The following is a 112,254-nucleotide window of genomic DNA, read 5'->3' on the forward strand; positions in this document are numbered from 1 at the left end:
TCCCGGAGCAGGCTCTTCTCCCTGCCGTCGAACGACTTCAGCGCCCAGGGGGTGTTGTACACGTACTCCACGAGGCGGTGGTCGCAGTATGGCACCCGCACCTCCAGGCCGACCGCCATGCTCGCGCGGTCCTTGCGGTCCAGCAGGATCCGTACGAAGCGGGTGAGATGGAGATGGCAGATCCGCCGCATCCGGTACTCGAAGTCGCTCTCGCCGTCGAGGCGGGCGATCCCCGCGACCGCGGTGCGGTACCCGTCCGCGACGTACGCGTCCAGCTTCAGCGCCCCGGTCACGTCGGAGCGCAGGATCTCCTCGTCCCTGCCCAGCGGCAGCGAGGAGGGCACCAGCCAGGGGAAGGTGTCGGCGGCGCGGGCCGCCTCGTCGAAGAACTGGAGGTAGCCGCCGAAGACCTCGTCCGCGGACTCCCCCGACAGCGCGACCGTGGAGTGCTCGCGGATCGCCCGGAACAGCAGCAGCAGCGAGGTGTCCATGTCGCCGAACCCGGTCGGCAGGTCCCGGGCGCGGATGACCGCCGCGCGGGCGTCGAGGTCGGCGAGGGCGTCCACGTCGAGGACGATGTCCTGGTGGTCGGTGCCGCAGGCGCGTGCCACATCGTGCACGAACGGGGTGTCGGGCGTACGGCGCAGCTCGTCGGCGACGAAGTGCTCGGTCTGTCCGACGAAGTCCACCGCGAAACTGCGCACCTTCTCACCGTGCTCGGCCAACTGGCGTGCGGCCAGGGCGGTCATCGCGGAGGAGTCGAGGCCGCCCGACAGCAGGGTGCACCGCGGCACGTCGGCGACCAGCTGGCGGCGCACGATGTCGTCCAGCAGCGAGCGTACGGTGGCGATGGACGCGGCCCGGTCGTCGGTGTGCGGTCTGGTCTCCAGCTGCCAGTAGACGCGCCGGTGGAGGCCGTCCCGGTCGACGGTGACGACCGTGCCGGGCTCGACCTCGTGCATGCCGTCCCAGATGGCGTGGCCCGGCGTCTTGACCATGGTGAACAACTCCCGCAGCCCGTCGAGGCGTACGCGTGCGGGGGCCAGCGGGTTGGCGAGGATCGCCTTCGGTTCGGAGCCGAAGAGGACGCCGTCGGGGGTCGGGTAGTAGTAGAAGGGCTTGATGCCCATACGGTCGCGGATCATCACCAGGGTGTCGCTGCGGCCGTCCCACACGGCGAACGCGTACATGCCGTTGAGGCGTTCGGCGACGGCGTCGCCCCATTCGAGGTAGCCGTGCAGGACCACCTCGGTGTCGGAGTCGGTGGTGAAGCGGTGCCCCCGGGTGATGAGTTCGCCGCGCAGCTCGGTGAAGTTGTAGGCCTCTCCCGAGTAGACGAGCGCGACCGGGCCGCCGGGCGTCTCCACGGTCATCGGCTGCCGTCCGCCGGGCAGGTCGATGATCGCGAGACGGCGGTGTCCGAGAGCGGCGGGGCCCTCGGTCCAGGTGCCCCGGGCGTCGGGACCGCGGCAGGCCATCGTCTCCGTCATTGCATCCAATGTCGCGCCCTCGGACCGCAGATCGCGGTCGTAGGAGACCCAGCCGGTGATGCCGCACATAAGTGACCTCCCGCGTTCCGTCTCCCGGGGACATGCCGTTCACCTGCGGCTTCCTCAGTTCCTCAGCCGTCCCGGGGCAAACCAGGTGTATTGAGCAGCTATATGTCGAGCGTGTGACACGCACGGGGGACGGTCAACTCCTCCGCGGTCCGGCGGGCCCCGGCGACCCGACCCTTCCGGCCCGGTTTTACGTGGCGCGTACCCGCCGGTCGTCCTTGTTCGGGGCGGAAACCGACGGATCCCGGCCATCGGCAAAGAGTTCCCCAACACGGCTTTCGACGGCCGGGTGCCGGTGGGACGAACGGGTGGCGGTCCGCTCACCCGTGGCCGCCGAGTGCGGGGCCTCGGCGGCCACGGGTGAGCGGGCCGCCGCGCAGGGTCACCGGGTGCGGCCTAGGGCTGCCGCGGACCGGCACCTGTACGCCTGCGACTTCCACGGACGACGGCCAGGCACCGCCTGCGACTGCCCCGAATGCCCCGCCCGCGAATCGGCCCTAAGGTGCTGATATGGATGCGCTCAGTCCCTCGACCCTCGCGGAACTGCGCCGGCCACGGCCCTATCCCGCGGTCTCGGTCCTCGCGCCGACGCACCGCCGCGAGCCGGACAACGCCCAGGACCGCGTACGGCTGCGCAACGCGCTGGCCGACGCAAAGAAGCAGCTGGAGTCCGATCCCGCGGTCAGCCGGGAGCGCCGTATCGACATCGAGACCCAGCTCGACCAGGCACTCGGCGAGATCGATCTGACCTACTCCGAGGACGGCTTGGTGATCTTCGCGGCGCCGGGCGAGCACCAGGTGTGGTCGCTGGCCCGCTCGGTGCCCGAGCGGGTGGTGCTCGCCGACACCTTCCTCACCCGCAATCTGGTGGCCGCCCAGGCCGCGGAGCGGTCGTTCTGGGTGCTGGCGGTCTCGGCGGACCGGGTGGCCCTCTGGGACGGCGGCTCCGGCCATGTCACCGAGGACCACGCCGGAAGCTTCCCGATGACCAGGGACCGCGAGAACTTCGACGCCGAACGGCGCGAGCGGATCGGCGACACCCCGAGCACCTTCCGCGACGAGGGCACCCGTCACTTCCTGCGCGAGGCCGACACGGCGATGAGCCGGATCCTGCGCCAGGACCCGCGGCCGCTCTACGTCACCGGGGAGCGGGCCGCGCTGTCCGCCCTCGAGGAGGTCGGCGGCCTCACCGGGCAGGCGGTGCACATTCCGCACGGAGGTCTCGCGCACGGCACGCCCGACGCCGTGTGGCAGGCGGTCCGGCCGGTGATCGCCGAGGAGGACCGCAGGAACGTCGAGACGGTCAGCCGTGAACTTCAGGCGGCGCGCGGCCGGAAGGCGTTCGCCGCCGGGGTGGACGAGGTCTGGCAGAACGCGTCGGACGGCCGTATCCGGCTGCTCGCCGTGGAGGAGAACTACCGGGTGACGGTCCGTGACGACACCGGGGACCATCTGGTGCCGGCCGAGACCGGGGACCTCGACTCCCGCGAGGACATCGTGGACGAGATCGTCGAACGCTGCCTGGACACCGGCGCGGAGGTCCGCTTCGTCCCCGACGGCACCCTGGCCGACGCCCGGGGCATCGCCGGGGTGCTCCGCTACTGAGGCCGTCTCCCGCGCGGTCTACCCTGCCCGGGGATCATCCGCGGAGCGGGAGGACGGCACATGGGCGGGCTGTTGGGCGTGGCGGTACTGGGTGCGGGGCACATGGGCGCCGACCACATACGCCGCCTGGGCCACGGTGTGAGCGGGGCCCGGGTGGTGTCCGTGGCGGACCCCGACACGGACCGCGCCGAGGAGGCCGCGGGCGGCCTGGACGGCGTACGGGTGCATGCCGAGCCGGAGGCGGCGCTCGACGCGCCCGGCGTCGAGGCGGTGCTGATCGCCTCGCCGGGCCCGGCACACGAGGAAGCGCTGCGCGCGGCGTTCGCGCGCGGGCTGCCGGTGCTGTGCGAGAAGCCGCTGGTGCCGGACGCGGCGGGGGCGCTGCGGGTGGCGGAGGCGGAGGTCCGGCTCGGGCGGCGGCTGACACAGGTGGGGTTCATGCGGCGCTTCGACGCCGAGTATCTGCGGCTGAAGTCCCTGCTGGACGGCGGTCGGCTGGGCCGCCCCCTGATGCTGCACTGCACGCACCGCAATGTGTCCTCGCCCCCGCACTTCACCTCGGCCATGCTGATCAACAGCTCCGTGTCGCACGAGATCGACGCGGCCCGCTGGCTGCTGGGCCAGGAGCTGACCGCCGTGTCGGTGCTGCGTCCGCGGCCCTCCGGAAACGCCCCCGGGGATCTTCTGGACCCCCAGTTCGTGGTGTTCGAGACGTCGGGCGGCGCGCTCGTCGACGTGGAGGTCTTCGTCAACTGCGGCTTCGGCTACCAGGTGCGCTGCGAGGCGGTCTGCGAGGACGGCAGCGCCCGGATCGGCGAGGCGCACGGCACGCTGGTGACGCGTGCGGGGACGGCGTACGAGGAGGTCGCCCAGGACTATCTGGTGCGGTTCGCGGACGCCTACGACCGGGAGGTGCGGGCCTGGGTGGACGCCACCCGGCGGGGACGGGTGGCGGGGCCGTCGGTGTGGGACGGCTATGCGGCCTCCGCGGTCGCCGAGGCGGGGGTCCGGGCCCTGCGGGACGGTGCCCGGCAGACGGTGGAACTCGCCCCGCGGCCCGGGCTGTACGCGGAGGGCGGCGGCGGTCCCGCCTAGCCGCCGCGCGGCAGGCATCGTACATATGCCCGCCGAACGCACACCTGATCGATGGCGCGTTGACTCCTCCCGCCACTCAATCCCCCTGCACCACACGTGACTTGGACGAAGAGGCAGTTGACGCCCGTGCGCGCCCCTCACACACTGCCGGGCCTCTGGCATATGCCAGAAGCACCACCGTATCGTGTGTTGCCAAATCCCTTACAGGGCGTCGCGGGCTGTGCGAGAGTCGTCATGGTCCCTACCGAGTCCCGGCCGAACCGTCCCTCACGGAGCGCGTCATGCCACCCAGTCTCTCCGCGGACCGCCCGGTGGGCGGGCCGTCCCGGCACGGCGCGGTGGAGGCGCACCCGGGCGGCCCGCGGGACGGCTCCCCGTCCATGACCGCCGAGCCCCCGGGGACGGCCGCCGCCACCCCGCCCGGCGCCCGAAGCAGCACACTGCTCGGCCGGGTCGGCAGTGCGGAGTGGAACCTGCTGACCGACGAGGCCAGTTGGTCCGAAGAGCTGTACGAGATGCTCGGCCGGGACCCCGCGTCCCCCGCGCTGACACTCGACGAACTGCCCTCGCTGGTGCACGAGGCGGACCGGCCGCTGCTGACCGCGATGGTCACGGACTGCCTGGTCGACGGCAGGCCCATCGACGGGGAGTTCCGGACCGTGCGGCCCGACGGCGGAATCCGCACCCTGCACATGATGGGCGAACCCGTCCTCGACGCCGACGGCAGCACCGCCTCCATGTGGGCCGTGCTGCGGGACGTCGGCGCGGTGCGCCGCAGTCGGCGGACCGTGGGCGAGACCCACGGCCCGCTGGAGCCCCAGCGTCCGCGCGCCCGTACCGGGCAGCGGCTCGTGACCGAGGTGCGGCAGACCGTCCTGCCGCCGTGGCGCGGCCCCCTGCGGCTACCGCGCCAGGGCCCGGGTTCGCTGGACCTGGCCGCCCGTTCCCTGCCGTCGTCCACCGGCGCGGCGCCCGGCGGCACCTGGTACGAGGCACTGGAACTGCCCGACGGAGACACCCTGTTGAGCGTCGGCCGCCTCGCCGGAGACCCGGTCGGCGTCGCCTCGGGCCTGGCGACCCTGATCGGCGCCCTGCGTGGCATGGCCCTCGCGGGCACCGCGCCGGGCCAACTGCTTGGCCTGCTCGACCAGGTGCTCGACGCCTCCCTCCAGCCGGTCCTGGGCAGCGCGGTCTGCTGCCGCTACCGGCCCGCCACCCGCACCCTGAGCTGGGCGCAGGCGGGACACCCCGCCCCACTGCTGTACCGCGGCAGGACGGGGCGCGCGTTGTCGGCGCCGGACGGCATGCCGCTCGGCGCGGCCGCCTCAGCCGCGTACGGACAGGCCGAAGTGACCCTCCGGGAAGGCGATGTGCTGCTCCTGCACACGGACGGGCTGGTCCCGGCCCACCGGGGCACGCCCGCCGACCGGCTGCTGACCGGCCTGGGCCCGCGCCTCGGCGGTGCCCGCACCGTCCAGGACTGCGTACGGACCGTGGTGGAGGAGTTCGACGAGGGGGAACGCACGGACGACGCCTGTCTGCTCGTCGCCCAGGTGGTCTCCTGACCGGCCCTCGCCCCGTCGTCGAGGCTGCGGGGCACCGGCCGTCTCATGCCGGTGCGCTCGCGGCACCCCGGGGCCTGGACAGGCCCTTCGGGAGCGCCCGCCTGATCTCCTCACGCAGGTCCTGGATCTTCGGATAGCTGGAGTACTGCCCCGTGAGCCGGTACATCTCGCGCAGCCGGTCCCAGGTGCGCAACGAGGAGTTCGCCCCCATCGACGTCAGGGCCAGCCGGGCATAGCGGTCGGCCTGCTCGGGGTCGTCGGCGATGAAGCAGGCGGAGGCGAGCGAGATGTGGTCGAAGATCTTCGACCGGTCCCGGCCCGCACCCCGCAGCTCCAGGGCCTCCTTCGCGTGCCGCTGTGCGATCAGCGCCGCCCCGGGCTCGTGTTCGGCCAGGGTGCGGTAGGCCAGGGCCTGCATGCCGTGCAGATCCGCCTCGTCGAACATCTGCATCCAACTGGGCGGCGGGACATCCCCCTTGTCGGAGACGAACAGGTCCTCCGCCTCGCCGAGGGTGCGCCGCATGGCCTGCCCCTTGCCCATCGCCGCCTGTGCCCAGGCCTCGATGGTGCACAGCATGGCCCGGGTGCGCGGCAGCACCTCGTCGCCGGAGCCGGACTGGGCGAGCTGCATCAGGTCGAGGGCGTCGTCGGGGCGGCCGAGGTGCACCATCTGGCGGGCGGCGCGGGACAGCGCCTCCCCGGCGCGGGGCCGGTCGCCGCCCTCACGGGCCGCATGGGCGGCGATGACGAAGTACTTCTGCGCCGTGGGCTCCAGACCGATGTCGTGCGACATCCAGCCCGCGAGGACGGCGAGGTTGGCGGCGACGCCCCACAGGCGCCGCTGGAGATGGTCGGGGTGCCGGTAGGCGAGCATCCCGCCCACCTCGTTGAGCTGTCCCACGACAGCCTTGCGCTGGAGCCCGCCACCGCGGGAGGCGTCCCAGGCACGGAACACCTCGACCGAGCGCTCCAGTTCCTCGATCTCCTGGGACCCGATGGGGGCGGCCTCGTACCGGTCGTACCCGGCGGGGTCGGCGTACAGGGGGTCGTCGTAGCGGGGGGCGTCGGCCGCGAGGGCAGGGTCGGTGTGCAGCCAGTCGTACATGGCGCTGCTGAGTGCGGATCCCGCGGCGAGCGCGGCGCCCGCGCTCACCAAGCCGCGTCGGTTGAGCATGAGGTCCATTCCCGTGAATTCGGTGAGGACCGCAGCAGTCCGCTCGGGCGCCCACGGAACTCCGTCGGGGTGCTGAGCACTCCCGTCGTCACGCCGTCTCCCCACGCGCCCGTGCCGGACCAGACCGAGGTCCTCGATGGTCACGACACGGCCGAGTCGCTCAGTGAACAGCGCCGCCAGCACCCGTGGCACCGGATCGCGCGGGATCTCTCCCATGTCGATCCACCGCCGCACCCGTGAGGTGTCGGTCGCCAGCTGGGGGTGCCCCATGGCCGCCGCCTGCCGGTTGACCATCCTCGCGAGTTCGCCCTTGGACCATCCGGCCAGGCCGAACAGATCCGCGAGGCGGGTGTTGGGTTGTCCGCTCACGTCAAGCCCCCAGGTTCTCGGCTGAGTTGACAGTAACCCCCTGTCAGTTGCTTGCGGACTATTCGCCAGGGTTCGCCAGGGTGCGCCAGATGGTGTGCCACGGGGCGCCGGGTGTCAGGTAGGAACGCGCCACCCCGACCCGGTCGCCGTACGGGCATTCCCCAGGGTGCACCCGCGACGGCCGGGGCGGGCGGCGCGGAATTCGCAGGCACACGAAGGGATCCGTATCACCCATGTACGCAGCATCGTCCTCCGTGTCCGCCCCGCCCCGGCCGCTGCGCCCCCGTCCGGGCGGCGGCGGCCCCTACCTCGATCCCGCACGGCCGGCGGCGCCGCTGCTCGGTGCCGGACGTGCGCGCCGGGTGCCGGGTGCCGCCCAGCCGCTCAGCGGCAGAATCGACCTTTCCGGGCCCCAGGGCGCCCAGCTGCGCAGCGCGATCGCCGCGGTGCACCGGATCTGTCCGGAGTTCACGCCGGTCCAGGTGCTGCGCCGGAGCGGGCGTTCCGTGCTCCTCGTCGGCACCGCGGGGCGCGGTACGGCGGTCGCCAAGTGTTTAACGGACCACACGCCCGTCTGGTCCGAGCGCTTCAGGCACGAGATAGCGGCATACCGGTCGTTCGTCCGGCACCGGCCGCCGGTACGAGTGCCCCGGCTGATCGCGGCGGACCCGGACAACTGCACCCTGGTGATCGAGCGGATGGCGGGCCGGGTGGCGGCGCTGCAACGGCATCCCGCGGAGGCGCCGCCCCGGACGGACATCCGGACCGCGCTCGGCGCGATCTGCCGGCTGAACGCCTGGCGTCCCCCGGCGGGCACCTTCGACGCCCCGCTGGACTACCCGGAGCGCATCGCGCGCTTCCACGAGCTGGGGCTGCTCACCGACCGGGACATGGGCGACCTCCAGAAGCTGCTGCACGACATCGCGCACGCGGCGGGCCGCCAGGGCATGGGCCAGTTCTGCCACGGCGACGCACTGCTGTCGAACATGCTGCTCTCGCCGACCGGCCCGGTGCTGGTCGACTGGGAGCACGCGGGCTGGTATCTGCCCGGGTACGACCTGGCGACGCTGTGGGCGGTCCTCGGTGACGCGCCCGTGGCCCGGCGCCACATCAGCCAGATCGCGCAGTCGGGCGGCCCGGCCTCGCGCGACGCCTTCCTGGTGAACCTGATGCTGGTGCTGACCCGGGAGATCCGCACCTACGAGACGGCCGTGCAGCGTTCGATGCACGAGGCTCCCCCGGCGGCGCTCCCCCCGGGCGCCGTGCCGACCGGTGAGGAGCAGCGGCTGCTGCTGCGGCGGCTGCACGACGACTGCCAGTTGGCCCGGCGGGCCGTACGGGCGGCGGTCAGCACCCGCTGAGACGGACCGGGGTCCGGGGGGGGGGGGGGGCGGCGGGGGGGGGCCCCCCCCCCCCGCGGGGCGCGGGGGGGGGGGGGGCGGGGGGCGCCCCCCCAACAACCCCCCCCCCCCCCCCGCCCCCCCCCGCCCCGGGGGGGCCCCCCCCCGGGCGGGGGCCCCCCCCCCCCCGGCGGGGGGCCCCCCCCCCCGGCCCCCCCCGGGGGGGCCCCCCCCGCTCGCGTACCTGGTGGCGGCGGGCGGTGGCCCGCTACAGCGACTGCGGGTAGGTGAAGAACCCGGACGGGTCGTACTGGTGCTTGAGCTGCGTCAGGCGGGTGGCCGCGTCCCCGTAGTAGGCCTTGCGCCAGTTCGTCAGGGTCGGGTCGGCGTAGTTCTGGTACGCGGCCCCGGAGGCGTAGCCGCGCATGGCGGAGTGCGCGGAGTTCAGCCAGGCCTGGGCGGCGGTGCCGGAGGAGCCCGCGCCCCAGCCCGCGAAGTACTGCGCCAGCATGCGCGAGCGGCGGTGCACAAAGGCGGTGGCCGTCGGCGAGACCCGGTTGACGGCGCCGCCGAGGGCGGTGAAGGCGACGCTGCCCGCGCCGCCGCGGACCTGGGTCATCTGCCGCAGGATCGTCTGGATGCCGGCCGCCGGGAGCGAGCGGTCGAAGAAGTCCGAGCGGGCCGCGAAGGTGTCGCGGTGCAGGGCGCCCTGTGCGGTGCGGCCCGGGGTGGTGCCCGGCAGATGGCACTGGGCGTCGGAGGAGAAGGAGGAGCAGCCCGCGTACACCTCCATCGCGGACTCGTAGGACCGGCGGCGCAGGGAGACGGTGCGCGCCGGGGCGCCGACCTTCGCCGCGAGGCGGTCCACCGCGTTCTGGAGTTCGCCGTAGGTGCCCAGCGAGAACGCCGAGACGGAGACGGTGGGGGTGCCCCCGGCCGAGCCGTCCAGGTGGCAGGAGGACCAGATCTCGTCGGGCTGGCCGGGTCCCCACTCCTGCCAGGCGCTGAGGACGGCGGCGGCCTTCGCCCAGGGCCAGGACAGATAGGCCGACACCGCCTGGGGCGCCGGGTGGGTCTTGAACTGCAGCTCGGTGACGACGCCGAAGTTGCCGTTGCCCGCGCCGCGCAGGGCCCAGAAGAGGTCCTTGTTCTCGGTGGCGTTCGCGACCAGCTGCTTGCCGTCGGCCGTGACCAGGGTGGCCTGGGTGAGGCTGTCGCAGGTCAGGCCGTACGCCCGGGAGACCACGCCGTGGCCGCCGCCGAGGGTGAGGCCGGAGACGCCGACGGTGGGGCAGGAGCCGGCGGGTATGGTCACGCCCTTCGCGGCGAGCCCGCGGTAGACGTCGATCAGCTTGGAGCCCGCGCCGACGACCGCTCCGCCGCCGCTCGCCCGGACCGAGTTGAGCTTCGAGACGTCGATGATCAGCCGGTTGTCGCCGGAGGACCAGCCGCCGTAGGAGTGGCCGCCGTTGCGTATCGCGACCTTGACGTGGTGCGCGCGGGCGTACGCCAGGACCGTGCGGATGTCCTCGGTATGCGCCACATAGGCGACCGCGGCGGGCTTCAGGGAGTCGAAGCGGGTGTTGTAGAGCTGGTGGGCCGTGGGCCAGGCGTGGTCGCCGGGGCGGACCAGGGTGCCCGACAGGTCCTTGGCCAGCGCCGTCCAGTTGGCCGCGACCCGGCTGCCGGTGGCGGCGGTACGGATCGCCGTGCCCCGGGGAGTGACGGTCGCGGCGGCCGCCGAACTGCTGGTACCGCCGGTGCAGGCGGCGGTGACCGCCGTCGCGAGTGCGGCGGTGCTTCCGCCGATGAACGTACGCCGTTGCATGTGGTCCTCCCTGGGGCTTCCGTGGAACGAGACGGGCCCATGGGGCGGCGGGTTGCGCCGGGGAATGCCACAGAATCGCTACAGCGCGCAGGACTTATGTCGGATTGCATCTGCTTGCTTCTGCTTTGGGGTGAAGTGGCGGGCGCGGCTCGTCAGTCGCCCGTGCCCGTGGTGTGCCCCTCGGCGTCCGATCTCGCCAGGCTCCGCGCTCTGCGGGCCGGTCCCCGCCAGCCGCAGGTGCACCGGGCGACGCAGAAGCGGCCCTGCTCGGCCGTCGTCGTGCGGTGCTCTTCCGGACCGATGGCGATGTCCCGTTGCTCCACTCCCGCAAGGTTACCCAAGGCACGTACCGCGCGGACCGCGGTGTGCGCACCGCCCGACGCGTGACGGGGCTCCCCGCCGGTCGTTGAACGGAACAGTAGAAGGGACACCGGGACGTACCGGCTGGGGGGTAGGCGGACGATGGTGGTGCGGCAGCGCGGTCGGGCCGGTAAGGCGGTCGCCGCGGCACTGGGGCTGGTGGTCACCGGTGCCTCGCTCACCGGATGCGCGGGCGGCGGGGCCCTCGCCGACGACGCCCCCTCCCGCACGGACGCCGTGCTGGACCTGCACCGGGCGGCCGCGGTGCTGGTGCGGGCGGGCAGTTCACGGGCGCGGACGTCGATGGAGATGGCCACCGGCGGGACCCGGGTCACCATCCGCGGCGAGGGCGTCTACGACTACCGGGCCCGGCTCGGGCGGCTCACGGTGCTGCTGCCCCGGGACCCGGCGGGCGCCGAGGAGCACCGGCCCATCACGGAACTGCTCGCCCCGGGCGCCCTGTTCATGCGGAACCGGGGCGCGGGGGTGCCCGCGGACAAATGGGTACGGGTCGACACGGCCTCCCTCTCGGACGGCAACCTCGTCACCGGCGGCGCCACCGACCCCTATGCCGCGGCCGAGTTGCTGCGCGCTGCCCGGGATGTGCGCTATGTCGGCCGGGCCGAGGTCGCGGGGGTGTCCGTGCGGCACTACCGGGGGGTGGCGGACATCGGGCTCGCCGCACAGGGGGCACCGGCCGCGGACCGGGGGCCGTTCCGGGCGGCGGCGAAAGGGTTCGCCACGGCCGAGGTGCCGTTCGACGCCTATGTCGACGGCCAGGGGCTGCTGCGGAAGGTGTGCCACCGGTTCAGCTTTGTCAACGGGCGCCAGCGCAGGCCGGTCGCGGTGGCCTCGACGACGGTCTTCTACGGCTTCGGGGTCCCCGTCGACGTACGGCTGCCGTCGGACGGGGAGATCTTCGCGGGACGGGTCGCGGAGCGGTGACGGCGGCCGGGGCCGTCGGGCGGCCGGGACCTGGCGCGGCTGAGGGGCCGGAAATGGTCCGTCCGTGCCATGCGCGGCCCGTGCACCGCTCCCTACTCTAGGAAGTCGGTGACGGCAGGAAGAGGTGATGCACGTGGCTCCGCCCGGCGGTACGGCAGTACAGGACCACGTGGCCCTCGCCGAGATCGAGCTGTGCGGCGACCTGATCATCGCCGCGTCGGCCGCCCACGAGGAGCGGCTCAGCCTGGAGAGCATCGACGAGGTGCTGAGGGTGGCCGAGGAGCGGAACACGGCCCCCGGCGAGTGATCAGGGTGAGCCCCTCCGGCCGCGGTCCCGCGGGGCACGGATCTCCCGGCCGCGATCCTGCCGGGTACGGCTCTCCCGGCCGCGGACCCGCCGGGCACCGGTCTCCCGCTCACGGACCCGCCGGGTACGGCTCTCCGGCCCACGGAACCATCGGGCACGGCCCTCCCGCCCACGGTCCCATCGAGTACCGCTCTCCCGCTCACGGACCCGCCGGCTCTCCCGCCCGCGGCCCCGCCACGCACGGCCCCCTCGCCCGCGGTCCCGCGGGGCACGGCCGCCCCCTAACCCCGTCCCCTCAGGTCCGCAGCAGTCGGCCGATCGCCTTCGTGGCCTCCTCGACCTTGGCGTCGATCTCCGTGCCGCCCTTGAGGGCGGCGTCCGCGACGCAGTGGCGCAGATGCTCCTCCAGGAGCTGGAGCGCGAAGGACTGGAGGGCCTTGGTCGAGGCGGAGACCTGGGTGAGTATGTCGATGCAGTACACGTCCTCGTCGACCATGCGCTGGAGGCCCCGGATCTGGCCCTCGATCCGGCGCAGCCGCTTGAGGTGCTCGTCCTTGCGGTGGTGGTAGCCGTGGATGCCGCGGTCGTGGTCGGTCACCACGGTGCCCTCGCCCTCGGCGGGCGCCCCCGCCCCGGCCTGGGTGGTCGTCATCACGTCCTCCTGTCGACAGCCGCCGGGGGGTCGGAATCCGGACAAGGAGACCGCTGTGGCGAATCCTGCACTCCTCGGCACGGACAGATACCCCCGGTGGGTATATGGTAACGAACTTTGCTGGGTATGGAGCCCTTGGCCAGAGGCTTGACCACCCCGTTCCACCCCCGTAGCGCCCCCGTGCTGACCACTGTGTCCGATGGGCGACACTGGAGGACGGCCCCTTAGCCGTGGCCGGATGATGCGCCTAGCATCAGCCTGACCGAAACCGAAGCATCCCGAGGACCCCACGTGCGCTTTCGTCTGACCCCCAGGGAGACGAGCTTCTACGACATGTTCGCCGCGTCCGCGGACAACATCGTCACGGGCTCGAAACTCCTGATGGAACTGCTCGGGGCGGACGCCTCCGCCCGGGCCGAGATCGCGGAGCGTATGCGGGCAGCGGAACACGCCGGTGACGACGCCACCCATGCGATCTTCCACCAGCTGAACTCCTCGTTCATCACGCCGTTCGACCGCGAGGACATCTACTCCCTGGCCTCCTCCCTCGACGACATCATGGACTTCATGGAGGAGGCCGTCGACCTGGTCGTCCTCTACAACGTCGAGGAGCTGCCCAAGGGGGTCGAGCAGCAGATCGAGGTGCTGTCCCGGGCGGCCGAGCTCACGGCCGAGGCGATGCCGAACCTCCGCTCGATGGAGAACCTGACCGAGTACTGGATCGAGGTGAACCGGCTGGAGAACCAGGCGGACCAGATCCACCGCAAACTGCTCGCCCACCTGTTCAACGGCAAGTACGAAGCGATCGAGGTCCTGAAGCTCAAGCAGATCGTGGATGTGCTGGAGGAAGCGGCGGACGCGTTCGAACACGTGGCCAATACCGTGGAGACCATCGCGGTCAAGGAGTCCTGAGGCGTCCATGGACACCTTTGCTCTGATCCTCACCGTCCTGATCGCTCTCTTCTTCGCCTATACCAACGGCTTCCACGACTCGGCGAACGCCATCGCCACCTCGGTGTCGACCCGTGCGCTGACCCCCCGGGCCGCCCTCGCGATGGCGGCGGTGATGAACCTCGCCGGTGCGTTCCTCGGCAGCGGCGTGGCGAAGACGGTCAGCGAGGGCCTGATCCAGACGCCCACCGGCGGCAAGGGGATGGGCATCCTCTTCGCGGCCCTGCTCGGCGCCATCGTCTGGAACCTCACCACCTGGTACTTCGGACTTCCCTCGTCCTCCTCGCACGCGCTGTTCGGCGGACTGGTCGGCGCGGCGCTGGCCGGCGGCACGCGGGTGTACTGGTCCGGGGTCATGGACAAGGTCGTCACGCCCATGTTCCTGTCCCCGATCGTGGGCCTGGTCGTCGGCTATCTGGTGATGGCCGCCATCATGTGGATCTTCCGCCGGACCAACCCGCACAAGGCGAAGCGGGGATTCCGCATAGCGCAGACCGTCTCGGCGGCCGGCATGGCGCTCGGCCACGGCCTCCAGGACGCCCAGAAGACCATGGGTGTCGTGGTGATGGCGCTGGTCATCGCCGATGTCCAGGGCTACGGCGACCCGATCCCGGTGTGGGTGAAGCTGGTCTCCGCGGCGATGCTCTCGCTGGGCACCTACGCGGGCGGCTGGCGGATCATGCGTACGCTCGGCCGGAAGATCATCGAGCTGGACCCGCCGCAGGGGTTCGCGGCGGAGACCACGGGCGCGTCGATCATGTTCGCCACGGCGTACCTGTTCCGTGCGCCGATCTCCACCACGCATGTCATCACCTCGGCGATCATGGGCGTGGGCGCGACCAAGCGGGTCAACGCCGTGCGCTGGGGTGTCGCCAAGAACATCGTCCTGGGCTGGTTCATCACCATGCCCGCGGCGGCCGCCGTGGCGGCCTGCGCCTTCTGGGTGATCAACCTGGCGTTTCTGTAGCCATCGGCCGGAAGGCCACTGACGAAACCTTTCACCACCCCATTCCGCACCCGGCGGGGCTCCTCGGAGCCGCCGGGCCCGGGATGGGGTGGTCCGCGTTGTGCTTGCCCCCGCCCGTTCGGGGGCCGCTTCGAGATGCGGGGTCCGGGGGCGTGAGAAGACTGGAGGTATGACTGTGAAGGCACTCCTCGAAGGCGGGCCGGACGATCTCGCGGGCAAGCTCGTGCCGATCGTGCCGCCCGGAAAAGAGCTGAAGATTCCGCACCGCGGCGGATACGAGCACTACCGGATGACGCCGCGCCATGAGAGCAGCGAGGAGGGGCAGGTCACCGTCTACCAGTGGTGGGAACGCACGGAAGTCGCCGAGTAGAAACGAACGGGCCCGCCCCCGGGAGCCAGGGGCGGGCCCTCTTCTACCTCGCGGTGGCACCGCCATGCAGCACCGCGAGGGGTCCTCGGAACGGAGTGACGGATCAGCCGAAGCGACCCGAGATGTAGTCCTCCGTGGCCTGGACGGACGGGTTGGAGAAGATCCGCTCCGTGTCGTCGATCTCGATCAGCCGGCCCGGCTGGCCCACGGCCGCCAGGTTGAAGAACGCCGTGCGGTCGGACACACGCGCCGCCTGCTGCATGTTGTGCGTCACGATGACGATCGTGAAGCGCTCCTTCAGCTCGCCGATCAGGTCCTCGATGGCGAGGGTGGAGATCGGGTCCAGGGCCGAGCAGGGCTCGTCCATCAGCAGGACCTTCGGCTCCACCGCGATCGCGCGGGCGATGCACAGACGCTGCTGCTGGCCGCCGGACAGGCCGGAGCCCGGCTTGTTCAGGCGGTCCTTGACCTCGTTCCAGAGGTTCGCGCCCTTGAGCGACCGCTCCACGACGTCGTTCAGTTCCGACTTCTTGTAGCTGCCGTTCAGCCGCAGGCCCGCCGCCACATTGTCGAAGATCGACATGGTGGGGAAGGGGTTCGGGCGCTGGAAGACCATGCCCACCTCGCGGCGGACGGAGACGGGGTCGACCCCGGTGCCGTACAGGTCCTCGTTGTCGAGCAGCACCTTGCCCTCGACGCGGCCGCCCGGCGTCACCTCGTGCATCCGGTTGAGCGTGCGCAGGAACGTCGACTTGCCGCAGCCCGAGGGGCCGATGAACGCCGTCACCGAACGCGGCTCGACGGACATCGAGATGTCCTCGATCGCCTTGTGGGAGCCGTAGTAGGCGGTGAGACCGCTTACGTCGATTCGCTTGGCCATGACTACTTCACTTCCAGTATCAGTCGCTGTGGCCCCGAGCGGCGGAGCCGGACATCGTCGCCTCAGCGACCGGTCTTCGGGGCCTTCCAGCGGGCGATGCCGCGGGCCACCAGATTGAGAATCATCACGAAGGCGATCAGGGCGAGCGCCGCCGCCCAGGCCCGGTCGTAGGCCGCGCCGGAACCGGCGCTGTTCGCGTACTGCTGGTAGATGTACAGCGGCAGCGAGGCCTGCGGGTCCTGGAACGGGTTGCTGTTGATGAAGTTGGTGCCCCACACCAGCAGCAGCACCGGCGCGGTCTCGCCGGTGATACGCGCGATCGCGAGCATCACACCCGTGGTGATACCGCCGATCGAGGTCGGCAGGACCACCTTGAGGATGGTGCGCCACTTCGGGATGCCCAGCGCGAGGGAGGCCTCGCGCAGCTCGTTCGGGACGAGCTTGAGCATCTCCTCGGTGGAGCGGACCACGACGGGCATCATCAGGATCGCCAGGGCCAGCGAACCGGCGAAGCCGGAGTAGCCCATCTTCAGAATGAGGATCCAGAAGCTGAGGACGAACAGACCGGCGACGATCGACGGGATACCCGTCATGACGTCGACGAAGAAGGTGATGGCGCGGGAGAGCCCGCCGCGGCCGTACTCCACCAGGTAGACGGCGGTGAGCACACCGACCGGCACGGCGATCACCGTGGCCAGGCCGACCTGCTCCAGCGTGCCGAGGATGGCGTGGTAGATACCGCCGCCGGTCTCGGTGTCGGCGACCACACCCATCGAGTGGGTGAGGAAGTAGGGGTCGAAGACCTTCACACCGCGCTTGACGGTCTCCCAGATGAGGGAGGCCAGCGGGATGACCGCGAGGAGGAAGCAGACCCAGACCAGGCTGGTCGCGATCCGGTCCTTGGCCTGGCGGCGGCCCTCGACGCGGGCCGCGATGGCGTAGGTGCCGACGACGTACAGCACCGCGGCCATCAGGGCCCACTGGATGCTGCTGCCGAGATCGGCGGCCGCGCTGATGCCCAGGCCCACGGCGATCGAGCCCGCACCGATCGCCAGGGGCGACCACGTCGGCAGGCTGGCGCCGCGCAAGGTGTTCGGACGCTTGTCGGTGACGGCTGCGGTGCTCATGCGTTGGCCCCCGAGTACTCCTTGCGGCGGGCGATGATCACGCGGGCCGCGCCGTTGACCAGCAGGGTGATGACGAAGAGGACAAGACCGGAGGCGATGAGGGCGTCCCGGCCCTGGTCGGTGGCCTCGCCGAACTTGCTGGCGATGTTCTGGGCGAAGGTGCCGCCGCCCGGGTCCAGCAGGCTGGCCTGGATGCCGAAGGTCGGCGAGAGGACCGTGGCGACGGCCATCGTCTCGCCGAGCGCACGGCCGAGGCCGAGCATCGAGGCGGAGATCACGCCGGAGCGGCCGAAGGGCAGGACGGCCATGCGGACGACCTCCCAGCGGGTGGCGCCCAGGGCGAGGGCCGCCTCCTCGTGCATCTGCGGGACCTGCCGGAAGACCTCGCGGCTCACATTGGTGATGATCGGGAGGATCATGATCGCGAGCAGCACGCCGACGGTGAGCAGGGAGCGAGGGGCGCCGCCCTGCCAGGAGAAGATGCCGGTCCAGCCGAGGTAGTCGTTCAGCCAGCCGAAGAGGCCGTCCATCTGCGGTACGAGGACGAGCGCGCCCCACAGGCCGTAGACGATGGAGGGCACGGCGGCGAGCAGGTCGATCACATAGGCGATGGGCCCGGCCAGCCTGCGCGGCGCGTAGTGCGTGAGGAAGAGCGCGATACCGACTGCGACCGGGACCGCGAGGGCCATGGCGATGATCGAGGAGACGACCGTGCCGAAGGCCAGGACCGCGATGCCGAAGACCGGCGGGGTCACGTTGGTGTTCCACTCGAAGGTGGTGAGGAAGTTCCCGTGGTCGTTGCCGATCGCGACGGTCGCACGGTAGGTGAGGAAGACCGCGATCGCGGCCATGATCACCAGAAGGAAGATGCCGGACCCGCGGGACAGACCGAGGAAGATCCGGTCTCCGGGGCGGGTGGCGCCGCGGCTGACGCGCTGGTGCGCGGCCGCGGAAGTCTGCGGGGCGGGCGGAGGCGCCTCTGTGCTCTGTGTGGTGGTGTCCATCAGGATCTCCGGTCTGCGGAGCCGTGGCGGGTGGCGGCTCCAGGCGGCGGTGCACCGGACGGTGCGGCCCGCTCCCGTCGGGGAGCGGGCCGCACATCGGGTCAGCTCAGGCTCGAGACGGTCTCGCGAACCTTGGAGATGATCTCGGCGGGGATCGGCGCGTACTTCGCCTCGGCCAGCTGGTTCTGGCCGTCCTCCGACGCGATGTACGTGAGGAAGGACTTCACGGCCGGCAGGGTGTCGGCCTTGTTGCCCTTGTCGCAGGCGATCTCGTAGGTCACCAGGGTCAGCGGGTAGGCGCCTTCCTCGGTGGGCTGGTAGTTCAGCTTCAGCGCCATGTCCTTGCCGGTGCCGGCGACCTGGGCGGAGGCGATGGCCTTGGTGGCGTTCTCCACGGTGGCCTTGGCCGGGGTGGCGGCGCCGGTCTTGAGGTCGACCGTCTTGATGCCGTCGGCGGCGTAGGACAGCTCGAAGTAGGAGATCGAACCCGAGGTCTGCTTGACCTGCTGGGCCAGACCGGCGGAGCCCTGCGCGGACTGGCCGCCCTTGGCCTGCCAGGCCTTGCCGCCCGAGTAGGGCCAGTCGCTCTTGGCGGTGGCGATCAGGTACTTGGTGAAGTTGTCCGTGGTGCCGGACTCGTCCGAGCGGTGGAACGCCTGGATCTTGAGGTCGGGCAGCTTGGCGCTCGGGTTGAGCTTCTTGATCGCCGCGTCGTTCCACTTGACGATCTTGCCGTCGAAGATCTTGGCGATCGTCGACGGGTCGAGGACCAGGCTGTCCACGCCGGGCACGTTGAAGCCGACCGCGATCGGGCCGCCGACCATCGGCAGGTCGATGGCCTTGCCGCCGCCGGTGCAGACCTTGCTGGACTGGGCGACGTCGTCGGGCTTCAGCGCCGAGTCGGAGCCGGCGAACGCGGTCTGGCCGCCGAGGAACGCCGTGACACCGGCACCCGAACCCGTCGGGTTGTAGTTGATCTGCACGTCGTGGCAGGCCTGGGTGTACTGCTTGACCCACGCGTCGATCGCGTTCTTCTGAGCGGAAGAGCCGGAGGCCTGGAGCTGGCCCTTGGCGTTGTCGCACTTGATGGACGACGCGTTGGACGCCGAGGCGGAGCTGCCGCCGCTGCTGTCCTTGCCCGTGTCGTCGGAGCCGCACGCCGTCAGGGCCAGGGCGCCGGAGACGGCGACAGCACCGAGAGCAAGGGCGCGAAGCCGGTTCTTGCGCTGAAGCATCACTTTCGGAAGTTCCTTCCAGGAGCCGCCGTCGGTGGCGGCGTGCGAAGTGTGGTTCCCGTCTGGGCTGCTATGACGGGGAAGTGCGACAGCACGCCCCCTGCGCGCTTCGCACCTTGTACGGCTGAAATTAGGCAGAACAGGTGAAGCCGTCGATGGTCGAGAGTGAACGGGAGGTGAACCCCTGCGGTCGGTGTGGTTAGGTCACGGAACGCTTACGTCTCGGACACGAGGACATTCCGGCGACCGGCCCCGACCGCGGGCGTCTGGCCTGCGAGTTTCGGCCAGTGGCGGGATGTCTGCGGTGCGGTGCGGGGGCGCAGAGTACTACTCCCGGACGTCGGCCCCGGAGCCGCCGATGGCGGCCAGGGCCAGGGGGATCAGCTCCCGGTCCCGGTCATGGGTCAGGCGCTCGCGGGCCAGGCCGGGGGACAGCCAGACCAGCGCGCTCACCTCGGTGTTGGGGGAGAAGGCGCCGCCGGTCGACTCCGCCGCCCAGTACCTGACCTCCTTCTTCCGGCCCGTGTGGTCGACATAGCGGGCGGTCGGCAGGACCGATCCGAGGCGGCAGGTGTGGCCGGTCTCCTCCCGCACCTCGCGCAGGGCGGCCGCGGTGGCGGTCTCGCCCTTCTTGAGCTTCCCCTTGGGCCACGACCAGTCGGACCACTTGGGCCGGAAGACCAGGGCCAGCTCGACGCCGCCGGAGGAGGAGCGGCGCCAGAGCACACAGCCGGCCGCGCGAACCATGGGTTGCCTCCCTGCCTGCCCGGAGCCCGGGCGCCTTCAAGTGTGCGGGCGCCCACGCGATGCGGGCGCCCACGGCGTGCGGGCGGCGGCTACGGAGTGTGCACCGCCTGCTTCTGCCACGACTGCTGGAACGCGAAGCGGGCCGCCTCCACCTCGTGCCGCTGGTCGGCGTGGAGCACGCCCAGCGCGTACGCCGTCGCCGGGGCGATCCGCGGGGTGCGCGCCGCCGCCGCCGCGGCCGCGGCGGCCTCCGAGGCGTCCCGGTGCCGGTTCAGGGCCTCGCCCGCCGTCAGCAGCCGTACGTCGACGGGCGCGTCCTGCCCGCAGAGCACCTCCTGGGCGTAGCGGTGCAGCCGCAGCAGCAGCCGGACCTGGTGCCAGGGGCCGTCCTGCGGATGCGGGGCCGGATCGGGGGAGAGCCCGTGGACCAGGGCCTCCGCGTTGTACGGGTGGCCCGCGGTGACCAGCGGGAGCGCCGCCACCGCGTCGCGCAGCCGCTCCTTGGCCGCGGCGGCCGGGAGGCGCAGATCGGCGGTGGTCGCGGCGGCCGTGAGCGGGACCTCGCTGGCGAGCACGGCGACGCTGTCCGCCACCGCGTGGAAGCGCCCGGAGCCCAGGGCCTGGAGGGCCGCGGAGTGGGCGCGGGTCCGGGCCAGGGTCAGCTGGCGCTCCAGCAGGGCGCCCGCCTTGGCCGCGCCGACGGTCAGATTGCCGCGCTCCGGGACACCGGGACGGCTGCGCGGCCCGGTGCCGGAATCCGCCGCGCCCCCCGTCGGCGCGGGGAAGGCCGTGGAGCCGGACAGCCGGTGCAGGGCGAGCAGCAGCCGCTCCAGCCGGGCCGCGTACGCGTGCTCCCGGGCCAGGGTGCCCGAGAGCCAGGCCAGTTCGGGGCGCATCCCCTCCGACCAGTCGGTGTCCAGCAGCGGACGGAAGGTGTGCAGGGTGCCGCTGATGCGGCGGGCCGAGCGGCGCAGGGCGAGCGCCGCGTCGCCGGAGTCCTCCGTGCCGTTCGCGGCACCGGTCTCCCGGTGCTGCCGCAGCGAGCGGAGGAACTCCGTTGCCTGGCCCCGCAGATAGCCCGCGAGGGCGTCCCCGGTGGGCCCGGCCGTGGGGTCGGCCGTGGGGTCGGTGGGGGGATCAAGGTGTTGCTGTGCCACGCCGGCGCCTCCGGGCGTCTATGAGCATCTCCTGGATGTTCCGCAGGGGCTGGCCGTCCGCGTCGGTCGCGTGCCGGGTCCACTCGCCGTCCGGGCCCAGGTGCCAGGAGGCCGTGGTGTCGGACATACCGGTCTCCAGGAGCCGGTTGAGGGCCGCGCGGTGCGCCGGGTCGGTGACCCTGACAAGTGCTTCGATGCGGCGGTCGAGGTTGCGGTGCATCATGTCGGCACTGCCGATCCACACCTCGGGCTCGCCGCCGTTTCCGAACATGAAGACCCGCGAGTGTTCGAGGAAACGGCCGAGGATGGAGCGCACCCGTATGTTCTCCGACAGGCCGGTGACGCCGGGGCGCAGCGCGCAGATGCCGCGCACCCACACATCGACCGGGACGCCCGCCTGCGACGCGCGGTAGAGGGCGTCGATGACCGCCTCGTCCACCATCGAGTTGACCTTGATGCGGACGCACGCGGGCCGCCCGGCCCGGTGGTGCTGGATCTCCTTGTCGATCCGGGAGACCAGGCCGTCGCGCAGGGACTTGGGGGCGACCAGCAGCCTGCGGTAGGTCTCGCGGCGGGAGTAGCCCGAGAGCCGGTTGAAGAGGTCGGACAGGTCGGCGCCGACCTGGGGGTCCGCGGTCAGCAGCCCCAGGTCCTCGTACAGGCGTGCGGTCTTCGGGTGGTAGTTGCCCGTGCCGACATGGCTGTAGCGGCGGAGCGTGTCGCCCTCCTGCCGCACCACCAGGGAGAGCTTGCAGTGCGTCTTCAGGCCGACGAGCCCGTAGACCACATGGCAGCCCGCCTCCTCCAGCTTGCGGGCCCACTTGATGTTGGCCTGCTCGTCGAAGCGGGCCTTGATCTCGACCAGCACCAGGACCTGCTTGCCGGACTCGGCCGCGTCGATCAGCGCGTCCACGATCGGCGAGGTCTCCGAGGTCCGGTACAGGGTCTGCTTGATGGCGAGCACGTCCGGGTCGCTCGCCGCCTGCTCCAGGAAGGCCTGCACCGAGGTGGAGAAGCTGTCGTACGGGTGGTGCAGCAGGACGTCCCGCTCCCGCAGCGCCGCGAAGATGTCGGGCGCGGACGCCGACTCGACCTCCGCGAGGTCGCGGTGGGTGCCCGCGACGTACTTCGGGTACTTCAGCTCCGGCCGGTCGAGGTTGGCGATGCCGAAGAGGCCCGTCAGGTCCAGGGGACCCGGCAGCGGGTACACCTCGGCCTCGGAGATCTTCAGCTCCCGCACCAGCAGGTCCAGCACATAGCGGTCGATGGACTCCTCGACCTCCAGGCGCACCGGGGGCCCGAAGCGGCGCCGCATCAGCTCCTTCTCCAGGGCCTGGAGCAGGTTCTCGGTGTCGTCCTCCTCGACCTCGAGGTCCTCGTTGCGGGTTATCCGGAAGGTGTGGTGCTCCAGCACCTCCATGCCCGGGAACAGCTCCTCCAGATGCGCGGCGATGACGTCCTCGATGGGGACGTAGCGCTGCGGGGAGGCCTCCAGGAAGCGCGAGAGCAGCGGCGGCACCTTGACGCGGGCGAAGTGGCGGTGGCCGGAGACCGGGTTGCGCACCACGACCGCGAGGTTGAGCGAGAGTCCCGAGATGTACGGGAAGGGGTGCGCGGGGTCCACGGCCAGCGGTGTGAGCACGGGGAAGATCTGGTGCCGGAAGAGCGTGAACAGGCGGGCCTGCTCCTTGTCGGTCAGCTCGCTCCAGCGGACCAGGTGGATGCCCTCCTCCGCGAGCGCGGGGGCGACGTCCTCCTGGAAGCAGGCCGCGTGCCGGGCCATCAGCTCCCGGGAGCGGGCCCAGATCATCTCCAGCACCTCGCGGGGCTGGAGGCCGGACGCGGACCGGGTGGCGACACCGGTGGCGATACGGCGCTTCAGACCGGCCACCCGGACCATGAAGAACTCGTCCAGGTTACTGGCGAAGATCGCCAGGAACTTCGTGCGCTCCAGCAGGGGCGTCTCCGGGTCCTCGGCCAGCTCCAGCACGCGCTCGTTGAACTGGAGCCAGCTGCGTTCCCGGTCGAGGAAGCGGCCCTGCGGCAGCTGGCCGCCCTCGCGGCCCTCCTCGTAGGCGTCGAGGTCGGCGTCGAGGTCGGGTTCGAGTTCGGAGACCGTCGCAGCCACGGTGTGCGGGCGGTGCGCGGCGATGGAGCCCACGGAGGGCTGCTGGTTCTGCACGGTCGCGCTACCCGAGGGCTCGCCCTCACGGGGGGTGGAGGGGGACGGGTGGGCCGCTGCCTGGGCATTCTGCTGGCTCATGGACCCATTCTTCCGCGCCGACCGGGTGACGGGCGCGTCGGAGAGAACGGGCACCGGCGCGGAGACCGGACGCCCGCGCTCCGCACCGGCCCCCCGGCGAGGGGGCCCCGAAGGCTCTGGCACGACGGCGTTCATTGACCGAGCGTCGCAAGTCCGTCTGAATCAATGGTTACGGCGACATGACGTGCGGGATAGCGAGGGGAGGCTCGCGGACGTCTACCGGGGGCGCGGCGGCGTACAAGGGGGCTGGAGGGGGCGCGGGCGGGCCGGGGGGACCCCTCGGGCGGGGAGGCACGTGCGGCCGGGGCGGCTCCGGAGGACCGGTGCGCAGGGGGTGTGACGTCGCGTGCGCGGTGCGTGGCCGAGGGTGCCCCGGTCCGCCCGGTCCGGTCACTCCCGTCCGCCCGGTCCCCGTCGCTCCCGCCCGGCCCCTCAGGTCCCGCTGCGGCCCCTCAGGCCTCGGTCCGGCCTCAGGTCTCGGTGCGGTACATCAGGTCCGTCTCGTAGGTGCTGAAGCCCAGGCGTTCGTACACGGCGAGGGCGGCCGCGTTGTCCGCGTCGACGTAGAGCATGGCGGTCGGCAGGCCCTGGGCGGTGAGGTGCCGCAGGCCGATCGCGGTGAGGGCGCGGCCGAGGCCGCCGCCCTGGGCGCCGGGCCGGACCCCGAGGACGTAGACCTCGCCGAGCTGCTCCTCCGCGTGGACCTTGGTCCAGTGGAAGCCGATGAGTTCGGGGCCGTCCTCGCCCTCCCGTTCGGCGAGGAAGAAGCCCTGCGGGTCGAACCAGGGCTCGGCCTTGCGGTCGTCGAGGTCGCGCTGGGTGAGGGAGCCCTGCTCGGGGTGGTGGGCGAAGGCCGCCGCGTTGACGGCGAGCCAGGCCGTGTCGTCCCGGCCGGGCTCGAAGGCGCGCACGGTGACACCGTCGGGGAGCTTCGGCTCGGACACCTCCAGCTCGTCCAACGGGCGGCGCAGCTGGCGCAGTTCGCGGAACAGGGTGAGGCCGAGGACCTGGGCGAGGTGCCGGGCGGCGGAGTGCCCGCCGTGTGCCCACACCCGCAGCCGCTTCCCGGAGGCGGCGAGGAGGGCGGAGCCCAGCGCGCGGCCGTGTCCGTGGCCGCGGTGCGAGGGGTGGACGACGAGTTCGGCGGCCGGGGCCTCCACCGGGTCGGTGTCCTCCAGCTGGGCGTACCCGACGAGGCTCTCGCCGACCGTGAGCAGCAGATGGGAGACGCCCTCGCGCTCCCCGCCCCGCAGTTGCAGCCGCCCCTGTTCGGACACCGCCTGCTGTCCGTCGACCCGGGCGGCGTCGGCGAGCAGGTCCAGCACGGCGTCGGCCTGTGCGGGCGAGAGCGCGGTGACGGTCTCGATGGAGCGGGTCAGGGCCGTACGGGCGGTGTCGTCGCTGGTCATGGATACGAGGGTAAGGCGCGGGCCGAGAGGAGGGGAGGAGGCTTCCGGGACCGGGTCCCAAGAGGCCCGCCTCCGGCGCCCGGCGTCCGGGGCACCGTGTTCGGGCGCCCGGCGCCCGGGCCGTTACTCCCCCGGTGCCGGAGGCGGTGGTGTCGGGGCGCCCGGCAGGCGCAGGGTGGCCACCGTGCCGCCGCCCCGGGCCGGGCGCAGGCTCACCTCGCCGCCCGCCTGCTGGACCGTGCGGGCCACGATGGACAGGCCGAGGCCCGAGCCGGGCAGCGCGCGGGCGGAGGGGGAGCGCCAGAAGCGGTCGAAGACATGCGGGAGTTCCTCGGCGGGGATGCCGGGGCCGTGGTCGCGGACCGTCAGGACACCGCTGTTGAGGGCGACGTCGATCTCCCCGCCGTCGGGGCTGAACTTCACCGCGTTGTCGAGGATGTTCACGACCGCCCGCTCCAGTGCGGACGGCTCCGCCCGTACGTACCAGGGTTCCAGGTCCGCCGTGATGGTGAGTTCGGGGCCGCGCAGCCGGGCCCGGCGCAGCGCCGCCTCGACGGTGTCCTGCAACTCCACCACCTGGGTCTTGCCCGCGTGCAGGCCCTTCTCGGGGCGGGACAGCTCCTGGAGGTCGCCGATCAGTGCGGCCAGTTCGGTCATCTGGGCCTTCACCGAGTCCAGCAGGGCCTTGCGGTCCGCCGCGGGGAGCGGGCGGCCGGTCTCCTCGCTGCGGGTGAGGAGCTCGATGTTGGTGCGCAGGGAGGTGAGCGGGGTGCGCAGCTCGTGGCCCGCGTCGGCGATCAGCTGCTGCTGGAGTTCGTGGGAGCTGGCGAGCGCCGAGGTCATCGAGTTGAAGGAGCGGGACAGCCGGGCGATCTCGTCCTCGCTGTGCTCGTCCACCGGGATCCGGGTGGTCAGGTCCTCGGTGCGGGCGATGTGCTCGACCGCCTCCGTCAGCTTGTCGACGGGGCGCAGACCCGCGCGGGCCACGGCGAGGCCGACGGCACCGGCGCCCACGACACCGAGGCCGGACACGATGAGCAGGATGACCGCGAGGTCGCTGAGCGTCTTGTCGGTGTCCTTCAGCGGGTACGCCAGGGTGAGGGCGTAGCCCGGGTAGAGGGTCGGGCCCCCCGGGCCGTCGCTGAGCAGCGGGGTGGTCAGCACCCGCACCGGGTCGCCCTTGCCGTCGACGCTGTTGTGGAGGATGCCGTGGGTGGGGTTCCGGGCGATCTCGGTGTCGCCGTGGCCGATCTTGACCATGCCGGCCGAGTTCGGATACACGCAGACCTGGCCGTCGGCGTTGACCACCTGGGTGTAGTAGGTGCTCACCTCGGGGCCGCGGTCGTCCTGCGGGGAGGGCGTGGTCGTGCAGTCGGCAAGCACGCTCGCGAGGCCGCCCGGGCGCACCGGTGAGCTGGAACTCTTCAGGTCGTTGTCCACCTGCTCGTACAGCTTGCCCTGCACGATGAACCAGCAGCTCACCGACACCGCCGCCACCCCGAACGCGACCGCCGCCGCGACCAGCAGGGCGAGACGGGAGCGCAGCGGCAGGGCACGGAAGCGCTTGATCACTCGGCGCCGCCCTGCCGCAGGACATAGCCCACGCCGCGCACCGTGTGCACCAGCCGGGGTTCGCCCGCCGCCTCGGTCTTGCGCCGCAGGTACATCACATACACGTCGAGGGAGTTCGAGGACGGCTCGAAGTCGAAGCCCCAGACCGCCTTGAGGATCTGCTCCCGGGTCAGCACCTGGCGCGGGTGCGCCATGAACATCTCCAGGAGGGTGAACTCGGTCCGGGTCAGCTCCACCGGCCGCCCGCCCCGGGTGACCTCCCGGGTCGCCAGGTCCATCCGGAGGTCCGCGAAGGTGAGGGCCTCGTCCTCGGGGGCGCCCACCGCCGTGGCCGCGTACGAGCTGCGGCGGAGCAGGGCGCGGATCCGGGCGAACAGCTCGTCCAGCTCGAAGGGCTTGACCAGGTAGTCGTCGGCCCCGGCGTCCAGCCCGGTGACCCGGTCGCCGACCGTGTCGCGGGCCGTGAGCATCAGGATGGGGGTGGTGGTGCCCGCGCCGCGCATCCGGCGGGCGGCGGTGAGGCCGTCCATCCGCGGCATCTGGATGTCCAGGACGACCAGGTCGGGCCGGTAGGCGGTGGCCTTCTCCAGCGCGTCCGCGCCGTCCGAGGCGACCGCGGTGTCGTAGCCCTCGAAGGCCAGGCTGCGCTGGAGCGCCTCGCGGACCGCCGGCTCGTCGTCGACGATCAGGATGCGCTGGGGTTCACGGTCGCCTTCGGCGGGGCTCATGGATGCGGGGTTCCTCGGGGTGCGGCGGGACGGGGCGCGGGCTGAACGTCTTCAGCGTCGCACGTTTCCCGTGGCGGGGGCGGAAGGTTGTGGACGGGGGTCGGCGCCGGGGTCGCACCACGCCCGGAGGGCGGGTGCCCGGCGCCGTGGCGGGGGGCGGGCGGGGGAGCCGTTCAGCACATGGCCGAGGTGAGGCGGCTCAGCGGGACCTTGCGGCGGTGCGGGCGGGAGACGCTGGTGCGGCGCAGGCCCATCAGTTCGGGGACCGCCACCACCGGGGTCCGCGCGGCCGGGGCGCGCAGCTCGTACGCCCGGGAGGCGGGCGAGGCGGGAGCCACGACGGCGCGCAGCTCGTAGGCCTCCGGTGCGGGGGCCGCCGGGGTGTGGAGTTCGTGGGCCACGGCCAGGGCGATGCAGACCCGGGCGGGGGCGACAGGGGCGCTCGTCTCGTGCAGAACCTGCTTGATCATGTCGTGCTCCTTACCAGCCGTTGCCCCCCTGGGCGTCCGTTCAGCTCTGGGAGCCGGAGCGGAGGGTCGCCAGGTCGGACTTGACGGTGTTGATCGGGATGGCGAAGCCCAGGCCCACGCTGCCGGCGCTCGACGAGGTCGAGTCCGAAGCGGCCGAGTACATCGCCGAGTTGATGCCGATGACGTTGCCGTTCATGTCGATGAGGGCGCCGCCGGAGTTGCCCGGGTTGAGGGACGCGTCCGTCTGGATCGCCTTGTAGGTGGTGGTGGAGGACCCGGTGTCGCCGTTGAACTGGCGGCCGCCGAATTCGAAGGGCCACCGGTTGTCGCCGCTGCCCTGGCCCTGGTTCTCGTCGGTCGAGACGGTGACGTCGCGGTTGAGGGACGAGACGATGCCGCTGGTGACCGTGCCGGACAGGCCCTCGGGGGAGCCGATCGCCACGACCTGGTCGCCGACCTGGATGCCGTCGGAGTTGCCGAGGGTGGCCGCCTTCAGACCGGCGGCGCCGTCGACCTTCACCAGGGCGAGGTCCTTCTTGCTGTCGGTGCCGACGAGCTTGGCGGTGTAGGACTTGCCGTCGCTGGTGGTCGCCTTGATCGAGGAGGCGCCCGCGATGACGTGGTTGTTGGTGACGATCTCGCCGTCGCCGGTGACGATCACACCGGATCCGGTGGACTCCCCGGAGGAGGAGGTGGCGCTGATCTCCACGATGCTCGGGCTGACCGCGGCGGCGACTCCCGCGACGGTGCCCCGCTTGCTCGACGGCACCACATTGGTGCTGGTCGAGCTGGAGGAGACGGTGCTCTTGCCGGTCAGTTCCTGGATGCCGTAGGCCGTGCCGCCGCCTATGGCCGCGGCGACGATCGCCACGGCGGCGAGGAGTGCGAGCGGTCCCCTGGTGCGCCGCTTCGGCTCGGGCGAGCCGGGGTCGGTTCCGGGGGTGGTGGTGCCCGCGCCGCTGCCGTCGCCCGCCCCCTGCCAGGAGGCGGCCGCCGCCGGGTGCGGCGCGGCCGGGTACCCCGGCTCGTACGCCGGCGGGGGCGGCCACTCCGGGTTCACCGGGGAAGCCACGTGCTGCCCGGGGTACGCGGGGTGCGGGGAGTGCAGGGAGCCGCCCTGCTGTCCGGCACCCTGGGGGTTCTCGTACTCGTCGCTGCGGCGGAAGCTCTCGGTCATGTAAGAGAGAGTGTCCCGCGATCATGAGAGCCACCTGAGTCGCCGCTGAGAAGCCCGACAGAACCTCGTATGCCGGATATAAGGACGCCCCCCGCGGGTGTCGTCCGAGGGCCCCCGGGAGCCCCGGAACCCTTGGCAGGACTGGGCGCGAGCGGCTTTGGGGACCCCTGGGGTGCCCGGGGCGAGGGAGGCGGGGGAAACATCCGGTTTCCGTGAGGTGAGGGCTCGGGGAGCCGGGGGCGAACACTTGTCTGAGCGCTGTGGGGGCCGTGTGACGGAAGGGCGCCCGAGGCTACGATCACGCCCACCGGAGGGGGGCTCCGCGGTTTCGCCCGACTGCGCCGCGCGGCTTTGTGCCGCGCCGCGTCGGGCCGTGCGTCGTACGCCCCTCCCGGGCCCTGTCTGCGACACACCCCAGGAGCCCTGAGTGATACGTGCCCTGCGCGGCCGCTGGAGACGCCCTGCCACGGCGCTCCCCGCGGCCGCCCTCGCGCTGGCCCTGACCGGCGCCGGCGCCCTGGCGGCCCAGTCGGCGTACGCCGCCGACGCACTCCCGAAGCCCGGCGCCCCGCAGCAGCGGACCGGAGCCCCCAAGCCCGGCGTCCCGCAGCAGCGGACCGGAGCCCCCAAGGCCGCCGCGTCCGCCGCGGAACTGCACGCCCGCCTGCTCAACGCGGCCCGGAAGCAGGCGGTCCTCAACAAGGAGGAGCAGCAGCGGGCCCCCGCCGCCGCGGGCACGGCCAAGCCGTCCCCGTTCATCATCGGCGGCACGGAGACGAGCATCGCCTCCGCGCCCTGGATGGTGCAGCTCGGCTACTACGACCCCGCCACCGACAAGGGCTACTTCTGCGGCGGCACCCTGGTCGCCCCGAACAAGGTCCTCACCGCCGCGCACTGTGTCGCGGGCCTGAACTGGGCCGCCAACGGCGTGGTGCGCTCCGGCTCCGCGGACCTCGACGGCGGCACCGCGGTGGGGGTGCTGCACCAGTGGAACCACCTCCACTACAGCCCCGGCACCCTCCAGAACGACATCGCCGTCCTCACCCTCGCCGCGCCGCTGGAGCAGCAGTGGCTGCGCCTGGCCGCGTCGAACGACAGCTCCCTCTACACCTCCGGCACCACCGCCACCGTCTACGGCTGGGGCCTGACCTCCGGTGCCGACGGCGCCGATCTGTCGGCCACCCTGCGCAAGGTGAGCCTGCCGCTGGTCCCCGACGCGACCTGCAACAGCGCGATGAAGTCGGTCATCGGCCAGGACTACTTCGCCGAGGGCTCGATGATCTGCGCGGGCACCCCGGCCACCGGCAGCGACGAGGGCACCAGGAGCACCTGCAACGGCGACTCCGGCGGGCCCCTGGTGGTGGGCGGGAAGATCGTCGGCGTGGTGTCCTGGGGCGTCCAGGGCTGCACGGCCAAGGGCGCCTACCCGGTCTTCACCAAGGTGTCCTCGTACACCTGGGCCGCCCAGCCGCGCATCGACGACACGGACCTGTCCTACGACGGCCGCGCCGACCTGCTGGCCCGCACCCCGTCCGGGGGCCTCTTCGAGCAGGACAGCCGGGGCACCTCGCTGGCGAGGCGCGCCTTTGCCAGCAGCGGCTGGCAGAACGCCGGTTGGGCCCTCCAGGCCGATCTGGACCGGGACTACTTCCAGGACGTGATCATCCGGGACAAGAACGACGGCAAGCTGTACCGCAGCTACTACGACCACACCGCCGGTGACTTCACCTGGATGCAGATCAGCTCGGTGTGGGGCGGCTACGCGTCCTACGCCGTCCCGGGCGACCTGACCGGCGACGCCCGCCCCGACCTGGTCGCGGTGGACACGGACGGCTCGGTGTACCTGTACCCGGGCAAGGGCAACGGCCAGTTCTACGGCCGCATCAAGGTGGTCGACCGGGCCTGGAAGGGCGTGAAGATCTTCGGCCGGGGCGACCTGTCCGGCGACGGCAAGGCCGATCTGCTGGCCCGTTCCACCGACGGCACCCTGTGGCTGTACCGGGGCACCCAGCAGGAGCACACCCCCTGGTCGGCCCGGATCAAGGCGCGCACGGGCTGGAACTTCACCGCGAACGCGGCCGACGGCGACATGACGGGCGACGGCATCGCCGACGTCCTCTCCCGCGACTCCGGCGGCACGCTGTGGCTCTACCCCGGCACCGGCAAGGCGTCCTCGTCCCTCTTCGGCTCGCGGATCAGCCTGGGCACCGGCTTCAACCAGTACAACCTGCTGTTCTGACCGGTCCGTTGCACCCGGTCGCATCCCGGTGCACGGAAGCGTCCCCAGGGCGCGGCCCGCGACGGCCCGTCGGCACCCGCCGACGGGCCGGTACGCGTTACTGACCGGTGTCAGTCCCCGCAGCCGCAGGAGCGGCGCACCACCAGCCGGGACGGGAACAGCCTGACCCGCTCCCGCCGCGAACCCGCCACCCGCAGACCGTCGTCCAGGACGAGGTCCACCGCGGCCCGGGCCATCGCCGGACGGTCCGAGGCGACCGTGGTCAGCGGCGGGTCGGTCAGCCCCGCCTCCTTGACGTCGTCGAAGCCCGCCACGGCCAGCTCGCCCGGTACGTCGATGCGCAGTTCGCGCGCCGCGCGCAGCACACCGATCGCCTGGTCGTCGGTGGAGCAGAAGATGGCGGGCGGCCGGTGCGGCCCGGACAGCAGGTCCAGGCCCACCCGGTAGGCGTCGTAGCGGTTGTACGCGGCCTCGAACAGACGGCCCTCCGTGGGCAGTCCGGCCTCCTGCATCGCCCGCCGCCAGCCCTCGACATGGTCCGAGACCGGGTCGCCGACCGCCGGGGTCTCGGCGGTGCCGCCCAGGCAGGCGACATACGGGTGGCCGTGCTCCAGCAGATGGCGCACGGCGAGCTGGGCGCCGCCGATGTCGTCGGTGACCACCGCGACGTCGTCGATCGCCTCGGGCCGCTCGTGCAGCAGCACCACCCGGGCGTCCCAGGCGTCGATCTCGGCGGCGGCGTGGTCGTTGAGCGCATGGCTGACCAGGATCAGTCCGGAGACGCGCATCCCGAGGAAGGCCCGCAGATAGTGGACCTCGCGCTCGGCCACATAGTCGGTGTTGCCGACCAGCACCATCTTCCCGCGCTCGGCGGCGGCCTGTTCGACCGCGTGCGTCATCTCGCCGAAGAAGGGCTGCCGGGCGTCCGGGACGATCATTCCTATGAGGTCCGTGCGCCGTGACGCCATGGCCTGTGCGACCCGGTCGGGCCGGTACCCCAGCTCCTTGATCGCGGCGAGCACCCGCTCGCGCGTGGCCGGGGCGACCGGCCGGGGTCCGTTGTTGATGACGTAGCTCACGACTGCCGTGGAAGTCCCCGCCAGCCGTGCCACATCGTCCCGAGTCACCTTGGCCACGCGCGGAGTCTACGCGGATGGACCGCCCCTGGGCAGGGCTTACGCGGTTCTATGCCTCAGCCGTGACCTCGGCCGCGGGCACGGTGGACCGCTCCTTCGCGTCCTTGGTCCCCGCCCGGGCCGCCTTGGTCTCCTCGGCCGGGCGCTCCGGCTTCTCCGGGGTGACGAACCGGTAGCCGACGTTGCGGACGGTGCCGATCAGCGACTCGTGCTCGGGGCCGAGCTTGGCGCGCAGCCGCCGTACATGGACGTCGACCGTGCGCGTGCCGCCGAAGTAGTCGTAGCCCCACACCTCCTGGAGCAGCTGGGCGCGGGTGAAGACGCGGCCCGGGTGCTGCGCGAGGTACTTCAGGAGCTCGAACTCCTTGAAGGTGAGGTCCAGGACGCGGCCCTTGAGCTTGGCGCTGTAGGTCGCCTCGTCCACGGACAGGTCGCCGTTGCGGATCTCCATCGGGGAGTCGTCGTTGACCAGCTGCTGGCGGCCCATGGCCAGCCGCAGCCGTGCCTCGACCTCGGCCGGTCCCGCGGTGTCCAGCAGGACGTCGTCGATGCCCCAGTCGGCGGTGACGGCGGCGAGCCCGCCCTCGGTGACGACGAGGACCAGGGGGCAGCCGGGCCCGGTGGACCGCAGCAGCTGGCACAGGCTGCGGACCTGCGGGAGGTCGCGCCGCCCGTCGACCAGGATCACGTCCGCGCCCGGGGTGTCCACGAGCGCGGGGCCTTCGGCCGGAGCCACGCGCACGGTGTGCAGGAGCAGGCCGAGAGCGGGGAGCACCTCCGTCGAGGGCTGGAGGGCGTTGGTCAGGAGCAGCAGGGAACTCATCGTGTCCCTCCCGCCTCGACCGTCTTCGGTTCGTGCACGGTTCGCTCGCCCATAACGTCTGGTTCCTCCTCGGTCCCGTCGAGGACGTTTGCGGCACTGCTTCGTACGGTGGCGATCCCCGCCCTGGGGCCCGCTGCGCGTCCGACCGGCCGTACACCTGCGGTTTCCCGCGTCGTATACAACGCTTCCGAAAGCACAAAAGGACCCGGGGGCTGCGCTGCCCGAGTCCTCTGCCCAGCAGAATAGCCCACATGAGCACCGCTCGGGCAGGTCACACGGCACCCTCCACGATTCGTCCGCACTCCGAGACGGCACGCCGCGGGCCCCTGCGGACCTTCCTCCGCACGGCCGACGGCATCGCGATCGACGCCGCCTACGAGCCGGGCTCCGCCCTCCCCGACACGGACCGTGCACCCGCCGGACACCCCCGCGACCTGGCGATCGTCGTCGCGCACGGCTTCACCGGCGATCTGGGGCGGCCGCACGTCCGCCGGGTCGCCCGTCTTCTCTCCGGGTACGGCGCGGTGGTCACCTTCTCCTTCCGCGGCCATGGGGAATCAGAAGGACGTTCGACGGTGGGCGACCGGGAGGTGCACGACCTGGCGACCGCGGTGCGCTGGGCGCGCGAGCTGGGGCACTCCCGGGTGGCCACCGTCGGCTTCTCGATGGGCGGGTCCGTGGTGCTGCGGCACGCGGCGGAGCACCGGCCGGGCGCGGACACCGACGCGGTGGCGGCCGTCAGCGCCCCGGCCCGCTGGTACTACCGGGGCACGGCCCCCATGCGGCGGCTGCACTGGCTGGTGACCCGGCCCGAGGGCCGCCTGGTCGGCCGCTACGGGCTGCGCACCCGCATCCACCCCCGTGACTGGGACCCGGTGCCCGCCTCCCCGGTGCAGTCCGTGCCGCTGATCGCGCCGACCCCGCTGCTGATCGTGCACGGCGACCGGGACGGCTACTTCCCGCTCGACCACCCCCGGATGCTGGCGGACGCCGCGCCCGGCCATGCCGAGCTCTGGCTGGAGCCCGGCATGGGCCATGCCGAGCACGCGGCGGACGAGGGACTCATGGCGAGGATCGGGGCATGGGCGGTCTCGCGGGCGGGCTAGCCTGACGGTGTTCACACCACCGACCCGAGGAAGCAGATGGCAAAGGGCACGGTGCGCTACTGGGCCGCCGCCAAGGCCGCGGCCGGGACCGCCGAGGAGCCGTACGACGCGACCACGCTCGCGGAGGCGCTCGACGCGGCCCGCGGACGGCACCCCGGCGAACTCGTCCGCGTCCTGGTGCGCTGCTCCTTCCTGGTCGACGGTGACCCCGTCGGGACACGCGCGCATGAGACGGTACGGCTGGCCGAGGGCGGCACGGTCGAGGTGCTCCCGCCGTTCGCAGGAGGATGAGCGATGAGCAACCAGCCCCATGAGGGGTACGACCCGTACCGGCAGCAGGGCCCCCAGGGCCCCCAGGGCTCCCCCGGGTACCCGGGGTACCCGCCCCAGGACCTGCCGCAGGGCCACCAGCAGCAGGGCCACCAGCAGCAGGGTTACGCCGGGCAGGCGCAGCAGCAGGGCTGGTACGACCCCGCGGCCGCCGCGTACCCCCAGCAGCCCCACGCGCAGCAGCCGTACCCCCAGCCGACGCATGCGCAGTACCCGCATCCGCAGGCGCCCCAGCAGCCGTACCCCCAGCCCCAGCAGCAGGCCCCGCAGGCCCAGCAGTACCCGCAGCAGTCCTGGCAGGGGGCCGGCCCCGGGCAGCCGATGGCGCCGGGGGCCGCGGGGGCCCACCCGGCCGGGGGCCAGGGACCGCACACCGCCACGGCGACGGCCGCCCCGCCGCTCGCCGTCGACCTCTCCGCCCTGCCCGCCAACCAGCGGGCCCGGCTGGAGGGCCGTTCGCCGGTCATCGAGCCCGGACTCCAGCCCGCCGCGCTCACCGCGGGGCTCGGGGTGCTGCTCGCCGGGGGCGCGGCCCTCGGGACGTACGCCCTGCTGCTGCCCCTGGTGGTGCTCCAGGCGGTGACGGCCGCCGGATGGTTCCGCCTCAACGGCATGTGGCCCGCCCGGCAGGGCATCGCCCTGGCCTTCCTCGGCGCGCTCACCGCGGACATCGTCCTGCTGGTGGCGGGCAAGGAGCACGCGCCCGCCGCGATCCTCGGCACCCTCGGCGTCTGGGTGCTGCTCTCCCTGGTCCTGCAACTGCGCTCGCACGCCGACCCCGACACCCGGATGTACGGCCTGATGGCGTCGGTCGCCTCGGCCGCGCTGTCGATCATCGCGGCCGGGCACCTCGCGGCCGCGCCGGACGCCGTCACGGTGGGCGCCCTCGCGGTCGCCGCGGCGATCCTGCTCCGGGCGCTGCCGCTGCCCACCGCGGCCTCCGTGGCGGTGGCCCTGCTGGCGGCCGCGGGAGCCGGTTACGCGCTGGGCGGGGTGACGGACCTCGGCACCTCCGGCGTCTGGCTCGGCCTCGGCGCGGGGGCCTGCGCCCTGATCGGCCACCGGGTCGCGTCCTACGACTACCCGTCCCGCTTCGTGCACTTCACGGCCGGTGTCGCCCTTCCGCTGACGGCCGCGGCACCGGTCGTCTGGATCCTGGGGCGTGCCCTCGGTTAGCCCGGGCACGTGTCACGGGTGCCCGTGTCACAGGTGATCGACAATCCGGCGGCCGCCGCAGCGCACAGGGTTACAGTCGCGCTCGGCGGCCGTCCGGTCGTCGGGCACCTGTTCGTTGACGGTTGTCGACGGTTGCCGACGACCGCTGAGGTGGGGGAATCCCGAGCATGCGCGCACTGCGAATACTGCTGATCGTCGTCGTGGTCCTGGGCGGACTGTTCGCGATCGTGGACCGGGTGGCGGTCCACTTCGCCGAGGGGAAGGTGGCCGACAAGCTCCGGACCAGCGAGGACCTGGCCGCCACCCCCGATGTGTCGATCAACGGCTTCCCCTTCCTCACCCAGGTCGCGGGCGGCAGCCTCGACGATGTCGAGGTCGGCATCAAGGACTACGAGGCGCCCACCGGCACCAACGGCGAGAAGATCCGCGTCGACGACCTCCATGCCCGTATGAAGGACGTGACGTTCTCCGGGGACTACAGCTCCGCCACCGCCGCCGACGCCACGGGCACCGCACTGATCTCCTACGACGAGCTGCTCAGGACGGCCAAGGCGCAGCCCACGGAGGTCGGGCTCGGGGTGACGGCCCGGGTGACCGGCCTGTCGGACGGCGGCAACGGCAAGATCAAGGTCGCGCTCACCCTCTCCGGGGCCATCCTCAAGGAGCCGCAGTCCGTCTCCGTGCTCAGCTCGGTCGCGGTCCGGGGCGACAGCGTCCAGGTGCACGCGGACGGCCTGCCCAGCCTCGCCGGGGTCTCCTTCGTGGAGAACAGGATCCGCGCGATCACCGACTTCCAGCAGGGCATCGCCCAGCTCCCCGGCCACATCCGCCTCGCCTCCGTCCAGGCCGCGCAGAACGGCGTGGAGATCACGGCGAAGGGCTCGGACGTCCGCCTGGCCGGATAGGCGGCCCCTCGCGGGCGCCCGCGGGTGCTCGCGCCCGCCCGCCCGCACCCGCCTGCCGCCCGGCCCGCCGTCCCCGCCGTCCAAGGGGCGAGACAGCCCCGTCCGCACCGCAGATGGCCGGACGCCCGGACCTCCTCCCCGGCCGCCCGGCGGCAGGGCGCACCGCCCCCGCCTCCCACATCCCGGACGATCGCATCTCACTATGCGACATGGCGGTGACACGCCCGCCGATCCGTCCCTACGATCGACCCCATGCAGCGACAGGCGGATCTCACGAAGCGGCGGGCAGTGGACCTGTGTCGCGTCGCCGCCATGCTCTGTCGCCCCTTCTGAGCGGGAACGCATTTCCCGTATCGCCGGCCCCGCGCCCGAACGGGGCCCTCCCCGCGCCGCGTACGCCGCAGTCCCCTCGCGTACCCGCGCTCTTCGCACCCCGCATCACCTGCCGCACCTGCCCCGGAGGAGAAAGCGTATGAGCCGCAGCGACGTCCTGGTCGACGCCGACTGGCTTCAGGAGCACCTGGACGACCCGACCCTCGCCATCGTCGAGGTGGACGAGGACACGTCCGCGTACGACAAGAACCACATCAGGAACGCCATCCGGATCGACTGGACCAAGGACCTCCAGGACCCGGTCCGTCGTGACTTCATCGACCAGGCGGGCTTCGAGAAGCTGCTGTCGGAGAAGGGCATCGCCAACGACCAGACGGTCATCCTGTACGGCGGCAACAACAACTGGTTCGCCTCGTACGCCTACTGGTACTTCAAGCTGTACGGCCACGACAGCGTGAAGCTGCTCGACGGCGGCCGCAAGAAGTGGGAGCTGGACGCCCGCGAGCTGGTCGACGGCACCGAGGTCCCCGAGCGCCCGGCCACCGACTACAAGGCCAGGCCCCAGGACACCTCGATCCGCGCCTTCCGTGACGACGTGGTCGCCGCGATCGGCACGCAGAACCTGGTCGACGTCCGCTCGCCCGACGAGTTCTCCGGCAAGCTGCTCGCCCCCGCGCACCTGCCGCAGGAGCAGTCGCAGCGCCCCGGCCACGTCCCGAGCGCCCGCAACATCCCGTGGTCGAAGAACGCCAACGACGACGGCACCTTCAAGTCGGACGCCGACCTCAAGGAGCTGTACGCCGCCGAGGACGTCGACCTGGCCAAGGACACGATCGCCTACTGCCGCATCGGTGAGCGCTCCGCGCTGACCTGGTTCGTCCTGCACGAGCTGCTCCAGGTCCCGAACGTCAGGAACTACGACGGCTCCTGGACCGAGTACGGCTCCCTCGTCGGCGTGCCGATCGAGCTGGGCGCCGGCAAGTAGCCCCGGACCTCCCGGATCCCCCGGACCCAACCCGAAGGAAGAACCATGTGTGGAGCGAAGGCCGGCGGCCCCGACGCCTCGACGATCAAGCCCGGTGAGACCACGATCCAGGGCCAGGTGACCCGCGACGGCGAGCCCGTGACCGGCTATGTGCGCCTGCTGGACTCGACCGGCGAGTTCACCGCCGAGGTCCCGACCTCGGCGACCGGACAGTTCCGCTTCTACGCGGCCGAGGGCACCTGGACCCTGCGGGCCCTGGTGCCCGGCGGCTCGGCGGACCGTACGGTCGTCGCCCAGCAGGGCGGTCTCGCGGAGGTCGCGATCGCCGTCTGACGGCTGAGGGGCCGTATCCCCCGGGGGTTGGACGCTTTCCGGCAGGGGTGCGGCCCTTCGGCGTGTCCCGGCATAGCCTGGAAGCATGTACGCACGCCGGCGTCATCTCTACTTCGCCATGATGGGCACCTGCATCGGGCTGTTCGTCCTGGCGTGGGGCGTGGTGCGGCTCTGGTCCGTGCCCGCAGCCGTGGGCATGTGCCTGGTCGCCATGGTGATCCCGCCGCTGGCCGCGGTGGTGGCGAACCGGCGGGGCCCAGAGGACCGCTGGTGGGACGACCCCTCCGGGGACCCGAAGTCCGACGAGTGGTGGGACGAGCTGGACGGCAAGAAGCGGCACTGAGGAGCCACTGCGGGGCCGCCGAGGCCGCCCCGGCTCAGTAGACGAGCGCCTGGGTGTCCTCCGCCAGCGCCTCCTGGACGAACACCTGTGCGCCCGCGATGCGTACGCCCTCGATGACGTCCTTCTCCGTGATGTCCCTGCGGGCCGCGCACTGCGTGCACAGGGTGAGCTTCCCGGCCGCCAGCACCGAGTCGAGCAGGTCGGGCAGCGGCGCCGCGTGCGGCAGCTCGAACCCGGCGGCCCGCCCCGGCAGCGCGAACCAGGACGACTCCCCGGTCAGCCACAGCGACACGTCGACACCGCTGGCCACGGCCACGGCCGCCACGGTGAACGCCTGCGAGCAGCGTTCCGGGGCGTCCGCCCCGGCCGTCACCTTGATCACGAGCTTCTTCGCCATGCCCGCAGCCTAGTCGCGCGCCCCGCCCGCCTCACGCGTGCTCCTGCCGCTGGTGCCTGCGCAGCAGCACGTTCGCGTCCGCCTCCGCGCTGCGGTCGTACTCCGCCCGCGCCGCCTCCCGCAGCCCGTCCAGCTCCGCGCAGGCCGTACAGCCGCGCACCGGCAGCGGCGGGCGGCACACGTCGCCCGGATCCGGGGCGAGACCACCGGCGGTACGGGTACGTTCGTTCGCCGCCGTCACCCCCGCGTCCAGCCGCTCCCGGGCCGTGGCCGGGCGGAGCACGGCGGGATCCGCCTGCCACTCCCGGCCCCCGCCGACCGGGCGCAGCATCGCGTGCGGCCCCAGCCGGTCCTGGTAGGCGCCGATCCTGCCGGTCGCCGGGTCGTAGACGAGCGCTCCGCGCTCCGGGGACTCCGCCGTCATGGGTGCCGTTCCTTTCCGCCCATTTCCTGTGCGCGCCGCGTAACAGGTGGACTACGCTGCGTTTTCCGGACCGTATTGAGCATGGCCGCCGAACAGGCCCGGAACACCGTGGACGCGCCCCTCGGGCACCGCAGTCCCGCGCTGCTTCCACACCTTCCACGGCCGTTTTCCACACAGGGGGTGCGATGCCGCCGCGACGGGTGATCACAGGGCGCAGCCAGGAGCCGAGGAAGCGCTTCGCCGAGGAACTCCGCCTACTGCGCACCGAGCGGGGCGAGAGCCTGCGCAAACTCGGCGAGGTGCTGGGCTGGGACTGGTCCCTCTTCGGAAAGATGGAGAGCGGCCAGAGCCTGGGCAGCCCCGAGGTGGTCCAGGCCCTCGACCAGCACTACGGCACCCCCGACCTGCTGCTGGCCCTGTGGGAACTGGCGGTGGGGGATCCTACGCAGTTCAAGGAGCAGTATCGGCGGTACATGATGTTGGAGGCCGAGGCGTTGAGTCTCTGGCAGTACTCGGTGAGCAGGCCGCCGGGCCTGCTTCAGACGGCCGGGTACGCCTGCGAGGCCCTCGCGGCGGGCGGGCTCAAAGGCGAAGAGCTGGACCAGCAGGTCGACGCGCGCATCGGGCGACGGAAGGTGCTGGAAGGGGACGATGCACCGCCATTCCGCGTGTTGCTCTCAGAAGCGGTGCTACGGAACTCGCTGCGCAATACCCGGGCGTGGACGGAGCAACTGGAACACCTGGCCCAGGCTTCGGAGCGTTCGAACATCACCATGCATGTCCTGCCGTTCGGTACTGGACTGCACGGTCTGGACAGTACCGATGTGATGTTCCTGAGGCTGCTGGACGGACGTACCGTGGCCTACGCGGAGAATGACGTACGAGGTGAACTCGTCGAAGAAACAAGCAGGGTTGAGCGCCTGCACCGCGCCTATGATGCCGTACGTGACCTGGCTCTGAGCCCTGCCGAGTCGCGCAAGTTCATTCTGCGGATGTTGGAGGAAGTGCCGTGCGAGGAGTCGACCTGAGCACTGCTACGTGGCGCAAGAGCAGCTACAGCAACTCGGACGGCGGCAACTGTGTCGAGGTCTCCGACGATTTCCTGAGCGCCGCGACCTGGCGCAAGAGCAGCTACAGCAATCCGGACGGCGGCGAGTGTGTCGAGGTCTCCGACGATTTCCTGAGCGGCGCCGCCTGGCAGAAGAGCAGCTACAGCAACCCGGACGGCGGCAACTGCGTAGAGGTCGCCCAGAACCTCCCCTCCCTCGTTCCCGTCCGGGACAGCAAGGACCCCGCGCGCGGAGCCCTCGTCTTCACGGCCGACGCATGGTCCCGCTTCATCGACGACGTCAAGCGCTGACCCCCTCGCCGAGAACCCGGGCCCCGGGCCACGTAAGCTGAGAACCGGCTCTTGTGTACCCGCACCCGCTCACCGAGGAGCACCCCGTGGAGATCTTCTTCGAAACCCTGCTGGTCCTGGTCTGCGTCGGCGTGCTCGCCTTCGCCGGGCTGGCCGTGAAGAAGCTGTACCAGGGCCAGCGCTGACCTCCGCACCCTCGAAGAAAAGCTGCTCATGATCGAGATCCCGTCAGACCTCCACAAGGACCTCGTCCCGCTCGCCTTCCTGCTCGGCAACTGGGCGGGCGCGGGCGTGCACGACTTCCCCGGCTCCGAGAAGTGCAACTTCGGGCAGGAGGTCTCCTTCAGCCACGACGGCCGGGACTTCCTGGAGTACCACTCCCGCGCCTGGGTGCTGGACGGCGACGGGAACAAGGTCAGGCCGCTGGAGACCGAGTCCGGCTACTGGCGGATCGACGCCGACCGCAAGGTCGAGGTCACCATGGTCCGCGACGACGGCGTCGTCGAGGTCTGGTACGGCGAGCTGGCCGACAAGAAGCCCCAGGTCGACATCGCCACGGACGCCGTCGCCCGGACCGCCGCCTCGGGCCCGTACACCGGCGGCAAGCGGCTCTACGGCTACGTCAACAGCGACCTGATGTGGGTCGGCGAGAAGCAGACCCCCGAGGTCCCGCTGCGCCCCTATCTGTCGGCCCACCTGAAGAAGGTCGTCACCCCGGAGGACGTCGAACGCTGGGCCAAGGCCCTCCCGGACGACCTCCCGGACGACGGAATCGCCTTCTTCAAGTAAGCCTGGTCTCATCCGTTCCAGACGATGGTGCAGACATGGACGCACTCGTGCCGGGGTACGGCGAGGAACTGGATGAAACCGCGTCCGCCGAAAATGGGGAAGTTCCGCAACCCGCCGGGCTTCCCCTCCGGACGAGTCCCGCCGTCAGATACTCCTCGCTCGGGTTGTAGTCCCACTTCCACTCGCTCACAGACCGGCCTCCGCCCTCGCCTCGGCGTGGATCTTCCCGATCTCGGCGATGGCGTCCGCACGCAGTGCCTCTGGGGTGAGGGCGGGCATGGGGATCAGCGGTTGTGCTCGCCCATGCCCCCGCGCCGGACCCCGGCCCTACACTGGGGCTGTGGTGGGCACCGACTGGAAAAGCGACCTGCGGCAGCGCGGCTACCGGCTGACCCCGCAGCGGCAACTTGTGCTCGAAGCCGTGGACGCCCTGGAGCACGCGACCCCCGACGACATCCTCGTAGAAGTGAGGAAGACCGCGTCGGGGGTCAACATCTCCACCGTGTACCGCACGCTGGAGCTGCTGGAGGAGCTGGGGCTCGTCAGCCACGCCCACCTGGGGCACGGCGCGCCGACCTACCATCTCGCGGCCCGGCACCACCACATCCACCTGGTCTGCCGGGACTGCACCAACGTCATCGAGGCCGACCTCGGCATCACCGCCGAGTTCACCGCCACGCTGCGCGAGACCTTCGGCTTCGAGACGGACATGAAGCACTTCGCGATCTTCGGCCGGTGTGCGGACTGCTCCCCGGAGAGTCCGGATACCGCGTCGTAGGCTTGGGCCCATGAAGAGCCCCCTGCTGTCCCTTCCCGGCGCCGTCCCCGCCGAGGGTGTGGACGAAGGCGTAGCCGCCCACTACGGCGAACTGTTCCGTGAGCAGCGCGCCCTCGCCGACGGCACCGGTTTCGTGGACCTCTCGCACCGCGGGGTCGTCGCCGTCACCGGCGACGACCGGCTGAGCTGGCTGCATCTGCTGCTCACCCAGCACGTCAGCGAACTGCCCCCGCACACGGCCACCGAGGCCCTGGTCCTCTCCGCGCACGGCCACATCGAGCACGCGCTCTACCTGGTCGACGACGGCACCACGGTCTGGGCCCATGTGGAACCCGGGACCCAGGGCGCGCTGATCGCGTACCTCGAGTCGATGAAGTTCTTCTACCGCGTCGAAGTCGCCGACCGCACCGAGGAGTTCGCGGTCGTGCACCTGCCCGCCGGTTCGATCACCGAGGCGCCCGAGGGCGTCCTGGTCCGCGAGACGCCGTACGGACGCGACCTCTTCCTGCCGCGCGGCGACCTGGAGTCCTACGCCGCGGCCCACGGCCCCGCGGCCGGACTGCTGGCCTACGAGGCGCTGCGGGTCGAGCAGCACCGCCCCCGCCTCGGCTTCGAGACGGACCACCGCACCATCCCGCACGAGCTCGGCTGGATCGGCAGCGCCGTCCATCTCCAGAAGGGCTGCTACCGCGGCCAGGAGACCGTCGCCCGGGTCCAGAACCTGGGCAAGCCGCCGCGCCGCCTGGTCTTCCTGCACCTCGACGGCAGCGAGGTGCACCTGCCGCCGCACGGCACCGAGCTGCGGCTCGCGGACGACGGCCCCGACGGCCGCAAGATCGGCTTTGTGACCACCTCGGTCCGCCACCACGAACTGGGCCCCGTGGCCCTCGCCCTGGTCAAGCGGAACATCCCGCTGGACGCGCCGCTGCTGGCGGACGCGACGGCCGCGGCCCAGGAAGTGGTCGTCGAGCCCTAGGGGCTGTTCCGGCCCCGGGGGAGGGCCTCAGATCTCCAGCAGCACGGTGAACGGGCCGTCGTTCGTCAGCGACACGCGCATCTGCGCACCGAACCGGCCCGTCGCCACCGTCGCGCCCAGCGCCCGCAGCTGCGCGACCACCTCGTCGACGAGGGGCTCGGCGACATCACCGGGGGCGGCCGCGTTCCAGGTGGGGCGGCGGCCCTTGCGGGCGTCGCCGTACAGCGTGAACTGGCTGATCACCAGGAGCGGCGCGTCGATGTCCGAGCAGGACTTCTCGTCGTTCAGCATGCGGATCGACCACAGCTTCCGGGCGAGTTGGGCCGCCTTCTCCTTGGTGTCCTCGTGCGTGACCCCGACGAGCACGCACAGCCCCTCGCCGCTGATCTCCCCGCCCGTCTCGCCGTCCACGACGACACCGGCACCGTCCACCCTCTGCACCACAGCACGCATGCGCACCATGATGCCGTGCCGCCGGAACGGCCCGCGGGGGACCCCGTCCGGCCGGCCCCCCGCCGCGGGGCCTTTGCGCGGGACCCGGCGCGGGCCTCTGCGCGGACCACGGCGCGGGCCCCTGCGCGGGCTCCGGCGCAGGCCGTTGTGCGGGCTCCGGCGCGTGCCTCGGGCGGGCCCCGGCGCGGGTGCTCCGCGGGCCCCGGCGCGTGCTCCCGGACGGGGTGGCAAAACCGGACCGGTGATTTCTTATGAGGGCATTCTTATTGCCCCTTACCGCCTCCATCCGGGGCAGATCGGTGGCACTCGGTCACGCGGCGACCGCACGGAGTGGCACGATGCGTGTGTCGCGGCCCATCCGAGGGGGGTGCCGCGCGGTCGAGGGGACGGTAGAGGTACATGAGCACACCGAGTACCGGGCAGCCGCCCGGGGTTGTGGCGCCCGCCCTGTCGGGGGTCCTGGGGCAGCACCGGCCGCCCGTGCAGCGCACGGACAGCCCCCTGGCCGCGGACGTGCCCGGGCCCGACCTGTCCGCGCTGCGGCTGGCCGAACTGCGCGCGCTGCGCCGGGACGCCCAGCGGGACGAGGCCGACCTCAGCTATGTACGCCGGATGCTCCAGGGCCGTATCGACATCCTCCGGGCGGAGCTGGCCCGGCGCGGCGGCCGGGCGGCCCAGGGCGTCATGGAGCGGCTCGCGGACATCCTCCGCGACGAGCCCGCCCGCAACCGCTCCTCCGCCCGCCATGTGACGCTCGGCATGCCGCACGGGGAGGAGTACCTGCGGCTGGCGTCCCGGATGCTCGGCGAGGTCGAGCTGTCGGACCTCAAGGCGCGCACGGACGACGAGTTGGGCGCCGGGATGATCCGGCTCGTGGGCTACGAGCGGCAGGTCTCCCGGCGGCGCCAGCACCTCCAGCGCACGGCCGACGACTGCTGTGCCGAAATCGCCCGCCGGTACCGTGACGGGGAAGCGCAAGTGGACGACCTGCTCATGTGACGCGAGGGCCCCGGCGGGACCGGGGCCCCGGGTGTGCGCGGGAACCCCGGGTGTGCGCGGGGGACCGCCCTGCCGGGCCCACGGGCCGGACGTCGCCGGGGCGGGTCCCGACCCGGAGGCCACTGCCATGCCGACGACCGCTCAGCACATCGCGCCCGCTCCCTCCCCGCTGCCCCCGGTGCTCGCCGAGGTGGTGCGCTCCGGCTTCGTCGAGGGGCGGCACCGTGGCAGCCTGGTACTGCTGGCCGCGGACGGATCCGTGGACCTCGCCCTCGGGGAGGTGACGGCGCCGGTCTTCCCCCGCTCCTCCAACAAGCCGATGCAGGCGGCCGGAGTGCTGCGCGCGGGCCTGCAACTGGCCGGGGAGCGGCTGGCGATGGCCGCCGCGAGCCACTCGGGCGAGCCCTTCCACCGGGAACTGGTGCGGCGGATGCTCGCCGAGCACGGGCTGACCGCCGAGCAGCTCCAGTGCCCGCCCGACCTGCCGCTGGACCCGCGGGAGGCGGAAACGTATCTGGCCTCCGGGGCCGTACGGGAGCGGATCACCATGAACTGCTCCGGCAAGCACACCGCGATGCTGGCGGCCTGCGCGCTGCGCGGCTGGCCGCTGGACTCCTACCTCGACCCCGGACACCCCTTGCAGCAGGTGATCCGCACGGTGGTGGAGGAGGCGGCGGGCGAACCCGTGGCCGCGGTCGGCACGGACGGCTGCGGCGCCCCGCTCATGGCGATCGGCCTCACCGGCCTGGCCCGCGCCTTCCGCTCCTTCGTCCTCGCGGCACCGGGCACGCCCGAACGCCGGGTGGCGGACGCGATGCGGGCCCACCCGGAGTACGTGGCCGGCACCCGGCGGCCGGACACCTGGCTGATGCGGGAGATACCCGGCGCCCTGTCGAAGACGGGCGCGGAGGCGGTCCAGGCGGTCGCCCTGCCCGACGGCCGCGCCCTGGCCTTCAAGGTGGACGACGGCGCCACCCGCTGCCTCGGCCCGGTCCTGGCCCGCGCCCTGACCCTGATGAACATCGACTCCCCGGTGCTGCACCGCCTGGCCCACACCCCCCTCCTGGGCGGAGAACGGGAGGTAGGCGGGATATACGCGGCCTTCTAGGCCCTCGGCTCTATTCCTGGACGGGCAGCTCCGGATGGAGGCCCAGAAAGATCACGTAGGCGATCGACGCCGCCGTTCCCAGCAGCGACAGCGCACCGCCCACCAGGGCACGCGGCCTGCTCGCCCGGTCCGACCTGGACGCGCGGTACTCGACGCAGGCCAGCACCAGGCCGACGAGGGCCAGCGGCAGCGTGAAATAGGAGACCAGCGCCCAGAACGGGCAGCAGAACCATGACCCCACGGACACCCCGCCGAATCAGACCGCGAACCCAGCCCTGTCCCGCGCCACCCCCGGCGCACCGTCAGAATCCATGAACCGATCCAAACAGAGCCCCGGCTCCTCGGACCCGGGGGGTCCGCGGTCCTGCCCGGGCAGGCGGTGCGTCCGGTCGGGCGGTGCGTCCGGTCGGGCGGTGCGTCCGTGAGGGCCGGGAACCGGCCATAAATTCGGGCGACACTCCGGGTGCCGCCCCCTAGCGTGGGGACATGAGCCGCGCTGACGACATCGACGTACGCACCATCGCCGAGGACGAGATCCGGGAGTGGCGCCGCGCCCTCGACGCGGGCTTCCTGCGGCCCTCCCCCGCCTCCGACCACGATGTCGCCGACCTCGCGACGCATCTCATCCCGTCCCGCACCCTCGGCGCCTTCGACAAGGGCGCCCCGGGCGGGAGCACGCCCGTCGTCGCCACCTTCCGCTCCTTCCCGCAGGAGCTGACCGCGGTCGGCGGCACCCCCGTACCCGCCGACGCGATCACCAACGTCACCGTCACGGCCACCCACCGCCGCCGCGGCCTGCTGAGCCGGATGATGGCCCTGGACCTGGCCGCCGCCAAGGAGCGCGGCGATGTCGTCGCCACGCTGATCGCCGCCGAGTACCCGATCTACGGCCGCTTCGGCTTCGGCCCCGCCACCCACACCGCCCAATGGGTCGTGGACGTCCCCCGCAGCGGTCTCGACCGCCGCCGGCCCGTCCCCGACGACGGCGGCCGGGTCGACCTCGTGGACGGTGCGGAGGTCCGCAGGCTCGGCCCCGCCCTGCACGAGCGGGTCCGCGCCGCCCAGGCGGGCGCCACCAACCGCCCGGAGCGCTGGTGGCGGGTCACCACGGGGGACCTCCGCCTGGACGCCTTTCCCTACGCCGAGCGGTTCCACGCCGTGTACCGGGGACCGTCCGGCCAGGTCGAGGGCCTGGTCGGCTATGTGTGCGAGGACCGCTGGGGCGACGACAAGCGGCCCGGCGGCGAACTGACCGTCAAGAGCCTGATCGCCGAGACCCCGGCCGCCGAGCGCGCCCTGTGGCACTACCTCTGCTCGATCGACTGGATCACCACGGTCCGCTCGGGCCACCGCGCCCCCGACGACCTGCTCCCGCATCTGCTGCCCGACCCCCGCGCCGCCCGCCTCGTCCTGCACGCGGACTACCTGTGGGTGCGGATCCTGGACGTTGTACGCGCCCTGGAGGCACGGACGTACGAGAGTGCCGGGACGCTCGTTCTGGAGGTCGTGGACCCGGCGGGCCTGGCCGGGGGCCGCTACCGGCTGGAGGCCGGACCGGACGGCGCCCGGTGCGCACCGACCGACCGGGAACCCCAGCTGACCCTGCCGGTGGGAGAGTTGGCCCCCCTGTGGACCGGGGACGAGTCCGCCGTGCGGCTCGCGGCGCTCGGGCGGCTGGAGGAACGGCAGAAGGGCGCCGCCTCGGTGGCCGACGCCCTGTTGCGCACGTCCCGGCGGCCATGGTGCCCGGACGGCTTCTGAGCCCTCGCGGGCCCGTCGGCGGAGCGTGCTCCTTCCGTGCGGACGGCGGCTGCCGTGCATGCATCCGTCACTGCTCGAACAGTTCGTTTGCTGTGCATCCGTAGCTGTATTCGGTTGTGGGCGCCGTGCGGCTGTTCGGGCTCCCGGCTCCCCTCCGGAAGGGAGCCCGGTCAGCCGGACCACCGGGGCCTGAACCCCCGGTCGGCCGGGCGGGACGGGCGACATCACCAGGTCACCGTGAACCAACCTTTCCCATGTGTGACCACATCGTTCAAGAACGCTCAAGCTTGCTCAACTTCCATCGAAGTTGGCGACCAACTTCATCTGAGTTATCTCCACTTGGAGGAGCCGCATAACCACCCGTCGCTGAACTGCCCCAAGATGGCGTGAAGTTGAGCCATGGCGCCCCGGCAGCCGCGTGTTCCACCGTCCCGACACCGACCAGGTCGCAGCGCGGACGGGCCCGCACGGACGGAAACCCGCCCTCTGGATCTGGCCGGATTTGTATGTCCCACGCCCTCTGGGAAACGGCGACGCCGGAGCCGACACTCTCTTCGTGACCTCTGATACGGCACGGACCGTCCCGCTGACGGCGGAGACCGGGAGACTGCGGGAACTGGTCGAGGGCGCACGCCATGTGCTCTTCGACTTCGACGGGCCGATCTGCCGCCTGTTCGCACGCCACTCGGCGGCGGCGGTCGCCCGCGCCCTGGAGGAATGGCTGCGCGGACAGGGGCTGCGCCTGCCGTCCCTGGGCGACGGGAGCCCGGAGGGCGACCCCCAGGCGGTGCTGCGCGCGGTCCACCGCAGGCACCCGGGCAGCGATCTCGTGGCCGAGCTGGAGGAGGTGCTCACCCGCCATGAACTGAGGGCCGTCGCGGGCGCCATGCCCACCCCGTACGCCGATCCACTCATCCGCACCTGGACCGCGCGCGGCACCCGGCTCGCCGTCACCACCAACAACTCGGCGCGCGCCGCCGCCGCGTATCTGACGGGCCGCGGACTCCTCGGCTGCTTCGCCCCGCACCTCTACGGCCGCACACCGGAACTCCACCGGATGAAGCCCGACCCGTACCAGCTGAACCGGGCGCTGCGGGCCTGGGGCGCGTTCCCCGGGAGCGCCCTGATGATCGGCGACACCCCCCTGGACCTGCGGGCCGCCGAGCGGGCGGGGGTGCCGTTCCTCGGCTATGCGCGCACGGAGGAGAAGGAGGCGCTGCTGCGCGGGGCGGGCGCCGAGGTGACCGTGCGCTCGCTGGAGCCGGTGCTGCGGATCCTGCGGCTCCGCGGAACGGCGGGGTGAACGGGACAGCGGGGCGGTGAACGGCGCGGTGGCTCCGCCAACCGCGCGAAGTTGGCAGCCAACTCCTCCACCACCTCCGGGGTTGGTCGTGACTAACAAACACCTCTCAAACAACTCCCCCCAGATGGAGGGAGGTTGTACCGTTTGGTCGTGACCCAGGAGAGCGTCGCGGTGAACGGCGGCAGAAGGTCCTCGTCCCAGGAGATCGCCGATGCGCTGCGGTCCCGTATCCGCACCGGCGATCTGAAGGCCGGCGAGCGGCTGCCCACCCAGGCCGAACTGGCCGAGCAGTTCGGGGTGGAGCGCGGCACGGTCCGCCAGGCCCTGCGCGCCCTTCACGAGGACGGCCTGCTCAGCAACGTCAGCAAGGGCAGCCCGCCCCGGGTCGCCGAGCCCCACGCGGTCCCCGGTGAACCGCAGCCCACCATGGTGGGGCTCGCCCCGAGGCTCACCGAGGCGTTCGCGGCCCCCCATGTCCGTATCGACGCGGCCTGCCTCACCGCCGAGACCCTGATGCTGGCCCTCGGCGAACCGGTGCGGCAGATCCACGAGGGCCGTCTCCGCCCCGAGTCGGTCGACGTGCGGATCCTGCTGCCCTCCCGGGAGATCAACCTCGCCTTCCCGGTCTCCGTCGACCACCCCGGCGAGGAGGACCCGGTCCACCGGCGCTGGCTGGAGCAGCGCAACGCCCAGGGCCATGTGCTGCGCCACAACCTCCTGGCCCTGCGCGCCTCGCACGGCATCGACGTCCGGGTGACCTTCCGCGCCCTGCCCTTCACCCCGCCGGTGAAGCTCTACCTCCTCAACGGGGAGGAGGCCCTGATCGCGTACTACATGCTCACGAAGCGGGAGGAGGAGGTGGAGAGCCAGACCCTGGAGCTGTACGACACCCTGGGCGCCGCCTCGCTGCTCTTCTCCTTCGAGCGCCGGGCGGGCACCCGGGACGCGGCCTTCGTACAGCAGTCCCAGAAGTGGTTCGACGCCCTCTGGGAAACCATCACCACGGACCTGACACTCTCCTGGTGACCTCTGAGACGACGTTACGGGAACTGATCCATGCCGTGCGCTGTGTGCTCTTCGACTTCGACGGCCCGGTCTGCCGGCTCTTCGCGGGCCACCCCGCCGAGCGCGTGGCGAGGAATCTGGTCGACTGGCTGGAGGGGCGCGGGCTGAAGAGCCTGCTGACGGAGGAGGAACGCCTCCAACCGGATCCCCTGGCCGTCCTCTCCGCGGTCGACCGGCGGCACCCGCGCAGCGACCTGGTGGCCGAACTGGAGGAACGGCTCACCCGGCAGGAACTCCGCGCGGCGCGCTCCGCCTGGCCCACCGCCCACGCCGATCCGCTGATCCGGACCTGGGCCGCCCGGGGGACGAGACTGGCCATCACGACCAACAACTCACCGCGCACCGCGACCCGTTATCTGGGCGACCGCGGCCTGGCCGACTGCTTCACCCCCCATGTCTACGGCCGCGGCCGGGACCTGCACCGCCTGAAGCCGCACCCGCACTGCCTCAACCGGGCCCTCGCCGCGCTGGGCGTCCCCCGCGACTCCGCACTGATGATCGGAGACAGCCCCTCCGACCTGCGTGCGGCCCGGCGCGCCGGGGTGCCGTTCCTCGGCTACGCGCGCGGCGCCCACCAGGAGAGTGCGCTGCGGGAGGCGGGTGCGGGGCAGGTGGTGACCTCGTTCGAACCGGTGCTGCGGATTCTGCGGGAACAGCCTGCCGCTGTGCGCTGAGCGGACCTCTTCCCTTCGTGTCGCCGCCGGTGAGGGCTCCTATGCCCTAGGGTGTGCCCACCTCGTTCGCGGCGCATGAACATCGAAGGTGTCGCACAGCCATGCAGGAGTCACCGTTGGGATTTCTGCGCGCCGCACGCGCCCTGGGCGCCTTCCACCGCGGCCGCCACCACCTGACGTACACGATCCGCCCGAACCTGACGGTCCGGCCGCCGACGGCGGCGGAACACGGCGAGGTGGTCACCGTGCGGCAGTGCGTCCCCGCCGCCCCGACCGCTGCCGCTGCCGCTGCCGCTGCCACGGTCGTCGGCACCTGGCAGGACGAGCCGGGCATCCTCCAGGCACTCCGAAACGCCCTGCCGCACACCCCCCACCCCCTGGCCACCCCCCGCCTCCTGGCCCGAATCCACCCCTCGACCACACCCCGCCCCCGCCTTTTGCACAGCAACCTCGCCCCGCACGGGGACCTCACCGTCCTCGCCCATCCCGAGGCGGTCCCCCTCTCCACGCTGCACCCCGACGGCACCCCGCTGGACCCCTGTACCGTCACCGCCCTGGCGGCCCTGCTCGCCGACCTGGCCCGGTTACGGCGACGCCAACTGCCCCCGCTGCCCGCCGCCTGGCCGCGGTCCGGCCGCGACGGCAGGGCCTTTCTGCGCGCCCTCGCCCGCACGGCGCACGAGCAACTGGCGGCGTTCGACCGGGGGACCCGCTTCGGCGGTCTGTTCGCGATGCTGGGCATCCCCGAGAACGCCCTCGTCCACCTCGCGGAACGGACGCCCGCGCTGGTCAACCGCCCCTTCGGCCTGATCCACACCGATCTGCACCGGGACAACGTCCTGGTCACCCGCCACGGGAACCCGCCCCTGATCTGCCTCGACTGGGAGCCCGCGGCCTACGGCGACCCCCTCCACGGCCTCGCCGCCCACCTGGTGCGCATGCGCTACCCCGTCCACCAGTGGGACGAGGTGGTCGAAGCCTGGCGCAGAGCCGCGGGCGAACGGTGCGGCGGGGCGGTCCAGGGCCTCGACCGCGACCTCGGCCACTGTCTGGCCTTCGAACGAGCCCGAGCCGTCCACCCCGAGGTGATGCGAGCCGCCCTGTCCCTCGGCGCCTCTCTCGGCCATTCCCTCGACGACTCCCCCGACATCGACCGGCAGGACCTGGCCACCGCGGCACGGACGGTCCACACCGCACTGACCGCGGCCGAACGGCCACTCCGCCTCAGAAACCTCCCGGACGAACAGCAGATCGAACGCATCCTCTTCCGCTGGACGGAATCCCAGAGAGCCCGCACCCACCCGAACAAGCCCTCGCGACCACCACGCCCCGCCCGGCACAACCGGCCCGGCTACGCATGGAAGCGCGACCCGCGGGTCCCCCTCCGCCCCGACTTCCCCTCCGAGGCGGTGGGCCGAGCCCTGTGCGAGGAAGGAGCCGCCCCGGCGGACCACGTGTTCCGGGGCACGTCCCACCTCAACACGGCCGTAAGGGTGGAGGGCATCGGCTTCCCGGTCATGGTGCGCCGCAGAACGGACCCGGCGGACAGCCCCCTGGAACGCCGCTTCCTCAACGAGCACGCCGTACTGGGCGCGATCGAACGGACCGGCGTCCGGGTGTGCGCGCCCCGCGTCCTGGCCCTGGGCACCAGCGGCCTGGGCGAACAGTTCGCCATCCACACCTACGAGGGTCCCGCGGACGCCGTCGTCCGGCCGCCCTCCCATCCCGAGTACGGACTGCTGCCGCACGAGTCGGACCACCTCGTCGACCAGCTCGCCGAACTGGCCGCCGTCCCCTGCGAGCGGATCGACCCCGCCCACGGCGAGCCGGACTTCTCCTCCTGGCTGCGGACCGAACTGACCCGCCTGGTCCGCGAACTCCCCGCACCCACACGGGACATGGCCCGCGAACTGGGACTCCCGGACGCCGTACGACTGGACGAGATCCTCGCCCGCCATGTCCTCGTCCCGCGCCGCCCGGTACTGCTGCACGGCGACCTCAACCCATGGAACCTGGTACGCCGCGCCGACGGCGGAATCACCCTCATCGACTGGGAGATGGCGATGCTCGGCGACCCGCTGTACGACCTGGTGCGCCATCTGCATCTGACGCCCACCCGCCCGGACATCCGCCGACGCCTGCTAGCCCGCTGGTCGCGACGGCTGCCGGACGACTGCACCAAGGGCTGGCAGGACGACTGGCGGGCCTACCGCTGGATCGAGATCGTCCGCTCCGCCTACGTCGACCTGAACCGCCTGACCACCGCCGGCACCCCCACGGCCCCGAACGTCCGCCGCGCACTCGACACCTACACCATGACCCTCCACTCCGCCACCGCCGCCCTGGGCCTCCCCCTCAAAACCCCATTTCCCCCGCGTCCCTCGGGCGGGAGAACGTAGTCGCTCACCGAGCCAACGACCGCGCCGCGCTCGCCCACTCAGGATGGATGAAGGAGAACCCGGCCCCGCTCAGCCGACCGGGCGTCACCCGACGGCTCTTGAGCAGCAGTTCGGTGTCCGTGCGCAGCAGGAGGGCACCCAGTTCGGCCATGCCCCGGGTCGCGGGCAGCCCGACCGGGACGCGCCAGGCCGCACGCAGCTCCCGCATGAACGCCCGGTGCGGCAGCGGGCCGGGTGCGGCGAGGTTGACCGGGCCCGCCATGTCCTCCCGGGCGATCAGGAACTCCACGGCGCGTACGAAATCCCGCTCGTGGATCCAGGAGACGTACTGCGCGCCACCGGCGACCGGACCGCCGAGGCCGAGCCGGACCAGCCTGGACAGCACGTCGAAGACCCCGCCCCGGTCCGGGCTCATCACCATCGCCGCGCGCAGCGCCACCTTCCGGGTGGCCGGAGTCTCCGCCTCGGCCAACGCCCGCTCCCATGCGCGCGCGATCCGCACGCTGTACTCCCAATAGCCGGGCACGCCCGGTTCGGTGCCGCCGACCATGCCGGTGGCCTCGTCGTTCGCGGCGTCGAAGCGATGGGCGTAGATCGTCGCCGTACTCATCTGCAACCAGACGCGCGGCGGCCGCACGGCGGTGGCGATCGCCTCCCCGACCACCCGCGCCGACGCGACCCGGGAGTCCATCATGGCGCGCAGGTTCTCAGCGGTGTAGCGACAGGAGACGCTGCGCCCGGCCAGATTGACGACGACATCGCAACCGTCGATCACGGACGCCCACTTCCCCAGAGCGACGCCGTCCCACCCCACATGCCCCGCGCGCACCGGCCGTCGGGTCAGAACCGTCACCTCGTGCCCGGCCCCGGTCAAGGCACGATCCAGGATCGTGCCCACCTGCCCGGTCCCCCCTGCCAGTACCACCTTCATCGCCTTCACGGACATTCCCCCCCAACCCCCGGCCCCCCAACGCACTCCCGCGCTTTCCCCCATTCTTGAACGCGTTCAAGAAACCCACAAGACCGAGCGACTCGGCGTCTCGGTCAATCCGGGAACTGTGCGCCTTGCGCTGCTTCGCACTCGGCAGCGAACTCGTCGAGGAGCTCGAACAGGACCTTGATCGCGTGCTGTTCGTCCTCAGGCGGAAGGTTCCAGACGTCGTCCCAGCCGTTCGGGAGGGCGATGTGGAGGACCTGGCCGGGCCAGGCATGGTTGCAGCCGCGTCCGCGACGGGTGACGAGCCAGTCGTGCCAGCCGGTGAGCCCGCGCCCACCGTGCCGGAGAGCATGCTGGTCATAGCCGGTCAGGAACGCGGTCAGCATGGGGAACGAGGCCTTGCCGGCGAACATGCCGGGACGTAGGCCGACGCAGGCGAAGTACTCGCGTTCCGTCATCTCCGAGAGGGACTTCATACCTCCGCACCTTCTTCGCTCTGCATGACGAACTCGGCCGACGGGCGGTGGTCCCGGGATGGCTGCTCGGTTCCGCCTCCGGCTGCCCGAGGTCCCTCTCGCGCTCGGGGACGGCAACACCCCGCCGCTCGCCTCCGATTCCGTGGACATCCTCACCCATACGCTGGTTGGTCCAGTGCCAGGTTTGGGGATCCGTCCCGGAAGCACTGCGGGTGCTTCGCCCCGGCGGTGCACTCGCCCTCTGGTGGAACGACTCCGAGGTCTGCCACCCGAAGGGCGATGCACTTTTGCAAGCGGTTGCTTGCAATTGTTAGCGCGGTGGGGCACAGTGGAGGCATGGCATCGCTCAACGTCGGCAATCTCGGGGAGTATCTGCGCGAGCAGCGGCGCAATGCGCAGCTGTCGCTCAGGCAGCTCGCCGAAGCCGCCGGGGTGTCCAATCCGTATCTGAGCCAGATCGAGCGCGGGCTGCGCAAGCCGAGCGCGGAGGTGCTCCAGCAGGTCGCCAAGGCGCTGCGGATCTCCGCCGAGACGCTGTATGTGCGGGCCGGGATCCTCGACGCCGAGCGGGACCGCGAGGAGTTCGGCCGGGAGGGCGCCACCCGCGCCGTCATCCTCGCCGATCCGGGGCTCACCGAGCGGCAGAAGCAGGTGCTGCTCCAGATCTACGAGTCCTTCCGCAAGGAGAACGGACCCGGGACCGCCCAGCAGGCCGCAGCCGACGAGAACGACCGGAAGGCCCCGCGGGCTCCGGAAGCGGACGGCGCCCAGGACACCGGTGACCCCGGCCCCCGCGTGGCCGACGGCAGCGATGCCGGTCCGCGGCACACCACCGACAGACCCGACCGCCCGGCATGACCGGACCGGCCGGATCATCTGGATCATCCGGGGCAACCGGATCGTCCGGGACGACCGGATCGTGACCCAAGGACCGCAACACACCCTCAGTCGAAAGCCGAACCGGGAGGACCGTTCCCATGGCCATCAGCGACGACCTGCGTAAGACCCTCAGCGACCCGACCCCGCTCTACTTCGCCGCCGGCACCGCCGACCTGGCCATCCAGCAGGCCCGGAAGGTCCCCGGCCTGGTCGAGCAGCTGCGTACCGAGGCCCCGGCCCGCATCGACGCGGTGCGCAACACCGACCCGAAGGCGGTCCAGGAGCGGGCCTCGGCCCGTGCCAAGGAGGCCGGTGTCCGGGTCAAGGTGACGCAGGAGACCATCCAGACGAGGGTCGGCGAGTTCCTCACCTCGCTCGACTCGGACATCAAGAAGTTCGGCACCACCCTGGACGCCGACCTGAAGAAGCTCGGCGAGACCGCCCAGGACATCGCGCTGCGCGGTGTCGGCGTCGCCGCGGAGTACGCGGTCAGGGCCCGGGAGACCTACGAGAAGGTCGCCGAGCACGGCGAGCAGGCCGTGCGGACCTGGCGGGGCGAGGCGGCCGAGGAGATCGAGGACCTCGCCGTCGCCGTCGAGGGCAAGGCGGAGCCCGTCGAGGTCAGGGACGAGCAGAAGCCGTCCGAGAACAAGGCCGAGGCCGCCGACGACAGGAAGACCGCGACCGCGAGCGCGTCCGCGCCGAAGAAGACGGCGCCGGTCCGCAAGCCGGTGGCGAAGAAGACGACCCCTCCGCCGGCCAAGTAGGCACCCCCGGCCCCCGCCCTCGCCTCCGTGCGGCGGGCGGGGCGGTCGGCAACGGGCCGGGCACTTCGCGGGTGCCCGGCCCGTTCTACGGATACACGGCCGCCGGACACGGGTACGGTGGCCGTACAGAGGACTCGAACCAGGTGGTGGGCATTGTGCTGATGACGGCGTTCGGCGGCTTTCTGTCGCTGCTCTATCTCGCCATGCTGGTGCTCGCCGTGGTGGCACTGGTGATGGCCGTGCTGTACCGCGATGACGCGTACCGTGCCGCCGACAAGCAGAACAAGGGCTTCTGGCTGATCATCCTCGGCATCGCGGTGGCCGTGAACCTGCTGGTGCCGATGCTCTTCCTCCAGCTCGCGGGCCTGGTCGCCTCCATCGTGTTCTTCGTGGACGTCCGCCCCGCGCTCAAGCAGGTCTCGGGCGGCGGCTGGGGCCGTCGCCGCCGCGGAAGCAGCAGCGACGGGCCCTACGGTCCGTACAACGGCGGCCGCTAGACACCAACGGCCTCGGGCCGCCTACGGTGCCCGGTCGAGCAGGACGACCGCCACGTCGTCCGTCAGCTCTCCGCCGTTGAGGTCGCGGACCTCGTTGACCGTCGCCCGCAGCAGCCTCTCGCCGGTCAGGCCCTCGGCGAGACGGCGGCGGACGAGATCCACCATGCCGTCCTGCCCGAGGCGCTCCCGGCCCTCGCCGACGCGCCCCTCGATCAGACCGTCCGTGTAGAGCATCAGGCTCCAGGCGGGGCCCAGCTCGACCTGCATCCGCGGCCAGCGGGCACGAGGCAGCAGACCGAGCGCCGGGCCGTTGTTGTCGTACGGCAGCAGCTCGGCCGTCGGCGTTCCGCCGTACGCGAAGGGGTGGCCCGGGCGCGCGATCAGCGGCGCCGGGTGTCCGGCCAGGCACAGTCCGGCGCGGCGGCCGTCCGGCGCGATGTCCACCGTGCAGAGCGTCGCGAAGATCTCGTCGTTGTCCCGCTCGTGCTCCAGCACCTGCTGGAGCGTGGACAGCAGCTCGTCGCCGCACAGCCCCGCCAGCGTCAGCGCACGCCAGGCGATGCGCAGCTCCACACCGAGCGCGGCCTCGTCCGGGCCGTGCCCGCAGACGTCACCGATCATGGCGTGCACCGTGCCGTCGGGCGTACGCACCGTGTCGTAGAAGTCACCGCCGAGCAGCGCGCGGGAGCGGCCGGGGCGGTAGCGGGCGGCGAAGCGCAGCGAGGAGCCGTCGAGCAGCGGGGTCGGCAGCAGGCCGCGCTCCAGGCGGGCGTTCTCCTGGGCCCGCAGCCTGGACTCGGTCAGCCGCCGTTCGGCCGTGTCGGACCGCTTGCGCTCGACCGCGTAGCGGATCGCCCGGCTCAGCAGACGTCCGTCCAGCTCGTCGCGGAACAGATAGTCCTGGGCGCCGACGCGCACGGCCTCGGCGCCGCGCTCGGCATCGCCGGACGCGGTCAGGGCCAGCACGGCATGGCGCGGCGCGAGCCGGAGCACATGCCGCAGCACGGCCAGCTCGTCGTCCTCCTCGGCGGCCCGGCCGGGGGCGGGCAGCGCGATGTCCAGCAGGATGCAGTGGACGTCATCGGTGAGCAGCCGCTCGGCCTCGGTGAGGTTGCGGGCGGTGCGCAGCCGGATGGGGCGGCCCGCCGCGTCGAGCATTTCGGGCACGATCGGCGCGCCGGTCGGGTCGTCCTCGATCACCAGCAGGGTGAGCGTGTCGGCCGGCGCCTTGGTACGGGTGGCCGGCCCCGGAGTGGCCGGGGTCCCCGGCGGGGACGCGGCTGGAGCCTGACCACTCTCCACGGCCGGGATCGCTCTCTGCCGCGGTACGGGTACGGGCATCGTTTGGGTTCCTTCCCTCCCCCCGAGGGCACGGGTGGGGCGAGGGACCTCGACCCACCGACGGGGACCATAGCGGTAGGCGAGGCCGCAACGGAATGCCCGGCGACGTGCTGGATGGCCACAGGCCACCGTCATATGCCGCATCCCGTACCGCAGTTGGACACGGTTGACGGCGTCCGGGATGACGAATGTCACGTCAGGGTGGGTTTGGGGCGGGGTGCGGCGTGCTCCGGGTCACGTGGGGGGCGTCACGCGGGGGTGGGACGGGGTGGGAGAAGGCCTTGCGGGCCCCGGCGGTGTGCGTCCGGGACCCGCCGCCCGGTGGCCGTGTTCAGCGCGCGTCCGGGCGCACCACTCCCAGGATCGGCATCGAGCCCGCGCCGGCGATCGTCACCGAGCGTCCCGGGCGCGGGGCGTGGATGATCGCTCCGTCGCCGACGTACATCGCCACATGGCTGGCGTCATGGAAGTAGATGATCAGGTCGCCGGGGCGCATGTCCTTGATGCCGACATGTCTGAGCTGTTTCCACTGCTCCTGCGAGGTGCGCGGGATGGGGGTCCCGGCCGCCGCCCACGCCTGGGAGGTCAGGCCCGAGCAGTCGTAGGACGACGGGCCCTCGGCTCCCCATACATAGGGCTTGCCGAGCTGGTCGCTCGCGAAGCGCACCGCCTTCTGGCCCTCCGCGGAGGCCCGGGTGCTGATGTCCTTGAGTATCCCGGTGTCGAGCCAGGCCGTCTGCGCCTGCTCCGCGGCCTGTTCCTCCAGCTTCCGGAGCCGCTCCTGCTCCTGCTTCCGCAACCGCGACCGGAGTTGCTCGGCCGCAGTGATCTCCTTCTCGATCCTCTTCTTGGCGTCGGCCTTCGCCTTGCGCTCGGCGTCGAGTTCCTTCCACTGGTCGGAGGCGTCACGCGCGTACTGCTTCAGGTCCTCCTGGGTGCGCGTCATCTCCGTGAGCAGTCCCTCGGTGGCACGTTCGCCCTGGCGGACGGTGCCCGCGTCGTCGAGGAACTGCTGCGGGTCGTTGCTCAGCCAGAGCCGCACCTCGGGTGGCAGCCCCCCACCGCGGTACTGGGCGCGGGCCGCCGCTCCCGCGCGGTCCTTCAGCGCGGCCAGCTTCTGCTGCCCCTTCACGATCTCCCGGGCCAGATCGACGATGCGCGCCGACTGCTTCTTGGCCCGCTCCTCGGCCGCGTTGTAGGCATCCGTGGCCACAGCGGCGTCGTGGTAGAGCGTGTCCAGCTGTCTGCGGACCGCTTCGAGGTCCTTCCCGGCCGCGGGAGCCGAGCCGCCGCCCGGAGCCCCGGTCGCACCGCCGTGCGTCGGAGCGGACCCGCCGGGCGGAGCGGGCGCCGGGGCCGGACGGCCCGGCCTCGCACAGGCGGTGCCCGGTGCGCTCAGCACGGTGACCGTGCAGGCCAGGGCAATTGCGGCCGTGGTCAGGGCCCGCTTCCCGGATCCCATACTTCGCCCCCACATCTGGTTTACCATCAGTAACTTGCGGTGCCTGGGGATAGTGCCATGCCGATGGGCAAACCGGCAGAGACGGGACGTACCCGTACAGAAAACTCCCCCGCCTGCCGCACCTGGTACGACGATCTCCCTGTCTTTCCAGCCGTTCGCGTACGACTGTCCCCCTGCCGCGTGAATCCGCCTTGAAGGGCGGCTTCCCCGGCCGCTCGGTCACTCGGTCACTCGGTCACTCGCGCACGATGTCCCCCTGTCCGTCCCCCTGTCCCCGTCCGTCACCCCCGTACGGCGACTTCCCGCGACTGTGACGAAACAGGCGAGAAGATCGTTCCCCGCAGGTCGGGACGGGGATACGGGTGGGGGTCTCCGGGGAGAAGCCTTCGGGATCTCCGGGGAGAGGCCTTCGGGGCAGATCTTCCGAGGGGGCTACGCGCGGGGCGCCAGGGCTCCCCAGGCCACCGTGACCTCGCCCTGCCGCCAGCGCGCCGGGCCGTCGGTGACGGGCCAGTCCGCCGTCAGTTGGCGGACCGTGCGTATCCAGCGCTGGCGTGCGCCGTAGGACGCGTAGGGCGCGGCGGCGGCCCAGGCGCGGTCGAAGTCGTGCAGAAAGGCGTGCACGGGCTCGCCCGGGACATTCCGGTGGATCAGTGCCTTCGGGAGCCGCTCGGCCAGGTCGGACGGGCGGTCCAGGGAACCGAGCCGGGTGGCGAAGGTGACCGTGCGCGGCCCCTCCGGACCGAGGGCGACCCACACATGGCGGCGGCCTATCTCGTCGCAGGTGCCCTCGACCAGCAGCCCGCCGCGGGAGCCGGTCACCGGGTCGGCGGGGGAGAGGCGGGCGCACAGCCGCTCCCAGACCGCGGCCACCTGGCCCTCCTCGTACTGCCGCAGCACATTGGCGGCGCGGATGAGGCTGGGCCGACCGGGGACCGGTACCTCGAAGCCGCCGTGCCGGAAGACCAGGCCCTCGCGGGCGTACGGCCGGGCGGCGGCGACCCGCGCGGGCTCGATCTCCACCCCGACCACCCGGGTGCGGGGCGCGGTGGTACGCAGGCGGTGCAGCAGCTCGACCGCGGTCCAGGGGGCGGCCCCGTACCCGAGGTCGACGGCCACGGGCTCCGCCGTACGGCGCAGCTCGGCGCCGTGGACGGCCGCGATCCAGCGGTCCATCCGGCGCAGCCGGTTCGGATTGGTCGTCCCGCGCGTCACCGTACCCACGGGGCGGGACGCGGCGCGGGTTGACATGAGTACGAGAGTAAGCGGCGGCACGGGTGTCCGTTTCGGCCTGTGGATAACCGGGGCGGTCCCCCCGGCGCCCGAGTAGCTGGGAAGGGATCGCCCCCCCGAGGACCGCCGCGCCGCCGAGCCGCCCAGCCGCCCAGCGGTCGAGTGGCCGGGCGGTCGAGTCGCCGGGCAGGCCGAGCACCGATTGCCGCCGGGCAGCATCATCGAACGGTTGATCGGAAACAGGCAACGGTTCGGTAAAGCTGCCTGCGAGGAGCCCTCCGCGGGAAATGGAGCGCCCCACCCCGGTGTTCCCCCGATGCGAGGGTGTGCGGGCCTTCGCGGCAGGCATGCCCGCAACAAGGAGGAACGCCAGGTGAGCCAGTACGTCAGCAGGCTCGGGCGTCGCTCCCCGGCGACTGCCTCCCGGCTTCGGCTGCCACACCGCAGGCCCCGCCGGGTCGCCATGCTCTCCGTGCACACCTCGCCCCTCCACCAGCCCGGCACGGGCGACGCCGGAGGCATGAACGTCTACATCGTGGAGCTGGCCCGTCGGCTGGCCGCGATCAACATCGAGGTCGAGATCTTCACCCGGGCCACCACGGCCGCTCTCCCGCCGACCGTCGAACTGGCGCCCGGCGTGCTCGTCCGGCACGTCGACGCCGGCCCCTACGAGGGCCTCGCCAAGGAAGACCTCCCGGCCCAGCTGTGCGCCTTCACCCATGGCGTGATGCAGGCCTGGGCGGGCCACCGCCCCGGTTACTACGACCTGGTGCACTCCCACTACTGGCTCTCCGGCCATGTCGGCTGGCTGGCCGCCCAGCGCTGGGGCGCCCCGCTGGTGCACGCCATGCACACCATGGCCAAGGTCAAGAACGCCCGCCTCGCCGAGGGCGACACCCCCGAGCCCGCCGCCCGGGTGATCGGGGAGACCCAGATCGTGGCCGCCGCGGACCGGCTCATCGCCAACACCGCCGAGGAGGCCGCCGAACTCGTACGGCATTATTCGGCCGACCCCGGCAAGGTCGCGGTCGTCCACCCCGGCGTCAATCTGGAACGTTTCCGTCCCGCCGACGGCCGCGCCGCCGCCCGCGCCCGGCTCGGCCTCCCGCAGGACGCGCTGATCCCCCTCTTCGCGGGGCGCATCCAGCCCCTGAAGGCGCCCGATGTGCTGCTGCGCGCCGTCGCGGTCCTCCTCGACGACCGCCCCGAGCTGCGCTCCCGTATCGTCGTGCCGATCGTGGGCGGCCCCAGCGGCAGCGGCCTCGCCAAGCCGGAGGGGCTCCAGAAACTCGCCGCCCGCCTCGGTATAGCCGATGTGGTGCGCTTCCGGCCGCCCGTCGGACAGGAACAGCTCGCCGACTGGTTCCGCGCGGCCTCCGTCCTCGTGATGCCGTCGCACAGCGAGTCCTTCGGGCTGGTCGCCATCGAGGCGCAGGCGACCGGTACGCCGGTGCTGGCGGCCGCGGTCGGCGGTCTGCCGGTCGCCGTCCGGGACGGGCAGACCGGCTTCCTGGTCCAGGGGCATGAACCCGCCGCCTACGCACGTGTCCTGAGCGACTTCGCCGACCGGCCGGAGTTGTGCTCCCGGATGGGCGAGGCGGCCGCCCGGCACGCCGAGTCGTTCGGCTGGGACACGGCGGCCTCGGCCACGGCCGGGGTGTACTCGGCAGCCGTGGCGGACCACCGGCGCCGGGTCCGCGCACACCACGGCTGACCCCGGTCGCGTACGCTGCCCGCATGGCTGAGGAACAGCATGCGGCGCAGGTCATCGAGGGCGTCCTCGACGAAGCCGAACTGGAGTGGGAGAACCCGCAGTCGGGCACGTACGTCGTGAAACTCCCCGGGACGCGCAAGCTGTCGACGACCGTCTCACTGATCGTCGGCAAGCACTCCCTGTCCCTCAACGCCTTCGTGATCCGCCACCCCGACGAGAACGAGCCCGCGGTCCACCGCTGGCTGCTGGAGCGCAACCTCAAGCTCTACGGAGTGAGTTACGCGGTGGACCCGCTCGGCGACATCTATCTGACGGGCAGGCTGCCGCTGGCCGCGGTCACCCCCGAGGAGGTGGACCGGCTGCTCGGCTCGGTCCTGGAGGCGGCCGACGGCAGCTTCAACACCCTCCTCGAACTGGGATTCGCCTCCGCGATCCGCAAGGAGTATGCCTGGCGGGTGGCCCGCGGCGAGTCGACACGCAACCTGGACGCGTTCAGCCACCTGACCCAACGCTCGGACGCCTGACCCGGACCTCACTCTTCCCGCCCCCCGGAAGGTCTGCGACGGCCTCCTGCTCCGGACGATCCGCCACGGCCTTCTGGCGCGGACGGTCCGCCGCGGCCGCCTGCTCCGGAAGGCGCCGCATCAGCGCCCCGTACCCCACCGCTGCGACGGTGCCGACCGCCGCGCACAGGACCCACAGCCACCGTGCCCCCAGCCGGTCGATGACAAGACCGGACATCAAGGGGGCGATCAGGCTCGCCACCGCCCACGACAGGGAGTACATGCCCTGGTAGCGGCCGCGCCCGCGCACCGGGGAGAGACGTACGACCAGGCCGGTCTGGACGGGCGCGTTGACGATTTCGGCGAGTGTCCACACGCACACCGTCAGCGCGAAGGCGCCGACCGACCCCGCGAAGGCGGTGAGCCCGAAGCCGTAGCCCGCGAGCAGGGACGAGACCACCAGCAGCCGACGCGGGTCGCGATGCTCGATGAACCGGGTGACCGGTATCTGGAGGGCGACGATCAGCACCCCGTTGACGGCGATCGCCAGGCCGTAGTCCGCGGGTGCGAACCCGGCCCGGCCCATGGCCACCGGCAGACCCACCGAACCCTGCTGGAAGACCAGTGCGACGAGGAAGGACAGCCCGACCACGCCCATGAAACGGCCGTCGCGCAGCACGGTCCCGAGGCGTACGTCCTCCTCCCCGGCCTCCTCCGGAAGCGGCGCGGGCTTCGACTCGGGCAGCTTCACGAAGACGACGATCGCGCAGATCAGCGTCATCCCGGCCTCGATCAGGAACCCCGCGAGATAGCTGAACTCGGCGATGAAGCCCGCGGCCGTGGAGGAGACGGCGAAGCCGAGGTTGATCGCCCAGTAGTTCAGGGAGAAGGCGCGGAGCCGGTCCTCGGGCCGCACGATGTCGGCCATCATCGCCTGCACGGCCGGACGGGAGGCATTGGAGGCCATGCCCACGACAAAGGCAACGGCGGCGATGGCGACCGGATCGTGCATGAAGCCCAGCAGGGCGACCGAGAGGGCCGTGGACGACTGGGCGATCAGCAGGGTCGGCCGCCGCCCCAGCCGGTCGGCCATCACCCCGGCGCCGAGCGAGGAGGCCACCCCGCCGAGCCCGTGCAGCGAGGCCACCAGACCGGCGTACGAGGCGGAGTACCCGCGGTCCAGGGTGAGGTAGAGGGCCATGAAGGTGGCGACGAAGGCACCGAGCCGGTTGACGAGGGTGCTGGTCCACAGCCACCAGAACTCCCTGGGGAGCCCCGAGACGGTCTCCCGGGCGGCGCGTCTCAGGGCGACGAGTGGCATACGGGATCCCCCACGGATGTCGGATGTAAGTGGCTCAGTCCAAGATCACAAGTTACGGCGACGGAGCGAGCACCTGCCACCGAATTAACAGAAGCCGTCAACCGTCGTCCGCCCGGACCCGTCCGTCGTCCGGGTCGTCGTACGGGCAGTGCCCCGTTGTCCGCCCTCCGGGCGGGGACGCGACGCGTCGAATGCGTCGATTACGCTCTGAGGCATGGCCGACGCACCGTACAAGCTGATCCTCCTCCGCCACGGCGAGAGCGAGTGGAACGCGAAGAACCTGTTCACCGGCTGGGTGGACGTCAACCTGAACGAGAAGGGCGAGAAGGAGGCGGTCCGCGGCGGTGAGCTGCTGAAGGACGCCGGCCTGCTGCCGGACGTGCTCCACACCTCCCTCCAGAAGCGCGCGATCCGCACCGCGCAGCTCGCGCTGGAGGCGGCCGACCGCCACTGGATCCCGGTCCACCGCTCCTGGCGTCTGAACGAGCGCCACTACGGTGCCCTCCAGGGCAAGGACAAGGCCGCGACGCTGGCCGAGTTCGGCGAGGAGCAGTTCATGCTCTGGCGCCGCTCGTACGACACTCCGCCCCCGCCGCTCGCGGACGACTCCGAGTTCTCCCAGGCGAACGACGCCCGCTACGCGTCGATCCCGCCGGAGCTGCGCCCGAAGACGGAGTGCCTGAAGGACGTCGTCTCCCGGATGCTCCCGTACTGGTACGACGGCATCGTCCCGGACCTGCTGGCCGGCCGCACGGTCCTGGTCGCGGCCCACGGCAACAGCCTGCGCGCCCTGGTCAAGCACCTGGACGGCATCTCGGACGCCGACATCGCGGGCCTGAACATCCCGACGGGCATCCCCCTCGCCTACGAACTGGACGCCGACTTCAAGCCGATCACCCCCGGCGGCAAGTACCTCGACCCGGAGGCAGCCGCAGCGGCCATCGAGGCGGTCAAGAACCAGGGCAAGAAGAAGTAACCGCCCACGAGTAAGCCCCCTACCTGCGGTTTCTTCGCTGGGAGGGGGCTTTTCGCTGACTCTGCGTCGTGTCTGAGCCGTCTCTGGGCCGCTAGCGCGATGGGGAGAGCAGCGTGGAGTCCTCGGTGGACTTTTCGTCGGACATGTCAGCACGGCAGCCTCGGCGGAGAGAACCTCAGCGACCGTGGGAAGCTCGCGGACGGCGCCTTCATGAACACCGTGGGAACCACCCTCAATACGGGTGTCTACGCCGCCGGTTCCGGTATCGAGTCCGACCTCCAGGACCTGATGAAGGATGAAAAGGACGAGTGAGAGTGCCGAGCGCCACCGACCTCGCCGCGGTGTGGACCCCGAACCCGGACCACCCCTACACCTGGGCCAAGTTCTTCGGGCTGCTGGCCGTGGTGTTCGGCTGTGCGATCGCGCTCGTCGGGGTGTACGCGGTGCACAGCACCTGGCGCGGCCTCGACCCGCCGCGTCGGCGCAAGCAACTGCTTCCGCTGACCCTCACGGCCGGTGTCTTCCTTGCCGTCGGCCTGGCGGTCGCGGCCTTCGGGGTGTGGCTGTTCTGACAGCGGCCCCGACGGCGGCATGACCTTCGACAGCCGCCTCCCGGCAGCCAGGCAGTAACCCTCAACTGCCTCAGATACACCACTCGTTTGACAGTCCCAGCCCCCCGCTCAGGGCCCCTTCCCGCGCTTCTGTTTGCGGGCGGGGGCTCTTGTGCTGTCCGGGTGGGGGACCGGCTCGTGTTCGCGGGTTCCTGGTTTTTTGGGAATGCAAACCAGCGTGCGGAGGCGCGCGGCTCGGCTGGGATGCCTCTCGCTCTCTCTTCAGGAGCCCGGCTCCTCTCGATTACGTTGCGTGTCGGATCAGTGACTGAGGGCTGATCTGTCGCGACACAGGAGGCAGCAGCATGGTGTGGAGCAAGAAGTCGGTCGTGAAGTCGGCGGCTCTGGCGGCCGGGTTCGCCGGGGTCCTGGCGCTGGGCTCGTCCAACGCGGTGGCGGGAGCGGCGCCGCAGGTCCCGCACCGGGGAGCCGACTCCCCCCGGGCGGTGCTGGTGCGGGAGCTGTCTCTGCGACTGGCGGCCTACCCCGGACAGGTCGCCAATGTGGAGGGAGGTTCCCAGCAGAACGGGGCCCCGGTGATCCAGTACCCGTGGACCGGCAAGCCCAACGAACGCTGGGAGGCCGACGCCATGGGCAACGGCTACTACCGGTTCAGGTCCCTCAGCAGCGGCAAGTGCCTCAACGTCGAGGGCGGGGGCACCGCCGACAACACCCGGGTCATCCAGTACACCTGCGGCACCGCGGCCAACGAGCTCTGGAAGTTCGTCCCGAAGGGCATCGGCTACCAGCTGGTGGTCAAGTCGAGCGGCAAGTGTCTGAACGTCAGGGGCGGCGTGGGCGAGGGCAGAAACCTCATCCAGTACACGTGCGTCGCAGCAGGCGCACCCAATGAGGTATGGCTCCCCGTCTGGGAGCCCGTCGGCCCCTGAGGTCCCTCACGGCTCTCCCGTCGTCCTGGTTTTCAGCCTTTACGGGGCCGAGGGCGGCGGGAGGGCTCCGTGCCTCTTCCGGAACTCAGTGCTCGGCGTCCGCACCCTTGCCGTACAGGAAGTCCAGGCGGTCGACCTCCGTGCTGGTGAGGTACTGGTCCCGTTCGGTGAGGAAGGCGCGTACGTAGTCCTTCGATTCGTGTTCCTCGAAGGCGGCCTCGTCCCCGTACAGCTCGTAGAAGACGCGCTCCAGGGGGCGGCCGTGCACGCGGTGGACGGTGTAGATCAGCGTTCCGGGCTCGTTCGCGCGGATCTGTTCGGCCGTTCGTGCCACCAGGTCGTCGAAGGCGGTCGCGGCCGCGTCGTCCTTGCAGGTGAAGCGCACAAGCAGGCCGAACATGCGGCTCCTTCTTCGGTGGGCGTCATCCGGCGTCATTCGGCTCCGTCGAGCTTCATCGGGGCCGAATTGGTCGGAATGTATGTCAGAACGTATCAGGGCTCGGGGAGTCCCCAGGTTCGACAACGGCTCGTGGTCGGCGGGGCCCCGGAACGGACCATGGCAGGGGACCGCTCCGGGGCGGAGGTGAGCCCGTCAGGCGCGGTGGGTCAGGATCTGGGCGAGGACGTCGTGGACGTGGGTGTTGGCGTGCTTGCCGGTGAAGCGGGTGGCGAGGGGGCCCGCGGCCGTGACCGGGACGTCGACGCTGGTGTGGCCCGACGTGGTCCAGTCGATGGTGAACGTACGGTCGCTGCCGTGGATGGTGAAGGGGCCGTCCTCGGTGGAGATGCCGGAGCCGGACTCGTCGGCCGCGTCGTTCTCCTCGACCGCCAGGCCGCCGGTCTCGTGGTCGCCGGTGACGACGAGAAGGGTGTCGGGGTGGGTGGCCTGGTAGGCGCGGGCGACGGCGACGGCCCGTTCCAGCTGCTGCATCGACTGGAGGACGCGGGTGCCGTTGTTGCTGTGGGCGAACTCGTCGACACCTTCCTCCTCGACCATGAGGAAGAAGCCCTTCTTGTTCTTGTCCAGCGTCTTCAGCGCCTTGTCGGTCATCGTGGCGAGGTCGACGGCCGGGTTGTACACATCGCCCTGGCCCTCGGGGCGCTGCTGGAACATCTCCTCGTTGGAGAAGAGGCCGAGCAGTTTGCCCTTCGGCGCCCTGTCCAGGCCCTTCGCGCTGTTGACGTAGGTGTAGCCGGAGCGCTTGGCCTTGGCGATCAGATTGCCCTTGGTGCCGCGGCTGCCCTCACCGGTGTCCTCGGCGGGCTTGTCCGGGTACGCGCCCGCGGTCCCGGCCGGCAGCCACCAGTCCTCGCCGCCGCCCAGGATCACATCCGGCTTGGTGACATCGAGGTACTGGCGGGCGATCTCGTCCTGCTTGCCGCGGTCGGCGGTGCTGGAGAAGAAAGCCGCCGGGGACGCGTCGGTGACCTGCGCGGTGGTCACCAGTCCGGTGGACTTGCCCGCGGCCTTGGCCTGTGCCCCGAGCGTGGGCAGCGGGTTGCCGTCGGTGTCGACGCTGATCGCGCCGTTGTAGGTCTTCTGGCCCGTGGCCCAGGCGGTGGCGGCGGCCGCGGAGTCCGTGACGACGGCCTTGGGGTCGTCCGGAGTGGTCGTCAGCTGGCCGGACACGGGAAGGCGGTCCATCGTCAGCCGGCCCTGGAGTCCGGCGAGATGCAGCCGTGCGGCCTCGCGCGCGTCGGCGCCCATGCCGTCACCGTTGATGAAGATGACGTTCTTCGCGGCGGGAGCCTTCGCCTTCGCCGTGCTCTGCGGGGCACCGGCGGACGCGCCCGGTGTCGGACTGAGCACCATGGTCGCCACCACTGCCGCAGACGCCGCAGCGACCGGCGCCCCCCACCGCATTCCACGCATGCTTCCGTTCACAAAACCCTCCCTTGGGCATGGCAATGCACTTCCTTTGCAATCTAGGGAGCGTTGATCGGTTTGGCTCGAACCACAGGTGACGCCTGGGCGAACACTGCCCGCCCGGGGTAAACGGAGTCCCCGCGGAAGGCAGGGTCCGGGCAAGGCGGAACGCCGGGTCCGGGCAAGATCGGCGAGCGGTGGCGCGGGTGTCGGCGCACAGTGGGGGAGGAGCGGTCGGCCGTTCGCGGCCGGTCGCCTCTGTTCGCGGCCGGTCCGGTCCGGAGATACAGCGGCCAGCGGGCGTAGAAGGCGTAGAGGCGTAGAGCCCCAGAGGCGGTCGAGTAGCGGAGTCGCGTGCAGGAGGCCCTCATGATGGACAGGACCGTGCGGACCCCGGCCACCCCGAGCGTGCTGGCGGATTCCCTTCTCAACAGGGGGATGGCCTTCACCGCCCAGGAGCGGGCCGCGCTGGGGCTGACCGGGCGGCTCCCGTCCGGGGTGCTGACCCTGGAGCAGCAGGCGGAGCGCGCGTACCGGCAAATGTGCGCCCAGGGCGGCGACTTGGCGAAGAACGTCTATCTGGAGCAGCTGCACGACCGGAACGAGACGCTGTACTTCAAGCTGCTGACCGACCATCTGGTGGAGCTGCTGCCGATCGTCTACGACCCCACGGTCGGCGAGGCGATCGAGAAGTACTCCCATGAGTACCGCCGCCCGCGCGGGGCCTTTCTCTCCATCGACCGGCCCGACGACATGGAGAAGACCTTCGCCACCTTCGGGCTCGGGCCCGAGGACGTGGACCTGATCGTGTGCACGGACGCGGAGGAGATCCTCGGCATCGGCGACTGGGGCGTGGGAGGAATCCAGATCGCGGTGGGCAAGCTCGCGGTGTACACCGCGGCCGCCGGTATCGACCCGCGCCGGGTGATCGCCGTGTCGCTGGATGTCGGCACGGACCGGGAGTCGCTGCTCAACGACCCGCTGTACGCCGGGAATCGGCATCCTCGGGTGCGGGGCGCCGACTATGACACGTTCATCGAGAGGTATTTGCGGACCGCGTCGTCGATGTTCCCCGGCGCCCTGCTGCACTTCGAGGACTTCGGTCCCGGCAACGCCCGGCGGATCCTGGAGGAGTACGGGGACACCTACCGCATCTTCAACGACGACGTCCAGGGCACCGGGGCGATCACGCTGGCCGCGGCCCTGTCGGCGGTCAAGGTGAGCGGGGTGCCGATGCGGGACCAGAGGCTGGTGGTCTTCGGCGCGGGTACGGCGGGCGTGGGCATCGCCGACCAGCTGAGGGACGCCATGATCCGCGACGGGGCGAGCCGCGAGCAGGCCACCGCGCAGGTCTGGCTGATCGACAAGCAGGGCCTGCTCACCCGGGACATGACCGATCTGCGGGACTACCAGCGGCCGTATGCGCGGGAGCGGGCGGAGGTCGCGGCCTTGGCGCCCGACGGCGGCCCGATCTCGCTGGTGACCACCGTGCGGCAGGTGCGGCCGACCATTCTGCTGGGCACCTCCACGGTGCACGGGGCGTTCACCCGGGAGGTCGTGGAGGCCATGGCCGAGGGCACCGAGCGGCCGATCGTCTTCCCCATCTCCAATCCGACCTCGCGGATCGAGGCCATGCCCGCCGATGTGATCGCCTGGTCCAAGGGCAAGGCGCTGGTCGCGGTCGGCATCCCCGTGGCGCCCGTCGAGTACGGCGGTGTCCGCTACGACATCGGGCAGGCCAACAACGCGCTGCTCTACCCCGGGCTGGGGCTCGGCACGATCGTCTCGGGCGCGTCCCGGGTCACGGCGGGCATGCTGCTGGCGGCGGCGCAGGCGGTCGCGGACCAGGTCGATCCCACCGCACCGGGTGCCTCCCTGCTGCCGCCGGTGGAGAACCTGCGGGAGTCCTCGGCCCGCACCGCCGCCGCGGTGGTCGCCGCGGCGGTCGACGAGGGGGTCGCCACCCGCAAACCGGCCGACCCCGACCGGGCCGTCCGGGACGCCATGTGGAAGCCGGTCTACGGCGATGGCTGCGACGGCAGCAGCAACGGCCACGGCAGCCACAGCGGCAATGGCGGCAGCACCAGCGTCGGTGGAGACGGCTACGGCAGCGGCGGCCGTGATGGAGCCGCCTCGTGAAGGCGCGTTCCCGTACGGCCCGGGCCGCCGCGTCCTCCCCGGAAAGCCCCGCCCCGGCGGACCCGGCGGACCCGGTGACCCGGGAAGAGCCCGCCCCGAAGATCCTCGATCTCCCCGTCGGCCTGCATGCGAGCGGCACCCGGCGGGAGACGGACTCCATGGGTGCCGTCGAGGTCCCGGCGGACCGCTACTGGGGTGCGCAGACCCAGCGGTCCCTGATCCACTTCTCCATCGGCGACGACCGGATGCCGAAGGCGGTCTACCACGCCTACGGCTACGTCAAGAAGGCCGCGGCGCTGGTCAACGGGCGGGCCGGGCGGCTGCCCGGCTGGAAGTCCGAGCTGATCGCCCGGGTCGCCGACGAGGTCGTGGCGGGGGAGCTGGACGAGCACTTCCCGCTGTATGTGTGGCAGACCGGGTCCGGGACGCAGTCCAACATGAACACCAACGAGGTGATCAGCAACCGGGCGATCCAGCTGGTCGGGGGCGAGCTGGGCAGCAAGACCCCGGTCCACCCCAACGACCACGTCAACATGGGCCAGTCCTCCAACGACACCTTTCCCACCGCGATGCACATCGCCGCGATCAAGGCGGTGCACGAACGACTGCTGCCCAGCACCCAGGCGCTCCAGTGGGCCATCGAGGCCAAGGCGGAGCAGTGGCGCGATGTGGTGAAGATCGGCCGTACGCATCTGGAGGACGCGGTTCCGCTCACTGTGGGGGAGGAGTGGTCCGGCTACGCCCACCAGCTGGCGCAGGCCGTCGACCGGGTCGCGGTGTCCGCGGAGGGCCTGTTCGAACTGGCCGCGGGCGGCACCGCCGTAGGGACCGGGCTGAACGCCCCGCCCGGGTTCGGCGAGCAGGTGGCCGCCGAGATAGCCGCCGAGACGGGCTATCCCTTTGTCACCGCCGAGAACAAGTTCGCCGCGCAGGGCGGTCTGGACGCCATGGTCGGAGCCTCGGCCGGGCTCCGCGCCCTGGCCGTGGCCCTGATGAAGATCGCCAACGACATCCGGTGGCTGGCCTCGGGGCCGCGCTGCGGGCTCGGCGAACTGGTGCTGCCCGCGAACGAGCCGGGTTCGTCGATCATGCCGGGCAAGGTCAACCCGACCCAGTGCGAGGCGATGGTCATGGTCTGCATCCAGGTGCTGTCCGAGGACACGGCCATCGCCTTCGCGGGCTCCCAGGGGAACTTCGAGCTGAACGCCATGCGCCCGGTCATCATCAGCAATTTCCTGCACGCGGCCGGCATCCTCGCCGACGCCTGCACCAAGCTGCGCCAGTACTGCATCGAGGGCACCGACCTGAACCGCTCCCGGATCGACGAGTTCGTCGAACGGTCCCTGATGCTGGTGACCGCGCTGTCGCCGGTGATCGGCTACGACAAGGCCTCGGCCATCGCCCACAAGGCGAACGACGAGGGCACCACCCTGCGCGAGGCCGCGCTGGCCTCCGGCTATGTCAGCGCCGAGGAGTTCGACCGCACCGTCGACCCGGCCGCGATGGTGGGCCGGGCGCACGAGTGAGGGCCCGCGCGGTGCCGGGCCCTCATCTGTGTACCTATGCAGGTGAAACGGTTGAGCGGTTGAGCGGTTGAGCGGTTGGGCTCAGATCAGCCGCACTGGCAGGGCGCGCCCGACTGGCATCCGCATCCGCAGCCGGATCCGCAGCCGCACGCGCCGACCAGGGGGAGGCTCTTGATCTCGATGGGCTGCTCGGTCTCGCGCGTCTGCGTGGGGTCGGGCGTGACGGGGGCCTCGGCCATGGATCTCTCCTAGAGTCCGACAAGACGGTGCCTGCGTCCATTCCATGCCCGCGACGGCGGGCGCGTCAACGGCGCACGGAAGCTTGCCCGTTCCCACCGGACCCGGGCGCCTCCCCCGCCTCGCACACCCCGGGGGAGGCGGAGGAGACGGGGGAGGCGGGGCCGGGGGCGCGTGATCGCGGATCAGACGCGCAGCCCATTGCCCCTCGGGCCGCCCCGAGGATCGAGCACGCGGCCGGGCTGTTCGTCCGGCCGCCCGAGGGCCTTGTCCGGCCGTCCCGAGGTCAGACGCCCTCGGTCCCCGTCACGGGCCGGATGTCTGCCTGGAGCTCGTCGGCGTGCTCGCCGGTCACCAGGTAGACCACGCGCTTCGCCACCGCCACGGCGTGGTCGGCGTAGCGCTCGTAGTAGCGGCCCAGCAGGGTGACGTCCACGGCGGTCTCTATGCCGTGCTTCCAGCGGTCGTCGATCAGGTGCTGGAAGAGCGTGCGGTGCAGCAGGTCCATCTCGTCGTCGTCCTGCTCCAGCTGCATCGCCAGGTCGATGTCCTTGGTGACGATGACCTCCGCGGCCTTCGCCATCAGGCGCTGCGCGAGCTGGCCCATCTCCAGGATCGTCGCGTGCAGGTCGAGCGGGACGGCGCGCGCCGGGAACCGCAGCCGGGCCAGCTTCGCGACATGCTGGGCGAGGTCGCCCGAGCGCTCCAGGTCGGCGCTCATCCGCAGCGAGGTGACGACGATCCGCAGGTCGGTGGCCACCGGCTGCTGGCGGGCGAGCAGGGCGATCGCGCGCGCCTCCAGGTCGTGCTGGAGTTCGTCGACCTTCTTGTCGCCCTCGATGACCGTTTCGGCCAGCTTGAGGTCGGAGTCGAGGATCGCCGTCGTGGCGCGCCCGATCGCCGACCCGACGAGCCGGGCCATCTCGACCAGGCCCTCGCCGATCGAGTCAAGTTCCTCGTGGTACGCGTCCCGCATCAGGGTGTCCCTCTCTTACGTCTGCTTCGGGGAGCCGGGGGCCGGGGCCCGTCGTCGCCATGGCGAACACGGCGGACACGGCCCCTTCGGTCCCCACGCTCCCACGTTCCGGTCCGTACGCGACCGTTTCCGACATCCCAAATGAACCAATACTGGCTCCAAGGTGAACTCTGAGCGACGAGTGTTCGAGGTCGCACTCCCACGGCTGTGGGTAACCCTCCTGACGTGCCTAACCTGGGTGCATGGACGTGAACGCGGCGGTCGCCGCAGCGGCAGCGATCGCCGGAGTGCTCACCGGTGTCATCGCCATGCTGGCGTTCCGCTGGAGCGAGCGCGACCAGAAGCGCCCCACCCGCACTTCCCTGCACACCGATCCCGTGCTTCCGCCGGGTGTGGACACGGTGCTGTCCGTGCTGCGGTCCTCGGCCGTCGTCCTCGACGAGTCCGACGCCGTGGTAAAGGCCAGCTCCGCCGCCTACGCCCTCGGACTCGTACGCGGTGGCAAACTCGCGGTCGAGCCGATGCTCCAGATGGCACGCGACACCCGCCGGGACGGCGAGATACGCCAGGTCGAGCTGGACCTGCCGCGCCGCGGCACCGGACGCGGAGAGGCACTCGCCGTCTCCGCCCGGGTGGCCCCGCTCGGCTCCCGGCTGGTTCTGCTGCTGGTCGAGGATCTCACCGAGGCCCGGCGGATAGAGGCGGTGCGCCGCGATTTCGTGGCGAACGTCAGCCATGAGCTGAAGACACCGGTGGGCGCCCTGTCGCTGCTCTCCGAGGCCGTGATGGACGCCTCCGACGACCCCGAGGCCGTGGAGCGCTTCGCGGGCCGGATGCAGATCGAGGCGACCCGGCTGACCAATCTGGTGCAGGAACTGATCGACCTTTCGCGGGTGCAGAACGACGACCCCCTTGAGGACGCCGAACCCGTGCGCGTCGACGAACTCGTCGCCGAGGCCATCGACCGCTGCCGCCACCAGGCCGGCACCAAGCAGATCACGATGGCCGCCGGGGGCACCGCCGACCTCCATGTGTGGGGCAACCGCGGCCAGCTCGCCGCCGCCCTCGGCAACCTCGTCGAGAACGCCGTCAACTACTCCCCCGCCCGCACTCGCGTCGGCATCGCCGCCCGCAGGGTCGCGGCGACCGGCGGGGACATGATCGAACTTGCCGTGACCGACCAGGGCATCGGCATCTCCGACAAGGACAAGGAGCGCATCTTCGAGCGCTTCTACCGCGTCGACCCGGCCCGCTCCCGTGCCACGGGCGGTACGGGACTGGGTCTCGCGATCGTCAAGCATGTGGCCGCCTCGCACGGCGGGGAGGTCACGGTGTGGAGCTCGGAGGGACAGGGCTCCACGTTCACCCTGCGGCTGCCGGAGGCGGGTGCGGCCCGCGACCGCGCGACCGACCACCCGTCCGACCTCGAAGACGAGGACGGCCGCCCCGACGGGACGACCACCGTCTCTTCCCCGTACGAACCGCTTCCCGCCCCGGAGGTCCTTCCGTGACCCGAGTGCTCGTCGTCGAGGACGAGGAGTCCTTCAGCGACGCCCTGTCCTACATGCTCCGCAAGGAGGGCTTCGAGGTCGCCATCGCGACCACCGGGCCCGACGGTCTCGACGAGTTCGAGCGCAACGGCGCCGATCTCGTCCTGCTCGACCTGATGCTGCCCGGCCTGCCCGGCACCGAGGTCTGCCGCCAGCTGCGCGGCCGGTCCAACGTCCCGGTCATCATGGTGACCGCCAAGGACAGCGAGATCGACAAGGTGGTCGGGCTGGAGATAGGGGCCGACGACTACGTCACCAAGCCGTTCTCCTCGCGCGAGCTCGTCGCCCGTATCCGGGCCGTCCTGCGCCGCCGCGGCGAGCCCGAGGAGGTGACGCCGGCCGCGCTGGAGGCCGGGCCGGTGCGCATGGACGTCGACCGGCACGTGGTGACGGTCTCCGGCTCCAAGGTCGACCTGCCGCTGAAGGAGTTCGACCTCCTGGAGATGCTGCTGCGCAACGCGGGCCGCGTGCTGACCCGTATGCAGCTCATCGACCGCGTCTGGGGCGCCGACTACGTCGGTGACACCAAGACCCTGGACGTCCACGTCAAGCGCCTCCGCGCCAAGATCGAGCCGGACCCGGGCGCCCCGCGCTACCTGGTCACGGTCCGCGGCCTCGGCTACAAGTTCGAGCCGTAAACCGCCCCACCGCTCACCGTTCGGGCGGTGCCCGGGGCCCGGTGTCCGCTTCGTGGCTGGGGCCCCTGGCGCTGACCCCAGGCACGCCGCCTTCGGCCTGCGGCTCCTGGCTCGGCTCCCGGCCGACGGCTCACGTCCGCGGCCTTGGCTCCCTCGTACCCGGTCCTGCGCCCGGCCCTGGCCGCAGGACCCGGGCCTACGGGCCTGCGAAGGCGCTCCCGGGCGGAAACGGCCCCCGCCCTTCGGGGTTCGGCCATGTGGTGGCCGGGGTGTGGCCCCGGCCGGAGATCAGTGCTCCGAGGCGCCCGACTCCGTGGCCTTCGGGCTGTGCGTGCTCCTGTGGCCCGGTGCGCCGGAGGCGCCCGTGGCGGGGGAGCCCGAGGGGGAGCCCGACGGCTTCGGGCTGGTGCTGCCCGACGGGGTGGCGGAGGCGCTCGGCGTGGGGATGTTGCTCGGGCCCCACTTGGTGAAGTAGCTCTCGGCCGGGACCACGAAGGCCCGCAGGCTCACATCGCCGGTCTTGCTGAAGCCGAAGGTGATCTTCTGCGCGTTGCCGTTCTGGACGGCGGCACCGGTGTTGTCCAGGATCGCGGAGGCGTTGTCCTTGCCGCCGATCACGATGGACTCACCGGCCGGGATGGTGACCTTGCCGCCACCCTTGCCGGGGGAGAGGGCCGCGGTGCCGTCGCCGTCCACGCTGATCGAGTCCAGCGTCTGGTCGGTGCGGCCGGTGTTGAAGACGGTCGCCGAGATCACCGCGGGGCCCTTGGCCTTCGGGTCGGGCTGGGTGATGACCAGAGCGTTCTGGATCTTGATGTCGCCGACGCTGGTCGCGGCGTTGTCCGGCTTGATCTCGAGCGTCTGGCTGTTGTTGCCGGCGCCGCATGCGGCGAGCGAGGCGATCGAGAACGCAATGGCGGCGGCGGCGAGGGCGCCGCGTCGAAGGCTGCTGCTCACGGCGGCGGCAACTCCTTGAACGTGGGCGGAGCAGGACGACTCCCTGATAAAGCCGCCCTAAGTGTCTGTCAGCGGCCTTAGGTTACCGAGCCGTTCCCGGGGGGTCGCACCCGACCCTCCCCAAGGCCCCGACTTCGTTCCCGGAAGGGTGGCCGGAACGGGTCCTCGGCGGTGGCCGGAGCGGGTCCTCGGCGGCATACGGTGGGGTCCCCTGGGGCGCTCGCCTGGGCAGCTCCGCGGGAGCCCGCCCCCGGGAGCCGCGACCTCACCGTTCCCGCTGTTCCCGCCTGCCCCAGCAGCCTCTTTGACCTCTGCTTGGTGCTGCATTCACATAAGTGTCCGGCGTTCCATGCCTGGGATTTCCGGCAAGGAATGCGCGGCGCCCGTGAAAATCGATCAGTCGGACAACAACCCGGGATCGGAGACCTCCTTGATCAATTCCGGATTCGGCCCGTAGGTGACGGCAGGCACCGAACGGAGTAGCGGAAGTCGATCGCTTGCAGCCGGACAAATGGGGACGTTCCGGCACTGCTCGGGTGCCTCCGGGGCGAGTGGCGCACCGCTTTCCGGGTGCCCGCAGAGCCGCTCCCACCTGCGAATACCTCGTTCCGCTCGCCCTCCGCAGCACGTTCCGGTCGCGCTTGTCAAGCCCCGAGATATGCCCTGACCTGCGAAAACGCCATTCAGAAGACGCGGTTTCCGTGTTACCCTGGATAGCCACGGAAGGGGTACCTGTCACATGACGTTCAAGGTTGGCGACACCGTGGTCTATCCCCATCACGGGGCCGCGCTGATCGAGGCCATCGAAACTCGCCAGATCAAAGGCGTGGACAAGACCTACTTGGTGCTGAAGGTCGCCCAGGGCGACCTGACGGTACGTGTGCCAGCGGACAATGCGGAGTTCGTCGGCGTGCGTGATGTGGTCGGTCAGGACGGGCTGGACCGGGTCTTCGAGGTGCTGCGCGCGCCGTACGCCGAGGAGCCCACGAACTGGTCGCGTCGGTACAAGGCAAATCTGGAGAAGCTCGCCTCCGGCGACGTCATCAAGGTCGCGGAAGTCGTGCGTGACCTGTGGCGCCGTGAGCGCGAGCGCGGACTGTCCGCGGGTGAGAAGCGGATGCTCGCCAAGGCCCGGCAGATCCTGGTGAGCGAGCTGGCCCTCGCGGAGAACACGAACGAGGACAAGGCCGAGGCACTGCTCGACGAGGTCCTCGCGTCCTGACGCCCCTCCACCGCCGTTTCCCGTAGGCCGCTGCTCGGCCCCCGAGGTGCACGGCGGACGGACCGGTGCACGACACCCATGTATGCCGCGGTGCCCGTTGACGGATATGACCGTCGCCGGGCGCTGCGGCATGTTCGTACCCATATGTTCTTGCGCCGGGGAGAAACCCCGATACTTGGCGTGCCGGGCCCGGGCAGCTGGCTCGACCAGAGGTCACGGAAGGGTCCGGTCAAGGCGTCGCGCCCGGCACGGTGTGGCCATACCCATCCCGGCCGAGCACACAAACCTGACAGGAACCGATGTCTGACGAATCGCGCCCCGCACCCGCCGGAATCCGTACGGCCGCGGTGATTCCGGCCGCCGGACGAGGAGTTCGCCTCGGTCCGGGCGCCCCCAAGGCGCTCCGCGCGCTGAACGGCACCCCCATGCTCATCCACGCGGTGCGCGCGATGGCCGCGTCCCGAGCCGTCTCCCTGGTGATCGTCGTGGCCCCGCCGGACGGGGCCTCCGAGGTCAAGTCGCTGCTGGACGCGCACGCGCTGCCCGAGCGGACGGACTTCCTGGTCGTCCCCGGCGGCGACACCCGGCAGGAGTCCGTGCGGCTGGGCCTTGAGGCGCTGCCGCCCGAGTACGGGATCGTCCTCGTCCATGACGCGGCCCGCCCGCTGGTGCCCGTGGACACGGTCGACGCGGTGATCGAGGCGGTGCGGGAGGGCGCGCCCGCCGTGGTGCCCGCGCTGCCGCTCGCCGACACCGTCAAGGAGGTCGGGACCGCCGCCCCCGGTGCGCCGGAGCCGGTATTGGCCACCCCCGAGCGGGCCCGGCTGCGTGCGGTGCAGACCCCGCAGGGCTTCGACCGCGCCACGCTGGTGCGGGCGCACCGGACGGTGACGGACAACGTCACGGACGACGCGAGCATGGTGGAGCAGCTGGGTCTCGGGGTGGTGGTGATCCCCGGTCACGAGGAGGCCTTCAAGGTGACCCGTCCGCTGGACCTGGTGCTGGCCGAGGCGGTTCTCGCGCGCAGGAGGCTGAACGATGGCTTCTGAGGCACCCCTGCTGCCCCAGGTGGGCATCGGCACCGACATCCACGCCTTCGAAGAGGGGCGGGAGCTGTGGTGCGCGGGTCTCAAGTGGGAGGGCGAGGGCCCCGGCCTCGCGGGCCACTCGGACGCGGACGTGGTCGCGCACGCCGCCTGCAACGCGCTGTTCTCGGCGGCCGGTCTCGGCGATCTGGGGCAGCACTTCGGCACGGGCCGCCCCGAGTGGTCCGGCGCGTCCGGTGTCACGCTGCTGACGGAGGCGGCACGGATCGTGCGCGCGGCCGGCTTCCGGATCGGCAATGTGGCGGTGCAGGTCGTAGGGCCCCGTCCGAAGATCGGCAAGCGCCGCGAAGAGGCGCAGAAGCTCCTGTCGGAGGCGGCGGGCGCCCCGGTCTCGGTCTCCGGTGCGACCACGGACGGCCTCGGCTTCCCCGGGCGGGACGAGGGGCTGATGGCGGTCGCCACGGCGCTCGTGGTGCGCGTGAGCTGAGCGCGTGCGAGGGTACCCGGGGAGTCATCAGTGACCGAGGCCCCGGAGGTACCCATGGCAGCCGCCGCCCTGTCCGACCGGCTCAAGGATCTGCTCGACCGCCCCGTCTTCGTCGTCATCGGCACGGTCCAGCCCGACGGCAGCCCCCAGCTGTCGCCGGTGTGGGTCAAGCGGGACGGTGACGACCTCCTCGTCTCCACCACCGTGGACCGGCGCAAGAAGAAGAACCTGGACCGCGACCCCCGGGTGAGCGTCGTCGTGTACGACCCCGACTCGCCGTACGAGTACGCCGAGATCCGGGGGACCGCGGAGCTGTCGTCCGAGGGCGCGCGGGACCTCATCGACGAGCTGTCGCTGAAGTACACCGGAAAGAAGTACGCGGAGTTCAATCCCGACTCGGTGCGGGACGCCGAGCGCGTGGTGGTGCGGATCGTTCCACGGAAGGTGGCCGGGCGCCTCTGAGCGCCCGGCACCCCGGGAGCGGGAATGCGAGCCTCGTGGGGAAAAGGGGCGTGAGGCACTCCCCGCGGCCCACTACCCTGGACCCCGTGACTATTCGCCTGCACGACACCAGCGCCCGGCAGATCCGTGACTTCACCCCGCTCAAGCCGGGTTGTGTCTCGATCTACCTGTGTGGCGCCACCGTGCAGGCCGCACCCCATATCGGGCACATCCGCTCGGGTCTCAACTTCGACATCATGCGCCGCTGGTTCGAGTACCGCGGCTTCGAGGTGACGTTCGTCCGCAATGTGACGGACATCGACGACAAGATCATCACCAAGTCGGCCGAGCAGGGCCGCCCTTGGTGGGCGATCGGGTACGAGAACGAGCGCGCCTTCAACGACGGCTACACCGCGCTCGGCTGCCTCCCGCCGACGTACGAGCCGCGGGCGACGGGCCATGTGACCGAGATGGTCGAGATGATGCGCACCCTCATCGAGCGCGGCCACGCCTACGAGTCCGAGGGGAACGTGTACTTCGACGTGCGCTCCTTCCCCGGCTATCTGGAGCTGTCCAACCAGGAGCTGGAGAACCTCCAGCAGCCGGAGAGCGTCGGGGAGACGGGCAAGCGCGACGCCCGCGACTTCGCCATGTGGAAGGCCGCCAAGCCCGGGGAGCCGAGCTGGGAGACGCCCTGGGGCCGCGGGCGGCCCGGCTGGCACCTGGAGTGCTCGGCGATGGCCCACAAGTACCTGGGGCCCGCCTTCGACATCCACGGCGGCGGCATCGACCTGATCTTCCCGCACCACGAGAACGAGATCGCGCAGGCCAAGGCCTTCGGCGACGACTTCGCGCGGTACTGGGTGCACAACGCCTGGGTCACCATGAGCGGCGAGAAGATGTCCAAGTCGCTGGGCAACTCGGTCCTGGTCTCCGAGATGGTCAAGCGGTGGCGGCCCATCGTGCTGCGCTACTACCTGGGCACCCCGCACTACCGCTCGATGATCGAGTACAGCGAGGAAGCGCTGCGCGAGGCCGAGTCCGCGTTCGCGCGGATCGAGGGCTTCGTCCAGCGGGTGATGGAGAAGGCCGGCGGGGTCGTCGAGCCCGCCGCCGAGGTCCCGCCCGCCTTCGCCGAGGCGATGGACGACGACCTGGGCGTGCCGCAGGCGCTGGCCGTGGTGCACACCACCGTCCGGCAGGGCAACAGCGCCCTGGCCGCCGACGACAAGGAGGCCGCGGTCGCACGCCTGGCCGAGGTGCGGGCCATGCTCGGCGTGCTCGGCCTGGACCCGCTGGACGCGCGGTGGGCCGGGGAGAGCGAGCGCGGCGAGGACCTGCACGGGGTCGTCGACACCCTGGTCGGCCTGGTGCTCCAGCAGCGCGAGGCGGCCCGCGGCCGCAAGGACTGGGCCACCGCGGACGCCATCCGCGACCAGCTCAACCAGTCGGGTCTGGTCATCGAGGACGGCCCCCAGGGCCCCCGCTGGACGCTCGGCCCGCGCTGATCGCCCCCCGGCGACTCCTTGATCGATTGTGCCGCCCGGCCCTCCGGGCGGCACACTGCATAGACGTACGTACGAAAGTTCCAACAGACAGGTAGGTCATGGCCGCGAACAACCGTCGCATGTCCGGCAAGAAGGGCGCGCAGATCGGCAGTGGCGGCAAGCGGCGCCGCGGCCTGGAGGGCAAGGGCCCGACCCCGCCCGCCGAGATGCGCAAGGGGCACGCCAAGCAGCGTGTCGCCGCGGCGCAGGCGCGCCGCACCCAGGGCCGCCCGCAGCGCCGTCCGGGCGGCAAGGGCACGTCCGAGCTGGTCGTCGGGCGCAACCCGGTCGTGGAGGCGCTCCGCGAGGGCGTGCCCGCGTCCACGCTCTACGTCCAGCAGTTCATCGACAGCGACGAGCGGGTGCGCGAGGCGCTCCAGCTGGCGTCGGAGCGCGGTGGGATCAACCTCATGGAGGCCCCGCGTCCCGAGCTGGACCGGATGACGAACGGCCTGAACCACCAGGGCCTGGTCCTCCAGGTCCCGCCGTACGAGTACGCGCATCCGGAGGACCTGGTCGCCGCCGCCTTCGACGAGGGCGAGGACCCGCTGGTCGTCGCCCTCGACGGGGTGACCGACCCGCGGAACCTGGGCGCGGTCGTGCGGTCCGTCTCGGCCTTCGGCGGCCACGGGGTCGTGGTGCCCGAGCGGCGCGCGGCCGGGATGACCGCCGGTGCCTGGAAGACCTCCGCCGGTACGGCGGCCCGTACGCCCGTCGCGCGCGCCACCAACCTGACCCGCGCCCTGGAGGCGTACAAGAAGGCGGGGCTCACCGTCGTCGGGCTGGCCGCGGACGGCGAGGCCGAAATCGGTGACCTCGAAGTCCTGGACGGCCCGGTCGCGATCGTGATCGGCAGCGAGGGCAAGGGCCTGTCCCGGCTGGTCGGCGAGACCTGCGACGTCCGGGTGCGGATCCCCATGCCGGGCGGCGCCGAGTCGCTCAACGCGGGTGTCGCCGCCGGAATCGTGCTCTACGAGGCGGCCCGCAGGCGCCGCTGACGCCGGTCACTTCGCTGCTGCCGGGCCTGGACGGGGACACCCGACAGGCCCGGACGCGTGTTCGCCTGTGCTGCCCTTCGGGGGAATGCGGACGTCCAGGACGCGCTTGACGGGGTCCGGACAGATCCGCGGGGTCAAAGCAGTGTCCTAATCACACGTCACTCGGTTAGATGAGTGTGGACACCAGAACACGCCGCACACCCCCGGGGGAGCGGTCGTCGGGATTCGACGACACTCCCGCGCTGAGCATGATGAAGGTGCCGAGCGACCCGGCGCAGATCATCGTCAATCATGCGAGTTTCCGCGTGCAGTTGGGCGCGTCGACGCGGCGCGCCTCGTTCCCGCGCGGGGCGCGGCAGCTGAGCACGGTCCGGGACGGCGCCCGCCTGCCCCACGTCGGTCCGGCGGACGGAGCGGGCGTCCCCGAGGGTGCCGGGGGCCGCCGTCGGCCCGTCGTCTGGAGCGGGAGGTCCGCGCCCGACGACACCGGTGCCCACCGGCTGCTCCAGGCGGCACGGAGCCGGAGCGTGCACCACGGCGAGGAGCAGTCCGGCGACGCGGGTGCGACCCAGCTGATGTCGCGACTCGGCGTGCGGGACCGGCCCGGGGCCCACGGCCACGACGGCGGGCCGCCCGCCCACGAATCCGGTGCCACCCGGCTGCTGCCTCACATGCGGAGCGCGGGCGGCGCCTACGGCGAGGACCTCTACGGGGAGACGCTCCACGGCGGCCCCGCTCACGACGACCGGGCCTACGGCGGCCCCGGCACCGAAGCCGCCTATGGCGGCCCTCTGTTCAGGGACGAGATCGCGGGCGGGGCCCCGGAGCCGCGGAGCAGGCGACGCGCGGGCGGACCGGCCCAGTCCGCCGCCGCGGCGGGCGTCCGGCACGCGTACTACCCGGGCCGCCGGATGAACCTCGGCGTGGTGCTGCTGCCGCTGCGCATCTTCCTGGGCTCCATCTCCGCCTACGCCGGTATGGGCAAGCTCTGCGACCCCGTCTACTTCGACGGCGGCAAGCGGGGCTCCATGGTCACCTGGCTCAGCACCCTCCACCCCTGGCAAGTCGCCGAGCCCATGCGGCAGTTCGCGCTCCAGCATCCCGTCGGCACCGGCCTGGTCGTCGCCTTCCTCCAGGTGATCGTGGGCGTGCTCACGGTCCTCGGGCTCTGGCAGCGGGTCGCGGCCGCGGTGGGCGCGCTGCTGTCGGCGGCGCTCATCGTCACCGTGAGCTGGCGTACCGTCCCCGTGTACGACGCGCCCGACATCATCTATCTCGCGGCCTGGTCGCCGCTGATCATCGCCGGGGCGCCGGTGTACTCCGTGGACGGGCGCCTGGCGAGCGGTGCGTGGCGCCGGCTCGGCCCGCGCTCGGACATCTGGGAGCTGCGGCAGTACGTGCTGCGCCGGGGTGCGCTGCTGACCGCGCTGGTGACCGGGGCGACGCTGCTCGTCGGCTCGCTGCTCGGCGGAGCGGTGCGGGACGCGAACCGGGTGGTCGTCCCCGGTCCGGGCGAGGCCCCGCGCAACGAGCTGCCGGGCTCTCCGGTGCCCGGCAAGCCCGGCGGACGTCAGCACCCGTCGAGCCCCGCGGCCTCGCGGCCCTCGGCGACCCAGGGGGCCGACTCCTCCCCGCCGTCGAGCGCGGTCACCACACCGGGCACCGCCGGGGCGACCGGCAGTGTCACCGGCGGCCAGCCGAGCCAGACCCAGGGCACCGTGGGCCAGGCCCCCTCGCACCACTCGGCGCCGTCCCGGCAGGCCCCGAGCACCAGCGCGGGCCCCTCGTCCTCGGGCGGCAGCGGCACGGGCGGCCCCACGGGCGGGGCGAGCGGCAGCACCGGGGGAGGCCACTCGAGCGGCGGCTCGGACCACCTGGTCGGCGGCCTCCTGGGCTGATCACGCCTCTCCCGGCGACAGGGCCCCCACCTTGAGGTGGGGGCCCTGTTGTTGGGCTTGTCATTGGCCGGGGGCGGGGCGGGGCGATGGCCGGGGTCGGGGCGCCGGGGGCCTGAAGCGCTGAGGCGCCCGGGTGCCGGTTGGGATGGTTGCCGAGGGGCCGCCCGGCGGAGGCTCGGAGGCGGTTGCCGTGGAGCCCGCCCCGCGGAGGCTCGGAGGCGGCTGCCGAGAGGGGCCCGCCCCGAGGAGGCTGCGGGCGGGATCCTCGCGGCAGCCGTTTGGACTGCCGCGAGGCAGAGCGGCGAACGGCAGCGGCCCGGACCCCCGTGGGAACGAGGGCCCGGGCCGCGAGGCAGGGCTGTGGGGCGGCCGCTGAAAGCGGTGGGAGCCGGGTCGGTGGCCTCGCGGCCCTCGGCCCCTTGGGCCGCCGAGGGCCGTGGAGCGGGCGCCGAGTCAGCGGCCCAGGGCCGCCAGTTCCTTGGCCGCCTCCGTGAGGTCCTTCGCCGTGTCGATGGCCCGCCAGTAGGCGCCCTGCGGCAGCGGGAAGCCGGCCAGCCGGCGTTCCCGGGCCAGCCGGGGGAAGGTGGTGCGCTCGTGGTCACCGCGCTCGGGGAGCATCTTGGCGAACTCGGCGGAGAAGACGTAGACCCCCGCGTTGATCTCGAACGTCGACGGCGGGGACTCGATGAAGTCCGTGACATGCCCGAAGCCGTCCGTCTTCACGGCACCCCACGGAATCCGCGGGCGGGCTAGCGCGAGGGTGGCGGCCGCGTCCCGCTCGGCGTGGAAGTCCGCCATGTCCCGCAGCGAGAACCGGGTCCAGATGTCGCCGTTGGTCGCGTACCACGGCTGGTCGGGGTGCGGCAGATGCTCGGCGGCGTACCGCAGACCGCCGCCGCGGCCGAGCGGCTCCGCCTCGACGACCGTGGTGACCCGCACCGGCAGATCGGCGGAGTCCAGCCAGCGTTCCAGCACCTCGGCGAGGTGGCCGCAGGAGACGACCACGTCCGTGACGCCCTCCTCGGCGAGCCAGGTGAGCTGATGGCCGATGATCGGGGTCCCGGTGCCCGGGATCTCCACCATCGGCTTGGGCCGGTCGTCGGTGTACGGACGCAGCCGGGAGCCCTGGCCACCGGCCAGGATGACGGCTTGAACGGGGCGCGAGGCGGCGCTCGGATCGGTCATGACCGAACTGTACGACGCGCGCCCCGTCCGGGGTCCGGGGTGCCGACCGCCTCAGCCGTGCCGGGCGGCCACGCCCGAGGCGAAGGAGGTGTCGCAGACCGGGCGGGAGTAGGACTGGGCGCGCGTGGGGCCGTAGATGCGGACGGCGGCGCGGCCGAGGGCGCGGGCGATGGACGCGCAGTGCCTCGCCAGCGACGGGCGGCCGTTGACCGCCTCCTGGAGGTGGGTGAGCGCGACGCCCGGGTTCTTCTCCTGGAGCTCCAGCAGGAGCCTGTCCCGCAGGATGTCCTGCGGGGCGCGGGAGGAGGCGCGGGTGGAGACGTCTTCGGCGGACGCGGCGAGCACCGACGAGCCTCCCGTCCAGTTCACACGGGTGACCGCGAGGGTGCCGGACAGCACCAGGACGACGGGCAGGACGAGGGCCAGGGTGCGGCCGATCCGGCGGGCGGGGCCACGGCCGCGCCGGGGCCGGGGAGTAGTGGAGTGCTTCACGCGAGTGAGGGTAGCGCGGGGTAGTGATTTGGCGACATTTAGTCACCGGTTCGAGGGACGGGAACGCGGAAATTTCCGGGTAGGGGGTTGACGCCGGTGGTCGAAATGCCTTTCATGTTGCGGTTTTTGGCGGCGGACGACCAAGGGGCTCCACGGCAAGCCGCGGAGCCCCCCTCACCGTTCGCGGTGCGGCCGGACCTCAGTCGGAGAGGCGCTCACCGGTCGAGGTCGAGAACACATGGGTCTCGCCCGGCCGCGGCACCACATGCAGCTGGGCACCCTTCTCCGGCACCTGGCGGCCGCCGACGCGGACCACCAGGTCCTTGGGCTCCCCGTCGACCTCGGCGGTGCCGTAGACATAGCCGTCGGCGCCCAGCTCCTCGACGACGTTCACCGAGATGGCGAGGCCCGCGGGGGCGTGCTCGGCGTCCTTGGACAGCGCGGAGGCGGCGGCTCCGCCCAGCTCCACCACGTCGAAGTGCTCCGGGCGGACACCGACGGTGACCGTGCGGTCCCCCTTGTCGGCGGCGGCCGCGAGGGCCTCGCGGCCGACCGGCACCACACTGTTGCCGAACTTCACTCCGCCGTCCGTGATCGGGACCTCGACCAGGTTCATGGCCGGGGAGCCGATGAAGCCCGCGACGAAGAGGTTGGCCGGGCGGTCGTACATGTTGCGCGGCGAATCCACCTGCTGGAGGAGGCCGTCCTTGAGCACGGCCACCCGGTCGCCCATGGTCATGGCCTCGACCTGGTCGTGGGTCACGTAGACCGTGGTGATGCCCAGCCGGCGCTGGAGCGAGGCGATCTGCGTACGGGTGGAGACACGGAGCTTGGCGTCCAGGTTGGACAGTGGCTCGTCCATCAGGAAGACCTGGGGCTCGCGCACGATGGCGCGGCCCATCGCGACGCGCTGGCGCTGGCCGCCGGAGAGCGCCTTCGGCTTGCGGTCCAGGTACTCCGTGAGGTCGAGGATCTTCGCGGCCTCCTCGACCTTCTTGCGGATCTCCGCCTTCGCCACACCGGCGATCTTCAGCGCGAAGCCCATGTTGTCGGCGACGGACATGTGCGGGTAGAGCGCGTAGTTCTGGAACACCATGGCGATGTCCCGGTCCTTGGGCGGCAGATGCGTGACATCGCGGTCACCGATGCGGATGGCGCCGCCGTTCACGTCCTCGAGCCCCGCCAGCATGCGGAGCGAGGTGGACTTGCCGCAGCCCGACGGGCCGACCAGGACGAGGAACTCCCCGTCCTCGATCTGGATGTCGAGCGCGTCGACGGCGGGCTTCTCGGAACCCGGGTATATCCGGGTCGCCTTGTCGAAAGAGACAGTGGCCATGGCGAATGGGCCCCCTTCACCGGCAGGAACGTGCCGGACGATCCGTTGTAAAGGTGGTGAGCCACTACGGGATTCCGTTGTGGTGTAGTCCACAAGAGTGAACTGGCTCAGGACCGTACCCGCCCGCCACCTGCCCTGTCAGTACCCGGGAGGCGGTGAACTTCGCGGAAATTTTCGACGGCTCCCGCCCGGGACGCGGGTACACTGCACGGGCACGCAGATGCACGCCTCCTTAGCTCAGCTGGTCAGAGCGCCGCTCTTGTAAAGCGAAGGTCGTCGGTTCGAATCCGACAGGGGGCTCCAGTGGAGCCCAGGTCCGGTGGCCCCTGACCTGGGTTTTCGTACGCTCCAAGCTCGTTTCGTGGTGGTGGGTCAGGTCTCGTGAGGGCTCCTGACCGCTACCGGTGGACGAGCGAGTGGTCGCCGTGGAGCGCTGAGCGGCCGATTCCGCCCCCCCCCGGGTGCCAGGGGCCGGTAGCGAACTCCGGCGGCAGGAACCGGATGCCCGGCATCTGCTCCAGGCCGAGCTGGACGCGTCGCCGAGGGGAGTGTCCTGGTCAGGGGGTAAGCCGACCGCTACAGGGCGCGGGATTGTGGATCACCGCGGTGTGAAGACCGGCTTGCGGCGTTCCCGGACGGCTGCCATGGCCTCGGGGAAGTCGGGGCGGGTGAACGATTCCCGCATGAGGGAGACGGACTCGGCCACGGCGTCGGCCGCTGGCATGCGCAGGCCGTCCAGGATTTGGCGCTTGATGACGGCCATGGACGCCGGGGAGCAGGTCTCGGCAAGTCGGCGGGCGTACTCCTGGGCGGTCGCCAGCACCGTGTCGCGAGGCGCGGTGTGCTGCACCAGGCCCATCCGCAGCGCCTCCTGCGCGCCCACAGCCCGGGAGGACAGCAGCAGGTCCGTCGCGTTGCCGACGCCCACCAGGCGTGGCAGCAGCCAGGCCGCGCCGTACTCGGCGATCAGGCCGAACCGGCTGAACACGGCTGAGACCTGTGCCTCGTCCGCCATGAACCGGACGTCGGCGTACAGGGCGTGCACGAGCCCGAGGCCCGCCGCGCTGCCGTTGATCGCTGCGATCAGTGGGGTCCGCATGGTCAACGGAAGGTGCGCGGGGTGTCCGAGGACCGAGTCCGGGTCCTCTTCCGGCGAATCCTGCGAATCGGCCAGTTGGGCGAGCAGGTCGGGGGTCGCTCCCGAGCAGAAGCTGCTGCGCGCGCCTGTCACGACGACGGCGCGGACCTCGTCGTCGGCGTCAGCCTCGGCCAAGGCGTCGTAGTAGGCGCCGAACATGGACAGGTCCATGCCGTTGCGTAGCTCGGGACGGGCGAAGGTAATCGTCCGCACGGGCCCCTCGGTATGCGTCTCTATGCCCGTCGCGCTACTGGACATGCCTTCTACCTCCAGATAACAGACTACTGACTTTCCTAAGGGAACTGCTTATCATGAAGCCCCTGATGACGAGCGGAGTATTGCTGTGCGACTACCGAGACCGCTGGGTCTGTCCGGCCTGAGCACGTGGATACCCGAAGCACGCCAGACCGCCCGGGACGCCGTCGAACAAGGCCTGGTGGAGGCGGACACGGCCGAGGAACTCGGTTACGCGGCGCTGCCGGTGGCGGACAAGGCTCCTCCCGAGATGGCGGTGCTGGCGGCGCGCACGGCCCTGGAGAGCACCGGGACCGCGTCGGCCGGGCTGGGCATGGTGCTGCACGCCTGGATGTACTACCAGGGGCACGACCTCTGGTCGCCTCCGCATTACATCGCCGATCAGCTCGGCGCCCGACAGGCCGAGCCGCTGGGTGTCCAGCAGGTCTGCAACGGCGGTGCGGCGGCCGTCGAGGTGGGCGCCGCCCGGCTGTTGGCCGACCCCGCCCTCGGCGACGTCCTGGTCACGACGGCCGACCGGTTCGCCGCACCGGGCTTCGACCGCTGGCGCGGAGACTACGGGATCGCCTACGGGGACGGCGCCACCGCGCTACTGCTGCACCGGCTCGAAGAGCGTCCCGCGGACCTGCTGCTGCACGCGGTCGCCACGGTTGCCGCGCCGCAACTGGAAGGGATGCACCGCGGAAGGGATGCCTTCGGTGCTATGCCACGCTCCGTGAGCGACCAAGTGGACATGCGCCGCACGAAGAAGGCCTTCCTCGAGCGTGAGGGCATGGAGGGCTTCACCCGGGCCAGCGCGGAGAGCCTGACGGAGGTCGTGGAGCGGTGCCTTGCCGCCGGCGGACTGGCATCCGACAGTCCGCTGCTGCGCTGTGTCGTTCCGCCACGGCTGGGCGCCAAGACCATCGACCTCGCCTATGCGCCCCCTCTGCGCAAGATGCTGTCGGCCGAGATCCGGACGGTGGGCGGGGACACGGGACACCTGGGCGCGGGGGACGCGGCGGCCAGCCTGGCCGAGCTGTGGTCCGGCAGCGTCCTGTCGCCGGGCGAGTACGCCCTGGTGGTGAGCGCGGGGGCCGGGTTCACCTGGTCGTGTCTGCTGGTGAGCGCCGCCTGACCGTCGGGCGCCGGGACGCCCGGGGCCGGGTGGCCCGCTCTGGAGCCACCCGGTTCACTGCGTTTCGTTCAGTGTCTTGATGGCCCGCTCCAGGTAGTCCTCGAACTGCTCGAACTCCTTGGGAGTGAACTCTGCCCGCAGACCGTCCTCGACGCGCACGGCCTCCTTGTCCGCCTTCTTCAGTACGGCGCGTCCGGCCCTGGTCAGCTTGTTGACGATGACCTTCTGGTGGAGCGGGGAAGGCTCTCGTTCCATCAGACCGTGCTTCTCCAGGTTGGCGAGGACCGTCGACATCGTCTGCGGCGTCACCATGCTCTCCCGGGCGAGTTGCGCGGCCGACATCCCGCCCGGGAAGAGCGAGAGCAGCAACAGTACGGAGTACTGGGGAACGGTCAGGTCGAACTGGCGCAGCACCTGGGTCTTGCGCGCGATCAATGCCTGCTCGGCCCGCTTGATGGTGTTTCCGAGCCGGTCCCCGACCGCAGCCGTCACGGCCGCGCGGGGGTCCTGCGCGTGCTTTGTCGTCGTGGTATCCGCCATATCAGAAGTCTCCCATGAATGAGCCTACGAATCCCTCTCGGGGCGCATCTGCCGCCGGGGCTGGGGAAGCGCGCAGGTGAGCCGGGCGGTGCAGACTCTCCGTTCCCGCTCGTCGGAGATGACGATCTCGTACGTGGCTACCGTGCGCCCCACGTGCAGGGGACGGCAGACGCCCGTCACCAGGCCCGCGCGCACCGCGTGGTGGTGGGTGCAGGAGAGTTCCTGGCCGACGATGATCCGGTCCGGTCCGGCGTGCACCCAGGCGGCGAGCGAGCCGAGGGTCTCCGCGAGAACCGCGTTGGCGCCACCGTGCATGATCCCGATCGGCTGCCGGTTCCCCCGTACCGGCATGGTGCCCACCACGAGGTCCGGTTCGCAGCGGATGATCTCGATGCCCATGCGGGTCACCAGTTGTTCGTCCAGGTAGTTGGGAAGGACCGGCACCGGTCCCAGCGTCGCCGCCGCCTGCGTCATTCGACCCTCCATGATCGTACGTGACCCGATGAGTGTACGTGTTCTGTCTTACGGTAGCTATGGAGATCAAGTATGTGTACTGTTACGGCCCAGTCGAGGAAAGGGAGGCCGCGATGCGCGGTACCGCACTGGGGACTTCCGGCCCCGAGGTCGGCGTCGTGGGTCTGGGCTGCATGGGCATGTCCTGGGCGTACGACGAACTGGGCAGGGACGACACCGCCTCGGTGGCGGTCGTCCACCGCGCTGTGGAGCTGGGCTGCACGCTCATCGACACCGCGGACATGTATGGTCCGTTCACCAACGAGGAGCTCGTCGGCCGGGCGCTGCGCGGCCGACGGGACGAGGTGGTGCTGGCGACCAAGGGCGGTCTTGTAGTGGACGATCCCACGACCTACGCCAGCCACCGTGACGGAAGGCCGGAGCACCTGCGCAGCGCTTGCGAGGCCAGCCTCCGGCGCCTGGGCGTCGACCACGTCGACCTCTACCAGCTCCACCGGGTGGACCCGGACGTGCCCGTCGAGGAGAGCTGGGGCGCCATGGCGGAGCTGGTACGGGAGGGCAAGGTACGTGCCATCGGCCTCTCGGAGGCATCGGTCGAGGACATCCGGCGAGCTCAGGCCGTGCATCCCGTGGCCTCCGTGCAGAGTGAACTGTCCTTGTGGAGCCGGGACACGGTCGGGTCGGGGGTCCTGGAGTTCTGCCGCGAGCAGGGCATCGCCCTCATCGCCTTCTCGCCGCTCGGCCGGGGTTTCCTCTCCGGCCGGATCAGCTCCGCCGACGACCTCCCGAAGGTTGACGGCCGTCGCCGGCTGCCCCGCTTTCAGTCCGAGGCGCTGGCTGCGAACCTGGGCATCGTCTACCGGCTCCGGCAGGTCGCGGAGCGGCTGCGAGCCACCCCGGCGCAGGTGGCGCTGGCCTGGGTGCTCGCGCAGGGCGAGAACGTCGTGGTGATCCCGGGCACGAAGAACATGCGCTACCTGGAGGAGAACGCGGGCGCGGCCGCAGTGGAGCTGGACGAAGCCTCGCTGGCTGCGCTGGAGGACGTTCCGGCGGCGGTGGGCACGCGCTACTGACCCATCCGGCCGCACTCGGGCCGGGCTTGTGAAGGTCATGGGCTCGGGTCCTGGCCCCTGACGGTCATGGCGCACGGGTCGTTCCGCACCACGCACCTGCTTGCGGTCTCCGACAGCGGGACGAAAGGCTCCGTAGCTACCTTTGCTCCGCGCCGGTCCGCGCGCCGAACGGCAGCGGACGGCCGGAACGAGGTACGCCGCACCCCGGCGTCGGGTTCACGGGGTCCGCCCAAGGAACGGTGCCTGCGGCGGCAGGAGAGGAGAGGGGGAAAGGTGCGTCTGAGAAGTCTGGGCAACACGGGAACCAAGGTCGGCGCCATCGGCCTCGGTTGTATGGGAATGAGCGGGCTGTACCAGGAAGCCTCCCGCGACGACGGGCGGTGCGTCCGGTTGATCAACGAAGCCCTGGACCTCGGCGGGAACCTCCTCGACACCGCAGACCTCTACGGCGCCGGGCACAATGAGTCCCTGCTCGGCAAGGCCATTGCGGGGCGGCGCGAGGAGGCCGTCGTCGCAACGAAACCCGGGATCGCCCCGGACGATCTCTGCCGGCGTGCGAGCCGCCACGACGGCTCACCGGCCCATCTGCGCGATGCCGCGGAGGCGAGTCTGCGGCGCCTGGACATCGACGTCATCGATCTCTACTACCTCCACCGCATGGACCCCGCGGTGCCGTTGGCAGAGACCTGGGGCGCCATGGCCGAGCTCGTCCAGCGAGGCATGGTGCGCTGGTTGGGTCTGTCCGGGGCGACCGTGGTACAGGCCCGTGAGGCGCACGCGATCCACCCGGTGACAGCGGTGCAGTCCGAACTCTCGCTGTGGGCCCGCGACGCGCTGGACGGCGAGCCGGACGGCATGATCGGCTGGTGCGAAAGCGCGGGAGTCAGCTTCATCCCCTCCGCGCCTCTGGGGCACGGCTTCCTCACCGGAACGTTGCGTGCCGACCAGTTTGAGAGCGGCGACTTACGTACCTCCGATCCCCGCTTCCACCGCGCCGCGATGGAGGCGAACCAACGCATCGTCGACGTGATCAGAGAGGTGGCCGACCGCCGGTCGGTCACCCCCGCACAGGTCGCCATCGCCTGGACCCTTGCACAGGGCGAACAGGTCGTACCGATCCCCGGCACGAAGAATTCCCGTTACCTGCGGGAGAATCTGGCCGCGTCAGAAGTCCAACTGGCCGACGAGGACTTCACGGACCTCCGCACCCTGCCTGCCGCCGTCGGCAGCCGAAATTGAGCCCTGAGCGCCGACGCCACCAGGACCGTGCACGGCCCGCGCCGCCTTGCCCGGCAGGGAAGCCGGGCCCCGCGACCCATGTCGTGCGAGGCCCCGCCAGACGCGGAGCCTTCCTCTCGATGCCGTGTCAGCTTCCGACGGCCTCGGAGGTCACGAGTGAGTCGACCGGACGCGTGTGCGCACCGAGCGCCGCCATGCGGTCCAGTGCCTCTCGGTGCTGTGCGTCGCTCTCGCTGGCGGTGGCGTCGGGGACGACGGTCACCTCGTATCCGAGGCGCAACGCTGTCGTCGCGGTGGACGCCACGCCGTGCGCGGTGGTCAGGCCGGCCAGCACGATCTTCGTCACCCCCGTCTGCCGGAGGTGGTCGTGGAGGCCGGTGTCCTCGAACGCGTCAAGGCCGTTCTTGGTCACCACGTGTTCTCCGGCACGGGCGGCGAGCGCGGGAACCAGGTGGTTGGGGGCCGCGGTGAGGCCGCCGTCGGCGCCATCGGCGCGGACGTACCGGACGAGGACGACGGCCGCGGAGTCCGCCGCCGTGAAGTGCTCGCGCAACCTTACGCAGGCGTCCGCCACAGCGGCGCCGCTCACCGGCTGCCAGGGCCTGTCGACGATCCACCGTTGCAGATCGATCAGGACGAGTGCCGTGTGTGCGCGGGTCATGAAGTGCTCCCCCGGGGAGAGATGAACAGCGTCCACGGGCACACTAGCAAGGAGAAACTCGAGTCAGTGGAGAGGTCGATTCCAGCCGACGACGGTCTGCTGCTGTGGGCCGAGACGTTCGGCAACCGCTGTGATCCTGCGGTACTGCTGGTGATGGGCGCCACGGTGCCGGGCATCGTATGGCCGGACGAGCTGTGCCGGCAGCTCGCGTCGGCGGGATACTACGTGGTGCGCTACGACCACCGCGACACCGGGAGATCCGGCAAGTCCGTTGCCGAGTACGACCTTTCGACGATGGCCGCGGACGCAGCGGCGGTGATATCCGGGCTCGACGCGGGCCCGGCCCACGTGGTCGGCCAGTCGGCGGGTGGCATGGTCTCCCTGCTGCTCGCCCTCGGGCGTCCCAGGCTCGTCCGCTCCCTTGTGCTGCTGTCCAGTTCACCAGGCACCGACGTCAACATGCAGCAGCCGCACACCGGGCCTGCGGATACGCATGCGCCGGAGGCGGAGCCGTCCGCGCGGCCCGGATCGCCCGTGGCCGGACCCGACGAGCGCCGGGCCATGGCGGTCGAGGGCTGGCGGGTGCTGGTGGGGCCCACCGCGCCCTTCGACCGCGCCTACTGGGCGGACCTGGTCGACCGCGTGGCGGCGCGCAGCAGCGAACCCGACACCTCCGCACGCCACGTGGCGGCTATGGCGCGTACGCCTGCGCTCACTGACCGCATCACCGCACTCCGGGTGCCGACGCTGGTGGTGCACGGCGAGCAGGACCAGATCTTCCCCGTGGAGCATGGCGAGGAGCTGTGCCGGGCGATTCCGGACGCGCAGCTCCGCCGGATCCCCGGCATGGGGCACATCTTCCCTCCGCGTTGGTCGTCGACGATCCACGCACTGATCGTCGGTCACCTGCGACGGACATGACGTCTGGACGCGGGAAATTGTTTCCTCAACATTGCGTACCATCCGTCACCGTCTCAAACGTGTCAGAAAAGGCTCTTCGACCGGTTCCAAATTTCGACGACAGTGAGAAACGTCACCCCGACGTCCCGCTTCAATAAAACCTTTGGTCAGAAGATGGCGTCCACTAGTGTGGCATCCGCATGTGTGAAGCGCCCAGCGGAACGCGCAATTCCGGCGATGGCGCCGCACGTACGCGCGGAACGACCGGGCACGAGTAGGTCGACACAGGCTGACGGGGGAAGGTGAGCTGTGTGGCAGGACCGACCGCGATCGCGGTGGGCAAGGCCGCGACATCCGGCTACGGAAACAACTTCGGAATTCTCGGACCGCTTTCAGTAACGGTCCAAGGTAAAGACCTGGCATTGGATTCCGCGAAACTTCGCATTCTGCTTGCAGCCCTGCTGGTTCGCAGCGGAACGGTCGTGAGCAACGAACGTCTCGCCGAATGGCTTTGGGATGAACGGCAGCCGTTCAATCCCCGCGCAACGCTGCACACCTACGTGCGGCGCCTGCGGATGCTGCTCGGCGACGCCCTCCCACTGGAGACGGCCGCCGGCGGCTACCGGATCGATGTTCCAGCGGGCGAGCTGGACCTCCAGCGCTTTCGCGGGCTGGTCCAGGCCGCCCAGCGGTCCGAGGCGCTCGAGGAGCGGGCCCGCCTGCTTGCCTCGGCGCTCGCCACATGGAGGGGTGCGGCGCTGGAGGACGTTCCGTCGAGTTCCCTGCACCAGGACGAGTGCCGGTCCATCGAGGAAGAGCGACTGGCCGCGCTGGAGGCATATTTCGAGACCGACCTCCAGCTCGGCAGGCATGCGCAGCTGGTGCGGGAGCTGCGCGCCGCAGCCATGGACAACCCGCTGCGGGAAAACTTCTGGAGCCTGCTGATGCTCGCCCTCTACCGCTCGGGTCGGCAAGCAGAGGCTCTGGACGTCTATCAGCAGGCCCGGCGGCACCTGGTCGAGCAGCTCGGCATCGAGCCGGGCGAGCGGCTGCGCACCCTGCACACCGGGATCCTCGAATCGGACCCGGCGCTGGCGGCTCCGGACGGCCCGGGCCCCGGCACCGGCGAGACCGGCCCGGTGCCCGCCCAACTTCCTGCGCTCGGCACAGGTTTCGTGGGACGTGAGGCCGTGATCGGCCGCATCGCGGCGGCGCTTCCGCCCTCGTCTGGCCGCACCAGCGTCCCGGTCGTCGTGCTGTCCGGACCGCCTGGAGTGGGCAAGACGGCTCTGGCGGTGTGCGTCGGCAGGCGAGTGCGGCCGGCCTTCCCGGACGGCCAGTTGTACGTGGACCTGAGCGGCTACGACCAGGGAGCGGCGCGTGAGCCGTTGCCGGCCGAGCAGGTGCTCTCGCAGTTCCTGCGCGCACTCGGGGTGCCGGCGAAGCAGATTCCGGTCGACCTCGTGGAGCAGGCGAACCTGTACCGGTCGAAGCTGACCGGCAAGAAGTTACTTGTAGTACTGGACAACGCCGCCAGTGCCGAACAGGTGGTCCCGCTCATACCGGGCGACGGCGGCTGCTCCGTGCTGATCACCAGCAGACGACAATTGCGCTCCCTCGTCGTCACGCACGGAGCCCAGTTGATCCAGGTCGGCACGCTCAGTCCGCCCGAGTCGATAGACCTGGTCGCGGGCATGATGCGCCAGGCCGCAGTGACGATCGATCCGGAGACGGTGCGCGAGGTCACCGCGCTGTGCTCGTGTCTGCCGCTGGCCCTGCGGATCGCCGCGGCCAACCTCATCGGCGCTCCGGGGGGCCAGACCGAGGCATACCTGAAGAGTTTGCGGCGTGGCAATCGCCTCGCCGCCCTGTCCGTCGACGGCGACACGACGTCCGCGGTCTCGACCGCCATCGCCCTGTCGTACTACGCTCTCGCACCGGACGACCGCGTCATCTTCCGGCTCGCGGGACTCTTCCCCGGCTCCGACTTCTCCCCCGTCGCCGTGTCGGTGCTCGCTGACATCAGCGAAGCGCAGGCGCGGGCGGGGCTCAGCCGCCTGGAGATGGCGAGCCTGCTTCAGCAACCTGCTCCGGGCCGCTACCAGTTCCACGACCTGCTGCGCGAGTACGCCCAGGACCGCGCCGCCGAGGAGGAACCCGAGCGGGAGCGCGCCGAGGCTGTGGAGCGGCTCGGCCGGTGGTACCTGGCGGGTGTCTGCGCCGCGGCCGACGTCCTCTACTCAGAGTTCGTCAGGCTCGCCGAACCGCCTTCGTCTCAGGAGGCGTTCGACTCACCGAGCCATTGTGACGAGAGCCACTCGATGGCCTGGCTGCTGGCCGAGCGGCGCAACCTGATGGCGTGCGTGCGCTACTTCGGCGCTCATGGACCGCACTACCTCTCCTGGCACATTGCCGACGCGCTGCGCGGCTTCTTCTGGACGGGCAAGTACCGGACCGAATGGCGGGAGACGACCCGCACCGCCCTCGCCGCCGCCGAGGCGCACGCCGACGACCGCGGCATCGCGGCGATGCACCGCAGCCTCGCCAACCTCGCCAACACCCTGGGCGACTACGAGTGGGCCCTTGTGCACCAGGAGAAGAGCCTTGCGGTACACGACCGGCTGGGCATGGCCGAGGAGGCCGCGGCCACGCTCAACAACATGAGCCTCGCCCACCTCAGCCTCGGCCGCGCCGGCCGGGCCCAGGAGGCCGCGCAGCGGGCGCTCGACATCGCGCACACCATCACCTCGCCGCGCCTGGAGGCCACCGCCAAGGGAGTGCTGGGCTTCATCCGCTGGACGCGGGGGGACATCGAGGGCGCGACCGAGTTCCTCACGGCCTCCCTGACCACCGCCGGCGCCCTCGGCCTGCACCACATCAGCTCGTACAGCCTGCGCAATCTGGGCCTGGTGCACCAGGCGACCGGAGAGCTCACCGAGGCGCGGTCCTACTTCAGCCGGGCGCTGGAGGTCTCCGAGGCCATCGACTCCTCATACGACCGCAGTGTCTCGCTGTACGGGCTCGCGCTTGTCGATCTGGACATCGGCCGGTACGACAGCGCGTGCGAGTCGGCGCTGCAGGCACTGAACTCCTTCCAGGAGTGCGGCGACCGCACGTACGAGGTCGAGACGCTGTGCCTACTGTCTGCTATCAGCGGAAGCCTGGGCTCACCGCGGAGGTCGGCACAGTACGCGGCCACGGCGCTCGACGGGGCCCGGCAGATCGGCTATGTGGACGGTGAGGCGTACGCGCTGGCTCGCCTCGCCGTCGCCGACGGACTCCTTGGCCGTGACGCAGCTGATCACGCGGAGGCGGCCCGCTCACTGGCTGACTCCAGCACGAACCGGATGGCCCGCAGCAAGATCCTGCTGGACCTGGCTCAGCTCTACCTGACCCTGAGCGCGCCGGACCGGGCCGAGGAGTGCGCGCGCCAAGTGCTGCGCCTGTCGCAGCCGAGCGCGCAGCGACTGAACATCGCCCGGGCCGAGGAGGTCCTGGGTGCCGTCGCCGCATGCGGCGGCGACCACGCACGGGCGCGCGCGCACTGGAACAGGGCGCGGGCGACCTTCACCGACATCGGCGTCCTCGTGCACACCGATCCGCCGGCACGGCTGGACGTGTCATCGGGTCAAAGGAGGACGGCATCGTGAACACCGCTGCTCCAACAGCCGGCGTGCGCACCGCGACGGAACGCGGGCGCCTGCGCCAGATCCTGCTCGCCTCGCTCGGCAACGCCGCGGAGTGGTTCGACTGGACCGTGTACGTGACGTTCGCCGCAGTGCTCGGTCCGCAGTTCTTCCCGTCCGGCGACGGGGCCACGAGCGTCCTTAAGGCCCTGTCCGTGTTCGCCGTCGGTTTCCTGTTCCGGCCGGTTGGCGGGCTGCTCATCGGCGCCTACTGCGACCGCCGCGGCCGCGGCGCGGGGCTGCGGCTGTCGCTGCTGATGATGGCGGGCGGAAGTCTCCTGATCGCGCTCACCCCGGCTCACCGGACGGCCGGCGTGCTGTCCCCGGCGCTGCTGGTGGCGGCACGGGCGCTGCAGGGGCTGTCCGCGGGCGGCGAGAGCACGGCGATGAGCACCTACGTGACCGAGGCGGCGCCGAGGCAGCGCCGTGGGCTGTACTCCAGCGTCATCTACATCAGCACTACGCTCGGCACACTCACGGCCACCTTCCTCGCGCTCCTGCTCCGGAACACGCTCACGCCGGGCCAGTTGGGCGACTGGGGGTGGCGTGTTCCCTTCGCGCTCGGCGCCCTGTTCGCGTTGTACGGCTGGTGGATGCGCCGTGGCGTGCGCGAGACACCGGTCTTCGACGCGGTGCCGGTGCGGCTGCGCCGTCCGGCCTGGCGGGTTCTGCGCACGCATCCGCGCCGTGTGCTCCGGGTGGCCGGCTTCTCGTTGGGCGCCACCGTCGTCTACTACACGTTCGCCACCTACCTGCCGCTGTACGCCCAGGTGCACGACCGGGTGCCGGCGAACGCCGCGCTGTGGGCGTCCGTCGCCGCGCAGGTGGTGTTCATGGCCGCGCTGCCCCTGCTCGGCACAGCTACCGACCGCTTCGGCCCAAGGCCCATGCTGCTGACGTTCGGCGGCGGGTTCGTCTGCCTGACCCCGGTGCTGTTCGGAGTCATGTCGGGTTCGGCCGGTCGGCTGTTCGCGGTAATGACCGCGGCGCTGCTGCTGTTCGGGTGCTACGCGACGGCCGCGCCGGCAGCGACGCTGCAGATGTTTCCCACCGCGCTGCGTTCCACCGGCGTGGGGCTGCCGTACGCGCTGACGGTGGCGCTGTTCGGCGGTACGGCGCCCTATCTCAACGAGTATCTCTCCAGGCTCGGTCACGCCGCCTGGTACCCCTGGTACGTCGTGGTGCTCTGTGCGGTCAGCACGGTCTTCTTCTCCCGGTTCCGGGGGACGGCCGACGCGGACCTCACCGCCGTCGAGGACACCGACCGCGTCCGCACGGCGGGCGGCGCCGTGCGGGGCTGACGCCGGTGCGGGCTCGCTCCGGATCCTCACTGCTTACTGGTCCCGGTTGGGCGGATCACGTACACCACCCGGTGCTCCGCGTCAGCGGGCGGGCCGTCGAACTCAAGGGCGTAGCGGTCGGCGAGCTGGAGGAAGAAGGCGCCCTCCGGGTCCGGGTCGATGCGTTCGACGGCGCCGCGGATCTCCAGGTATCGGTAGGGCTGCTCGGGGTCGTTGATGGACACCGAGACGACCGGATGACGCGTGACATTGCGGTACTTGTACCGTGTCGTGGTGTTGGTGAAGTACAGGTACTCGCCGTCCCAGCAGAACCACATGGGGTTCACCTGCGGCGTGCTGTCCGGCCTGATGGTGGCCAGGTGCGCGAAGAGGGGGCGCTCCAACAGGTCGCGGTGGCTCTCGGGAATGATCGACATGGTTTCTCCGGTGGACGTCAGGTGGTTTCGGGCTGTTGTCGGAGCGCGTCGGCGCGGTTCTCGGGGGTTTCGGCGGGTGTGAGCAGCGGGGCGAAGAGCTCTTCGAGCCGCCGCCGTACGCGCCAGGACTCGCGCGCGGGGCAGACCAGGTCGGCGATCCCGTCCGGGCGGACAAGGACGATCCGGGTGGTGTCCGGGCCGCTCGGTGACGCGGGCCATTCGGGCATCCACGGCCGCAGCGTCCGGGCGCGGGTCCGCAGCACCTGGACCTCGACCGTCTCGGCGCACTGGTCGCTGACCCAGGCGGCCAGCCGGGCGGACCTGCCGCCGGGCGCTGGGTCGCCCAGCAGCAGGAGGGTGTGGCGGAGGTCGGAGAGAGCCGAACGCAGCGGCATCCGCCGGGAGCTCGTGGTGTCCCAGATCCGTCTTTGCGGGACGAGGCCTCCCTCGGTGAATCCTCCGGACCCCGGCCATGGCCGTCCGGCGGGCAGGGCGGGGCGCTGCCGGGAGCCGGGCTGCACGTAGACGGTCCGCTGGCCGGCCAGCCAGGGCAGGTAGTCGAGGTGGAAGAGACGCAGCGCGGAGGCGAGGCGGAGCGCATTGTCGCGCAGGGCCACGTGGTGCGGTTTGTTCAGCAGCCAGACCCTGGTCTGGATGTCCGCCTGCTTGATGGCGGCCCGGGCGGTCTGGGCGCGCTCGCGCTCGAAGCTGTCCAGGAGCGCCGTCTCACTCAGGCCGTGCCAGCACAGAGCGAGTTTCCAGGCCAGGTTGTGCGCGTCTGCCATCCCGATGTTCAGCCCCTGGCCGCCGGCCGGGCTGTGGATGTGCGCGGCGTCGCCCACCAGGAAGACCCGTCCCTCACGGGTTCGGTCCGCGTGCCTGGAGTGCACCGCGAACACGCTGATCCAGTCAGGGTCGCGCAGTGTGATGCCGCCGGGACCCCGCTCGTCGACCAGTTGCTGGACGACCGCCAGGTCCACGTCGTCGCGCTTCAGGCCGGGCGGCGCCGAGGTGAAGACCCGGAAGCGGCCGGAGGGCAGCCCACAGGTGACCAGGATGCCGCGCGGTGAGCAGAAGTAGTGGGTGACGTCCGGCTCCAGCGGTCCGTCGAGATCGATGTCGGCGACCACGAAGGACAGTTCGTGCGTGGCGCCTTCAAAACCGATGTCCAGGTGCTCCCGGACGCGGCTGCGCGCGCCGTCGGCGCCCACCACCCAGGAGAACTCCTCCGTCCGTTCCGTTCCGTCACGGCCACGCAGGACCGCCTTGACCGCAGGCCCGTCCTGTTGGAATCCGGTCAGTTCGGTGCCCCACGTGATTTGTCCCCCGGCCTCGGCCAACGCGTCCCGAAGCATGGACTCGACGTCCGGCTGGGGTAGGCAGACCGGTTGCACGTCCGGGTCCCGGAAGCGCAGGTCGGCGATCACCCGGCCGTCTGAGTAGTACCGCATGGCTCGCTGCGGCAGGACACGCCGCCGTATCTCCTCCTCGGCTCCCATCCGGCGCAGCAGCTCCAGAGTGCGGGGCCAGACTCCGAGTGCCTTCGTCGACGTACTCGGGCCTTCGGCACGGTCCACGCAGCGCACCGGTACGCCGCGTCGGGTCAGTTCCACGGCGGCGGTGAGGCCGGACGGGCCGGCGCCGACCACCAGGACGGGACGCTGGTCTCGTGTCGTCATACGCGGGTGGCCTCCTGGGTGGTGGCGTCCTCGGCGGCCGGAGCGACGGTGGCCGGCTCCTCGCGTTCGCGCAGCATCAGGTAGACGACGACGGTGGCGACGGCGCAGACCGCGGCCAGTAGCCACAGCACGGAGTGCATGGCGCCGGTGTAGCTGTCCGCGAGGAAGTCGCCGAAGCGGTCGCGCAGTCCGGGTGCGACGCTCCGTCCTGCGCCCGCCAGGTCGCCGCTGGCGACTCGGTTGGCCACGCCGGACGCGTCGGCGGCGGGAAGCCCGTAGCCGCGCAGGCCGCCGGCCACCCTGCTCTGCAGGAGGGAGACCAGGACGGTGCTCATCACGGTGATGGCGACCGCTTCGCCGGCGAGCCGCATGGTGTTGAACATTCCTGCGGCCATGCCGGCACGGTCAGGGGTGACCGAGGTGATCGCCACGCCGTCGATCAGACCCGCCGAGAACCCCATCCCGACGCCGATCAGCAGGAGCGGGCCGGCCAGCTCCAGCGTGGAGATGCCTGGGTGCAGCACGGTGAGCCAGGCGCCGCCCAGCGCCACCAGGAGGAGGCTGAGACTTAGGACGACACGGGTCGACATGCCCAGCTTCACCAGTCGGCTGACGCCGAGCGGTACCACCAGTACCGGCAGGGTGAGCAGCATCATGGTCGCCCCGGCGGCGTCCGCGGAGGCTCCGTTGGCCGCGCTGAACCATGAGGGGAGCAGCACCAGCAGACAGACGAAGCCGAAGGCGATGGCCACGGGCAGCAGGCAGACGGCCAGGAAACGGCGCTGCCGGAAGAGCGCGAGATCGAACATGGGGTGCGTCTGACGGCTCTCGGCGACAATGAACAGGGCGATCAACAGCGCCGCCCCGGCAAACAGCCCGATCACCTCGGCGCTGGCCCAGCCGGTCTGCGGTCCCTGGACAACGGCCAGCATCAGCAGGAAGAGGCTGCTGGTGAAGGTGACGGTGCCCCACCAGTCGATCCTGGCGCCCTCGCTGTTGCGGGACTCCGGGATCGAGGGCAGCGCCAGCAGGGCCACGGCGGCGACCAGGGCGTGCGCGAAAAACACCCACCGCCAGCCCAGCGCGCCGACGAGGAGACCGGACACGGACGGCCCGAGGGCCAGGCCGGCGCCCGCCGACGAGCCGAGGATCGCGAACGCCCGGCCGAGCGCGGCTCCTTGGAAGGTGGTAGCCAGGATCGCGCTGCCGCTGGTCATCACGGCGGCGGCGCCGAGGCCGGCCAGGCCGCGCATCACGTCGAGCAGCAGCACGTCGCCGGCCAGGCCGCTGGCCACCGAGGCGAGGACGAACACGGTCGTCCCGGCGGCGAACAGCCGTCGGCGGCCGACGATGTCGGCCAGCGAACCGCAGGCGAGCATGAAGGAGGCGAACGCGAGGTTGTAGGCGTTGACCACCCACTGCAGCGGGACGATGCCGGCGTGCAGGCTGGACGCGATGTCGGGCAGGGCCACCGAGCTGCCGGTCAGCGAGGCGGGCAGGATCAGGACGGCCACGCACACCGCGGCGAGGACGATCGAGGGCCGTGCCGTGGCGCGGCCCGAGGTCACTGTGCTCATGCGAGCTGCAATCCCTCCGTGGACGACTTGTAGAAGATTCCCTTGAGGTAGGACACTACCTTATATCAATACCCTGTCATTCGGTTGGGCATTAACTTGAGTGAGTAGGCTTGGTTGCTTCCGTCCTCTCGCGCCTTCGGGGCGCCGTCGCCAGCCGTTCGCGAGGCGCACGGGCCGGGCCGGAGCGGGCGAGGTGATCAGACGGGTATGCGCTCGGTGCCGGGCACGAGCGCGTTGGACAGCACCCGCCAGCCGTGTTCGGCCGCCATCCCGGCGAGCACGGGGTGGTCGCCGACGACGGTGGGCCGACCCACCAGCCGGAGCATGTCGAGATCGCTCGGGTCGTCGGCGTAGGCGAAGCACTCCCCCGCCGCCGCACCCCGCTCCGAGAGGACGTCGCGCACCGCGGCCCCCTTGGCCTGGCCGAACATCGCCCGGGCGATCCGTCCCGTCAACAGCCCCGCCTCGTCCACTTCGGGCTCGGTGCACAGCACCAGGTCGATGCCCAGGTCTTCGGCCATCGGCCGCAGGCTCGCGGCCCACGCGCCGGACACAGCCACGGTGAGGTGGCCCTGGAGCTGGTGGTGCCGCAGCTCGCGCAGTGTGGCCTCGACGAACGGGATTCCCCGCCTGCGCAACTGTGCGTACCAGTCACGGCCCTGCTTCAGCAGTTCGTCCCACGCGACGCCGGCGACGGCGCGGTAGAACATCGCGCTCACCTCCGCGGGGGCACCGCCCTCGGCGGCGAACCTGCGGATGGGATCGGCCTTGGCCTGGTACGCCGAGCCGTCCAGGTCGCCCTGTTCGCGCAGTCGGTGGCGCAGCATCGCGAACGGGCTCTTCATCGCGACCAACGTCTCGTCGACGTCGAAGAACGCCACCACCGGGGCGGAGGGTGCCGTCAGGCCGCCCACATCAGCCCCCCGTTGACCTCCAGCACGTGCCCGTTCACGTACGAGCTGTCTGAGGCGGCGAGGAACACGGCGGCCGCCCCCACCTCCTCCGGCCGTCCCAACCGCCCGGAGAGCAGCCGCTTTCGGTAGCTCTCCCAGATGCGGTCGTCTGCGGCGACCTGCTTGCCCATTCCCTCGTCGATGTAGCCGGGTGACAGGCAGTTGACCGTGATGCCCTTGTGCGCCAGTTCGAGAGCCGACGCGCGGGTGAACATCTCCACGGCGGCCTTGCTGGCGCTGTAGGCGGCTGCGCCGGCCACGGCACGGCTCGCCACACAGGACGAGAGGTTGATGATGCGGCCGCCGCCCTGTGCCTGCATCGGGCGGATAGCCGCCCGGGTGCACAGGAAGACCCCGTTGAGGTTGGTGGCGACGGTGGTGTTCCAGTCCGCCGTCGAGAGCCGGCTGATCGTGCCGTCGCGGCTGACGCCGGCGTTGTTGACCAGCACATCGATCCGGCCGAAGACGGCCAGAGCCGCCTCCATCAGCTCCGCCACGGAGTCCTCGTCCGTGACGTCGGTGCGCTGGTAGTGGACCCGATCCGGATGCCGGTCGATGATCTCCTTCAGGTCGTACGGGTTGCGGGCGGCGCAGACGACGTTCGCACCCTCGGAGAGGAAGCTCTCCGCGATGGTGCGGCCGAGGCCCCGCGTGCCACCCGTGATGATGGCGGACATTCCGTCGAGTCTCATGGGTTGCTCTTCCGTCCTCAGTACCAGGTCATGAGGGTGGCGGCGGCAGTCATGCCACCGCCGATGGAGGCCATCAGGACACGCTCACCGCGTTCCAGGGGGTGGGCGTGATGGGTGTGGTGGAGCGTCAGCGGTATGGAGGCGGCTGCGGTGTTGCCCAGGCTCGGTGCCGTGAGGGCGACCTTGCCGGGGTCGATGCCGGCCTCGGCCGCGAAGGACTCCAGCAGCCGGGTGTTGGCCTGGTGGAGGACGAAGCGGTCCACGTCCTCGATCCGGGCGCCGCAGTCCGCGAGGGTCTGACCGACCACCTTGTGCAGCGTGGTCATGGCGTACTCCCGTACGGCCCTGCCATCCATCCGGAAGCGGTGCTCGCCCGCCGCGCGGGCCCGCTCGTCCAGCGGGGTCCGGCTGCCGCCGGCCTCGACCTTCACGTAGTCGTGCAGTTCGCCGTTGGCCAGCAGGGTGCTGGCGTGGATTCCGTAGCTCTCCGGCACCGGGCCGAGCACGACCGCGCCGGCACCGTCGCCGAAGAGGCTGACGGTCTTGCGGTCGCCGCGGTCCATGAGTGTGGAGAAGACGTCCGCACCGACTACCAGGGCGTGCTGCCCGGGCTGTCCGTCCAGCAGCGCCTTGGCGAGGGTGAGCGCGTACAGGAAGCCGCTGCACACCGCGTTGACGTCGAAGGCGGGCAGGGCCGGCAGGCCGAGGCCCGCCTGCACGATGGCCGCCGTCGACGGCTGCGGGTGGTCGGGAGTGCAGGTGGCGACGACCAGGGCGGCGAGCCGTTCCCTGGTCTGCGAGCCAGCCTCGCGGAGCGCCGCGCGGGCCGCGGGCAACGCCAGGTCGGACGTCGCCTCGCCGGTCGCGGCGTAACGCCGCTCCAGGATTCCGGTCCGTTCGGCGACCCACTCCTCGGTGACGTTCGCCCAGGCGGCGATCTCCCGGTTGGTCACGACGCGTTCGGGAAGGTGAGCGCCGACTGATATCACGCCGATTGCCATTGATCAGCCTCTTCTTCCTGGTAACTGACGATTGGTCATATGCCCATGCCGAGCCCGCCGCCGACCGGCAGCACTGCGCCGGTCACGTAGCCGGCCTCGGCACTCGCCAGGAAGCGGACGGCGGCGGCCACTTCCTCGGCCCTGCCCGGCCGTCCCAGCGGTGTCCGGCTCAGGAATTGCTCGCGCCGGGCCTCGCTGAGGTCGCGTGTCATGTCGGTGTCGATCAGGCCGGGAGCCACCACGTTGACGGTGATGCCGCGCGGTCCCAGCTCCCACGCCAGCGAGCGGGCCATGCCGACCAGACCGGCCTTGGCGGCCGCGTAGTTCGTCTGGCCCGGCGAGCCGGTGAAGGCGGCCGACGAGGAGACCAGGACGAGCCGCCCCCAGCGCTCGGCGAGCATGCGCCGGGACGCGTGCTTGGCCAGTCGGATCACGGCCCGGAGGTTGGTGTCCAACACCTCGTCCACGTCGTGGTCGGCCATCGACAGCAGGAGCGCGTCCCGGGTGATGCCGGCGTTAGCCACCAGCACCTCCACCGGCCCCTGTTCGGCGGTCACCTTCTCGAACAGCCGCGCCACCGCCTCGGGATCGGTGATGTCGCAGGCCACCCCGTACAGGCCTGGCGGCGCCTCGGTGCTGTGGTGCGTGACCGCCACCCGGTCGCCCTGCGCGGCCAGGTCCCGGGCGACGGCGAGGCCGATGCCGCGGTTGCCTCCGGTCACGAGGACGGAGCGGCCGGTGCGCATCATGCCGCCGTCACCACCACGGCGGCGTTCTGGCCGCCGAACCCGAAGGAGTTCGACATCGCCGCGCCGATCGTCGCCGTGCGCGGCGCCCCGGCGACGACATCGATCTCCACCTGAGGATCGACGCACTCCAGGTTCGCGGTCGGCGGTACGGAGCCCTGCTCGACCGCCAGCACCGTGTAAGCGGCCTCGACCGCTCCGGCGGCGCCGATCAGGTGGCCGGTCACTCCCTTGGTCGAGGTGACCAGGGGATGGTCGCCGATGACCCGGCGGATGACGGCCGCCTCGGAGACGTCGTTCTTCGGGGTCGACGTTCCGTGCGCGTTGACGTGCGCCACCTCCACAGGGTCGAGGCAGGCGTCGGCCAGCGCCGCGCGCATTGCCCGCTCCGCGCCGTCGCCCGTCGGGTGGGGGGCGGAGGCGTGGAAGCCGTCGGCCGACGCTCCGAAGCCGCTGATCCTCGCGCGGACCCTGGCCCCTCGGGCGTGCGCGTCGGCCACCCGTTCGAGCACCAGGACGCCGGCACCTTCACCGGCGACGAAGCCGTCCCGGTCCGCGTCGAACGGGCGGGACGCGGCCGCCGGGTTGTCGGCACGCCGGGAGAGCGCGCCCATCTTGTGCAGGCTGGCCATGCCGGTGCGGGTGAGCGCCGCTTCCGAGCCGCCGGCCAGCACCACGTCGCAGAGTCCGGCCTCCAGCAGCATCCGGCCCAGACCGATGGCAGTGGTACTGGAGGCACAGGCGGTCGACACTACCTGGTTCGGTCCCAGCGCCTGGCAGTCCATGGCGATGTGCCCAGCTGTCATATTGACCGGCGCCGTCACCATGAGCTGCGGTGAGACCACCGTCGGCCCACTTCGCAGGTAGGTCTCGTGCTCGCGCTCGAAGCTGGCGGAGCCGCCGAACGAGGTGCCGATCACCACGGCGACCCGGGCGCCGTCCCAGACCTGGGGGTCGAGCCCGGCGTCCGACACGGCCAGCCGTGCGGCGGTGACGCCGAGCTGGCTGACCCGGTCCATCCGCAGCGCCGCGCGCCGGCCGAGTTCGGCCGCCGCGTCGAAGCCATCCACCCGGCAGGAGAAGTCGACGGCCATGCCCTCCAGATCGGGGCTCTTGCCCGCGGTGGACCGGCCGTCCCAGATCTGGGCCACGTTGGCCTTCACTCCGGTTCCGGCCGGCGTGACGAGTCCCAGGCCGGTGACGGCCACGTCGAACCGGCGACGGCGTCCGGCGGTCACGAAGCCGCCTTGAGCTGGCTGTCGAGGGTGCCGAGGACCTCGCCGACGGTGCGCTCGGGCGCGAGCTGGAGCTCGTCGAGCACCACACCGAACTCCTTCTCCACGGCGACGCTGACCTCGACGATCAGGAGCGAGTCGAGGTCGAGGGATTCGAGGGTGGTGTCCTCGGTGAGCGACTCGGTCTCCACTCCGATCTTCGCGCTGAGCAGGGAGTAGAAGCGGTCTCGGACGTCGTTCATGTCGGTTCTCCTGTCCATGGGCTGCCCGGGTGGTTCTCCGCCCGGAGGTCTTTTCCGCCCGGTCGGATGCGGCTGTTGCGGAACCGTCCGCTTTCCGGGTGTCTGTTCGGTCCTGGCCGGGTGCGGTCCACGTGGGACCGTCAGCTTCCCGGAGGTCTCTTCGGTCCGGCTGGGCGAGATGTCGCGGCTGGTTCAGGCGGCGGTGTCCGTGCGGCTGACCACGGCCGCGGTGAAGGTGAACCCGCCGCCTCCGTTTAGCACGACGGCGTACTGCCCGGGCTCCAGCCAGTCGCCGTTCGCCAAGTCGGCGAGTGAGGCGTTCAGGTCGCCGGCTCCCAGGTGGCCGGTGGCCCGCCCGAGGTCCAGCAGCGGCGCCGCGACGGACTCCGACAGCGGCGGTACGTACGCCTCCGCCATTGCCTTGGCGCCCAGGCGCGGCAGCACGGCGTGACGCAGCCGTGGATCGTCCGGGGCGAGGCCGCAGGAGGCGAGGGCCTCGCCGACGGCTCCCCGGATGCGGTCGTGCGCGAGCTTGGTGAAGTAGTCGACGCCGAAGGACCGGACGAAGTGGCGCTTGGGACGCCGTACGTCGATCATCGGGCCGTGTCCGAGCGGTTCCGCGTTCAGCTCGTCCTCCCCGCGGTGCATCACCTCCAGCTCGGACGCCACGGTGGTCGCCAGGGCATGCAGAGTGAGGTCCGAGGGCAGCCCGTCGCCGCGGTGCACCAGCACCGCCGTGCCCGCGTCGCCCGCGGCCATGCCGTAGTCGGTGCGCCAGCGGTGCCAGCTCGGCATCAGGAACCGGTCGCCGGTGGTCACCAGGGCCGGCCCGGCCTGCGGGTCGCCCTGGAGACGGGAGACGGCCAGCTCGATGCCGATGGCGCCGCCGTTGCACTGCTGCAGCAGTCCGATCGGCACCGCGTGGTGCGCGGTCAGCCGGTCGGCGATGTAGTGCGGTGCCGACCACGCGTCGTGCCCTTGATGGTGCACGCTCGCGTGCAGCACCATCGACAGCGCCCGCGCCGGACAGCCGCCTCGCTCCAGCGCTCGGCGCCCGGCGGCCACGGCCATGTCGGGTGGCGCGGTGTCCGTGCTCACCGGCAGTGCCGTGTACCCCAGGTCGGCGGCGTTGCGCCGGTCCACGTCTCCGGCGGCCAGCGCCTCCTCGACGGTCTGCCTCTCCGGTGGGTACCAGGCCGCGCACACGAGCCCGTACGTTCCGCTCAGCCGCATCAACGGCTACCGGAGGCAGTGGCCGCGGGAGCAGGGGCTGCCGACGGCGCAAGGACCGTGACCACGCAGTCGCAGGCGATCGCTCCGTCCTGCTCGAACAGCACGGCCACGGAGCGGCTGCTGCCGCCCTGTTTCACGCACGCGGACACCTCCGTCGGGCTGTCCAGTTCGACGAAGCGTCCGAACCGGGCGCTCAGCGCACCCACCCGCCACGGTCCGGTCGCCTCACCGGCGTCCTCCATCTCCGGCGCGACCGCCGACAGGGCGGCCTGACGGGCGGCTTCAAGCAGCGCGGTCGCCGGTACGTGGTCGAGCGGGTGGTCGTAGAAGACCGGATGTGCGACCGGTACGTCGAGGTCCGCGACGGTCCGTCCGCCGGTGCGGCGCACCGTCGAGAGGACGATGTTCTCCTCCAGTGCCCGCCCGACCTGCCGGCCGTCCGCAGGCGTTCCGACCAGGCGCGGCGGCATGGCATCGGAGAACGGCGCCGCCGAGCTGCGGCGGCGGGTCCGGAAGCTTTCGTAGCCGGCACGGGACGGATAGCCGGTGATCACCGTGCTGGTGGCGATCCTTCGCCCGGCGAAGTAGAGCTCACTCACCAGCGTCGCACCGAGCAGAGACTCTCCGCGCTGCTTCAGGTCCTTCGCCTCGATGACCATCGTCAGCTCGCCGGTGCCGTGTCCGGGCCGCAGGACAGGCGGTTCGCCGTCGAGGGTGATGGACCACTCCGCGATGAGGAACGCTGTGTCCGTCGGGACACCGAGATGGCGGTGGGCCACCAGGGTTCCGGCCTGCCGCGAGCACTCGAGGAGCAGCATCGGGTCGATGGACGCCGAGGGACTCGGGTCGTCGTTGAAGTAGCGGTGGGCGGACGGCAGCCGCGCCGCGACGGCGAAGCGGCCGTCGCCCAGTGCGACGTGATCGGTGACGAAGACCTCGTCGGCCGCGTGACGGTGCACCAACGACCGCTCCAGCGGTCCGTCGAACCGCAGCCGCCGCTCGCCGTGGACCTGGGTCATCGACCTGCTCCCTTCACATCGGTCTCGCTGTCGCGCCTGCGCGGAACACCGGTGGACCGGCGCGGCTCCGCGGCGGAATCCGGACGTCGGGCGACGTCATGTGTCGTCGCTGTCATCCGCGGGCACTCCTCCCCGTGGGAGACCGGCGACTTTCGCACCGCTCTCGCTCTCTCGTCGTGATGTGCCGCGTGCCTCGAACTCCGCGGCCGACAGAACGAGAAGCTAGCCGTGGCGTCTTTCGCGCTGCTGTCGGAGCGTGTAAGCGACGGCTGCGGATGGCTGTTCGACGCTGGTCAGGTGCTTGCCTGGCGAACTCTCACCGCACACGTCCGGCCCTTGGCGGATCAGGTGTCCGTACCGCCATGCGGTGCGCTGGGACGGACATAAGGATCCGAACGCGCGTACCGGACTCGGCGTTCACCGAGGCCATGCCGAGAGAGGGGACGGTTGGCGATCAGTGCGGACCATTATCAGCGGATGTGCCCATGGCTGGAGGGGATCTGCAGGCCAAGCACATCAGGTGGAACGGTCAGCGGGCGCTTCCCGTCCTGTGCACGCCGAAGGCCCCGTGATCCATGATCACGGGGCCTTCGCCATGATCCGGTCCGCCGGCGGTCCGGTGGCGCCCGCGTGCCGTACCCCCGCCCGCGGTCTCTCCCGGCCGCTCGCCCCGTACCCCCGCCCGGGGGAACTGATCACCCGCCCGGTTCACCTGCTCACCCACGTGGTTCATACGAGTCGCGCGGGATCCGGGGGCGGCACAAGATCGAGGAACGCTGACGTCGCGTCACCCGTGGCCGATGTCGCCCTCTGCCCCCGCGTAAGGAGAAGTGCGCAGGATGACCACAACGTCTGAACGTATGTCAGAGCCGCAGACGCGCCAGTTGTCGAAACGTGTCTCCCAGTCCGTCTTCGACGGCTCCCCGTTGCGGGTCGTCCTGCTGGTGGATGTCCACGAGGGCACCCAGCAGCAGTTCCTGGAGGCGTACGAGCACCTGTGCAGTCAGGTGGCATCCGTGCCGGGGCATGTCAGCGACCAGATCTGCCAGTCGATCGAGAACCCCTCCCAGTGGCTGATCACCAGTGAGTGGGAGAGCGCCCCGCCGTTCCTGGACTGGGTGAACAGCGAGGACCACATCCGGATGGTGCGGCCGATGAACAAGTGCGTCCGGGACACCCGGTCGCTGCGCTTCCACATCGTCCGTGAGACCGGCGGCGCCGCGCCCGGGGCCGGGACCGGCACCCGCCGTCTCCAGGGGGCGGCCCGGGTAGGCGACGGCCGGATCCGCCATGCGCTCACCTTCACGGTCAGGCCGGGCAGCGAGGAGAAGGTCGCCCGGATCCTCGCCGACTACGCGGCCCCGGAGGCGCAGGTCGACGAGAAGACCCGGCTGTGCCGGACCTCGCTCTTCATGCACGGGAACCGCGTCGTACGCGCCGTCGAGGTGGAGGGCGACCTGTCCGCGGCGCTGCGCCATGTCTCCCGGCAGCCGCAGGTGCGCGCCGTCGAGGAGGCCATCAACCCGTATCTGGAGCAGGAGCGGGACCTGAGCGACCCCGAGGCCGCGCGGATGTTCTTCTTCCGGGCCGCCGTACCGTCGGTCCACCATGTGACGTCGGACGAGGAGTGCCCGGACGCGGTACGCCACGCCCTCTACTACCCGGCCCGCCCGGGCCGCGGGATGGAGCTGGCGCGGCTGCTCTCCGAGCAGGACGAGGCGTCGGCGAAGGACCCCGACTGCCCGGTCGTCCGCAGCACCGTCTTCCTCCGCGACGAGATCGTGGTGCGGCTGGTCGACGTCCGGGGCGACCTCGACGGCGACCCCGTGCACACCCTCGGCCGGGCCGGCGCCGCGCCGTCCGACGAGCTGCTGTCCCTC

107 protein-coding genes and 1 tRNA gene (2 of these 108 only partly in view) are annotated in these 112,254 nt (G+C 71.4%); 57 read left to right on the plus strand and 51 right to left on the minus strand.

The features are described from left to right. On the minus strand, positions 1-1,559 hold the 5' portion of the coding sequence (gene asnB, locus ACIHAA_RS09350; protein ID WP_399814814.1) for an asparagine synthase (glutamine-hydrolyzing). The gene continues 283 nt to the left of window position 1, outside the view; only the first 1,559 of its 1,842 coding nucleotides appear in the window; the start codon lies at positions 1,557-1,559; its stop codon lies beyond the left edge, outside the window. A 507-nt stretch (positions 1,560-2,066) separates the two neighbouring features. On the opposite strand from asnB, the gene ACIHAA_RS09355 reads away from it, so the two are divergent. The 3 genes from ACIHAA_RS09355 to ACIHAA_RS09365 all read left to right on the plus strand — a co-directional run bounded on the left by ACIHAA_RS09355 (position 2,067) and on the right by ACIHAA_RS09365 (position 5,821). Beyond that, the gene (locus ACIHAA_RS09355) at positions 2,067-3,161 is read left to right on the plus strand and encodes a chemotaxis protein (RefSeq protein ID WP_399814815.1); all 1,095 of its coding nucleotides are present in this window, start codon (positions 2,067-2,069) and stop codon (positions 3,159-3,161) included. A gap of 60 nt (positions 3,162-3,221) precedes the next feature. Beyond that, positions 3,222-4,256 (plus strand): Gfo/Idh/MocA family protein, encoded by a 1,035-nt coding sequence (locus ACIHAA_RS09360; RefSeq protein ID WP_399814817.1) that lies wholly within the window; start codon positions 3,222-3,224, stop codon positions 4,254-4,256. Between the two features lie 281 nt (positions 4,257-4,537). Continuing rightward, the gene (locus tag ACIHAA_RS09365) at positions 4,538-5,821 is read left to right on the plus strand and encodes a PP2C family protein-serine/threonine phosphatase (RefSeq protein ID WP_399814819.1); all 1,284 of its coding nucleotides are present in this window, start codon (positions 4,538-4,540) and stop codon (positions 5,819-5,821) included. 43 nt (positions 5,822-5,864) lie between these two features. On the opposite strand, the gene ACIHAA_RS09370 is transcribed toward ACIHAA_RS09365, so the two are convergent. After that, entirely contained in the window at positions 5,865-7,364 is a 1,500-nt protein-coding gene (locus ACIHAA_RS09370) for a hypothetical protein (RefSeq protein ID WP_399814820.1), read from the minus strand. Positions 7,365-7,597: 233 nt separating this feature from the next. Here ACIHAA_RS09370 and ACIHAA_RS09375 point away from each other — a divergent pair, with 233 nt between their 5' ends. Beyond that, the gene (locus ACIHAA_RS09375) at positions 7,598-8,725 is read left to right on the plus strand and encodes an aminoglycoside phosphotransferase family protein (protein WP_399814821.1); all 1,128 of its coding nucleotides are present in this window, start codon (positions 7,598-7,600) and stop codon (positions 8,723-8,725) included. A gap of 247 nt (positions 8,726-8,972) precedes the next feature. On the opposite strand, the gene ACIHAA_RS09380 is transcribed toward ACIHAA_RS09375, so the two are convergent. After that, positions 8,973-10,532, minus strand: a complete 1,560-nt coding sequence (locus ACIHAA_RS09380; RefSeq protein ID WP_399814822.1) for an FAD-binding oxidoreductase — start codon at positions 10,530-10,532, stop codon at positions 8,973-8,975. 152 nt (positions 10,533-10,684) lie between these two features. Beyond that, entirely contained in the window at positions 10,685-10,855 is a 171-nt protein-coding gene (locus tag ACIHAA_RS09385; protein ID WP_399814823.1) for a hypothetical protein, read from the minus strand. A 139-nt stretch (positions 10,856-10,994) separates the two neighbouring features. On the opposite strand from ACIHAA_RS09385, the gene ACIHAA_RS09390 reads away from it, so the two are divergent. Both ACIHAA_RS09390 and ACIHAA_RS09395 read left to right on the plus strand, forming a co-directional pair. Then, positions 10,995-11,837, plus strand: a complete 843-nt coding sequence (locus ACIHAA_RS09390; protein ID WP_399814825.1) for a hypothetical protein — start codon at positions 10,995-10,997, stop codon at positions 11,835-11,837. A gap of 127 nt (positions 11,838-11,964) precedes the next feature. Beyond that, positions 11,965-12,144 (plus strand): hypothetical protein, encoded by a 180-nt coding sequence (locus ACIHAA_RS09395; protein WP_399814827.1) that lies wholly within the window; start codon positions 11,965-11,967, stop codon positions 12,142-12,144. Between the two features lie 295 nt (positions 12,145-12,439). Here the strand turns inward: ACIHAA_RS09395 and ACIHAA_RS09400 are convergent, their stop codons facing one another. After that, positions 12,440-12,796, minus strand: a complete 357-nt coding sequence (locus ACIHAA_RS09400) for a metal-sensitive transcriptional regulator (RefSeq protein ID WP_399814828.1) — start codon at positions 12,794-12,796, stop codon at positions 12,440-12,442. Between the two features lie 291 nt (positions 12,797-13,087). Between ACIHAA_RS09400 and ACIHAA_RS09405 the strand changes: the two genes are divergently transcribed. The 3 genes from ACIHAA_RS09405 (at position 13,088) to ACIHAA_RS09415 (ending at position 15,084) form a co-directional block, all read left to right on the plus strand. Continuing rightward, positions 13,088-13,708 carry a DUF47 domain-containing protein gene (locus tag ACIHAA_RS09405; RefSeq protein WP_399814830.1) on the plus strand — a complete coding sequence of 207 codons (621 nt, stop codon included), beginning with the start codon at positions 13,088-13,090 and terminating at the stop codon, positions 13,706-13,708. A 7-nt stretch (positions 13,709-13,715) separates the two neighbouring features. After that, complete coding sequence (locus ACIHAA_RS09410; RefSeq protein ID WP_399814832.1) at positions 13,716-14,714, plus strand: anion permease; 999 nt, start codon at positions 13,716-13,718, stop codon at positions 14,712-14,714. Between the two features lie 169 nt (positions 14,715-14,883). Then, entirely contained in the window at positions 14,884-15,084 is a 201-nt protein-coding gene (locus ACIHAA_RS09415; protein WP_399814833.1) for a DUF5988 family protein, read from the plus strand. Positions 15,085-15,187: 103 nt separating this feature from the next. Here the strand turns inward: ACIHAA_RS09415 and pstB are convergent, their stop codons facing one another. The 12 genes from pstB to ACIHAA_RS09475 form a co-directional block, all read right to left on the minus strand. Continuing rightward, the gene (gene pstB / locus ACIHAA_RS09420) at positions 15,188-15,964 is read right to left on the minus strand and encodes a phosphate ABC transporter ATP-binding protein PstB (protein WP_399814835.1); all 777 of its coding nucleotides are present in this window, start codon (positions 15,962-15,964) and stop codon (positions 15,188-15,190) included. Positions 15,965-16,026: 62 nt separating this feature from the next. Then, a complete protein-coding gene (pstA, locus tag ACIHAA_RS09425; RefSeq protein WP_399814837.1) occupies positions 16,027-17,091 on the minus strand; it encodes a phosphate ABC transporter permease PstA in 1,065 nt (354 codons plus the stop codon). Continuing rightward, the gene (gene pstC, locus ACIHAA_RS09430; protein ID WP_399814839.1) at positions 17,088-18,095 is read right to left on the minus strand and encodes a phosphate ABC transporter permease subunit PstC; all 1,008 of its coding nucleotides are present in this window, start codon (positions 18,093-18,095) and stop codon (positions 17,088-17,090) included. The genes pstA and pstC overlap by 4 nt, the downstream gene beginning before the upstream one ends. 101 nt (positions 18,096-18,196) lie before the next feature. Continuing rightward, a complete protein-coding gene (gene pstS, locus ACIHAA_RS09435) occupies positions 18,197-19,333 on the minus strand; it encodes a phosphate ABC transporter substrate-binding protein PstS (RefSeq protein ID WP_399814841.1) in 1,137 nt (378 codons plus the stop codon). A 324-nt stretch (positions 19,334-19,657) separates the two neighbouring features. Beyond that, positions 19,658-20,077 (minus strand): NUDIX hydrolase, encoded by a 420-nt coding sequence (locus tag ACIHAA_RS09440; RefSeq protein ID WP_399814843.1) that lies wholly within the window; start codon positions 20,075-20,077, stop codon positions 19,658-19,660. 89 nt (positions 20,078-20,166) lie between these two features. Beyond that, positions 20,167-21,234, minus strand: a complete 1,068-nt coding sequence (locus tag ACIHAA_RS09445; RefSeq protein WP_399814845.1) for a CHAD domain-containing protein — start codon at positions 21,232-21,234, stop codon at positions 20,167-20,169. Then, entirely contained in the window at positions 21,215-23,632 is a 2,418-nt protein-coding gene (locus ACIHAA_RS09450) for an RNA degradosome polyphosphate kinase (RefSeq protein ID WP_399814847.1), read from the minus strand. The genes ACIHAA_RS09445 and ACIHAA_RS09450 overlap by 20 nt, the downstream gene beginning before the upstream one ends. 335 nt (positions 23,633-23,967) lie before the next feature. Continuing rightward, positions 23,968-24,906 (minus strand): mycothiol synthase, encoded by a 939-nt coding sequence (gene mshD / locus ACIHAA_RS09455; RefSeq protein ID WP_399814849.1) that lies wholly within the window; start codon positions 24,904-24,906, stop codon positions 23,968-23,970. Between the two features lie 123 nt (positions 24,907-25,029). Further along, positions 25,030-26,478: a sensor histidine kinase gene (locus ACIHAA_RS09460; protein WP_399814851.1), complete on the minus strand. Its 1,449-nt coding sequence runs from the start codon at positions 26,476-26,478 to the stop codon at positions 25,030-25,032. Beyond that, on the minus strand, positions 26,475-27,206 hold the full coding sequence (locus ACIHAA_RS09465; protein WP_399814853.1) for a response regulator transcription factor: 732 nt from the start codon (positions 27,204-27,206) through the stop codon (positions 26,475-26,477). The genes ACIHAA_RS09460 and ACIHAA_RS09465 overlap by 4 nt, the downstream gene beginning before the upstream one ends. Positions 27,207-27,379: 173 nt before the next feature. Further along, positions 27,380-27,676, minus strand: coding sequence for a hypothetical protein (locus tag ACIHAA_RS09470; RefSeq protein WP_399814855.1), 297 nt, complete (start codon positions 27,674-27,676; stop codon positions 27,380-27,382). Positions 27,677-27,716: 40 nt separating this feature from the next. Then, positions 27,717-28,853, minus strand: coding sequence for a S1C family serine protease (locus ACIHAA_RS09475; RefSeq protein WP_399814857.1), 1,137 nt, complete (start codon positions 28,851-28,853; stop codon positions 27,717-27,719). A gap of 427 nt (positions 28,854-29,280) precedes the next feature. Here ACIHAA_RS09475 and ACIHAA_RS09480 point away from each other — a divergent pair, with 427 nt between their 5' ends. Further along, positions 29,281-31,092 (plus strand): trypsin-like serine protease, encoded by a 1,812-nt coding sequence (locus tag ACIHAA_RS09480; protein WP_399814860.1) that lies wholly within the window; start codon positions 29,281-29,283, stop codon positions 31,090-31,092. Positions 31,093-31,202: 110 nt separating this feature from the next. On the opposite strand, the gene ACIHAA_RS09485 is transcribed toward ACIHAA_RS09480, so the two are convergent. Both ACIHAA_RS09485 and ACIHAA_RS09490 read right to left on the minus strand, forming a co-directional pair. Further along, on the minus strand, positions 31,203-32,228 hold the full coding sequence (locus ACIHAA_RS09485; protein ID WP_399814862.1) for a LacI family DNA-binding transcriptional regulator: 1,026 nt from the start codon (positions 32,226-32,228) through the stop codon (positions 31,203-31,205). 49 nt (positions 32,229-32,277) lie between these two features. Next, positions 32,278-33,051 carry a response regulator transcription factor gene (locus ACIHAA_RS09490; RefSeq protein WP_399814864.1) on the minus strand — a complete coding sequence of 258 codons (774 nt, stop codon included), beginning with the start codon at positions 33,049-33,051 and terminating at the stop codon, positions 32,278-32,280. 251 nt (positions 33,052-33,302) lie between these two features. On the opposite strand from ACIHAA_RS09490, the gene ACIHAA_RS09495 reads away from it, so the two are divergent. The 8 genes from ACIHAA_RS09495 to ACIHAA_RS09530 all read left to right on the plus strand — a co-directional run bounded on the left by ACIHAA_RS09495 (position 33,303) and on the right by ACIHAA_RS09530 (position 38,562). Continuing rightward, positions 33,303-34,157: an alpha/beta hydrolase gene (locus ACIHAA_RS09495; protein WP_399814867.1), complete on the plus strand. Its 855-nt coding sequence runs from the start codon at positions 33,303-33,305 to the stop codon at positions 34,155-34,157. Positions 34,158-34,193: 36 nt separating this feature from the next. Beyond that, positions 34,194-34,448, plus strand: a complete 255-nt coding sequence (locus tag ACIHAA_RS09500; protein WP_399814869.1) for a MoaD/ThiS family protein — start codon at positions 34,194-34,196, stop codon at positions 34,446-34,448. 3 nt (positions 34,449-34,451) lie between these two features. Next, on the plus strand, positions 34,452-35,663 hold the full coding sequence (locus ACIHAA_RS09505; protein ID WP_399814871.1) for a hypothetical protein: 1,212 nt from the start codon (positions 34,452-34,454) through the stop codon (positions 35,661-35,663). A 167-nt stretch (positions 35,664-35,830) separates the two neighbouring features. Beyond that, positions 35,831-36,568, plus strand: a complete 738-nt coding sequence (locus tag ACIHAA_RS09510) for a DUF2993 domain-containing protein (RefSeq protein WP_399814873.1) — start codon at positions 35,831-35,833, stop codon at positions 36,566-36,568. A 252-nt stretch (positions 36,569-36,820) separates the two neighbouring features. Then, entirely contained in the window at positions 36,821-36,901 is an 81-nt protein-coding gene (locus ACIHAA_RS09515) for an Ms5788A family Cys-rich leader peptide (RefSeq protein WP_351335063.1), read from the plus strand. 139 nt (positions 36,902-37,040) lie between these two features. Beyond that, positions 37,041-37,886, plus strand: a complete 846-nt coding sequence (locus ACIHAA_RS09520) for a sulfurtransferase (protein ID WP_399814875.1) — start codon at positions 37,041-37,043, stop codon at positions 37,884-37,886. 45 nt (positions 37,887-37,931) lie between these two features. Continuing rightward, entirely contained in the window at positions 37,932-38,219 is a 288-nt protein-coding gene (locus tag ACIHAA_RS09525) for a DUF1416 domain-containing protein (RefSeq protein WP_046422631.1), read from the plus strand. Positions 38,220-38,304: 85 nt separating this feature from the next. Then, positions 38,305-38,562 carry a DUF3099 domain-containing protein gene (locus ACIHAA_RS09530; RefSeq protein WP_399814877.1) on the plus strand — a complete coding sequence of 86 codons (258 nt, stop codon included), beginning with the start codon at positions 38,305-38,307 and terminating at the stop codon, positions 38,560-38,562. A gap of 34 nt (positions 38,563-38,596) precedes the next feature. Here ACIHAA_RS09530 and ACIHAA_RS09535 read toward each other — a convergent pair whose 3' ends face one another. Together ACIHAA_RS09535 and ACIHAA_RS09540 are read right to left on the minus strand one after the other, a co-directional pair. Next, complete coding sequence (locus tag ACIHAA_RS09535) at positions 38,597-38,959, minus strand: DsrE family protein (RefSeq protein ID WP_399814879.1); 363 nt, start codon at positions 38,957-38,959, stop codon at positions 38,597-38,599. A 31-nt stretch (positions 38,960-38,990) separates the two neighbouring features. Continuing rightward, positions 38,991-39,383, minus strand: coding sequence for a hypothetical protein (locus ACIHAA_RS09540; protein ID WP_399814882.1), 393 nt, complete (start codon positions 39,381-39,383; stop codon positions 38,991-38,993). A gap of 185 nt (positions 39,384-39,568) precedes the next feature. On the opposite strand from ACIHAA_RS09540, the gene ACIHAA_RS09545 reads away from it, so the two are divergent. The 5 genes from ACIHAA_RS09545 to ACIHAA_RS09565 all read left to right on the plus strand — a co-directional run bounded on the left by ACIHAA_RS09545 (position 39,569) and on the right by ACIHAA_RS09565 (position 43,286). Continuing rightward, positions 39,569-40,411 carry a helix-turn-helix domain-containing protein gene (locus tag ACIHAA_RS09545; RefSeq protein ID WP_399814884.1) on the plus strand — a complete coding sequence of 281 codons (843 nt, stop codon included), beginning with the start codon at positions 39,569-39,571 and terminating at the stop codon, positions 40,409-40,411. Continuing rightward, complete coding sequence (locus ACIHAA_RS09550; protein WP_399815434.1) at positions 40,408-40,743, plus strand: DUF397 domain-containing protein; 336 nt, start codon at positions 40,408-40,410, stop codon at positions 40,741-40,743. Before ACIHAA_RS09545 ends, ACIHAA_RS09550 begins: the two co-directional genes overlap by 4 nt. Positions 40,744-40,956: 213 nt before the next feature. Continuing rightward, a complete protein-coding gene (locus ACIHAA_RS09555; protein ID WP_399814886.1) occupies positions 40,957-41,532 on the plus strand; it encodes an FABP family protein in 576 nt (191 codons plus the stop codon). Between the two features lie 340 nt (positions 41,533-41,872). Next, positions 41,873-42,310: a Fur family transcriptional regulator gene (locus ACIHAA_RS09560; protein WP_399814888.1), complete on the plus strand. Its 438-nt coding sequence runs from the start codon at positions 41,873-41,875 to the stop codon at positions 42,308-42,310. A gap of 10 nt (positions 42,311-42,320) precedes the next feature. Continuing rightward, complete coding sequence (locus ACIHAA_RS09565; protein ID WP_399814890.1) at positions 42,321-43,286, plus strand: YgfZ/GcvT domain-containing protein; 966 nt, start codon at positions 42,321-42,323, stop codon at positions 43,284-43,286. 27 nt (positions 43,287-43,313) lie between these two features. Here the strand turns inward: ACIHAA_RS09565 and dtd are convergent, their stop codons facing one another. Further along, entirely contained in the window at positions 43,314-43,739 is a 426-nt protein-coding gene (gene dtd / locus ACIHAA_RS09570) for a D-aminoacyl-tRNA deacylase (protein WP_399814893.1), read from the minus strand. A 399-nt stretch (positions 43,740-44,138) separates the two neighbouring features. Here dtd and ACIHAA_RS09575 point away from each other — a divergent pair, with 399 nt between their 5' ends. Together ACIHAA_RS09575 and ACIHAA_RS09580 are read left to right on the plus strand one after the other, a co-directional pair. Then, complete coding sequence (locus ACIHAA_RS09575) at positions 44,139-44,738, plus strand: AmfC protein (protein ID WP_399814895.1); 600 nt, start codon at positions 44,139-44,141, stop codon at positions 44,736-44,738. Between the two features lie 127 nt (positions 44,739-44,865). Then, the gene (locus ACIHAA_RS09580) at positions 44,866-45,846 is read left to right on the plus strand and encodes an asparaginase (protein WP_399814897.1); all 981 of its coding nucleotides are present in this window, start codon (positions 44,866-44,868) and stop codon (positions 45,844-45,846) included. A gap of 10 nt (positions 45,847-45,856) precedes the next feature. Here the strand turns inward: ACIHAA_RS09580 and ACIHAA_RS09585 are convergent, their stop codons facing one another. Beyond that, a complete protein-coding gene (locus tag ACIHAA_RS09585) occupies positions 45,857-46,093 on the minus strand; it encodes a hypothetical protein (protein ID WP_399814898.1) in 237 nt (78 codons plus the stop codon). 239 nt (positions 46,094-46,332) lie between these two features. Here ACIHAA_RS09585 and ACIHAA_RS09590 point away from each other — a divergent pair, with 239 nt between their 5' ends. The 5 genes from ACIHAA_RS09590 (at position 46,333) to ACIHAA_RS09610 (ending at position 53,048) form a co-directional block, all read left to right on the plus strand. Then, positions 46,333-47,607, plus strand: a complete 1,275-nt coding sequence (locus ACIHAA_RS09590; protein ID WP_399814900.1) for a GNAT family N-acetyltransferase — start codon at positions 46,333-46,335, stop codon at positions 47,605-47,607. Between the two features lie 556 nt (positions 47,608-48,163). Beyond that, positions 48,164-48,910: an HAD family hydrolase gene (locus ACIHAA_RS09595; RefSeq protein WP_399814902.1), complete on the plus strand. Its 747-nt coding sequence runs from the start codon at positions 48,164-48,166 to the stop codon at positions 48,908-48,910. Positions 48,911-49,054: 144 nt separating this feature from the next. Continuing rightward, positions 49,055-49,936, plus strand: coding sequence for a GntR family transcriptional regulator (locus tag ACIHAA_RS09600; RefSeq protein ID WP_399814904.1), 882 nt, complete (start codon positions 49,055-49,057; stop codon positions 49,934-49,936). Beyond that, a complete protein-coding gene (locus ACIHAA_RS09605) occupies positions 49,933-50,649 on the plus strand; it encodes an HAD family hydrolase (RefSeq protein ID WP_399814907.1) in 717 nt (238 codons plus the stop codon). Before ACIHAA_RS09600 ends, ACIHAA_RS09605 begins: the two co-directional genes overlap by 4 nt. A gap of 101 nt (positions 50,650-50,750) precedes the next feature. Next, complete coding sequence (locus ACIHAA_RS09610) at positions 50,751-53,048, plus strand: phosphotransferase (protein WP_399814910.1); 2,298 nt, start codon at positions 50,751-50,753, stop codon at positions 53,046-53,048. Between the two features lie 4 nt (positions 53,049-53,052). Here the strand turns inward: ACIHAA_RS09610 and ACIHAA_RS09615 are convergent, their stop codons facing one another. Continuing rightward, positions 53,053-53,979: an epimerase gene (locus ACIHAA_RS09615; RefSeq protein WP_399815436.1), complete on the minus strand. Its 927-nt coding sequence runs from the start codon at positions 53,977-53,979 to the stop codon at positions 53,053-53,055. A gap of 113 nt (positions 53,980-54,092) precedes the next feature. Next, complete coding sequence (locus ACIHAA_RS09620) at positions 54,093-54,461, minus strand: hypothetical protein (RefSeq protein WP_399814913.1); 369 nt, start codon at positions 54,459-54,461, stop codon at positions 54,093-54,095. Between the two features lie 336 nt (positions 54,462-54,797). On the opposite strand from ACIHAA_RS09620, the gene ACIHAA_RS09625 reads away from it, so the two are divergent. From ACIHAA_RS09625 to ACIHAA_RS09635, 3 genes are all read left to right on the plus strand, one after another. Beyond that, positions 54,798-55,319, plus strand: a complete 522-nt coding sequence (locus tag ACIHAA_RS09625) for a helix-turn-helix domain-containing protein (protein WP_399814916.1) — start codon at positions 54,798-54,800, stop codon at positions 55,317-55,319. A gap of 119 nt (positions 55,320-55,438) precedes the next feature. Then, positions 55,439-56,107, plus strand: a complete 669-nt coding sequence (locus tag ACIHAA_RS09630) for a hypothetical protein (protein ID WP_399814919.1) — start codon at positions 55,439-55,441, stop codon at positions 56,105-56,107. Between the two features lie 161 nt (positions 56,108-56,268). Beyond that, the gene (locus ACIHAA_RS09635; protein ID WP_399815438.1) at positions 56,269-56,604 is read left to right on the plus strand and encodes a DUF2516 family protein; all 336 of its coding nucleotides are present in this window, start codon (positions 56,269-56,271) and stop codon (positions 56,602-56,604) included. Positions 56,605-56,625: 21 nt separating this feature from the next. Here ACIHAA_RS09635 and ACIHAA_RS09640 read toward each other — a convergent pair whose 3' ends face one another. From ACIHAA_RS09640 to ACIHAA_RS09650, 3 genes are all read right to left on the minus strand, one after another. Beyond that, positions 56,626-57,945 carry a PP2C family protein-serine/threonine phosphatase gene (locus ACIHAA_RS09640; RefSeq protein ID WP_399814922.1) on the minus strand — a complete coding sequence of 440 codons (1,320 nt, stop codon included), beginning with the start codon at positions 57,943-57,945 and terminating at the stop codon, positions 56,626-56,628. A gap of 331 nt (positions 57,946-58,276) precedes the next feature. Continuing rightward, entirely contained in the window at positions 58,277-59,407 is a 1,131-nt protein-coding gene (locus ACIHAA_RS09645) for an NlpC/P60 family protein (RefSeq protein WP_399814924.1), read from the minus strand. Positions 59,408-59,839: 432 nt separating this feature from the next. Continuing rightward, positions 59,840-60,658, minus strand: a complete 819-nt coding sequence (locus ACIHAA_RS09650) for a class I SAM-dependent methyltransferase (RefSeq protein WP_399814926.1) — start codon at positions 60,656-60,658, stop codon at positions 59,840-59,842. Positions 60,659-61,013: 355 nt separating this feature from the next. Between ACIHAA_RS09650 and mshA the strand changes: the two genes are divergently transcribed. Both mshA and ACIHAA_RS09660 read left to right on the plus strand, forming a co-directional pair. Further along, a complete protein-coding gene (gene mshA, locus ACIHAA_RS09655) occupies positions 61,014-62,354 on the plus strand; it encodes a D-inositol-3-phosphate glycosyltransferase (RefSeq protein WP_399814929.1) in 1,341 nt (446 codons plus the stop codon). Between the two features lie 23 nt (positions 62,355-62,377). After that, complete coding sequence (locus tag ACIHAA_RS09660; RefSeq protein WP_399814931.1) at positions 62,378-62,878, plus strand: YbjN domain-containing protein; 501 nt, start codon at positions 62,378-62,380, stop codon at positions 62,876-62,878. On the opposite strand, the gene ACIHAA_RS09665 is transcribed toward ACIHAA_RS09660, so the two are convergent. Beyond that, entirely contained in the window at positions 62,847-64,178 is a 1,332-nt protein-coding gene (locus ACIHAA_RS09665) for an MDR family MFS transporter (protein ID WP_399814934.1), read from the minus strand. The genes ACIHAA_RS09660 and ACIHAA_RS09665 overlap by 32 nt on opposite strands. A 214-nt stretch (positions 64,179-64,392) precedes the next feature. Between ACIHAA_RS09665 and ACIHAA_RS09670 the strand changes: the two genes are divergently transcribed. The 3 genes from ACIHAA_RS09670 to ACIHAA_RS09680 all read left to right on the plus strand — a co-directional run bounded on the left by ACIHAA_RS09670 (position 64,393) and on the right by ACIHAA_RS09680 (position 66,655). Further along, positions 64,393-65,154, plus strand: a complete 762-nt coding sequence (locus ACIHAA_RS09670) for a phosphoglyceromutase (protein WP_399814937.1) — start codon at positions 64,393-64,395, stop codon at positions 65,152-65,154. Positions 65,155-65,462: 308 nt separating this feature from the next. Continuing rightward, complete coding sequence (locus ACIHAA_RS09675) at positions 65,463-65,726, plus strand: hypothetical protein (protein WP_399814939.1); 264 nt, start codon at positions 65,463-65,465, stop codon at positions 65,724-65,726. A 344-nt stretch (positions 65,727-66,070) separates the two neighbouring features. After that, positions 66,071-66,655: an RICIN domain-containing protein gene (locus tag ACIHAA_RS09680; RefSeq protein WP_399814943.1), complete on the plus strand. Its 585-nt coding sequence runs from the start codon at positions 66,071-66,073 to the stop codon at positions 66,653-66,655. 85 nt (positions 66,656-66,740) lie between these two features. On the opposite strand, the gene ACIHAA_RS09685 is transcribed toward ACIHAA_RS09680, so the two are convergent. Both ACIHAA_RS09685 and ACIHAA_RS09690 read right to left on the minus strand, forming a co-directional pair. Beyond that, positions 66,741-67,055 (minus strand): putative quinol monooxygenase, encoded by a 315-nt coding sequence (locus tag ACIHAA_RS09685; RefSeq protein WP_399814946.1) that lies wholly within the window; start codon positions 67,053-67,055, stop codon positions 66,741-66,743. 192 nt (positions 67,056-67,247) lie between these two features. Further along, complete coding sequence (locus ACIHAA_RS09690; RefSeq protein WP_399814948.1) at positions 67,248-68,468, minus strand: alkaline phosphatase; 1,221 nt, start codon at positions 68,466-68,468, stop codon at positions 67,248-67,250. A 423-nt stretch (positions 68,469-68,891) separates the two neighbouring features. On the opposite strand from ACIHAA_RS09690, the gene ACIHAA_RS09695 reads away from it, so the two are divergent. Further along, positions 68,892-70,661, plus strand: coding sequence for an NAD-dependent malic enzyme (locus ACIHAA_RS09695; protein WP_399814950.1), 1,770 nt, complete (start codon positions 68,892-68,894; stop codon positions 70,659-70,661). After that, positions 70,658-72,187, plus strand: coding sequence for a class II fumarate hydratase (gene fumC / locus ACIHAA_RS09700; RefSeq protein WP_399814952.1), 1,530 nt, complete (start codon positions 70,658-70,660; stop codon positions 72,185-72,187). The genes ACIHAA_RS09695 and fumC overlap by 4 nt, the downstream gene beginning before the upstream one ends. Positions 72,188-72,710: 523 nt before the next feature. Here the strand turns inward: fumC and phoU are convergent. Beyond that, positions 72,711-73,400: a phosphate signaling complex protein PhoU gene (gene phoU, locus ACIHAA_RS09705; RefSeq protein ID WP_399814955.1), complete on the minus strand. Its 690-nt coding sequence runs from the start codon at positions 73,398-73,400 to the stop codon at positions 72,711-72,713. 242 nt (positions 73,401-73,642) lie between these two features. On the opposite strand from phoU, the gene ACIHAA_RS09710 reads away from it, so the two are divergent. Together ACIHAA_RS09710 and ACIHAA_RS09715 are read left to right on the plus strand one after the other, a co-directional pair. Further along, on the plus strand, positions 73,643-74,911 hold the full coding sequence (locus ACIHAA_RS09710; protein WP_399814958.1) for a sensor histidine kinase: 1,269 nt from the start codon (positions 73,643-73,645) through the stop codon (positions 74,909-74,911). Further along, positions 74,908-75,588, plus strand: coding sequence for a response regulator transcription factor (locus ACIHAA_RS09715; protein WP_009340348.1), 681 nt, complete (start codon positions 74,908-74,910; stop codon positions 75,586-75,588). The genes ACIHAA_RS09710 and ACIHAA_RS09715 overlap by 4 nt, the downstream gene beginning before the upstream one ends. Before the next feature lie 288 nt (positions 75,589-75,876). On the opposite strand, the gene ACIHAA_RS09720 is transcribed toward ACIHAA_RS09715, so the two are convergent. Then, positions 75,877-76,545, minus strand: coding sequence for a DUF461 domain-containing protein (locus ACIHAA_RS09720; protein ID WP_399814961.1), 669 nt, complete (start codon positions 76,543-76,545; stop codon positions 75,877-75,879). Between the two features lie 739 nt (positions 76,546-77,284). Between ACIHAA_RS09720 and ACIHAA_RS09725 the strand changes: the two genes are divergently transcribed. From ACIHAA_RS09725 to ACIHAA_RS09755, 7 genes are all read left to right on the plus strand, one after another. Further along, a complete protein-coding gene (locus ACIHAA_RS09725) occupies positions 77,285-77,767 on the plus strand; it encodes a CarD family transcriptional regulator (RefSeq protein ID WP_003953493.1) in 483 nt (160 codons plus the stop codon). Between the two features lie 299 nt (positions 77,768-78,066). After that, positions 78,067-78,816 carry a 2-C-methyl-D-erythritol 4-phosphate cytidylyltransferase gene (gene ispD / locus ACIHAA_RS09730; protein ID WP_399814964.1) on the plus strand — a complete coding sequence of 250 codons (750 nt, stop codon included), beginning with the start codon at positions 78,067-78,069 and terminating at the stop codon, positions 78,814-78,816. After that, a complete protein-coding gene (ispF, locus tag ACIHAA_RS09735; protein ID WP_399814967.1) occupies positions 78,806-79,300 on the plus strand; it encodes a 2-C-methyl-D-erythritol 2,4-cyclodiphosphate synthase in 495 nt (164 codons plus the stop codon). The genes ispD and ispF overlap by 11 nt, the downstream gene beginning before the upstream one ends. A gap of 54 nt (positions 79,301-79,354) precedes the next feature. Next, entirely contained in the window at positions 79,355-79,762 is a 408-nt protein-coding gene (locus ACIHAA_RS09740) for a PPOX class F420-dependent oxidoreductase (protein WP_399814971.1), read from the plus strand. 86 nt (positions 79,763-79,848) lie between these two features. After that, complete coding sequence (gene cysS, locus ACIHAA_RS09745) at positions 79,849-81,249, plus strand: cysteine--tRNA ligase (protein ID WP_399814974.1); 1,401 nt, start codon at positions 79,849-79,851, stop codon at positions 81,247-81,249. Between the two features lie 98 nt (positions 81,250-81,347). Continuing rightward, positions 81,348-82,286 carry a 23S rRNA (guanosine(2251)-2'-O)-methyltransferase RlmB gene (gene rlmB, locus ACIHAA_RS09750; protein ID WP_399814978.1) on the plus strand — a complete coding sequence of 313 codons (939 nt, stop codon included), beginning with the start codon at positions 81,348-81,350 and terminating at the stop codon, positions 82,284-82,286. A gap of 176 nt (positions 82,287-82,462) precedes the next feature. Next, entirely contained in the window at positions 82,463-84,184 is a 1,722-nt protein-coding gene (locus ACIHAA_RS09755; RefSeq protein WP_399815440.1) for a DoxX family protein, read from the plus strand. A 453-nt stretch (positions 84,185-84,637) separates the two neighbouring features. Here the strand turns inward: ACIHAA_RS09755 and ACIHAA_RS09760 are convergent, their stop codons facing one another. The 3 genes from ACIHAA_RS09760 to ACIHAA_RS09770 all read right to left on the minus strand — a co-directional run bounded on the left by ACIHAA_RS09760 (position 84,638) and on the right by ACIHAA_RS09770 (position 87,197). Further along, positions 84,638-85,369 carry an NDP-sugar synthase gene (locus tag ACIHAA_RS09760; RefSeq protein WP_399814981.1) on the minus strand — a complete coding sequence of 244 codons (732 nt, stop codon included), beginning with the start codon at positions 85,367-85,369 and terminating at the stop codon, positions 84,638-84,640. A 51-nt stretch (positions 85,370-85,420) separates the two neighbouring features. Then, positions 85,421-85,861: a hypothetical protein gene (locus ACIHAA_RS09765; protein WP_399814983.1), complete on the minus strand. Its 441-nt coding sequence runs from the start codon at positions 85,859-85,861 to the stop codon at positions 85,421-85,423. 199 nt (positions 85,862-86,060) lie between these two features. Beyond that, positions 86,061-87,197 carry an ABC transporter ATP-binding protein gene (locus ACIHAA_RS09770; protein WP_399814986.1) on the minus strand — a complete coding sequence of 379 codons (1,137 nt, stop codon included), beginning with the start codon at positions 87,195-87,197 and terminating at the stop codon, positions 86,061-86,063. A gap of 226 nt (positions 87,198-87,423) precedes the next feature. On the opposite strand from ACIHAA_RS09770, the gene ACIHAA_RS09775 reads away from it, so the two are divergent. Continuing rightward, positions 87,424-87,500: transfer RNA gene (locus ACIHAA_RS09775), tRNA-Thr, on the plus strand. Positions 87,501-87,795: 295 nt separating this feature from the next. Here ACIHAA_RS09775 and ACIHAA_RS09780 read toward each other — a convergent pair. Beyond that, positions 87,796-88,548 (minus strand): enoyl-CoA hydratase-related protein, encoded by a 753-nt coding sequence (locus ACIHAA_RS09780; RefSeq protein WP_399814989.1) that lies wholly within the window; start codon positions 88,546-88,548, stop codon positions 87,796-87,798. 130 nt (positions 88,549-88,678) lie between these two features. On the opposite strand from ACIHAA_RS09780, the gene ACIHAA_RS09785 reads away from it, so the two are divergent. Continuing rightward, positions 88,679-89,707: a 3-oxoacyl-[acyl-carrier-protein] synthase III C-terminal domain-containing protein gene (locus ACIHAA_RS09785; RefSeq protein WP_399814992.1), complete on the plus strand. Its 1,029-nt coding sequence runs from the start codon at positions 88,679-88,681 to the stop codon at positions 89,705-89,707. A 54-nt stretch (positions 89,708-89,761) separates the two neighbouring features. On the opposite strand, the gene ACIHAA_RS09790 is transcribed toward ACIHAA_RS09785, so the two are convergent. Both ACIHAA_RS09790 and ACIHAA_RS09795 read right to left on the minus strand, forming a co-directional pair. Beyond that, complete coding sequence (locus ACIHAA_RS09790) at positions 89,762-90,247, minus strand: MarR family winged helix-turn-helix transcriptional regulator (protein ID WP_399814995.1); 486 nt, start codon at positions 90,245-90,247, stop codon at positions 89,762-89,764. Positions 90,248-90,271: 24 nt separating this feature from the next. Then, complete coding sequence (locus ACIHAA_RS09795) at positions 90,272-90,721, minus strand: hotdog fold thioesterase (RefSeq protein ID WP_399814998.1); 450 nt, start codon at positions 90,719-90,721, stop codon at positions 90,272-90,274. A gap of 113 nt (positions 90,722-90,834) precedes the next feature. Between ACIHAA_RS09795 and ACIHAA_RS09800 the strand changes: the two genes are divergently transcribed. Both ACIHAA_RS09800 and ACIHAA_RS09805 read left to right on the plus strand, forming a co-directional pair. Continuing rightward, complete coding sequence (locus ACIHAA_RS09800) at positions 90,835-91,794, plus strand: aldo/keto reductase (RefSeq protein ID WP_399815001.1); 960 nt, start codon at positions 90,835-90,837, stop codon at positions 91,792-91,794. Positions 91,795-92,067: 273 nt separating this feature from the next. After that, a complete protein-coding gene (locus ACIHAA_RS09805) occupies positions 92,068-93,033 on the plus strand; it encodes an aldo/keto reductase (protein WP_399815004.1) in 966 nt (321 codons plus the stop codon). A 127-nt stretch (positions 93,034-93,160) separates the two neighbouring features. Here ACIHAA_RS09805 and ACIHAA_RS09810 read toward each other — a convergent pair whose 3' ends face one another. Beyond that, complete coding sequence (locus ACIHAA_RS09810) at positions 93,161-93,694, minus strand: cysteine hydrolase family protein (RefSeq protein WP_399815006.1); 534 nt, start codon at positions 93,692-93,694, stop codon at positions 93,161-93,163. Positions 93,695-93,760: 66 nt separating this feature from the next. Between ACIHAA_RS09810 and ACIHAA_RS09815 the strand changes: the two genes are divergently transcribed. From ACIHAA_RS09815 to ACIHAA_RS09825, 3 genes are all read left to right on the plus strand, one after another. After that, entirely contained in the window at positions 93,761-94,615 is an 855-nt protein-coding gene (locus tag ACIHAA_RS09815; RefSeq protein ID WP_399815009.1) for an alpha/beta fold hydrolase, read from the plus strand. A gap of 314 nt (positions 94,616-94,929) precedes the next feature. Further along, positions 94,930-98,244 (plus strand): BTAD domain-containing putative transcriptional regulator, encoded by a 3,315-nt coding sequence (locus ACIHAA_RS09820; RefSeq protein ID WP_399815442.1) that lies wholly within the window; start codon positions 94,930-94,932, stop codon positions 98,242-98,244. A 23-nt stretch (positions 98,245-98,267) separates the two neighbouring features. Then, a complete protein-coding gene (locus tag ACIHAA_RS09825; RefSeq protein ID WP_399815012.1) occupies positions 98,268-99,581 on the plus strand; it encodes an MFS transporter in 1,314 nt (437 codons plus the stop codon). A gap of 26 nt (positions 99,582-99,607) precedes the next feature. On the opposite strand, the gene ACIHAA_RS09830 is transcribed toward ACIHAA_RS09825, so the two are convergent. The 11 genes from ACIHAA_RS09830 to ACIHAA_RS09880 all read right to left on the minus strand — a co-directional run bounded on the left by ACIHAA_RS09830 (position 99,608) and on the right by ACIHAA_RS09880 (position 110,374). After that, the gene (locus ACIHAA_RS09830; RefSeq protein WP_399815015.1) at positions 99,608-99,997 is read right to left on the minus strand and encodes a PPOX class F420-dependent oxidoreductase; all 390 of its coding nucleotides are present in this window, start codon (positions 99,995-99,997) and stop codon (positions 99,608-99,610) included. 17 nt (positions 99,998-100,014) lie between these two features. Continuing rightward, positions 100,015-101,676: an FAD-dependent monooxygenase gene (locus ACIHAA_RS09835; protein WP_399815018.1), complete on the minus strand. Its 1,662-nt coding sequence runs from the start codon at positions 101,674-101,676 to the stop codon at positions 100,015-100,017. Beyond that, complete coding sequence (locus tag ACIHAA_RS09840) at positions 101,673-103,253, minus strand: MFS transporter (RefSeq protein WP_399815019.1); 1,581 nt, start codon at positions 103,251-103,253, stop codon at positions 101,673-101,675. The genes ACIHAA_RS09835 and ACIHAA_RS09840 overlap by 4 nt, the downstream gene beginning before the upstream one ends. Positions 103,254-103,450: 197 nt before the next feature. Next, positions 103,451-104,167 (minus strand): HAD family hydrolase, encoded by a 717-nt coding sequence (locus ACIHAA_RS09845; RefSeq protein ID WP_399815023.1) that lies wholly within the window; start codon positions 104,165-104,167, stop codon positions 103,451-103,453. Then, positions 104,155-104,898, minus strand: a complete 744-nt coding sequence (locus tag ACIHAA_RS09850; protein ID WP_399815026.1) for an SDR family NAD(P)-dependent oxidoreductase — start codon at positions 104,896-104,898, stop codon at positions 104,155-104,157. The genes ACIHAA_RS09845 and ACIHAA_RS09850 overlap by 13 nt, the downstream gene beginning before the upstream one ends. Positions 104,899-104,915: 17 nt before the next feature. Then, positions 104,916-105,899 (minus strand): 3-oxoacyl-ACP synthase III family protein, encoded by a 984-nt coding sequence (locus ACIHAA_RS09855; protein ID WP_399815030.1) that lies wholly within the window; start codon positions 105,897-105,899, stop codon positions 104,916-104,918. 35 nt (positions 105,900-105,934) lie between these two features. After that, the gene (gene fabG / locus ACIHAA_RS09860) at positions 105,935-106,645 is read right to left on the minus strand and encodes a 3-oxoacyl-ACP reductase FabG (RefSeq protein ID WP_399815444.1); all 711 of its coding nucleotides are present in this window, start codon (positions 106,643-106,645) and stop codon (positions 105,935-105,937) included. After that, entirely contained in the window at positions 106,645-107,883 is a 1,239-nt protein-coding gene (locus ACIHAA_RS09865) for a beta-ketoacyl-[acyl-carrier-protein] synthase family protein (RefSeq protein ID WP_399815033.1), read from the minus strand. Before ACIHAA_RS09865 ends, fabG begins: the two co-directional genes overlap by 1 nt. After that, positions 107,880-108,122, minus strand: coding sequence for a phosphopantetheine-binding protein (locus ACIHAA_RS09870; protein WP_399815036.1), 243 nt, complete (start codon positions 108,120-108,122; stop codon positions 107,880-107,882). Before ACIHAA_RS09870 ends, ACIHAA_RS09865 begins: the two co-directional genes overlap by 4 nt. 192 nt (positions 108,123-108,314) lie before the next feature. Beyond that, complete coding sequence (locus tag ACIHAA_RS09875; protein WP_399815039.1) at positions 108,315-109,355, minus strand: 3-oxoacyl-ACP synthase; 1,041 nt, start codon at positions 109,353-109,355, stop codon at positions 108,315-108,317. Beyond that, on the minus strand, positions 109,355-110,374 hold the full coding sequence (locus ACIHAA_RS09880) for a ScbA/BarX family gamma-butyrolactone biosynthesis protein (RefSeq protein ID WP_399815041.1): 1,020 nt from the start codon (positions 110,372-110,374) through the stop codon (positions 109,355-109,357). Before ACIHAA_RS09880 ends, ACIHAA_RS09875 begins: the two co-directional genes overlap by 1 nt. A gap of 839 nt (positions 110,375-111,213) precedes the next feature. Here ACIHAA_RS09880 and ACIHAA_RS09885 point away from each other — a divergent pair. Further along, positions 111,214-112,254, plus strand: the 5' portion of a protein-coding gene (locus ACIHAA_RS09885; RefSeq protein ID WP_399815044.1) for a SchA/CurD-like domain-containing protein. 117 nt of this gene lie beyond the right edge of the window; the window shows 1,041 of its 1,158 coding nt (coding positions 1-1,041); its start codon is at positions 111,214-111,216; its stop codon lies off the right edge, out of view.

The sequence above is a fragment of the Streptomyces sp. NPDC052040 genome, from assembly GCF_044548405.1.
Classification (GTDB): domain Bacteria; phylum Actinomycetota; class Actinomycetes; order Streptomycetales; family Streptomycetaceae; genus Streptomyces.

Bases quoted from the DNA above. Each gene is read 5' to 3' on its own strand.
- ACIHAA_RS09365 (WP_399814819.1), top strand. From the start codon at position 4,538: ATGCCACCCAGTCTCTCCGCGGACCGCCCGGTGGGCGGGCCGTCCCGG.
- ACIHAA_RS09360 (WP_399814817.1), top strand. From the start codon at position 3,222: ATGGGCGGGCTGTTGGGCGTGGCGGTACTGGGTGCGGGGCACATGGGC.
- ACIHAA_RS09495 (WP_399814867.1), top strand. From the start codon at position 33,303: ATGAGCACCGCTCGGGCAGGTCACACGGCACCCTCCACGATTCGTCCG.
- ACIHAA_RS09795 (WP_399814998.1), bottom strand. From the start codon at position 90,721: ATGACGCAGGCGGCGGCGACGCTGGGACCGGTGCCGGTCCTTCCCAAC.
- ACIHAA_RS09415 (WP_399814833.1), top strand. From the start codon at position 14,884: ATGACTGTGAAGGCACTCCTCGAAGGCGGGCCGGACGATCTCGCGGGC.
- ACIHAA_RS09465 (WP_399814853.1), bottom strand. From the start codon at position 27,206: ATGAGCCCCGCCGAAGGCGACCGTGAACCCCAGCGCATCCTGATCGTC.
- ACIHAA_RS09355 (WP_399814815.1), top strand. From the start codon at position 2,067: ATGGATGCGCTCAGTCCCTCGACCCTCGCGGAACTGCGCCGGCCACGG.
- ACIHAA_RS09695 (WP_399814950.1), top strand. From the start codon at position 68,892: ATGATGGACAGGACCGTGCGGACCCCGGCCACCCCGAGCGTGCTGGCG.
- pstA (WP_399814837.1), bottom strand. From the start codon at position 17,091: ATGAGCACCGCAGCCGTCACCGACAAGCGTCCGAACACCTTGCGCGGC.
- ACIHAA_RS09540 (WP_399814882.1), bottom strand. From the start codon at position 39,383: ATGACGGCGGAGTCCCCGGAGCGCGGAGCGCTCGTCTACGACCCGGCG.
- ACIHAA_RS09850 (WP_399815026.1), bottom strand. From the start codon at position 104,898: ATGAGACTCGACGGAATGTCCGCCATCATCACGGGTGGCACGCGGGGC.
- ACIHAA_RS09610 (WP_399814910.1), top strand. From the start codon at position 50,751: ATGCAGGAGTCACCGTTGGGATTTCTGCGCGCCGCACGCGCCCTGGGC.
- mshD (WP_399814849.1), bottom strand. From the start codon at position 24,906: ATGACCAGCGACGACACCGCCCGTACGGCCCTGACCCGCTCCATCGAG.
- pstC (WP_399814839.1), bottom strand. From the start codon at position 18,095: ATGGACACCACCACACAGAGCACAGAGGCGCCTCCGCCCGCCCCGCAG.
- ACIHAA_RS09710 (WP_399814958.1), top strand. From the start codon at position 73,643: ATGGACGTGAACGCGGCGGTCGCCGCAGCGGCAGCGATCGCCGGAGTG.
- ACIHAA_RS09875 (WP_399815039.1), bottom strand. From the start codon at position 109,355: ATGCGGCTGAGCGGAACGTACGGGCTCGTGTGCGCGGCCTGGTACCCA.
- ACIHAA_RS09650 (WP_399814926.1), bottom strand. From the start codon at position 60,658: ATGTCAACCCGCGCCGCGTCCCGCCCCGTGGGTACGGTGACGCGCGGG.
- ispD (WP_399814964.1), top strand. From the start codon at position 78,067: ATGTCTGACGAATCGCGCCCCGCACCCGCCGGAATCCGTACGGCCGCG.
- ACIHAA_RS09520 (WP_399814875.1), top strand. From the start codon at position 37,041: ATGAGCCGCAGCGACGTCCTGGTCGACGCCGACTGGCTTCAGGAGCAC.
- ACIHAA_RS09680 (WP_399814943.1), top strand. From the start codon at position 66,071: ATGGTGTGGAGCAAGAAGTCGGTCGTGAAGTCGGCGGCTCTGGCGGCC.
- ACIHAA_RS09525 (WP_046422631.1), top strand. From the start codon at position 37,932: ATGTGTGGAGCGAAGGCCGGCGGCCCCGACGCCTCGACGATCAAGCCC.
- ACIHAA_RS09530 (WP_399814877.1), top strand. From the start codon at position 38,305: ATGTACGCACGCCGGCGTCATCTCTACTTCGCCATGATGGGCACCTGC.
- ACIHAA_RS09770 (WP_399814986.1), bottom strand. From the start codon at position 87,197: ATGGCCACTGTCTCTTTCGACAAGGCGACCCGGATATACCCGGGTTCC.
- ACIHAA_RS09440 (WP_399814843.1), bottom strand. From the start codon at position 20,077: ATGGTTCGCGCGGCCGGCTGTGTGCTCTGGCGCCGCTCCTCCTCCGGC.
- ACIHAA_RS09630 (WP_399814919.1), top strand. From the start codon at position 55,439: ATGGCCATCAGCGACGACCTGCGTAAGACCCTCAGCGACCCGACCCCG.
- ACIHAA_RS09555 (WP_399814886.1), top strand. From the start codon at position 40,957: ATGATCGAGATCCCGTCAGACCTCCACAAGGACCTCGTCCCGCTCGCC.
- ACIHAA_RS09835 (WP_399815018.1), bottom strand. From the start codon at position 101,676: ATGACGACACGAGACCAGCGTCCCGTCCTGGTGGTCGGCGCCGGCCCG.
- ACIHAA_RS09870 (WP_399815036.1), bottom strand. From the start codon at position 108,122: ATGAACGACGTCCGAGACCGCTTCTACTCCCTGCTCAGCGCGAAGATC.
- phoU (WP_399814955.1), bottom strand. From the start codon at position 73,400: ATGCGGGACGCGTACCACGAGGAACTTGACTCGATCGGCGAGGGCCTG.
- ACIHAA_RS09665 (WP_399814934.1), bottom strand. From the start codon at position 64,178: ATGCCACTCGTCGCCCTGAGACGCGCCGCCCGGGAGACCGTCTCGGGG.
- ACIHAA_RS09690 (WP_399814948.1), bottom strand. From the start codon at position 68,468: ATGGTGCTCAGTCCGACACCGGGCGCGTCCGCCGGTGCCCCGCAGAGC.
- ACIHAA_RS09395 (WP_399814827.1), top strand. From the start codon at position 11,965: ATGCACGTGGCTCCGCCCGGCGGTACGGCAGTACAGGACCACGTGGCC.
- ACIHAA_RS09830 (WP_399815015.1), bottom strand. From the start codon at position 99,997: ATGTCGATCATTCCCGAGAGCCACCGCGACCTGTTGGAGCGCCCCCTC.
- ACIHAA_RS09620 (WP_399814913.1), bottom strand. From the start codon at position 54,461: ATGAAGTCCCTCTCGGAGATGACGGAACGCGAGTACTTCGCCTGCGTC.
- ACIHAA_RS09475 (WP_399814857.1), bottom strand. From the start codon at position 28,853: ATGACCGAGAGCTTCCGCCGCAGCGACGAGTACGAGAACCCCCAGGGT.
- ACIHAA_RS09515 (WP_351335063.1), top strand. From the start codon at position 36,821: ATGCAGCGACAGGCGGATCTCACGAAGCGGCGGGCAGTGGACCTGTGT.
- ACIHAA_RS09410 (WP_399814832.1), top strand. From the start codon at position 13,716: ATGGACACCTTTGCTCTGATCCTCACCGTCCTGATCGCTCTCTTCTTC.
- ACIHAA_RS09840 (WP_399815019.1), bottom strand. From the start codon at position 103,253: ATGAGCACAGTGACCTCGGGCCGCGCCACGGCACGGCCCTCGATCGTC.
- ACIHAA_RS09400 (WP_399814828.1), bottom strand. From the start codon at position 12,796: ATGACGACCACCCAGGCCGGGGCGGGGGCGCCCGCCGAGGGCGAGGGC.
- ACIHAA_RS09760 (WP_399814981.1), bottom strand. From the start codon at position 85,369: ATGACCGATCCGAGCGCCGCCTCGCGCCCCGTTCAAGCCGTCATCCTG.
- rlmB (WP_399814978.1), top strand. From the start codon at position 81,348: ATGGCCGCGAACAACCGTCGCATGTCCGGCAAGAAGGGCGCGCAGATC.
- ACIHAA_RS09375 (WP_399814821.1), top strand. From the start codon at position 7,598: ATGTACGCAGCATCGTCCTCCGTGTCCGCCCCGCCCCGGCCGCTGCGC.
- ACIHAA_RS09450 (WP_399814847.1), bottom strand. From the start codon at position 23,632: ATGAACGCCGTCGTGCCAGAGCCTTCGGGGCCCCCTCGCCGGGGGGCC.
- ACIHAA_RS09615 (WP_399815436.1), bottom strand. From the start codon at position 53,979: ATGAAGGTGGTACTGGCAGGGGGGACCGGGCAGGTGGGCACGATCCTG.
- ACIHAA_RS09575 (WP_399814895.1), top strand. From the start codon at position 44,139: ATGAGCACACCGAGTACCGGGCAGCCGCCCGGGGTTGTGGCGCCCGCC.
- ACIHAA_RS09685 (WP_399814946.1), bottom strand. From the start codon at position 67,055: ATGTTCGGCCTGCTTGTGCGCTTCACCTGCAAGGACGACGCGGCCGCG.
- ACIHAA_RS09740 (WP_399814971.1), top strand. From the start codon at position 79,355: ATGGCAGCCGCCGCCCTGTCCGACCGGCTCAAGGATCTGCTCGACCGC.
- ACIHAA_RS09500 (WP_399814869.1), top strand. From the start codon at position 34,194: ATGGCAAAGGGCACGGTGCGCTACTGGGCCGCCGCCAAGGCCGCGGCC.
- ACIHAA_RS09790 (WP_399814995.1), bottom strand. From the start codon at position 90,247: ATGGCGGATACCACGACGACAAAGCACGCGCAGGACCCCCGCGCGGCC.
- ACIHAA_RS09660 (WP_399814931.1), top strand. From the start codon at position 62,378: ATGGCTGAGGAACAGCATGCGGCGCAGGTCATCGAGGGCGTCCTCGAC.
- ACIHAA_RS09725 (WP_003953493.1), top strand. From the start codon at position 77,285: ATGACGTTCAAGGTTGGCGACACCGTGGTCTATCCCCATCACGGGGCC.
- ACIHAA_RS09505 (WP_399814871.1), top strand. From the start codon at position 34,452: ATGAGCAACCAGCCCCATGAGGGGTACGACCCGTACCGGCAGCAGGGC.
- ACIHAA_RS09510 (WP_399814873.1), top strand. From the start codon at position 35,831: ATGCGCGCACTGCGAATACTGCTGATCGTCGTCGTGGTCCTGGGCGGA.
- ACIHAA_RS09470 (WP_399814855.1), bottom strand. From the start codon at position 27,676: ATGATCAAGCAGGTTCTGCACGAGACGAGCGCCCCTGTCGCCCCCGCC.
- ACIHAA_RS09670 (WP_399814937.1), top strand. From the start codon at position 64,393: ATGGCCGACGCACCGTACAAGCTGATCCTCCTCCGCCACGGCGAGAGC.
- ACIHAA_RS09565 (WP_399814890.1), top strand. From the start codon at position 42,321: ATGAAGAGCCCCCTGCTGTCCCTTCCCGGCGCCGTCCCCGCCGAGGGT.
- ACIHAA_RS09635 (WP_399815438.1), top strand. From the start codon at position 56,269: ATGACGGCGTTCGGCGGCTTTCTGTCGCTGCTCTATCTCGCCATGCTG.
- ACIHAA_RS09390 (WP_399814825.1), top strand. From the start codon at position 10,995: ATGGTGGTGCGGCAGCGCGGTCGGGCCGGTAAGGCGGTCGCCGCGGCA.
- ACIHAA_RS09855 (WP_399815030.1), bottom strand. From the start codon at position 105,899: ATGGCAATCGGCGTGATATCAGTCGGCGCTCACCTTCCCGAACGCGTC.
- ACIHAA_RS09810 (WP_399815006.1), bottom strand. From the start codon at position 93,694: ATGACCCGCGCACACACGGCACTCGTCCTGATCGATCTGCAACGGTGG.
- ACIHAA_RS09580 (WP_399814897.1), top strand. From the start codon at position 44,866: ATGCCGACGACCGCTCAGCACATCGCGCCCGCTCCCTCCCCGCTGCCC.
- pstB (WP_399814835.1), bottom strand. From the start codon at position 15,964: ATGGCCAAGCGAATCGACGTAAGCGGTCTCACCGCCTACTACGGCTCC.
- ACIHAA_RS09645 (WP_399814924.1), bottom strand. From the start codon at position 59,407: ATGGGATCCGGGAAGCGGGCCCTGACCACGGCCGCAATTGCCCTGGCC.
- ACIHAA_RS09640 (WP_399814922.1), bottom strand. From the start codon at position 57,945: ATGCCCGTACCCGTACCGCGGCAGAGAGCGATCCCGGCCGTGGAGAGT.
- ispF (WP_399814967.1), top strand. From the start codon at position 78,806: ATGGCTTCTGAGGCACCCCTGCTGCCCCAGGTGGGCATCGGCACCGAC.
- ACIHAA_RS09800 (WP_399815001.1), top strand. From the start codon at position 90,835: ATGCGCGGTACCGCACTGGGGACTTCCGGCCCCGAGGTCGGCGTCGTG.
- dtd (WP_399814893.1), bottom strand. From the start codon at position 43,739: ATGCGTGCTGTGGTGCAGAGGGTGGACGGTGCCGGTGTCGTCGTGGAC.
- ACIHAA_RS09380 (WP_399814822.1), bottom strand. From the start codon at position 10,532: ATGCAACGGCGTACGTTCATCGGCGGAAGCACCGCCGCACTCGCGACG.
- ACIHAA_RS09625 (WP_399814916.1), top strand. From the start codon at position 54,798: ATGGCATCGCTCAACGTCGGCAATCTCGGGGAGTATCTGCGCGAGCAG.
- ACIHAA_RS09545 (WP_399814884.1), top strand. From the start codon at position 39,569: ATGCCGCCGCGACGGGTGATCACAGGGCGCAGCCAGGAGCCGAGGAAG.
- fabG (WP_399815444.1), bottom strand. From the start codon at position 106,645: ATGCGCACCGGCCGCTCCGTCCTCGTGACCGGAGGCAACCGCGGCATC.
- ACIHAA_RS09880 (WP_399815041.1), bottom strand. From the start codon at position 110,374: ATGACCCAGGTCCACGGCGAGCGGCGGCTGCGGTTCGACGGACCGCTG.
- ACIHAA_RS09535 (WP_399814879.1), bottom strand. From the start codon at position 38,959: ATGGCGAAGAAGCTCGTGATCAAGGTGACGGCCGGGGCGGACGCCCCG.
- ACIHAA_RS09490 (WP_399814864.1), bottom strand. From the start codon at position 33,051: ATGAGTTCCCTGCTGCTCCTGACCAACGCCCTCCAGCCCTCGACGGAG.
- ACIHAA_RS09590 (WP_399814900.1), top strand. From the start codon at position 46,333: ATGAGCCGCGCTGACGACATCGACGTACGCACCATCGCCGAGGACGAG.